The sequence below is a fragment of the Sphingobium sp. VMM genome (genome assembly GCF_056790315.1).
The window spans coordinates 1-83,742 of record NZ_JBXGSI010000024.1; the positions used below are offsets into that span (position 1 = coordinate 1).

At 61.9% G+C, this 83,742-nt stretch carries 82 protein-coding genes, 8 pseudogenes and 1 other annotated feature; of the genes and pseudogenes, 42 read left to right on the plus strand and 48 right to left on the minus strand.

Annotation, left to right across the window (positions count from 1 at the left end; genetic code table 11):
• The 3 genes and pseudogenes from ACUCV3_RS23415 to ACUCV3_RS23425 all read left to right on the plus strand — a co-directional run.
• A pseudogene (locus ACUCV3_RS23415) lies at positions 1 to 249 on the plus strand (transposase); the annotation flags it as partial.
• A 96-nt stretch (positions 250 to 345) separates the two neighbouring features.
• Complete coding sequence (locus tag ACUCV3_RS23420; protein ID WP_037508579.1) at positions 346 to 1,353, plus strand: IS110 family RNA-guided transposase; 1,008 nt, start codon at positions 346 to 348, stop codon at positions 1,351 to 1,353.
• An 82-nt stretch (positions 1,354 to 1,435) separates the two neighbouring features.
• Positions 1,436 to 2,664, plus strand: a protein-coding gene (locus ACUCV3_RS23425; RefSeq protein WP_482241199.1) for an IS3 family transposase whose coding sequence is annotated in 2 segments (ribosomal slippage) — positions 1,436 to 1,724 and positions 1,724 to 2,664 — 1,230 coding nt in all. Because the reading frame shifts where the segments join, the coding sequence is not laid out codon by codon here.
• Positions 1,717 to 1,833 (plus strand) — a sequence feature (AL1L pseudoknot). (Overlaps the previous gene by 117 nt.)
• A 140-nt stretch (positions 2,665 to 2,804) precedes the next feature.
• On the opposite strand, the pseudogene ACUCV3_RS23430 reads toward ACUCV3_RS23425, so the two are convergent.
• The 3 genes and pseudogenes from ACUCV3_RS23430 to ACUCV3_RS23440 form a co-directional block, all read right to left on the minus strand.
• Positions 2,805 to 3,914, minus strand: a pseudogene (locus ACUCV3_RS23430) (IS110 family RNA-guided transposase).
• A 218-nt stretch (positions 3,915 to 4,132) separates the two neighbouring features.
• Positions 4,133 to 6,064: an AMP-binding protein gene (locus ACUCV3_RS23435; protein ID WP_482241200.1), complete on the minus strand. Its 1,932-nt coding sequence runs from the start codon at positions 6,062 to 6,064 to the stop codon at positions 4,133 to 4,135.
• Positions 6,061 to 6,954, minus strand: coding sequence for a DMT family transporter (locus tag ACUCV3_RS23440; RefSeq protein WP_230588528.1), 894 nt, complete (start codon positions 6,952 to 6,954; stop codon positions 6,061 to 6,063). Before ACUCV3_RS23440 ends, ACUCV3_RS23435 begins: the two co-directional genes overlap by 4 nt.
• 195 nt (positions 6,955 to 7,149) lie before the next feature.
• Here ACUCV3_RS23440 and ACUCV3_RS23445 point away from each other — a divergent pair, with 195 nt between their 5' ends.
• From ACUCV3_RS23445 to ACUCV3_RS23490, 10 genes are all read left to right on the plus strand, one after another.
• Positions 7,150 to 8,514 (plus strand): aromatic ring-hydroxylating oxygenase subunit alpha, encoded by a 1,365-nt coding sequence (locus ACUCV3_RS23445; protein WP_037508582.1) that lies wholly within the window; start codon positions 7,150 to 7,152, stop codon positions 8,512 to 8,514.
• 44 nt (positions 8,515 to 8,558) lie between these two features.
• Positions 8,559 to 9,083, plus strand: coding sequence for an aromatic-ring-hydroxylating dioxygenase subunit beta (locus tag ACUCV3_RS23450; RefSeq protein ID WP_482241201.1), 525 nt, complete (start codon positions 8,559 to 8,561; stop codon positions 9,081 to 9,083).
• A gap of 35 nt (positions 9,084 to 9,118) precedes the next feature.
• Positions 9,119 to 10,216 (plus strand): NAD(P)-dependent alcohol dehydrogenase, encoded by a 1,098-nt coding sequence (locus ACUCV3_RS23455; RefSeq protein WP_037508586.1) that lies wholly within the window; start codon positions 9,119 to 9,121, stop codon positions 10,214 to 10,216.
• Positions 10,217 to 10,322: 106 nt separating this feature from the next.
• Complete coding sequence (ppdK, locus tag ACUCV3_RS23460; RefSeq protein ID WP_482241202.1) at positions 10,323 to 12,998, plus strand: pyruvate, phosphate dikinase; 2,676 nt, start codon at positions 10,323 to 10,325, stop codon at positions 12,996 to 12,998.
• A 51-nt stretch (positions 12,999 to 13,049) separates the two neighbouring features.
• A complete protein-coding gene (locus ACUCV3_RS23465; protein WP_037508588.1) occupies positions 13,050 to 14,012 on the plus strand; it encodes a dihydrodipicolinate synthase family protein in 963 nt (320 codons plus the stop codon).
• Between the two features lie 20 nt (positions 14,013 to 14,032).
• Positions 14,033 to 15,040, plus strand: coding sequence for a ketopantoate reductase family protein (locus ACUCV3_RS23470; RefSeq protein ID WP_037508591.1), 1,008 nt, complete (start codon positions 14,033 to 14,035; stop codon positions 15,038 to 15,040).
• A gap of 22 nt (positions 15,041 to 15,062) precedes the next feature.
• A complete protein-coding gene (locus ACUCV3_RS23475; protein WP_037508594.1) occupies positions 15,063 to 16,130 on the plus strand; it encodes a tartrate dehydrogenase in 1,068 nt (355 codons plus the stop codon).
• A gap of 38 nt (positions 16,131 to 16,168) precedes the next feature.
• Positions 16,169 to 17,491, plus strand: coding sequence for an LLM class flavin-dependent oxidoreductase (locus tag ACUCV3_RS23480; RefSeq protein WP_170978351.1), 1,323 nt, complete (start codon positions 16,169 to 16,171; stop codon positions 17,489 to 17,491).
• Between the two features lie 54 nt (positions 17,492 to 17,545).
• Positions 17,546 to 17,833 carry a DUF1330 domain-containing protein gene (locus tag ACUCV3_RS23485; RefSeq protein ID WP_013834075.1) on the plus strand — a complete coding sequence of 96 codons (288 nt, stop codon included), beginning with the start codon at positions 17,546 to 17,548 and terminating at the stop codon, positions 17,831 to 17,833.
• Positions 17,834 to 17,859: 26 nt separating this feature from the next.
• Complete coding sequence (locus tag ACUCV3_RS23490; protein ID WP_025551201.1) at positions 17,860 to 18,291, plus strand: BphX family protein; 432 nt, start codon at positions 17,860 to 17,862, stop codon at positions 18,289 to 18,291.
• Positions 18,292 to 18,329: 38 nt separating this feature from the next.
• On the opposite strand, the gene ACUCV3_RS23495 is transcribed toward ACUCV3_RS23490, so the two are convergent.
• The 3 genes and pseudogenes from ACUCV3_RS23495 to ACUCV3_RS23505 all read right to left on the minus strand — a co-directional run.
• Positions 18,330 to 19,040 carry a recombinase family protein gene (locus ACUCV3_RS23495; protein ID WP_240700498.1) on the minus strand — a complete coding sequence of 237 codons (711 nt, stop codon included), beginning with the start codon at positions 19,038 to 19,040 and terminating at the stop codon, positions 18,330 to 18,332.
• Entirely contained in the window at positions 19,037 to 19,831 is a 795-nt protein-coding gene (locus ACUCV3_RS23500; protein WP_080727004.1) for a hypothetical protein, read from the minus strand. Before ACUCV3_RS23500 ends, ACUCV3_RS23495 begins: the two co-directional genes overlap by 4 nt.
• Positions 19,832 to 19,973: 142 nt before the next feature.
• Positions 19,974 to 21,395, minus strand: a pseudogene (locus ACUCV3_RS23505) (transposase); the annotation flags it as partial.
• Between the two features lie 68 nt (positions 21,396 to 21,463).
• Here ACUCV3_RS23505 and ACUCV3_RS23510 point away from each other — a divergent pair.
• A pseudogene (locus ACUCV3_RS23510) lies at positions 21,464 to 22,685 on the plus strand (IS256 family transposase).
• A gap of 42 nt (positions 22,686 to 22,727) precedes the next feature.
• Here ACUCV3_RS23510 and ACUCV3_RS23515 read toward each other — a convergent pair.
• A pseudogene (locus ACUCV3_RS23515) lies at positions 22,728 to 22,961 on the minus strand (ISAs1 family transposase); the annotation flags it as partial.
• Between the two features lie 369 nt (positions 22,962 to 23,330).
• On the opposite strand from ACUCV3_RS23515, the gene ACUCV3_RS23520 reads away from it, so the two are divergent.
• From ACUCV3_RS23520 to ACUCV3_RS23545, 6 genes are all read left to right on the plus strand, one after another.
• A complete protein-coding gene (locus ACUCV3_RS23520; protein WP_037508600.1) occupies positions 23,331 to 23,717 on the plus strand; it encodes a DUF3768 domain-containing protein in 387 nt (128 codons plus the stop codon).
• A 126-nt stretch (positions 23,718 to 23,843) separates the two neighbouring features.
• Positions 23,844 to 24,101, plus strand: a complete 258-nt coding sequence (locus ACUCV3_RS23525) for a hypothetical protein (RefSeq protein ID WP_037508602.1) — start codon at positions 23,844 to 23,846, stop codon at positions 24,099 to 24,101.
• 2 nt (positions 24,102 to 24,103) lie between these two features.
• Positions 24,104 to 25,381, plus strand: a complete 1,278-nt coding sequence (locus ACUCV3_RS23530) for a Fic/DOC family protein (protein ID WP_037508604.1) — start codon at positions 24,104 to 24,106, stop codon at positions 25,379 to 25,381.
• Between the two features lie 182 nt (positions 25,382 to 25,563).
• On the plus strand, positions 25,564 to 26,388 hold the full coding sequence (locus ACUCV3_RS23535; protein WP_080726996.1) for an IS5 family transposase: 825 nt from the start codon (positions 25,564 to 25,566) through the stop codon (positions 26,386 to 26,388).
• 115 nt (positions 26,389 to 26,503) lie between these two features.
• Positions 26,504 to 27,541 carry an IS110 family RNA-guided transposase gene (locus ACUCV3_RS23540; RefSeq protein ID WP_037508608.1) on the plus strand — a complete coding sequence of 346 codons (1,038 nt, stop codon included), beginning with the start codon at positions 26,504 to 26,506 and terminating at the stop codon, positions 27,539 to 27,541.
• A gap of 343 nt (positions 27,542 to 27,884) precedes the next feature.
• Entirely contained in the window at positions 27,885 to 28,460 is a 576-nt protein-coding gene (locus ACUCV3_RS23545; RefSeq protein ID WP_230588529.1) for a DUF4142 domain-containing protein, read from the plus strand.
• Between the two features lie 100 nt (positions 28,461 to 28,560).
• On the opposite strand, the gene ACUCV3_RS23550 is transcribed toward ACUCV3_RS23545, so the two are convergent.
• From ACUCV3_RS23550 to ACUCV3_RS23560, 3 genes are all read right to left on the minus strand, one after another.
• Positions 28,561 to 30,141, minus strand: a complete 1,581-nt coding sequence (locus ACUCV3_RS23550) for an ABC1 kinase family protein (RefSeq protein ID WP_080726997.1) — start codon at positions 30,139 to 30,141, stop codon at positions 28,561 to 28,563.
• Complete coding sequence (locus tag ACUCV3_RS23555; RefSeq protein ID WP_230588530.1) at positions 30,138 to 30,890, minus strand: TetR/AcrR family transcriptional regulator; 753 nt, start codon at positions 30,888 to 30,890, stop codon at positions 30,138 to 30,140. Before ACUCV3_RS23555 ends, ACUCV3_RS23550 begins: the two co-directional genes overlap by 4 nt.
• 110 nt (positions 30,891 to 31,000) lie before the next feature.
• Positions 31,001 to 31,960 (minus strand): MlaD family protein, encoded by a 960-nt coding sequence (locus ACUCV3_RS23560; protein WP_052076593.1) that lies wholly within the window; start codon positions 31,958 to 31,960, stop codon positions 31,001 to 31,003.
• 90 nt (positions 31,961 to 32,050) lie between these two features.
• Here ACUCV3_RS23560 and ACUCV3_RS23565 point away from each other — a divergent pair, with 90 nt between their 5' ends.
• Complete coding sequence (locus ACUCV3_RS23565) at positions 32,051 to 32,500, plus strand: PaaI family thioesterase (RefSeq protein ID WP_133496535.1); 450 nt, start codon at positions 32,051 to 32,053, stop codon at positions 32,498 to 32,500.
• Entirely contained in the window at positions 32,497 to 32,907 is a 411-nt protein-coding gene (locus ACUCV3_RS23570) for a PaaI family thioesterase (RefSeq protein WP_052076595.1), read from the plus strand. Before ACUCV3_RS23565 ends, ACUCV3_RS23570 begins: the two co-directional genes overlap by 4 nt.
• A gap of 32 nt (positions 32,908 to 32,939) precedes the next feature.
• Here ACUCV3_RS23570 and ACUCV3_RS23575 read toward each other — a convergent pair whose 3' ends face one another.
• Together ACUCV3_RS23575 and ACUCV3_RS23580 are read right to left on the minus strand one after the other, a co-directional pair.
• Positions 32,940 to 33,452, minus strand: a complete 513-nt coding sequence (locus tag ACUCV3_RS23575; protein WP_482241206.1) for a MipA/OmpV family protein — start codon at positions 33,450 to 33,452, stop codon at positions 32,940 to 32,942.
• Complete coding sequence (locus tag ACUCV3_RS23580; protein WP_482241203.1) at positions 33,389 to 33,808, minus strand: hypothetical protein; 420 nt, start codon at positions 33,806 to 33,808, stop codon at positions 33,389 to 33,391. The genes ACUCV3_RS23575 and ACUCV3_RS23580 overlap by 64 nt, the downstream gene beginning before the upstream one ends.
• A gap of 90 nt (positions 33,809 to 33,898) precedes the next feature.
• Here ACUCV3_RS23580 and ACUCV3_RS23585 point away from each other — a divergent pair, with 90 nt between their 5' ends.
• The 7 genes and pseudogenes from ACUCV3_RS23585 to ACUCV3_RS23615 all read left to right on the plus strand — a co-directional run.
• Positions 33,899 to 35,122 (plus strand): HlyD family secretion protein, encoded by a 1,224-nt coding sequence (locus tag ACUCV3_RS23585; protein ID WP_037508611.1) that lies wholly within the window; start codon positions 33,899 to 33,901, stop codon positions 35,120 to 35,122.
• Complete coding sequence (locus ACUCV3_RS23590) at positions 35,122 to 36,648, plus strand: DHA2 family efflux MFS transporter permease subunit (protein WP_037508613.1); 1,527 nt, start codon at positions 35,122 to 35,124, stop codon at positions 36,646 to 36,648. The genes ACUCV3_RS23585 and ACUCV3_RS23590 overlap by 1 nt, the downstream gene beginning before the upstream one ends.
• Complete coding sequence (locus ACUCV3_RS23595) at positions 36,648 to 38,081, plus strand: efflux transporter outer membrane subunit (protein ID WP_037508616.1); 1,434 nt, start codon at positions 36,648 to 36,650, stop codon at positions 38,079 to 38,081. The genes ACUCV3_RS23590 and ACUCV3_RS23595 overlap by 1 nt, the downstream gene beginning before the upstream one ends.
• Positions 38,082 to 38,197: 116 nt before the next feature.
• Positions 38,198 to 38,623 (plus strand): organic hydroperoxide resistance protein, encoded by a 426-nt coding sequence (locus tag ACUCV3_RS23600; protein WP_037508618.1) that lies wholly within the window; start codon positions 38,198 to 38,200, stop codon positions 38,621 to 38,623.
• Positions 38,620 to 39,105: a MarR family winged helix-turn-helix transcriptional regulator gene (locus ACUCV3_RS23605; RefSeq protein ID WP_080727000.1), complete on the plus strand. Its 486-nt coding sequence runs from the start codon at positions 38,620 to 38,622 to the stop codon at positions 39,103 to 39,105. The genes ACUCV3_RS23600 and ACUCV3_RS23605 overlap by 4 nt, the downstream gene beginning before the upstream one ends.
• 31 nt (positions 39,106 to 39,136) lie before the next feature.
• Entirely contained in the window at positions 39,137 to 39,601 is a 465-nt protein-coding gene (locus tag ACUCV3_RS23610) for a DUF4126 family protein (RefSeq protein ID WP_037508620.1), read from the plus strand.
• Between the two features lie 235 nt (positions 39,602 to 39,836).
• Positions 39,837 to 40,480 (plus strand): annotated as a pseudogene (locus tag ACUCV3_RS23615) (Tn3 family transposase); the annotation flags it as partial.
• An 81-nt stretch (positions 40,481 to 40,561) separates the two neighbouring features.
• On the opposite strand, the gene ACUCV3_RS23620 reads toward ACUCV3_RS23615, so the two are convergent.
• The 7 genes from ACUCV3_RS23620 to ACUCV3_RS23650 all read right to left on the minus strand — a co-directional run bounded on the left by ACUCV3_RS23620 (position 40,562) and on the right by ACUCV3_RS23650 (position 46,293).
• Positions 40,562 to 41,185: a hypothetical protein gene (locus ACUCV3_RS23620; RefSeq protein ID WP_379511687.1), complete on the minus strand. Its 624-nt coding sequence runs from the start codon at positions 41,183 to 41,185 to the stop codon at positions 40,562 to 40,564.
• A gap of 68 nt (positions 41,186 to 41,253) precedes the next feature.
• Positions 41,254 to 41,892 (minus strand): ABC-type transport auxiliary lipoprotein family protein, encoded by a 639-nt coding sequence (locus tag ACUCV3_RS23625; RefSeq protein WP_037508623.1) that lies wholly within the window; start codon positions 41,890 to 41,892, stop codon positions 41,254 to 41,256.
• Entirely contained in the window at positions 41,889 to 42,824 is a 936-nt protein-coding gene (locus tag ACUCV3_RS23630; RefSeq protein WP_037508624.1) for an MlaD family protein, read from the minus strand. Before ACUCV3_RS23630 ends, ACUCV3_RS23625 begins: the two co-directional genes overlap by 4 nt.
• Positions 42,824 to 43,612 (minus strand): ABC transporter ATP-binding protein, encoded by a 789-nt coding sequence (locus tag ACUCV3_RS23635; RefSeq protein WP_037508633.1) that lies wholly within the window; start codon positions 43,610 to 43,612, stop codon positions 42,824 to 42,826. Before ACUCV3_RS23635 ends, ACUCV3_RS23630 begins: the two co-directional genes overlap by 1 nt.
• Positions 43,609 to 44,760, minus strand: a complete 1,152-nt coding sequence (locus ACUCV3_RS23640; protein ID WP_080727003.1) for an MlaE family ABC transporter permease — start codon at positions 44,758 to 44,760, stop codon at positions 43,609 to 43,611. Before ACUCV3_RS23640 ends, ACUCV3_RS23635 begins: the two co-directional genes overlap by 4 nt.
• 142 nt (positions 44,761 to 44,902) lie before the next feature.
• Entirely contained in the window at positions 44,903 to 45,535 is a 633-nt protein-coding gene (locus ACUCV3_RS23645) for a sigma-70 family RNA polymerase sigma factor (RefSeq protein WP_037508634.1), read from the minus strand.
• A gap of 167 nt (positions 45,536 to 45,702) precedes the next feature.
• Positions 45,703 to 46,293, minus strand: coding sequence for a recombinase family protein (locus tag ACUCV3_RS23650; RefSeq protein ID WP_037508635.1), 591 nt, complete (start codon positions 46,291 to 46,293; stop codon positions 45,703 to 45,705).
• A gap of 317 nt (positions 46,294 to 46,610) precedes the next feature.
• Here ACUCV3_RS23650 and ACUCV3_RS23655 point away from each other — a divergent pair.
• Positions 46,611 to 46,988: pseudogene (locus tag ACUCV3_RS23655) on the plus strand (replication initiator protein A); the annotation flags it as partial.
• A gap of 77 nt (positions 46,989 to 47,065) precedes the next feature.
• On the opposite strand, the gene ACUCV3_RS23660 reads toward ACUCV3_RS23655, so the two are convergent.
• From ACUCV3_RS23660 to ACUCV3_RS23695, 8 genes and pseudogenes are all read right to left on the minus strand, one after another.
• Complete coding sequence (locus ACUCV3_RS23660) at positions 47,066 to 47,248, minus strand: transposase (RefSeq protein ID WP_325414928.1); 183 nt, start codon at positions 47,246 to 47,248, stop codon at positions 47,066 to 47,068.
• A 244-nt stretch (positions 47,249 to 47,492) separates the two neighbouring features.
• Positions 47,493 to 47,894: a fatty acid desaturase gene (locus ACUCV3_RS23665; RefSeq protein WP_325414929.1), complete on the minus strand. Its 402-nt coding sequence runs from the start codon at positions 47,892 to 47,894 to the stop codon at positions 47,493 to 47,495.
• Positions 47,895 to 48,103: 209 nt separating this feature from the next.
• Entirely contained in the window at positions 48,104 to 49,483 is a 1,380-nt protein-coding gene (locus tag ACUCV3_RS23670) for an OmpP1/FadL family transporter (protein WP_086494298.1), read from the minus strand.
• Positions 49,484 to 49,528: 45 nt separating this feature from the next.
• Positions 49,529 to 49,894, minus strand: coding sequence for an aldehyde dehydrogenase family protein (locus tag ACUCV3_RS23675; protein WP_037508640.1), 366 nt, complete (start codon positions 49,892 to 49,894; stop codon positions 49,529 to 49,531).
• Positions 49,895 to 49,913: 19 nt separating this feature from the next.
• A pseudogene (locus tag ACUCV3_RS23680) lies at positions 49,914 to 50,327 on the minus strand (aldehyde dehydrogenase family protein); the annotation flags it as partial.
• A gap of 50 nt (positions 50,328 to 50,377) precedes the next feature.
• Entirely contained in the window at positions 50,378 to 50,875 is a 498-nt protein-coding gene (locus ACUCV3_RS23685) for an aromatic-ring-hydroxylating dioxygenase subunit beta (protein ID WP_037508646.1), read from the minus strand.
• Positions 50,872 to 52,047, minus strand: coding sequence for an aromatic ring-hydroxylating oxygenase subunit alpha (locus ACUCV3_RS23690; RefSeq protein ID WP_037508651.1), 1,176 nt, complete (start codon positions 52,045 to 52,047; stop codon positions 50,872 to 50,874). The genes ACUCV3_RS23685 and ACUCV3_RS23690 overlap by 4 nt, the downstream gene beginning before the upstream one ends.
• A 10-nt stretch (positions 52,048 to 52,057) precedes the next feature.
• The gene (locus ACUCV3_RS23695; protein ID WP_025548219.1) at positions 52,058 to 53,059 is read right to left on the minus strand and encodes a dihydrodipicolinate synthase family protein; all 1,002 of its coding nucleotides are present in this window, start codon (positions 53,057 to 53,059) and stop codon (positions 52,058 to 52,060) included.
• Positions 53,060 to 53,234: 175 nt separating this feature from the next.
• Between ACUCV3_RS23695 and ACUCV3_RS23700 the strand changes: the two genes are divergently transcribed.
• A complete protein-coding gene (locus ACUCV3_RS23700) occupies positions 53,235 to 54,020 on the plus strand; it encodes a 1,6-dihydroxycyclohexa-2,4-diene-1-carboxylate dehydrogenase (protein WP_170978350.1) in 786 nt (261 codons plus the stop codon).
• Positions 54,021 to 54,036: 16 nt separating this feature from the next.
• On the opposite strand, the gene ACUCV3_RS23705 is transcribed toward ACUCV3_RS23700, so the two are convergent.
• Together ACUCV3_RS23705 and ACUCV3_RS23710 are read right to left on the minus strand one after the other, a co-directional pair.
• Positions 54,037 to 55,263 (minus strand): NAD(P)/FAD-dependent oxidoreductase, encoded by a 1,227-nt coding sequence (locus ACUCV3_RS23705; RefSeq protein WP_037508656.1) that lies wholly within the window; start codon positions 55,261 to 55,263, stop codon positions 54,037 to 54,039.
• A gap of 117 nt (positions 55,264 to 55,380) precedes the next feature.
• A complete protein-coding gene (locus ACUCV3_RS23710) occupies positions 55,381 to 57,015 on the minus strand; it encodes a sigma 54-interacting transcriptional regulator (protein ID WP_482241204.1) in 1,635 nt (544 codons plus the stop codon).
• A 217-nt stretch (positions 57,016 to 57,232) separates the two neighbouring features.
• Between ACUCV3_RS23710 and ACUCV3_RS23715 the strand changes: the two genes are divergently transcribed.
• The 6 genes from ACUCV3_RS23715 to ACUCV3_RS23740 all read left to right on the plus strand — a co-directional run bounded on the left by ACUCV3_RS23715 (position 57,233) and on the right by ACUCV3_RS23740 (position 63,458).
• Positions 57,233 to 58,579, plus strand: a complete 1,347-nt coding sequence (locus tag ACUCV3_RS23715; RefSeq protein ID WP_037508659.1) for an aromatic ring-hydroxylating dioxygenase subunit alpha — start codon at positions 57,233 to 57,235, stop codon at positions 58,577 to 58,579.
• Complete coding sequence (locus ACUCV3_RS23720; RefSeq protein ID WP_025548211.1) at positions 58,572 to 59,099, plus strand: aromatic-ring-hydroxylating dioxygenase subunit beta; 528 nt, start codon at positions 58,572 to 58,574, stop codon at positions 59,097 to 59,099. Before ACUCV3_RS23715 ends, ACUCV3_RS23720 begins: the two co-directional genes overlap by 8 nt.
• A 70-nt stretch (positions 59,100 to 59,169) precedes the next feature.
• Positions 59,170 to 60,492 (plus strand): aromatic ring-hydroxylating oxygenase subunit alpha, encoded by a 1,323-nt coding sequence (locus tag ACUCV3_RS23725; protein WP_234906619.1) that lies wholly within the window; start codon positions 59,170 to 59,172, stop codon positions 60,490 to 60,492.
• A 14-nt stretch (positions 60,493 to 60,506) separates the two neighbouring features.
• Positions 60,507 to 61,058: a 3-phenylpropionate/cinnamic acid dioxygenase subunit beta gene (locus ACUCV3_RS23730; protein ID WP_037508662.1), complete on the plus strand. Its 552-nt coding sequence runs from the start codon at positions 60,507 to 60,509 to the stop codon at positions 61,056 to 61,058.
• Positions 61,059 to 61,166: 108 nt separating this feature from the next.
• Complete coding sequence (locus ACUCV3_RS23735) at positions 61,167 to 62,294, plus strand: alkane 1-monooxygenase (protein ID WP_276609684.1); 1,128 nt, start codon at positions 61,167 to 61,169, stop codon at positions 62,292 to 62,294.
• Positions 62,295 to 62,417: 123 nt separating this feature from the next.
• On the plus strand, positions 62,418 to 63,458 hold the full coding sequence (locus ACUCV3_RS23740) for a 2Fe-2S iron-sulfur cluster-binding protein (protein WP_037508665.1): 1,041 nt from the start codon (positions 62,418 to 62,420) through the stop codon (positions 63,456 to 63,458).
• A 100-nt stretch (positions 63,459 to 63,558) separates the two neighbouring features.
• On the opposite strand, the gene ACUCV3_RS23745 is transcribed toward ACUCV3_RS23740, so the two are convergent.
• The 19 genes from ACUCV3_RS23745 to ACUCV3_RS23835 all read right to left on the minus strand — a co-directional run bounded on the left by ACUCV3_RS23745 (position 63,559) and on the right by ACUCV3_RS23835 (position 79,713).
• On the minus strand, positions 63,559 to 63,939 hold the full coding sequence (locus ACUCV3_RS23745) for a hypothetical protein (RefSeq protein ID WP_025548202.1): 381 nt from the start codon (positions 63,937 to 63,939) through the stop codon (positions 63,559 to 63,561).
• A 72-nt stretch (positions 63,940 to 64,011) separates the two neighbouring features.
• Positions 64,012 to 64,818 (minus strand): 3-(cis-5,6-dihydroxycyclohexa-1,3-dien-1-yl)propanoate dehydrogenase, encoded by an 807-nt coding sequence (hcaB, locus tag ACUCV3_RS23750; protein WP_482241205.1) that lies wholly within the window; start codon positions 64,816 to 64,818, stop codon positions 64,012 to 64,014.
• A gap of 37 nt (positions 64,819 to 64,855) precedes the next feature.
• On the minus strand, positions 64,856 to 66,355 hold the full coding sequence (locus tag ACUCV3_RS23755) for an aldehyde dehydrogenase family protein (protein WP_025548198.1): 1,500 nt from the start codon (positions 66,353 to 66,355) through the stop codon (positions 64,856 to 64,858).
• 19 nt (positions 66,356 to 66,374) lie between these two features.
• Complete coding sequence (locus ACUCV3_RS23760; protein ID WP_025548196.1) at positions 66,375 to 66,653, minus strand: 2Fe-2S iron-sulfur cluster-binding protein; 279 nt, start codon at positions 66,651 to 66,653, stop codon at positions 66,375 to 66,377.
• Between the two features lie 4 nt (positions 66,654 to 66,657).
• A complete protein-coding gene (thmT, locus tag ACUCV3_RS23765) occupies positions 66,658 to 66,870 on the minus strand; it encodes a 2-hydroxymuconate tautomerase (RefSeq protein WP_037508667.1) in 213 nt (70 codons plus the stop codon).
• Positions 66,871 to 67,641: a 2-keto-4-pentenoate hydratase gene (locus ACUCV3_RS23770; protein ID WP_037508671.1), complete on the minus strand. Its 771-nt coding sequence runs from the start codon at positions 67,639 to 67,641 to the stop codon at positions 66,871 to 66,873.
• Between the two features lie 10 nt (positions 67,642 to 67,651).
• Entirely contained in the window at positions 67,652 to 68,683 is a 1,032-nt protein-coding gene (dmpG, locus tag ACUCV3_RS23775; protein WP_037508674.1) for a 4-hydroxy-2-oxovalerate aldolase, read from the minus strand.
• The gene (locus ACUCV3_RS23780; RefSeq protein WP_037508677.1) at positions 68,680 to 69,618 is read right to left on the minus strand and encodes an acetaldehyde dehydrogenase (acetylating); all 939 of its coding nucleotides are present in this window, start codon (positions 69,616 to 69,618) and stop codon (positions 68,680 to 68,682) included. Before ACUCV3_RS23780 ends, dmpG begins: the two co-directional genes overlap by 4 nt.
• Positions 69,619 to 69,643: 25 nt before the next feature.
• Positions 69,644 to 70,456: a 2-keto-4-pentenoate hydratase gene (locus ACUCV3_RS23785; RefSeq protein ID WP_037508679.1), complete on the minus strand. Its 813-nt coding sequence runs from the start codon at positions 70,454 to 70,456 to the stop codon at positions 69,644 to 69,646.
• Positions 70,457 to 70,460: 4 nt separating this feature from the next.
• The gene (locus tag ACUCV3_RS23790; protein ID WP_037508681.1) at positions 70,461 to 71,945 is read right to left on the minus strand and encodes a 2-hydroxymuconic semialdehyde dehydrogenase; all 1,485 of its coding nucleotides are present in this window, start codon (positions 71,943 to 71,945) and stop codon (positions 70,461 to 70,463) included.
• 53 nt (positions 71,946 to 71,998) lie between these two features.
• Positions 71,999 to 72,403 carry a heme-binding protein gene (locus ACUCV3_RS23795; RefSeq protein ID WP_240511587.1) on the minus strand — a complete coding sequence of 135 codons (405 nt, stop codon included), beginning with the start codon at positions 72,401 to 72,403 and terminating at the stop codon, positions 71,999 to 72,001.
• Positions 72,404 to 72,432: 29 nt separating this feature from the next.
• A complete protein-coding gene (locus tag ACUCV3_RS23800; protein WP_037508695.1) occupies positions 72,433 to 73,356 on the minus strand; it encodes a catechol 2,3-dioxygenase in 924 nt (307 codons plus the stop codon).
• Positions 73,357 to 73,375: 19 nt separating this feature from the next.
• Positions 73,376 to 74,227 (minus strand): alpha/beta fold hydrolase, encoded by an 852-nt coding sequence (locus ACUCV3_RS23805; RefSeq protein WP_188083140.1) that lies wholly within the window; start codon positions 74,225 to 74,227, stop codon positions 73,376 to 73,378.
• Between the two features lie 181 nt (positions 74,228 to 74,408).
• Positions 74,409 to 75,014 carry a glutathione transferase GstA gene (gene gstA / locus ACUCV3_RS23810; protein ID WP_188083141.1) on the minus strand — a complete coding sequence of 202 codons (606 nt, stop codon included), beginning with the start codon at positions 75,012 to 75,014 and terminating at the stop codon, positions 74,409 to 74,411.
• 48 nt (positions 75,015 to 75,062) lie between these two features.
• Entirely contained in the window at positions 75,063 to 75,542 is a 480-nt protein-coding gene (locus tag ACUCV3_RS23815) for an aromatic-ring-hydroxylating dioxygenase subunit beta (RefSeq protein ID WP_130030101.1), read from the minus strand.
• The gene (locus tag ACUCV3_RS23820; RefSeq protein WP_188083142.1) at positions 75,539 to 76,813 is read right to left on the minus strand and encodes an aromatic ring-hydroxylating dioxygenase subunit alpha; all 1,275 of its coding nucleotides are present in this window, start codon (positions 76,811 to 76,813) and stop codon (positions 75,539 to 75,541) included. Before ACUCV3_RS23820 ends, ACUCV3_RS23815 begins: the two co-directional genes overlap by 4 nt.
• The gene (locus tag ACUCV3_RS23825; protein WP_230588532.1) at positions 76,810 to 77,766 is read right to left on the minus strand and encodes a PdxA family dehydrogenase; all 957 of its coding nucleotides are present in this window, start codon (positions 77,764 to 77,766) and stop codon (positions 76,810 to 76,812) included. The genes ACUCV3_RS23820 and ACUCV3_RS23825 overlap by 4 nt, the downstream gene beginning before the upstream one ends.
• 43 nt (positions 77,767 to 77,809) lie before the next feature.
• Positions 77,810 to 78,304: an aromatic-ring-hydroxylating dioxygenase subunit beta gene (locus ACUCV3_RS23830; protein ID WP_025548174.1), complete on the minus strand. Its 495-nt coding sequence runs from the start codon at positions 78,302 to 78,304 to the stop codon at positions 77,810 to 77,812.
• Positions 78,301 to 79,713 carry an SRPBCC family protein gene (locus ACUCV3_RS23835; protein WP_188083143.1) on the minus strand — a complete coding sequence of 471 codons (1,413 nt, stop codon included), beginning with the start codon at positions 79,711 to 79,713 and terminating at the stop codon, positions 78,301 to 78,303. Before ACUCV3_RS23835 ends, ACUCV3_RS23830 begins: the two co-directional genes overlap by 4 nt.
• Positions 79,714 to 80,002: 289 nt before the next feature.
• Between ACUCV3_RS23835 and bphC the strand changes: the two genes are divergently transcribed.
• The 5 genes from bphC to ACUCV3_RS23860 are packed head-to-tail and all read left to right on the plus strand — an operon-like array spanning position 80,003 to position 83,642.
• Entirely contained in the window at positions 80,003 to 80,902 is a 900-nt protein-coding gene (gene bphC / locus ACUCV3_RS23840; RefSeq protein ID WP_037508711.1) for a biphenyl-2,3-diol 1,2-dioxygenase, read from the plus strand.
• A 50-nt stretch (positions 80,903 to 80,952) separates the two neighbouring features.
• The gene (locus tag ACUCV3_RS23845) at positions 80,953 to 81,279 is read left to right on the plus strand and encodes a non-heme iron oxygenase ferredoxin subunit (protein ID WP_025548169.1); all 327 of its coding nucleotides are present in this window, start codon (positions 80,953 to 80,955) and stop codon (positions 81,277 to 81,279) included.
• Positions 81,280 to 81,768: an aromatic-ring-hydroxylating dioxygenase subunit beta gene (locus ACUCV3_RS23850; RefSeq protein ID WP_025548168.1), complete on the plus strand. Its 489-nt coding sequence runs from the start codon at positions 81,280 to 81,282 to the stop codon at positions 81,766 to 81,768.
• Between the two features lie 21 nt (positions 81,769 to 81,789).
• Complete coding sequence (locus tag ACUCV3_RS23855; RefSeq protein WP_052076599.1) at positions 81,790 to 83,052, plus strand: aromatic ring-hydroxylating dioxygenase subunit alpha; 1,263 nt, start codon at positions 81,790 to 81,792, stop codon at positions 83,050 to 83,052.
• A complete protein-coding gene (locus ACUCV3_RS23860) occupies positions 83,049 to 83,642 on the plus strand; it encodes a 2-hydroxychromene-2-carboxylate isomerase (RefSeq protein ID WP_037508713.1) in 594 nt (197 codons plus the stop codon). Before ACUCV3_RS23855 ends, ACUCV3_RS23860 begins: the two co-directional genes overlap by 4 nt.
• Positions 83,643 to 83,742: the final 100 nt, after the last annotated feature.

Here is an 83,742-nt window from a genome sequence, read left to right on the forward strand (position 1 = left end):
GCTGATAAAGCCTACGATGCCGACCGCATTCGCGCACTGATCGAAGAGCAAGGAGCTACGCCTAATATTCCGGCCAAATCCAATCGAAAATGGAAACCCTGCTTCAGCAAGCGCCTCTACCGCGAGCGCAACCTGATCGAACGGTTCTTCTCGAAGCTGAAGCACTTCCGTCGCGTCGCAACCCGCTATGATAAACTCGCCGACAACTTCCTCGCCATGGTGCAACTCGCTTCAATGCGCCTCTGGCTCCGTGCTTATGAGTCATCGTGTAATTGCGGCTGCTTCCTCGGACCCCGGTGGAGGCGCACACTTCTGGTTGTCGAATCCTGAAGGAAGGAAGCAGCCATGAAGCACTATGCCGGATTGGACCTGTCGATGGAAACCACGCAGGTCTGCATCGTTGATGAAAATGGTCGGAAGCTCGTGTCGGAGAAGGTCGAGAGTTCGCCAGAGGCCCTGGCTGAGATGCTCGAACGCAATGGCCCGATCGAACGCGCGGTGATCGAGACCGGCCGCATGTCGCCGGCGATCTGCCTTGGACTGCGCGAACTCGGCGTCCTGGTGGTGTGCATCGACGCCCGGCAGGCGCACCAGAGCCTGAAGGCAATGAAGGCGAACAAGACCGACCCGCACGATGCCGCCGGGCTCGCGCAACTGGCTCGAACGGGGTTCTACAAGGAGGTGCACGTCAAATCTCCTGCAGCGCATGGCGTCCGCAGTGTGATTTCCGCGCGTGGCCACCTGGTCGAGGCCCGTGTCCGTCTCGATAACATGATCCGCGGTCTTTGCGCCACGTTCGGCTATCGCCCCGGCGCTGGCCAGGGAAAGGCATTCCTCCAACGGATCAAGCAGGCCGCGCATATCCCCGGCCTTGGCGATGCCATCGCCTCTTTGCTGTCGGTGCGCGCCGAACTGGTCGAGCAGATCAAGGAAATGGACCGTCGCCTGCGTGTTATCGCCAGCCAGTCACAGGCCTGCGAGATCCTCATGACTATCCCCGGCGTCGGCGTGCAGACATCCGCCGCATTCGCGGCCGCGGTGGATGAAGCGGGTCGCTTCCGACAATCGCGCAATGCCGGCGCCTACTTCGGCCTGGTGCCCAGACGCCACCAATCGGGAGAACTCGACTGGACAGGCCGGATCACCAAGCAAGGCGACGGGACCGTCCGCAAGCTGCTCTACGAGGCGGCCAACTCGATCCTCACCCGCAGCCGCGAGACCTTTGCCTTGAAAACATGGGCTCTGAATATCGCCAAGCGCCGCGGCCTGAAGAAGGCCCGTGTCGCGCTTGCTCGCCGGCTCGCGGTAATCATGCATGCCATGCTGCGTGATGGCACTTTGTTCCAAGCATGAGGTAGAGTAGAACCTGTTTGCCAGCGGTGTGAAGCGCCCTGGGTTTTCAGGAGGCTCCAACTTGTGAGAAGGAGCATCCGTGATGAGCAAGACGACGAACAAATTTTCTCCTGAAGTCCGCGAGCGCGCGGTCCGTATGGTCGCAGAGCAGCGGGCTGAATATGGCTCGGAATGGGAAGTGATGAAGTCGATCGCGGCGAAGATCGGCTGCTCGCTGGAGACGCTGCGCCGCTGGTGCCGCGAGGAGGCGAGCCGACGAGCGGGACCAGCGGCGCTGGCTGCCGATGACCGTGAGCGGCTGAGGTTGCTTGAGCGCGAGGTGAAGGAGTTGCGTCGGGCTAACGAGATTTTGCGCAAGGCATCAGCGTATTTTGCGATGGCGGAGCTCGACCGCCCCGGCAGATGATGATGGCGTTCATCGACGCCCATCGCGAGGATTTGGGGATCGAGCCGATCTGCCGCGAACTGGCGATCGCCCCTTCCTCCTACCATGAACATGCTGCACGCCGTGCCGATCCCGGGAGGCGTCCGGCACGTGCCCGGCGCGATGAGGAGATCAGGGAGCAGATCAAGCGAGTCCATGAAGCCAGCTTCGGCCTCTATGGCGCACGCAAGGTCTGGCACCAGATGCGGCGTGACGGCATCATGGTGGCGAAATGCACGGTGGAACGATTGATGCGCGCCATGGGACTGGCGGGCGTCCGGCGTGGAAAGAAGACAGTCACCACTGTCAGCAACCCGAAGGCGCCGTGTCCGCTGGATAAGGTCAATCGGGAGTTTCGCGTCAGCCGGCCCAACGCTCTGTGGGTCGTCGATTTCACCTACGTGCACACTTGGGCCGGCTTCGTCTACGTCGCCTTCGTGATTGACGCTTTTGCTCGGCGGATCGTGGGGTGGAAGGTCAGCACGTCAGCCACTGCAGGCTTCGTTCTGGATGCCCTGGAGCAGGCGATCCATGCCCGCAGGCCTGGCCCCGATGACGGGCTGATCCACCATAGCGACCGGGGCGTTCAATACCTTGCCATGAACTACACCCAGCGCTTGGCCGAGGCCAAGCTCGTACCATCGGTCGGCAGCGTCGGCGACAGCTACGACAACGCCTTGGCGGAGACGATCAACGGCCTTTACAAGGCCGAGGTCATCTGGCGGCAGCGGTCATGGACAAGCGTTTCGGCCGTGGAAATGGCAACGCTGCGCTGGGTCGATTGGTACAACAATCACCGCCTCTTCGGCCCTATCGGGCACATCCCGCCCGCTGAAGCCGAAGACAATTACTATGCAGCCCTCGAGAACCTCGATATGGCTGCATAGCCCAATGAAAACTGCCTCCTGAAAACCCGGGGCGCTTCAAAGCGCCACGCGTGATCCGCGATGGCGCTACTTACCATGTCCCAATGATGTGTCGCAACCAGACAGCTAGTGCAGATGCTCCTTTTGCTGCTGCGGGTTAATTAGACTGGTTGTTTGAGGCTAGTCGCTATGGCCCATACGAAGGCGGCCAGTTCGCGGGCGATGGCGACGTTGACGACGTTTGCCGATTTGCCGGCGCGGGTCATACGGCGATGACGAGCACAGAGCCTGACCTGCGCCTTCCAGGCGATATCGCGGATCGACTGGTCGAGCCCCTGATTGCGTTTGAGTATGGTCTCTCCGATCCGCGCCGGGAGTCTGTAAGTCCAGGCACTCTCGACCAGCATGCGTCGCGCACGAGTATTCCCGGCCTTGGTGATGTTTCCACGCGCGGTTTTGGCGCCGGAAGAATGCTCGCAAGGCACCAGGCCGAGGTAGGCCATCAACTGGCGGGGGTTGGCGAAACGGTGGAAATCGCCAATCTCGGCCACGATGGTGATCGCCGCGATCAGGGCAATCCCACGCAAGGCCTGGATAACAGTCACGACCGGCGCCAATGACCACGACGGCACCAATGCCTCCATCTGCCGGGCAAGCCGATCCCGGCGGGCCTCGGCTTCATCAACGACCTGGACCATCTCCTCGAAAGCAATCTGGCGGGCAGGATGTTCGAAGCCTTGGGCTGCCAGCCATCGGCGATGCTTTCCGGTCCAGTGATTGCCGGCGCTGTATATCCGGCTTTGGCGCAGCAAAAAGCCCAGCACCTGCTGGCGGGTCCGGCGCAATCCCTGCATCGCCATCTGGCGGGCCCGGCACAAGTCCCGCATGGCCTCATGAGCTTCGTCCAGCACCTACACTGCGGTCAGTTCGGCGGAACGAAACAGCGCGGCAATAGCGGTGGCGTCGCGACGATCGGTCTTTACCCGATCGCCGGGACGTGTCGGAATGAGTGAAGGAGCAACGACAACGCACTCGTGGCCGAGCTGCGTGATCTGGCGATGAAGGCCGTAGCCGCACGGCCCCGCCTCGTAGCAGAATGACAAACGGGCATGACGTGCCGCCAGCTTGGCAACCATCTTCGCCACTGCTGTAGGATCACTGGATATCTCACCGATGTAGCGGACCTCCCCGCGCCGACCTGCCTCCGCGACCGATACCGCTATCGTCTTTTTGTGCGTGTCCATCGCTACATATGTCGTAGAATATTCCATGGCTCGTCTCCCATGCATGAGGATAGGACCTGATCTTTGGTCAACCCTCGATACTGCATGCCGGGGACGAGCTACCAACCGCGAACATAGCGTCTCAAATACTTATGGGTAATCGCAAGCCTCACCGGATGGCTACGATCATAACAAAACCCGATCGTACACCATTACGAGAGCGTTCTGACGCTGCCTCTAATCGGTCAAAACGCTCATGATGCGGATCAATCACTTACCCGCTTCAGCGAATGAGGGTCGTTAAGTCCCGCTTCTTCCGCAAAAACCGCCGCAAGCTTGGCTGGCGTTTCCGGCTCGTCAATTGTCGCGGGGATATCGAAGGGTTCGCGGTTCACGATCTCACGGAGCAGGCTACGCAAGATCTTGCCAGAACGGGTCTTGGGCAATTGCTCAACGACCAGAACTGCCTTCAGCGCCGCGATAGCCCCCAGTTCGCTGCGCACGGAAAGGACTGAGCGCTCGACAAGGCTCTTGTCCGTCGCATAGCCGGCTTGCGGGGTGACGAAAGCAATCGGTACCATACCTTTGAGGTTATCGTCCGCACCGACGACGGCGCATTCAGCGACACCTGGTTGCCGCGACACGATCTCTTCCATCTGTCCGGTCGACAGCCGATGACCGGCGATGTTGATGATGTCGTCGGTTCGTCCCATGATGTGCATGAAGCCCTCACTGTCGCGAAAGCCTGCATCACCGGTTTCGTAGTACCCAGGGAACGTCTCGAAATTTCGGACAAACGTGGCGTTGTTGTTCCACAGCGAACGGAAGGTGCCGGGCGGCAGCGGGGTTTCGATAACGACATTGCCGCTTGCCCCGTCGGGCAGAGCAAGTCCATCGTCATCGAGGATGGCGAACTGGTAACCGGGCACCGGAAAGCCAGCGCTGCCAGGCTTGCGGCGCAGGTCCCCCATCGCGAAGCATGAAGCGATGGCCGGCCAGCCAAGCTCGGTCTGCCACCAGTGATCGATCACCGGCAAACCGCTTAACCGCTCCAGCCACGCGATCGTTTCCGGGTCCGCGCGTTCTCCGGCCAGAAACACCGCGCGGCACGCTCCGGTGCCAATCTCCTTCAGGAACCGGGCATCGGGATCTTCCTTGCGGATCGCCCGGATGGCGGTCGGCGCAGTGAAGAAACTCTTGACATTATGGCGCGCTATGGTCCGCCAGAACGTGCCGGGATCGGGTGTGCCGACAGGCTTGCCTTCGAACAGGACGGTCGTGGCCCCAACCAGCAGCGGGGCATAGACGATGTAGCTATGCCCCACCACCCAACCGACGTCCGAGGCAGCCCAGAACGTGTCCCCTGCCCCGATGCCATAGATGTTGGCCATCGACCACGACAGGGCCACGGCATGTCCGCCATTGTCGCGCACCACACCCTTGGGAGTTCCTGTGGTGCCCGAAGTGTAGAGGATGTAGAGCGGATCGCCGGAGGCGAGAGGAACGCATGGAGGCACCGGCATATCGGCGGTCCTCCGCCGCAGATCGTGCCAGTCAATGTCTCGGACGGGCATCAAGTCCGCGGTTAGCTGTTCGCGCTGGACCAGGACGACATGCTCGACCGAGTGGGCGGCAAGGACCAGCGCTTCGTCGACCAACGGCTTGTAGGCAATGGTGCGGCTGCCCTCGATTCCGCACGAAGCGGTGAGCACCAGTTTGGGGGTGGCATCGTCGATCCGCTTGGCCAGTTCGGGTGGGGCGAACCCGCCGAACACAACGGAATGGATCACACCGAGCCGCGCGCAAGCCAGCATCGCGAAAACCGTCTCGGGGATCATCGGCATGTAGAGGATTACCCGATCCCCTTTTTTCGCGCCGAGGCTCGCCAGCATCGCCGCCGTACGTTCGGTTTCATGCAGCAGTTCGCGGTAGGTGTAATGGCGGATGGTTCCGGTTACCGGGCTGTCATAGGCAAGCGCCAGCGCATCGCCGCGTCCGGCCTGGACATGCCGGTCGAGGCAATTGTGGCATGTGTTCAGGATGCCTTCGGGAAACCAGCCCATGCTTTGGTCGTGGGCGCGCGGCGGATTTTCGACCCAGTCGATCGCCTTTGCGGCCTCGAGCCAGAATTGGTCAGGGCGGTTTGCAGCCCACCGCACTGCGCCATCGTAGGCCATCGCCCCGGTCTCATCACTCATGGTTTCCGCTCTCCCCTGTTTTCCGTCTGGCCTGCTGCTGCTCGGCGCGATACGAATATCGCGGCCAAGACAATGGCCGCTCCGACCATGTGATAGGTTTCAAGTCTCTCTCCCAACAGCAGCACCGCCAAGAAAACACCGAACACCGTGGGGAGATTCATGTAGACGCCGACTCTTACTGAACCGATCAGGATTACCGCACGGTTGAAGAAGGCATAGGCAATCAGCGAAGGAAAGATGCCTACATAGAGCACCGCGCCAATCACTTCAATTTGTGGCTTGGCGACCCCGCCATCGGCCAGGCTCACCAGGTAAGGTACAGCCAGCGTTCCCATGCCGACCGCGAACAGCACAGCGAGCAGAGTGATGTGGTGTATGGCGGGCACCTTGCGCAAGAACGTCGCGTAGGCCGAGTACAGGAAGACCCCGGTCAGGGCGAGCAAGTCGCCATGGTTGAGTCCGCCAAGATGCAACGCGAAAGGCTGCCCTCTGGTCACGATCCAGACGACTCCGGTAAGAGACAGCGCCGCACTGGAAACCAGCAGCGGTCTGATCCGCTCCCCGAACAGAATGCTCGGCATGACCAAGGTCATGATCGGCATGGTCGATTGCAGCAGCAGGCTGTTGGTGGCTGTGGTGAGTTGCAGGCTCCAGTAAACGATGAAGGCGAACACCCCCACGCCGAACACGCCCAGCACCGCCAGCAGGCGCCAGGAATCGCGCAGGACCCGACGATCGGCCACGACGTGCCGCCAGGCAAAGGGCAGAACGAATAGCAACGCGACCACCCAACGCCAAAAGGCCAGCGCCAGAGGAGAAAGCAAGTCGCGCGCCGCCCGGCCCACGATGGGGTTCAGCGCCCAGAATAGCGAAGCGAGAGAAAGCAACAAGACTGGTGAGCTCCATACGTAACGAAGGGCCTGCCGCCATCCAGAAGAACCATTGCCAGTACCCATCAGAACGAACGGTCCGTCACTCTCAATCCCACTTGCGTGGCATCGGCTTTTTGCATATCGTACATCGCATTGCCCTTAGTGTACGAATCTGCAGACGACAACCGCAGTTCGTGAAAACCGGAGAGAGCCATGAGCAGCGACGCCACACTCGTAGACACCGTGAATGCCAGCCAATCCCGTCAGGTGTTTTGGGATGAAGATGTTTACGCTCTTGAAATAGAGAGGATTTTTTCACGCGCTTGGCTGATGCTCGGTCACGAATCGCTTGTGCCCAAGCCGGGCGATTTCATCACCACCTATATGGCCGAAGACAAGGTCATCCTCTCGCACCAAAGCGACGGGACATTCCGCGCCTTCATCAACTCCTGCAGCCATCGCGGCAACCAGATCTGCCACGCCGACAGCGGAAATGCCAAGGCGTTCGTCTGCAATTACCATGGCTGGGTGTTCGGCCAGGATGGATCGCTGGTCGATGTCCCGCTCGAGTCGCGCTGCTATCATAACAGCCTCGACAAGCAGAAATTGGCGGCTAAGTCCGTTCGGGTTGAAACCTACAAGGGTTTCATTTTCGGTTGCCACGATCCCGAAGCGCCCAGCCTGGAGGACTATCTGGGTGAGTTCCGCTATTACCTCGATACCATCTGGGAGGGTGCCGGCGGCGGAATGGAATTGCTTGGCCCCCCGATGAAGAGCCTGCTCCAGTGCAACTGGAAGGTACCGGCCGAGAATTTCATCGGCGATGGTTATCACGTCGGCTGGACCCATGCCGCCGCGCTCAGCCAGATCGGCGGCGAGTTGGCTGGCCTGGCGGGCAATCGCGCCGACATTCCCTTCGACGATCTCGGCCTGCAGTTCACGACCCGGCACGGTCACGGCTTCGGGGTGATCGACAATGCCGCGGCCGGACTCCACATCAAGCGGGAGGGCTGGACCAAATTTCTCGAGGACACGAGGGGTGAGGTGCGCCGCAAGTTCGGCCCGGAGCGCGAACGGCTCTATCTGGGGCACTGGAACTGCTCGATCTTCCCAAACTGCTCGTTCCTCTACGGGACCAACACCTTCAAGATCTGGCATCCACGCGGACCGCATGAAATCGAGGTGTGGACCTATACCATAGTTCCGCGCGATGCCGATCCAGCTACCAAGAGCATGATCCAGCGCGAAGCGATCCGCACCTTCGGCACCGCCGGGACGCTGGAAAGCGACGATGGCGAAAACATGTCTTCGGCAACCTACATCAACCGAGGCGTGATCACGCGCAATGGCAGAATGAACTCCACGATGGGGGTCGGCTACGAAGGGCCGCATCCAGTCTATCCAGGCATCGTCGGGATCAGCTTCATCGGCGAAACCTCTTACCGGGGCTTTTACCGGTTCTGGAAGGAAATGATCGATGCACCCGATTGGGCTAGCGTGAAAGCAAATGACGACACTTGGGATTCGGTTTTCCCGAACCGCAATTTCTGGAACGAGAAGCTTAACGCGGCCGAATGAGCGCCCCAAGCGGTGGTTCGAAAATCATAGAATAAGGAGAGAATATGTCGACTGAACAAGTTCCGGTGACGCCGGACGTTCACTATGATATCGAAGCGCACTATCGCGCTGAGGTCAGAATGTTTCAAACCGGGCAGTACCGGGAATGGCTCCAGGGAATGGTCGCCGAAGACATCCATTACTGGATGCCAATCTATGAACAACGGCTCACCAGGGACCGGCGCCCCGACCCGACGCCTGACGATGCGGCAATCTACAACGACGATTTCGGAGAGCTCAAGCAGCGCGTCGAGCGGCTTTATTCAGGCCAGGTATGGATGGAGGATCCGCCGTCTAAGATACGGTACTTCGTTTCGAATGTTGAAGCATTCGAGGCCGGTAACGGCGAATTGGACGTTCTGTCGAACATCCTTGTGTACCGCAACCGCCGCCAGACGGAAGTGACGGTGCATACGTTGGGGCGCGAGGACAAGCTGCGTCGGGATGGTAACGGCTTCAAGGTCTTCCGGCGTAAGCTCATCCTCGATGCGAGAGTCACGCAAGACAAGAACCTGTATTTCTTTTGCTAATAACGCGCGATTGCCAAAAACCCGGGAGAATATGCATGGAAGCCTACGCCGCGATCATTGAACGCCAAGGCGGAGAATTCGTCCTCGATAACGTATCGATCGAAGACCCCCGCGATGGTGAGGTGCTCGTCAAGGTTGCGGCGGCGGGCATATGCCACACCGACCTGACCGTCCGCGACCAGTATTACCCGACCCCGCTGCCGGCCGTGCTCGGCCATGAAGGTTCCGGCGTCGTCGAAAAGGTCGGCCGTGGGGTTTCCACTGTCAAGCCGGGCGATAAGGTGGTTCTGTCGTTCAGCTATTGCGGCACCTGTCCGGCTTGCCTCAAGGGGCATCAGGCCTATTGCCCCAGCCTTTTCCCGCTCAATTTCATGGGCCGCCGGCTCGACGGATCGACCCCGATCACCCGCAACGGCGAGGACGTGAACGCCTGCTTCTTCGGTCAGTCCTCATTCGCGACCTATTCGATTGCGAGCGAGAACAATTGCGTCAAGGTTGCTGACGATGCCGAGATCGAATTGCTCGGCCCGCTGGGCTGCGGTATCCAGACAGGCGCGGGCGCAATCCTCAATTCGCTGCGGCCGGCTCCAGGTGCCTCGATTGCGATCTTCGGCGTCGGCTCGGTCGGTCTCAGCGCAGTGATGGCCGCCAAGTCATCGGGCTGTCTCAAGATCATTGCGGTCGATCGCAACCCGGCTCGGCTCGAAGTCGCGCGCGAACTTGGTGCAACCGATGTGATCGACGCGTCGACCACCAATGCCCAGGAAGCGATTGTCGCGATGACCGGCGGCGGTACCGATTTTGCGATGGACACGACCGCGATCCCGCAGGTGCTGCGTTCAGCGGTCGAAAGCACCCACAACATGGGGGAAACCGCAGTCGTGGGCGGCGCCAAGCTGGGCACCGAATTTTCGCTTGATATGAACAACATCCTGTTCGGTCGCAAGCTGCGCGGGGTAGTGGAAGGCTCCAGCACGCCGCAGGTGTTCATCCCGCAGCTGATCGCGATGCAGAAGGCCGGCCTGTTCCCATTCGAGAAGCTCTGCTCGTTCTACGATTTCGATCAGATCAACCAGGCTGTCGAAGACACCGAAAAAACTGGCAGCGCGATCAAGGCCATCCTCCGGATGTAAGGACCGTGTTCGCCAGCCGCCTTGCCGCCCGTGTGGCGGCAAGGCGCGGCATGCCCGGGGACATGTTTGGCAAGAGCGGCACATTCCCCGGGGAAACTAGCAGCAAATGAAAACCGTCTACACGTTCGGCCCCGGCATTGCCCATGATGACTCGCGCGCCCGCGACAAGGCGGTAGTGGGCGGCAAAGGCGCCAATCTCGGCGAGATGGCGCGGATCGGGTTGCCTGTCCCACCCGGCTTCACCATCACAACCGAAGAATGCCTTCATTTCCTGCGCGATCGCCACAGCCAGTCCGCGCGCCTCGATGGCGAAGTCAGGTCGGCGCTGACCCATATCGAGCGCACGGTGGGCAAGAGGTTCGGCGATCGGCACGATCCCTTGCTGGTATCGGTTCGTTCCGGCGCCCGGGTCTCGATGCCGGGCATGATGGACACGATCCTCAACCTGGGCCTCAACGACCAAACGGTGCGTGGCTTGGCTGCTTCGTCTGGCGACGAGCGGTTTGCCTGGGACAGCTATCGCCGCTTCGTCCAGATGTACGCAAGCGTTGTGCTCGGGATCGATCACGCGCGGTTCGAGGACGCGCTGGAAAAGGCCAAGGAAGATCGCGGCGTCTCGCAGGACGTGGACCTGAGCGCCACCGATCTTCGTGACTTGATCGGCGAGTTCTTCGGCATCGTCGAGGCCGAACGCGGCGCTCCCTTTCCGCAGGACGTCGACGAGCAGCTTGCTTCCGCAATCGCTGCTGTATTCGAATCCTGGGAATCCGATCGCGCCAAGGTCTATCGCCGCCTCAACGGCATCCCTGGCGAATGGGGAACGGCGGTCAACGTCCAGGCGATGGTATTCGGCAATCTCGGCGAAACCAGCGCGACGGGCGTCGCCTTCACCCGCAATCCGGCAACCGGGGACAAGGCCTATTACGGAGAATGGCTGGTCAACGCCCAGGGCGAGGATGTGGTCGCCGGGATCCGGACGCCGCAATATCTGACGCTCGCAGCCCGCACGGCCGCCGGCGCCAAGCTGCCGTCGATGGAAGAGGCGCTGCCCGCGGTCTTCACGGAGCTCGCCCGCCTGTTCGAGCTGCTCGAGCTGCACTATCAGGACATGCAGGACATGCAGGACATCGAATTCACGGTCGAGCGCGGCAAGCTCTATATCCTGCAGACCCGCTCCGGAAAGCGCACGGCCAAAGCCGCGCTGAAGATCGCCGTCGATATGGTCGAGGAAGGCCTGATCGCCGAGGAAGCGGCGATCAGGCGGATCGATCCGGCCTCGCTCGATCAGCTTCTGCATCCCACGCTCGATCCCGACGCGCCACGGACCCTGCTGGGATCGGGGCTTCCGGCTTCGCCGGGGGCTGCATCGGGCGCGGTCGTGTTCGACGCCGATACGGCTGCGGTGCGCGCCGAACTGGGGGAAAACGTCATCCTGGTCCGGCAGGAAACTTCGCCGGACGACATCCATGGCATGCATGTCGCTCGCGGAATTCTGACTGCCAAGGGCGGCATGACCAGCCATGCGGCGGTCGTCGCGCGGGGCATGGGGCGCCCTTGCGTCTCGGGGGCGTCCAGCCTGTCGATCGATTACCAGGCGCGATCAGCGGAGATTGGTGGCGTGCACATCGCCGAAGGTGACCTGATCACTATCGATGGCAGCACCGGCGAGATTTTCCAGGGCGCCCTGCCAACCGTGATGCCTGAGCTTGACCGCGAATTTGCGACGGTGATGGCCTGGGCCGATCGGCATCGCCGCATGAATGTGCGCACCAATGCCGAAACCCCGGCCGATTGCGAAGTCGCCCGCCAGTTCGGAGCGGAAGGCATCGGTCTGTGCCGCACCGAACACATGTTTTTCGACGGCGAACGCATCAACTTCATGCGCCAGATGATCCTGGCCGCGAATGTGGCTGAGCGGCTCGTCGCGCTCGATCGGTTGTTGCCCGAACAGCGTAGCGATTTCGCCCGGATTTTCGAGATCATGCAGGGGCTTCCCGTCACGGTGCGGCTGCTCGATCCCCCACTCCATGAGTTTCTTCCCCATTCCGAATCGGAATTCACCGAGCTGTCCGCCGCCGTCGGCATCGGCGTGGATCAGCTCAGACGCCGGGCCGAGGAATTAGCCGAGTCCAATCCGATGCTCGGCCACCGCGGCTGCCGCCTGGGCGTGGTCTATCCGGAAATCTACGAGATGCAGGCCCGCGCAATCTTCGAAGCGGCCTGCGCGGTGAGCCGGGAGACCGGCCAACCGGTCGTGCCGGAAATCATGATCCCCCTCGTCGGCACGGCCCGCGAACTCGACATGCTCAAGCGGATTGTGATCGGGGTGTCGGAAGCGGTCTTCGCGGAGCAGGGATTGACGGTTGAATTCACCGTCGGGACCATGATCGAATTGCCCCGCGCCGCGCTGGTGGCGGACGAGATCGCCAAGGTTGGCGAGTTCTTCTCGTTCGGCACCAACGATCTTACCCAGACCACGCTGGGCATCAGCCGGGACGATGCCGGACGGTTTCTTGGCAGCTACATAGACAAGGGCATCTTTGCCACCGACCCATTCGTCAGCATCGATGTAGAAGGGGTCGGCAAGCTGATTGCGATGGCCGCCCGTCTGGGCCGCGAGGCCCGCCCCGACATCAAGCTGGGGATCTGCGGCGAACACGGCGGCGATCCGGCCTCGATCGCGTTCTGCGACAGGGTCGGCCTCGATTATGTCAGCGCTTCCCCGTTCCGAGTTCCCATAGCGCGCCTCGCCGCTGCCCAATCGGCACTGGCCGCTACCTAGCGCGGAACCCGGCCAAGAGCTTAACAAGTCAAAGGGTGGAGGAGAAGAACCATGGACTATGATCGCAAGGACGCCAAGAAATGGGCCACCGAGACAGTCCGGGGGTTTTACCAGTGTCCGATCACCCCGATGACCGCGGACCACAAGTTCGACATCGACGGGATCCGCTACAACATCGACAAATATGTCGAAATGGGCCTTGATGGCCTGGTTGTCGGCGGCTTCATTGCCGAATGCTGGAACGTCACTCCGTCCGAATGGATGCGCTATCACGAGATCGTCGCCGAGGCCAACGCCGGGCGGCTCGATCTTTGGACGATCATCCTCGACCCGTCGGTCCACCTCGCGCTCGAAAAGATGCAGTTCGTCGAGGAGCTGGGTTTCAACGGCGCCGAGGTCATCAATCCCGTCGTCCAGCTTCGCACCGACGACGAGATTTTCGCCTGGTTCAAGTATCTGACCGATCGCAGCAACATGGCGGTCTGCCTCTACCGCACGCCGGTTTCGGGCACGGTGCTGAGCTGGAACCTGATGCGCCGCCTGGCCGATCTCGAGACCGTGATCGGGGTCAAGCAGGGTGCGCTCAATCGCGCCGAGACGATCAAGATCCGCAGCCTGATGCCCGAAGGCTTCAACACCATGGAGCCGTTTGAGTATTTCTTCCTCGAAGACCTCCGGCTGGGCGGGACGGTGTGCTGGGGCGAACTGTCGTTCATGCTCTATGGCAAGAAGCGCCACCTCGCGCGCGACTACATCAACCTCGCCCACCAGGGCAAATGGGAAGAGGCCCGCACCAAGTGGGAAGGCCTGCACGACGTCCGCGAATATTACCATGACCAGTTTGTCTGGGATATCGCGCGCACCGCGACCTATGCTTCGGCGCTGGCGAACATCAAGGCGTGGTATGAGGCGATCGGCCTCAAGGCCGGCCCGATCCTGCCGCCGGTCGCGGACGTGACCCCGCAGAAGAAGGAAGAGATCAGGGCCAAGCTCATCGAGCTCGGCATCGCCTGATCGGACGCGGGACATCGGCAATGACCAGGCAACTGCACTTCTGCATCCACGGCGCAGGCGGACTTGGTTCCGTTATCGGCGGCTTCCTGGCCCGCGGCGGACACAAGGTAACGCTGATTGCGCGCAAACCCCATGTCGAGGCCATCCGCCAGGGTGGTCTGCAAATCGAAGGGGTGCGGGCGCAGTTCGTGCAGCGCGCCAACCTGTTCGCGGTCGAGACCCCGGCCGAGGTCGAGGGCGCGATCGACTATTACATCCTGCTGACCAAGGCGAAGGGCACCGATCAGGCGCTGGCCGATGCGGCGGTGCTGGTTGACCGGACAGCCTGCGCCCTCACCTTGCAGAACGGGGTTGGCAAGGAAGGCCGGCTGCAGGCCGCGTTCGGCAAGGACGAGGTGATTGGCGGGTCGATCATGGACGGCGCAACCCTGCTCGAACCCGGCCGGGCGCTCAACCACATGGCCGTCCCGGTAACCGCCTATTTCGGCGAACTAGGAGGCGGAGAAAGCGATCGCACCCGGACCATGGCCGAGGCGCTGGACTCAGCCGGGATGGGGTCCCGCTCGACTGCCGACATCACCCATGTCCATTGGGAAAAACTGGTCCAGGTCGGAAGTGCTTCATCGTGGAGCGCCAGCACCCTGGGCGGCATCAAAGAGCTCGATTTCATCGACGGTGTGGCGGTACGCGAAGGCGCGGCCCAGTATATCCTGATCGTCAAGGACCTGCTGGCGATCTACAAGGCGCTGGGGTACGAACCGCAAAATTTCTTCGCGCCCGTCTCACGGCTCGTCGAGATCAACGGAGAAAGCTTCGCGCTCGCCGGGGTGATGGCCATGGTCGGCCGGTTCAAGCCGGAGAATCGCCCGGTCCGGACCTCGATGCACGATGACCTGGTGGCAGGACGGCGCATGGAGGTTGACGAAATACTGGGACCGCTCGCCGAGGCCGCCGAACGCCTCGGCGTCGATGCACCGACATTCCTGGGGGCTTACCGGATCCTCAAGACCCTGAACACCTACCTTTGACCTTTCGGCACGGGAAACCCTTTTGAACCGCTATACCATAGCCAATATTCCCGGCGACGGCACCGGCCGCGAGGTTCTGCCCGCCGGGGTGCAGGTCTTGTCGGCGGTAGCGCAGCGATGTGGCTTTGCGCTCGAGTTTCGCGACTTCGACTGGAGCTGCGAAACCTATCTCGCCACCGGGAAAATGATGCCCGATGACGGGCTCACCCGGCTTGCCGATCATGACGCAATCTTCCTTGGCGCGGTCGGTTACCCGGGGGTGCCCGATCACGTCTCGCTGTGGGGCCTGCTGCTGCCGATCCGGCGCGAATTCGATCAATATGTCAATCTCCGGCCGGTGCGGTTGCTGCCCGGCATTCGCTCGCCGCTGCGCGAAAAGAGCACCGGCGATATCGACTTCTGGGTGGTGCGGGAAAATTCGGAAGGCGAATATTCCCAGATCGGCGGCCGCACCGGCACCGGCGAGGATGAAATCGTCATCCAGCAGGCAGTATTCACCCGCCGCGGCACCGACCGGATCCTGCGTTACGCCTTCGATTTCGCGCGCAAGCTTGGCCGGCCGCATGTCACCTCGGCCACCAAGTCGAACGGGCTCTACCATTCGATGCCGTTCTGGGACGAGCGTTTCGCGGCGATCGGCGCGGAATATCCCGGGATCGCCACCGACCAGTACCATATCGACATTCTGGCCGCCCGCTTCGTGATGTCACCCGAACGGTTCGACGTGGTGGTCGGATCCAATCTGTTCGGCGACATCCTGTCCGATCTCGGTCCCGGCGTAACCGGGACGATAGCGGTCGCGCCGTCGGCCAATCTCAATCCGTCGCGGCGCTATCCGTCGATGTTCGAACCGGTGCACGGATCGGCTCCGGACATTGCCGGCCAGGGCATTGCCAATCCGATCGGACAGATCTGGTCGGGGGCGATGATGCTCGACCATCTGGGAGAAGCGGAAGCCGCAGCGATGGTGCTGGCCGCGATCGAAGCGGTCCTGCGCGATCCGCAAGCAGTCCTGACCCCCGATCTGGGCGGCAACGGCAGTACAGCGGTCCTGACCCGCCAAATATTGGAAAAGCTGCAGGGAAGGTGATCCCCGGCAGTCTTCGCGAGCCTGAAGGAACGAAACGCATGAGCCTGCAACGTCAGCTTCACCTCGGCGCGTTCATGCGGCCGGTCAGCATCCATACCGGCGCCTGGCGCTACCCCGGGGCAATCCCGGATGCGAATTTCAACTTCGCCGCGATCCGGCAATTCGCGCGCAAGCTGGAAGCAGGCAAGTTCGACGCCTTTTTCATGGCTGATCATCTCGGGGTCCTGAACATGCCGGTCGAGGCGCTGCGGCGCAGCCACACCGTCACCTCGTTCGAACCCTTCACCCTGCTGTCGGCGCTGGCTGGCGCCACCGAACGGATCGGGCTGGTCGCCACTGCCTCCACCACCTTCGACGAACCCTTTCACGTCGCGCGCCGCTTTGCCTCGCTCGATCACCTCAGCGGCGGGCGGGCCGGCTGGAACGTCGTCACCACGTCCAACCCCGAGAGCGCCAAGAATTTCGGGTTCGAGGTGCAGCCCGATCATTCCGGCCGCTACGGGCGCGCCCGCGAATTCTACGACGTCGTGACTGGCCTGTGGGACAGCTTCGCGGAAGACGCCTTCGTCTGCGATGCGGAAAGCGGCATCTATTTCAATCCCGCGCGGATGCACGTCCTCGATCACAGAGGGCTGCATTTCTCGGTCCTCGGGCCGCTCAACATCGCCCGCCCCCCGCAGGGCTGGCCGGTCATCTTCCAGGCGGGGGCCTCGGACCCTGGACGCCAGCTTGCCGCCGAAACCGCCGAAGTCGTCTTTGCCGCTGGATCGAATCTTGCCGCCGCCAAGAGCTTTTATTCTGATGTGAAAGGGCGGATGATCCCGATCGGACGCAATCCCGATCATCTCAAGATCCTGCCCGCCGCGCTCGTCGTTGTCGGTGACACGGTCGAGCAGGCCAAGGCCAAGCGCGCTCACCTGGACAGCCTGGTTCACTATGAAAGCGGGATTCACTCGCTGTGCGGCATGCTCGATCATGATGTTTCGGGGTTCGACCCCGATGGCCCCCTCCCCGAAATACCCGATACCAACGCCAGCAAGACCTCTCGTGAAATGCTGGTCACGCAAGCCCGACAGTACAACCTCACCATCCGCCAGCTCGCCGCGAAAGCCGGCAGCTATGCCGGGCTCGCCTTCGTCGGCACTCCGGCTTCGATCGCCGACGAGATGGAGCAATGGCTGGAGGAGCGCGGTTCGGACGGGTTCGTCGTGATGTTCCCCTATCTGCCGGAGGGGCTCGACGATTTCGTCGATCGGGTCGTGCCCGAATTGCAGCGCCGGGGCATTTTCCGCAAGGACTACCAAGGCACGACCCTGCGCGATCATTTCGGGTTGCCGCGCCCCGGCAATCGATTCTTTTGACGCGGCGAACCGAAAGCCGCAGACCAGACCGCTAACGACACGGAGGGAACAACCATGGCCGCCTATTTCATCGCTTCCGTCACCTCGCACGACGATGGCTGGGTTGCGGACTACCAAGCCAATGTTCCGCCGATGGTTGCGCGGTTCGGCGGCGAACTGATCTGCCGCTCCAACCAGTTCGAACGCTTCGAAGGCGAAGGCGCGGCGCCGCACTATACGGTGATCATCCGCTTCCCTGCGATGGCGGATGTCCAAGCGTTCATGGCCTGCCCCGACTATGCGCCGTTCAAGGTTGCACGGATCGCCGGCGCAACGTCCGACATTTTCGCGGTCGCCGACTGACCGGCGCAGCCTTTGGAGATCGAACCATGCAAAGCCTGCGCATCTTCTTCATCGCCAGCGGAATCTGGTACCTGTGCAATCTGGTCCTGCTCTGGCCGCCGGTCTATGCAGGGGCCCTGTCCCTGATCTATCCGGGAATCGATCTGGGCCAGGGCCAGCCGGTGTTCGATCTGCTGCTCGATGCCTGGCTGATCGTCGGGATACAGCTGGCCGCGATCGGTATCGTCGCCCTGTGGGGCGCGCGGCAGCCGTGGAAATACATCGCGCTGGTCCCGGTGATCGTGCTAACCGAAGCGGTCGGCGCGGCATGGGACATCTACAGCCTGTTGTGCAGCGGCGAGGCGGAATGGGTCGTCTTCACAACGCTGGCGGCTCATGCTGTGATCGTACTCGGAGCCTGGTACACCTGGACTGCGGCGCACCGGGAAAAGGCGCAACAAGGCGCAGTGACCTCATAGATTGAAAAACGGCCAAGGCGAAGAACGGACGCGGAACGTTATGGAGTTCGCGCGGCGTCTTTGACGGCGAAGTTGTTGACGATGCGACTGATGGTGGCGCGATGGACGCGGAAGAGGCGGGCGATATCGGCTGTCGATCTGCCAGCGGTGAGCATGGTGATGACCTCGGTCTGTTGGTGGGGCGAGAGCTTGGGTTGTCGGCCGCCACTGCGCCCCTGGGCACGCGCCGAGCGCAGGCCAGCCTGCGTTCGTTCGCGCACCATGGCGCGCTCGAACTCGGCGAACGAGCCCAGCATTTGCATCATCATGCGACCGGATGCCGTTGTGCTGTCGATATTTTCGGTCAGCGAGCGGAATCCGGCGCCGGCCTTTTCGACGCGGTCGAGGATAAGCAGCAGATCTTTCAGCGACCGCGACAGCCGGTCAAGTTTCCAGGCTGCGAGAACATCACCGGGCTCGAGACGGTCGAGCAGTCGGTGGAGTTCCGGTCGATCCCAGCGGCCGCCCGAGGCATGTTCTTCGTAGAACCGGGTGCAGCCCGCGGCTTCGAGTGCTTCGATCTGCGGGGCGGTATCCTGGTCTTCGGCCTTGGACACGCGAGCATAGCCGAGCAGCTTGGGTGATGCTGCATTTATCTGTTGCTTTTGCATGTCGTTTGGCAACAGCTTTGTGCGACGAATAGCGCGTTGTTTTTGCTGGACCGGTCTGGATGCTGCGCAAACGACCGTTTGCGCGCGTTCGTTCCTCATGACTGGCATCCGCGATGTCGCGGCTTCAGCCCCGTGCTTCTTTCGGCCAGCCAGTCGATGGCGCCCGGGATGGCACGCCAGGCGGCGCCGTTTTCCTCGACATAAGCGGTCGCCTCATCCTCTCCGCCCATACTGATGTAGCCGTCGCGAGAAGGAACGAGGCGTTTGAGGCCGGCCAACATGGCAGGCACATGCGAGTTGCTCTCCCAGGCTTCCCGGACAATCGCCGGACCGCGCGGGTCCTGTTCGCGATAGGCTATCAGCGCCAGCGTGTAGGCCCAGGCGGCACTTCCATCTCCTTCATACTGGCGCAGTAGCACCTTCAGCCCAGCGAGATCGTCGCGCTGGAGCAAGGCGCTTGCCAGCAGGTAGCGGATGCCCTGATTGTCATTGGGATTGAGGATCAGCATCGCGCGATAATGGTCGATCGCCGCCTGCTGCTCGCCCGTGCGCCATAATGTCATCGCCAGTCCTGCTCGCGCCCGCATATAGGGTCTGGTCTGCAGGAACCCCCAGAAGTGGCCAGACAGTTCTTCGAATTCATTGCCGAGCGCGCGCTCGCCTGCCTCCACGCCTTGACGGTAAAGGGCTAGTGCGTCCGGTTGGGATCGCGCGTCTTCCTCCGCAAGCAGGACATAGGCGTCCGCGCATAGCGGAGAGATGTCGAGTGCGGCCCTGGCGAGAGCGACACGCGCGGCACCGCTCGCTTCCCACGCATCGTACATCATTTCCTGCGCATCATCGACGGCGCCGTTCGTATCGGCCTCCACGCGGCCGAACAGCCCGGCCATGAAACCTTCCATGGCACGGCGGTCGGGGAACACTTCGGAAGCTCGCTTGGCCGGGGTCGATATGGGCCTGTTCCGTGTCTTCCTGGTCTTTGGACGCCGGGGAGGTGGAGATGCTTTTTTTCATCGCAGAGGCCTTTGCGAATTATGCTGTCAGCGGCAGATCGAAGTCGATGCGCCGATCCAAATTGGCCTCGAAACGGCCATAAGGATTGATATGGGCGTGGATGGCCGGCGTCAGACCGCGATGGTCTTCGGCGGTCATCCGCTTCATCCAGGCGGGCTCGGTCAGAACCCGCTGCAGCATCCGCGTGTTCACGTAGACCAGGCAGTTCTGTAACAGATGGAGCGCCAGCACCGCCAGTTCCTGATCCTCCAGGCGATTGGCGGCAATCTCACCGCCCTTGCCGAAGAAGATGAAGCTGTGCGCGCCGTTCCAGTTTTCGACGACGTTGAGCCCGGCATGGATGTCGCGGCGCAGATCCTCCGAACCGATATAGCCGCACAGGAAGATCGTCTTGATGACCTTGCCGAGTTCGGCAAGCGCCGCATAGGTCGGGTGCTGGACAGCCGCGCTGGCAAAGCGGCGCAGAATCGCCTCGGGGTCGGCGGTGCGGTGTTTGAGCGCCGCGGTATATTTGATCATCTCGTCATACTGCCGCTCGATCAGTGGCCAGTTGATCTCACGCGCCAGGATCGGCGTGAGATTGCCGAGCGTTTCGCGCATCGCGGTTTCCGGCACATAAAGCTTCTGGCGGGCGATCGCCTTCAGGCGCGGCGCCAGCTCGAACCCGAGCAGGTGGCAAAAGGCGAACCCCACCTCGCTCTGGCCATGACTGTCGACATAATGACGCTGGATCTCCTGGTCGGTGCAATGGCGCAGCACGCCTTCGATCATCGCGCTGACCTCGGAGGAAGAACAGCGTTTGAGCTGCGAGTAGATGCAGGTCGCCTGGCGCTCCATGTGCCAGTAGATCATGACGCCACGGCCGCGGTAGCGGACATGCCATTCCGCCATCAGATTCTGATCCCACGCACCGACCTTCGTGGAATCCGACGCGCATGCGGTCCCCGCCTCACCCCAGATGCGCTGGTCGCGCGTCGCGAGGATCGCGTTGGTTACCAACGCGGTTGCGCTGCGCAGCGCCTCCTTGTGGATGAAGCGACGCCGGACGTGCAATAGTTCGGCATAGCTCGCGGCCTCCGTTCCTGTGCTGACCCGCTTCAGGCCGGCATTGGTGCCGAGACCGTAGAGGCACAGGACAAGACGCCGGCGGAGTGTATCGGCATCGATAACGACCCGGTCGCCCGACGCCGTGAACTCATCGAGGAATCCGGTTTGCCGGGCGGTCTCCATCAGCACGTCGATCAGGTCCGTCATCGGCCAGCGCCGTTCGAGTTCTGTCTTGATAGCCTCCAGATTGAGCGCTGCCGGCAGCGGCTCGAACGGTGTGATCGAAATCCGGTTCTTGCCCTGCTGTCGAAGTCGCACCTTGGCATTGCGCGGCATCTTCCGGTTCAGCGCGCCGAGCGCTTCGGTCATCTGTGCACGAAGTCCGGCGACAAACGCCCCTGCGTGGGACTGTCAGGAATTTCGTGTGCGGCGAGGCATAATGGGCAACAAGGAGACCCAATATGTCACGACGGAAAGAACCCTCGATACCCAACGACATTCTCGATCAACTGCTGGCCGGCACTGACGCAGCAGCAGCGCTCAGCCAGGGCGGCCTGCTCGATACATTGAAGAAGGCATTTGCCGAACGGGCGCTCAATGCGGAGATGGATCACCATCTTGGCCAGGAGGAGCAAGGGACCTACAGCCGGAACGGCTATGGCCGCAAGACGGTGACGACCGACGGGGGACGGATCGAGATCGAGGTGCCGCGTGATCGGGCGGGCAGTTTCGATCCGCAGCTGATCGCAAAATATCAGCGCCGTTTCCCCGGTTTTGATGACAAGATCATCTCGATGTACGCGCGCGGCATGAGTACCCGTGAGATCACCGGGCATCTGCGCGAACTGTACGGCATCGAGGCCTCACCCGACCTGATCAGCACGATCACGGACGCTGTGCTGGAGGAGGTCACGGCCTGGCAACAACGCCCGCTGGACTCAGCCTATCCGCTGGTTTTCTTCGATGCAATCCGGGTCAAGATCCGCGACGAAGGCATGGTCCGCAACAAGGCGATCCATATTGCCCTGGGCGTCATGGCCGACGGCACCAAGGTGGTCCTTGGTTTGTGGCTGGAACAGAATGAAGGGGCCAAATTCTGGCTGCGCGTCATGAACGAACTGCGCAACCGCGGCGTCGAGGATATCACTGGCCGTCGTCGATGGCCTGAAGGGCTTCCCAGACGCCATCACCGCCGTCTTCCCCGAAGCGATGGTCCAAACCTGTATTGTCCATCTGCTGCGCAACTCGATGGATTTCGTGGCGTGGAAAGATCGCAAGGCGCTCGGAACGGCCTTGAAGGCCATCTATCGGGCCGTTGATGCTGCGACCGCCGAAGAAGCCCTGACAGCGTTCGAAGCCAGCTTCTGGGGACAGCGTTATCCCGCCATCGGCCAGAGCTGGCGCCGGGCATGGCCCGAGGTCATCCCATTTTTCGCCTTTCCCGACGAGGTCAGACGGATCGTCTATACGACAAATTCGATAGAGGCCCTCAATTCCAAGCTCCGCCGCGCTGTTCGTGCCCGGGGGCATTTCCCCAATGATGAGGCCGCCACCAAGCTCCTCTATCTGATCTTGAACCGATCGGAAAAAGAGTGGAAAATGCCGCCGCGTGAGTGGAACATGGCGAAGGCGCAATTTGCCGTGCTCTTCGGCGAACGTTTCATCAGGGCCATGACGGCCTGATGGTCAACCGCCTCGCCGCACACGAAATTCCTGACAGTCCCGTGCAAGGGCCTGCTGCGCACCGAGCACCTCGTTGCGGCCGGGCGCCAGGCGCTGACCAATCACCAATCGGGCTTCGGCCGCCCATATGTTGACCAGATGGAGGGGCACAGCCTTGCGACCGCGCTCATAAACGCCGCGCAAAGCCTTGCCGTCAATCGCCACCACGCCCTTCAACACTCCGGCAAAAGCCGCAGAAAACCGGGTAAAGGCCGCCTCGAACGGCTCCGGTGCCAGCAGACCATCAGCCGCGCATCGTCGAGCTGGTGATCGCCGCTCGCGACGCACGCAACGCGCCCTCCTGACGGGACGCGCTTGCGCGCGACAATGCCGTGCGGAGATCCGCACCGCGTATCGTTCACCGCTCGCGCTGCGCGCGATCGGCGCCAGGGGAACACCAAGGGCGCCGCCCTTTCGTTCCCGAACGACAATCGACCGCCCGTGTAATCCGCCAAGCGCGGCGCCCGTCGCGTCGCGCCGGCCGCGCTAGAGCGGATCGCCCGCGCCAGCGGTAGATTCTCGCTCCCCCTCCCCATCCCGTCCTCGCCGGACAGGCAGGGCCGTGAGGCCGAGCGGCCTTGCGGCCTGCCAGAAGGAGGATCAGCGATGTATAGCCCCGAACAACTCGACACCATCCGCCGCCTGAATGACGCAGCGCGTCAGAGCCCCGGCGTCACGTCGTGCGCCAACGTCACGCAGGGCTTTCTTGCCCTCCCCGATGCGGATTGCTTCAAGGCCGTATCGGCGATCGTCGGTTTTACCAAGTTTGACGGCGACAACGACCCCTATGGTGAGCATGATTTCGGCGCGGTCTATCGCCTAGCGAGCGGTGAATGGTCGCAAGAGCGGCCGAGCGATGGCACGGCCATTTCCGAGACGGTTTTCTGGAAGGTGGATTACTACGACAACACGCTGACCTATGGTAGCGAAGCACCGTGGGATGCGCAGCAGACCACGCGCGTTCTGACGGTCATGCTGGCGAGCGAGTATTAACGGCCCCGATCCGGCGATCCGCGCTCAACCAAGCGCGGATCACGGCGCGCATCCGCCTCGCTCACACATGATTTGTTGAGGAGTCGCCTTGGAAGGCGTAGGGTTAAGAGCAGAAAGGATGACGCGATGGCCCAGATCGATCTTGAGACGTTGCGCGAGCGCATCCGCCAGATGGATTTCCAGCGCGGCACCCCCGAGCAGATCGCCCTTTGGCGGGAGGACGTAGCGGAAGCGCGTGCCAATCTCGCCATGGAGGACATGACGCCGACCATCGACGAAGACGCGATGTTCGCGATGATGCTCGACGAGGGCGTTCCGCCTGCCGTCATGCCGTCGATTATCCTCAGTCTCTATCAGCCCGGAACACGCCAGATCGCCGCCTGACCTTGGCGAGCGATCCCTACACGTATCCCGGCACCGAGACGCTTCGGAATCGGCTCGGAATCACCGACGACAAGACGCTTACAGAGGCCGAACGGAGACTGACCCAGGCACGGGGCGCGGAGGCCGCGCGCCTGACCTTTCCAGCCACCGCCGATGGCTATCGGGCGCTCCATAAGCACCTGTTCCAAGACCTCTACGATTGGGCGGGCCAGGACCGCACCGTCAGCATCGCCAAAGGCGGATCGAGCTTTGCCGCCGTCCCCTATCTCGCGCGCGAACTGGACAAGCGGTTCGCGGAGGTAGGAGCGCAGGGCGGCTTCCGGGGGATTCCTCGCGACGAGTTTTTCGATCGGCTCGGCAACCATATCAACGAGATCAACGCTATTCATCCCTTCCGCGAAGGGAACGGGCGCACCATGCGCCACCATGCCGCCCAGCTCGCCCGCGAAGCCGGCCACCCGATCCGCATCGCCGCGATCGACAAGGACCGTTGGATGGAAGCGTCCCGCCACGGCTTTCTGACCGGCGATCATCGCGGCATGGCCGCGGTTCTCTCCGCAGCGGCGATCAAGCGCGACCTCGCGCCCGAGGCGCGCATCGGCCCCGCAGGGATCGCCATGCTCCCCAAGCGTGCCCCGCCCGAGGGGCAACGCTACCGGGTGACGCTGACCAAGGCGCGCGAGGAGCTGGAACGCTATCTGCCGGCCGCCCGCCAACAGGCTGCCGACCGGCTACGCGGGCTGATCAAGGAGGGTGCCCCCTCCCCCGCCATCGCTAACGCGCGCACCGAACTCGCCTATGTCCGTCACGCCAAGGGGCCGATCTACCAATCGCACCTTCTCACCTATCTCGGCGTCCGTCAGGTCGATGCAGTCATTTCGCCCCAGCAGACACCGTTGGAGCGGGTGCGCGAGATCGGTGCGGCGCTCGGCGTCCAGATCAACAACCAGCAGCCGGCGCAGATCCAGCGCGCCGTCCGGTCGCTGGAGCAGCCGATCCTTCCTCCCGGCCACTCGCCAGGGCAGGAGCGCCTTGCCGAGCTGTTCCTGAAGAACACGGCGGAGAAGAACCAAGCCGATCCTCGCCTCGCGCCCGCCCAGGCGATCGTCGACGCGGCGAGGAAAACCGCGCGCGATCGGGGCGAGAGCGCGCGCATGGTCGGAGCGATTGGGGGGGCGACGCGCCAGCTCGTCGCGGATCGGATCAAAGCGGGCGGATCGCTAGACGGCGAAATCGGGCCCGCGACCCCGGCGCCGCGCGATAAGGACCGGAGCCGCTGACGGCGTTGTAAGGACGGGTGAGTGGTTGACGCATGATTGCCTGCTGCGGCCGATAACGGAAGCCATCCGATGGCCCGAAGGTTCTGCCTGTATGGCCTAAACCGCGTCATATCGCTAAGAGGCTGTTTGGAAAATCGTTGACGGGGGTTGTCGTGAGGCTCTGCGTCTGATTCAGGCTCTGGATGTGGACCCATCAGAGCCGAGGGCGCATGGCCCAGATTGCCAAGAAGACGAAGCGCTATCCCAGTGATCTGACCGATGAGGAATGGGATCGCCTGGCGCCGCTGATGCCCAGACCGGGGCGGCGGGGCCGTCCACGCGAGGTGGATTTTCGCGAGGTAATCAACGCCGTGCGCTACCTTGTTCGATCGGGCTGTGGCTGGCGGATGCTGCCGATCCATTTCGGGGCATGGCAGACGGTTTATGGCTGGTTCCGGGAACTGGCTCGCAGGTTCCTGTTCCAGACAATCCACGACATCGAACTGATGCTAGATCGCGAGCGCCAAGGGCGGGAGGCCAGTCCGAGCGCAGCAGTGATCGACAGCCAGTCGATCAAGGCGCCATCGGCAGAAAAGCGTGGGTTCGACGCAGGCAAGAGGGTTGTCGGGCGCAAGCGACATATCGCCGTCGATACCGATGGACGGCTGCTGATGGTCAACCTGACCACTGCGGACATTTCGGACAGCGCGGGCGCCCAGACCATCCTCGATGGCATCCGCAAACGCTGGCCCTGGATCAAACATCTCTTCGCCGATGGCGCCTATGACCGCCTCAAACTCATGGACAAAGCAAGCTATCTGGATTTCGTCGTCGAGGTCATTCGACGCAGCGATCAGCAGCAGGGCTTCAAGGTTCTGCCCCGGCGTTGGGTCGTTGAGCGGACCTTTGGCTGGATGATCCGATGGCGCCGATTGGTCCGCGATTACGAGAAGCGCATTGACGTCTCGAAGGCCATGATCCTCGTCGCCATGGGCGGCAATCTCCTACGCCGAAACGCTCACCCCTGATTTTCCAAACAGATGGGGTGATTGGGGCTCCACGACGAGTCGGTGGAGTGGCTGCTCCTCGCAAATGGTAGAACGTGGTCCGTGTGATCGGCCACAACCATGAGGAGAAGCAACCATGAGCTATTATGCCGGGCTGGATGTGTCTTTGGAAGAGACAGCGATCTGTATTGTCGATGGTACGGGCACGATCGTCCGCGAACTACGCGCGGCCAGCGATCCGGAAAGCCTGATTTCGGCGTTCAACCTGGTAGATTTGCCGATGGAGCGGATAGGCCTCGAGGCCTGTTCGCAGTCGGCCTGGCTGCACCAGGGACTGACGCGGGCTGGTTTTCCGGCATTGTGCATCGAAACCCGCCAGGCGAAAGCCGCGATGGGAGCGATGCCGAACAAAACCGACCGCAATGATGCCCGGGGCCTGGCACAAATCATCCGTACCGGGTGGTATCGCCAGGTTCACGTCAAGAGCGTTCCATCGAGAATGGCGCGTTCATTGCTGGTGGCTCGCCGGACGGTGCTCTGCAAGTTGCGCGATATGGAGAACGCAGTGCGGGCAGTCTTGCGGGAAAGCGGGCTCAAGTTGGGATCACCGGGGCGCAAGCTGTTCTCGGCCAGGGTACGCGAGTTGGCTGATGCGGATCCGACGTTGACCGATATAACCGAGCCACTGCTGGCGATCATCGCGACCATGTACCGCGAACTCGAGCGGCTGACACGGCGCGCGTTGGAATCGGTTCGCGTCGAACCAATCTGCCGACAACTGATGACGGTACCCGGCGTTGGGCCGCTGACGGCACTGGCGTTCCGTGCAACCGTGGATCAACCCGAGCGCTTCCGGCGGTCACGCGACGTTGGCGCCCATCTCGGCCTAACTCCGAGGCGCTATCAGTCAGGCGAAACCGATGTGCAAGGACGCATCAGCCGATGCGGCGACGAGCTGGCCCGAACCCTGCTCTACGAGGCGGCACACACGCTGTTGACCCGCTGCAAGAAATGGTCGGCCCTCAAGGCGTGGGGCATGAACGTCGCAAAGCGGCGCGGTATGGCGAAAGCCCGCGTCGCGGTCGCCCGCAAGCTTGCCGTCATCATGCACCGTATGTGGACCGACCACAGCGAGTTCCGCTGGCGCAAACCGCTCACCGGACTGGCAGCATGAGGAGGCCTGAACCGAATCCCGCCTGACAAGGCGGGCCGTGTCGTTCCCATGGGGACGAAGGGCAAGACGATCTCGCTTAGAGTCCGGAACCTCAGCTTAGCTGAAGGTCGCGAAACAGATTGAGACGTCTCGCTCTCCATGACCCCATTATGCGGCGGCCTTGCGCCGACCGCGGAGAGAAGCGAGTGATCCATGGGAATGATCATAAAGTCGAGAAAGCAGCTTGACCCACTAGGCCCCAATCAGAGAAGACTCTGAGCCGATCCACAAAAGGAACCAACCGGTTTCCTTTTCGTTTGCGGACTTGAATTCAAATTATCAAGATAAGCCACCAGAAAGGAAAATGATGAAGATCGTGATCTCCGCCGCGCTGCTTTCTTTGGTGTCGGTTCCGGCTTTCGCCCAAGCAGTTGCCCCATCCACGTCAGGAACGATGACCAGCGCGGATGTCGGGGTAGAGCCGATTGCCAGCCAAAGCGGCCCAAACTACGTTCTCGCCGCGTCGGACGCGAACGTCTATCAGATAAAGGCTGCCCAGCTTGCCGCAACGCGCGCGCAGCGGGACGACGTCAAATCCTACGCCAAGCGCGTCCTAGCCGAGGCACAAAGCAGCCAGAAAGCACTGATGGCAGCGCTCAAAAACGATCAGCGCACGATCAAGGCACCATCGTCAGCGTTGTCGGCCGACCGCGCTGCTCTTGTCAAGTTGCTGCAAAAGGCACCGAAGAGCGCTTTCGATAACCTTTATCTCACCCAGTCGGCGAAGGTGCAACAAGCGGCGTGGGCAATCCACAAGGGATACGCCCAAGACGGCACCGACCCAGCGCTGCAGCAGATCGCCGGCACGGCTGTTCCCGTGCTGGAAAACGAACTCACCACCGGCAAGTCACTCACACCCTCCGGGCTTGCGGGAAGGTGAACCTAGCTGGGCCGGGCCGCATAGCTCCCGGCGGCCTGGCCCAGCGTTTTGAACACCTTTTTATGATGGCATAATTCGATGAGGATACAACCAGTAAAATCTATCGTTTTCTAGTAAGTGCCAATATGACCACAGCAATTCCCCATGAAGCTAGCGATATGTATATTTGTTGACTAAAGAGAACCGCTCCGCCTACGATCAGACCGGCAGCGAGTATATCTCTTTGGGGCGACGGCCTCTCCTTGTTCGGTGATGGTAATGACACGTGAACCGGGATTGTACCTGACTTTGCTACTTTCTCCACCAGTCCAATCAGGTCGGGAGAGGCTGCGGCCAAGCGGCCGATCCCTGTTGCCAGGCGGCGCCCACCTTTTCTCAGTTCGGCAGGACTAATTCGCTCGCGCGCAAGCTCGCGGGCGATCGGCATCGCCCTAGCCGCGATATCGAACTCTGGGTCTAGAGTCCGTACCAATCCCTCGGCGGTCAGTAATGTGCGCAGGAGCAAAGCAAGGTCGGGCGGCAATGCCAGACGGTATTGGCGCAGTAACGTGAACACGCGCGAGAATATCTCGGACAGATCAACCTGTTTCAAGACAGCGCCACGAAATTGACCGATCAAAGACTCAAGATCCCTTTGCAACCCATCCACCTCAACGGTCCGGTCGCCTGACCAGTTTATCAGCACATCCGCGACCGCGCGCGGATTTTCTCCCGCGATGGCTAGGACCAGGGTGACCAGCTCCGAGCGACGGTTTGGAGTCAGCGTTCCGGTGGCGCCGAAGTCGATGAAGGCGATCTTTCGGCTTGGAAGAACGAATACGTTCCCGGGATGAGGATCTGCGTGAAATCGGCCGTGAAAGATGATCATGCGCAATATGGCGTCCGCGTAGGTGCCTGCAATTGCGGCCGCGTCTGTTACCTCGTTTACTGCAATAAGGACGCCGCGCACCGAGACTCCTTCAAGCCGCTCCTGGACGTTGACGCGGCGGCCGACATAATCCCAAAAGAACTTCGGTGTCCTCACGCCTAGCGTGTCAAGAAATGACCCAATCCCCTCACATGCTGCCGCTTCGGCGCTCAGATCCATTTCTTGAGACAGGCTCTCGGCGAAGAAGCGCAGCAGTTCGTCAATCTTAAGCCGCCGCAGTTCCGGCGAGCGCCGTTCGGCCAGACGCGCAAGTCGTCGTAGCAATCTCAGGTCGGCGTCGACGCGGGTCGCTATTCCCGGGCGGCGCACCTTGACGACAACTTCGGTCCCATCGAAAAGGGCTGCACCGTGCACCTGGGCAATCGACGCCGCGGCGATTGGTTTCGGATCGAAACGCGCGAAAACATCAGCAACGGGCGCCCCGAGAGACGAGACGAGTTCGGGTTCGATCTCGTGGAATGGTACCGCAGGAACTTGATCCTGTAATGTCGATAGCGCACTCACCCAGTCCGGCCCCAGAAGATCGCCACGTGTGGCGAGAAGCTGGCCCAGCTTTATTGCGACCGGACCTAGATCGCGAAGAAGTGCGACTACTCTTGTGGGTGCGTCGGGCTCGACCGGCCATGTCGGCGGACCGCTCGCCAAGCCGACGCGTGAGGCGAGGCCACCGAGTCCGTGACGTGCGAAGATTCGCGCGAGCTCTCCAAATCTTTCCCGCTCACTCAACGGAATGTCATCTGCGACCTCGGTCATTGCATACTCTCGGTTCCGAGTGCGGGAGGTAGACAGCCAATAATAAAAAGCTCGATGCCCCGTCTCACTCGGGCGCGGGCATTTTCGTCATAGGCTGGAGGGGCGAGGCCGAGCGCCGCGCGGCGCATCGGTGCGACGACCACGAGGGTCACGAACTGTTCAGCGGCGAAAACGGGATCCGGTAGATCGAGTTCACCCTTGGCGGCAGCAGCCCCGAGAATGCTCGCCACCCACTGAGCGGCGCGCTGAAAGCCGAACTCGTGAATGTTGGCGGCAAGCGCAGGAAAGCGCACGGCCTGCGCGATCACGACACGCTCCATTGAAGCGATGCGTGGCGTAAGCAGCCACTCGAGAAGCACATCGGCGATCGACTGCAGCCTGTCCACGACAGCAAGATCCGCATCGACGGCCGGCTCCAGTGCCCGAAGTTGCGTGTCAATCTCGTCGAGGATCACAGCTTCGAACATACGCGCTTTGCTGCCGAACCTGGCGTAAAGGGTCCGCTTCGAGATCTTTGCACGCTCGGCGATCATGTCAGCGCTCGCGCCGTCAAAGCCATGTTCGAAGAACATTTCACGAGCGCTTTGCAGGATATGGGAGGTCAGTCGGATCGCTGCCTCTGTCGTTGGCCTGCCAGTCCTACCGCCCCGCTTGCCGCTTCCTCGCCCCTTCATTTCAATCTCGCCTCCGCGATGCCTGATAGTCGCTGAAGCTGAAATCTGCGACCGGTTGCCAAGATGCACCACCATGTCCTGCTCATGCGCTCACGGCCACCGCCTTGTTCAATTTTGGGAGGGACCTGAATACAATCGGGGGCGGTCCCGAGGATGAGCGTCCCTCGTACCACGAAACGCTGGCGCTAGCGCGATGGTGGTGGCGACTGTTGTGCTGAATTATAATCGGGCAACTTTGGCGCCCCGAACAGCTGGAGTCCTTCGCGATCAACGCGTTCGACCTGGTCGCCGAGGCGCTGTGTAGTGGATCGCGCCGAGCGAACGGACTCTGTAACCACACGACTTCGGCCTTCGAGGGCGCGAACGGCCGGGCGCAGAGACTCCACGTCGCCACGAAACTCTTCCGCCGCGCGCCGAGCGCTGCGCAGCTTGTCATCGATTCCAAGGCTGGCATCGCGACGCGCTTCCAGCTTGGCGCGGATGCGGGCGGCGCGCTCGCCGACACCCGCGATCGAGTTGCCTACCCCGAGCATTCCGTCTCCCGCGCCGGCTATCCCGTCAGCCAGTCGAGCCGCCTTGGTAGGCCAAACCGCCGTCTTGGCGCTCAGTTCGGCCAGTCGCTCGCGGGTCCGCTGCTGCCCCTTCTCATCAAGATCGGCCGAAATGTTATCGACCGAGCGGCTGATCTTTTCGATCAGCGCGACCGGGTCACCGCCTGAACCAAGAAGCCCGCCCTTCTTTTCAGGAATGACCGGAAGGGGCTCACTATTGGTTGCCGCGATTGGCGACGCCCCCCTCTGTCCGCCGTCCAGGATGATGGTTGCGTCCCCGCCAATGAAGGACCTTGAAATCTGCGCCTTGACGCCTTCTACGATCGGTATCTCAGGGTTGAGACGGACGGTAACAAGCACGGTCGAAGGGTCTTGGCCGTCGAATCGTACGGCTGTTACCAGGCCCGCGGAAACGCCAGCATAGGTGACGGGCGACCCGTTTTTGACGCCTGTCACGCTGTTCTTGAAGCGGATCAGATACTCTCGACCATCAGGATTCCTGGCCGCGAGAAGCCAGAACGCAAACGCGAACAGAGCGACGGCAATGGCACCGATCACCGAGAACACCAGCAGGCGGTTCGAGCGAGTCTCCATAGCCTTGACCAACCACTAAGTGCGGCACATGGATATGTAAACCTAACGGTTCCGTTTTCTTTTTTACGCTCTTGACTGGACGGGGACTGGTTGGAACGCTCATTTGTGAATGCTGGAGGTGAGATCACCGTGCCGGAGGACGCCAATGCCACGGGCATCATCATTCCGTGGAGCGCAGAGCTGGGTTTCCGTCTCCTTTCGGTGGGCGATGGCCTGTGTTCTCTGCGACTGCCTTGGCGTCCCGATCTGAGCGGGTCCAACGGCGGGATTGCGAGCGGAGCGATCGCCAGCCTTATAGATCACGCATGCGGCGCCGCCGTGATGTCCCGGCTGGAGCGGGTGTCGATATCCACTCTCAACCTCAAGATCGATCATATTCGTCTACCAACGGCCCGCTCGCCAGTGACGGCGTGGGCACACTGTTATCGAGTGTCCGAGATCATGACATTCGTGCGTGCGGAGGTTTGGGACACCGATCCGGCCGAGGTGTTCGCCGCGGCTCAGGGCGTTTTCTCGATCAATCGAGGGGTTGCGGCGTGAGCGCCGATATGCGGACAGCCGTGATTGTGGCCACGTCGGGCTTCAGCTCGAAACTCGGCAAAATGATCGACGTAACCGAAGAGGGCACGCTCTGGACGCTGTCGCCTACGTCCGACCTCATCGGCAACCCGGTGGTGCGGGCACTTCACGGCGGCGCAGTCACAGCGTTTCTTGAGCTCGCCTGCGGCGTCGTTCTGGCGCGCCAGTTGGACCATGACAGTATTCCGCGCCTCATCAGCATGAATGTGCAGTTCCTGGCGTCGATGCGGCTGGCACCGGTGATCGCGCGTCCACAGGTGCGGCGGATCGGCAGGCGAGTGGCGGTGGCGCAGATCGAGGCATGGCAGGATAGCCCTGACACGGTCGTATGTGCGGCACAGTGCGAGTTTCTCTGTGAATTCGCCTGAAGCGGGCTCGTCTCGATGCCCGCGTGTACGGTCTAGAAGGTGTACGTCAGCCCGGCTGCGGCCGAGAACTGATCGGCGTCGCCGACGTCCATGACGATCGGGCTGCGCTTATACCTACCGAGCATCCGGCCGTAGAGTATGCCGGCTCCTATGCCGAGCCCACGACGGAGATCCCCGCTCAGGCTCTGAACCGCGAACGCCGTCAGATTGTAGCGCTTCCACCCTGAGTCGTTGATCGAATACGCCCGCAGCCCGCTCGCGAGCGCGCCCGCGGGCGTCACGCCGAAATAGGTGCGCCCATAGCCTTTTCCGACATAGTCAGCCGACGCTCCGATCGAGACGAGCGTTCGGGGCGAGAGCGGCGTCGTATAGTTGACCTGGGGGGTGATGACGTAGCTGTCGTGGACGTCGGAGACGTCGTGAACGTAAGCGACCCGCACCGTCAGCGTATCGTAATCGCTCGTAACGACTCCGGTACGGCTCACACCGATGTAGCCACCGGCTTCCCATGCAGTGTCGATCTTCCCGAGCGCACGGACCTGCAGGTTATCGACTTTGTTGGTGCGGTCGAGCCGCGCCGCGCCGCGCCGATCAGACCGAGCTCGAAATTCGTCCGCGGTCCATCCCCGCTAGGCACGAGGTTGACGTAGAGCTGGGTCCCGCGTGTGAATACGTCGTGCCCGGCGATCTTGCCGACGATCACGGCTCCGGGAGTTACGCTGTTCTGGTCGGAACCCTCGTAGTCCGGCAAGGTTGCGGCACCGACACCGATCGTGATGCGGGAGCGATCGTCTTCGACACGCTCGTCGGCCTGTGCATGGGCATTCGATGCCGAGAGAGCGCACCCGCCTAGCGCGGCCAGGCCGATCAGCCGAATTACCGTGCCTTTTTCGCCAACCACTCGCCTACTTTCCAAACCAAGTTCGTGGCTGGAATTCAGCCCGACTACATCCTATGATACGGAACGGTTTACATATCGCAAGGGCGAAGAGTGGCAGATCGCAGGGATTTGGAAGCAGACGCACCTGAGCATGACGATGAAGGAGCCGGGCGCGGCGATCGGCCAAAGAGCGATGACGGAGATCCGGCGAGCAAACCCGGTCTTCTCAAGCGATATCCGGTCATCCGTTACGTCCTGATCGTAGCGCTCGTGGCCGGCATTGTCGCAGGCGCCGCTTGGTATCTGAATTATCGTGAACGCGGGCAGTATCATCAATCGACGAACAATGCCTATGTGCGGGCCGATTTCGTGACGGTTTCTCCCAAGCTGGGCGGGTATGTCGAGCGGGTTTTCGTGCGTGACAATCAGCCCGTGAGACGCGGGCAACTCCTGGCCGTACTGGATCCGCGGGACTATCGTGCAAGTGTTGCACAGGCGCAGGCGCAGGTCGCTTCGGCCGTCGCCGGCATTCGGACGGCACGCAGCACGCTCGACGAGCAGCGCGCGGCCATCGCGCAGTCGGCGGCGCAAGTTTCCGCCGCCGAAGTCGCCGCCGAGGCCGCAGCCGCGGAGGTCCGGCGCTACGAGCCGCTCGCTCGGTCCGGGGCGGAATCGGGCGAGCGGCTGGCGGCCCTGGTGCTCGAGCGCGATCGCGCGGTCGCCAACCTGCGCGCCCAACGGGCCACCTATCTGGCGGCAAGGCGCGGGCTGGACACGCAGAATGCCCGCATCGGTCAGGCTCTGGCTCAAAGGGAAACCGCGCAAGCGCAACTCGACCGCGCTTCAACCGACCTTGGCGCTGTCGAGCTTCGCAGCAGCATTGACGGCGTGGTTGCCGACAAGGCGGTGCGGGTGGGTCAGTTTGTCCAGCCCGCGACCCGGCTCATGTCGATTGTGCCGGCGGACCAGCTCTATATCGAGGCGAACTTCAAGGAGACCCAGGTCGCCCTCATGCGCGTCGGCCAGCCGGCGACCATCAAGGTCGATGCGCTGGACGGAGCCGAGCTGCGCGGCCGGATCGAGAGCTTCGCGCCCGGCACCGGCGCGCAATTCTCGGTGCTGCCTCCCGAGAACGCGACCGGCAACTTCACGAAAATCGTCCAGCGTGTGCCGGTGAGAATCAGCATCGAGGCAGGACCCGAGGCGCGCAAGGTGCTGCGGCCTGGTCTCTCGGTAGAGGTCGCGATCGACACCATCGGTGCGAAGGGCAGCCGCAAGCGGATTGAGGAGGAGAGCGAGCGGCTGCGGCGCGGCGAGGCGCAGGCCCAGCGGTGATGACCCGTCAACGCGCGAGCGCACGGGACTGGCTTGCGGTCGCCGCGGGCACGATCGGGTCCTTCATGGCGCTGCTCGACATCTCGATCGTCAACGCGGCGCTCCCGACGATCCAGGGTGAGATCGGCGCCAGCGGGACGGAGGGGACCTGGGTGGCGACGTCATACCTGGTCGCCGAGATCGTCATGATTCCGCTCAGCCCCTTTCTGGTGCGCCTGTTGGGGCTCCGAAATTTCCTGCTCGCCGCCGCCGTTTCGTTCACCGGCTTCTCGGTGATCTGCGGCCTCTCGACGACCCTGCCCATGATGATCGCCGGTCGCGTCGGTCAGGGTTTCACCGGCGGCGCGCTCATACCTACGGCCATGACGATCATCGCCACGCGGCTGCCGCCCTCACAGCAGCCGATCGGGACCGCGGCCTTCGGCGGGACAGCCATCCTCGGACCCGTGCTCGGCCCGATCATCGGCGGCTGGCTGACCGACAATTACAGCTGGCACTATGCGTTCTTCCTGAACGTTCCCGTGTGCGCCGGCCTGGCTGTGCTGCTGCTCGTCGGCCTCGATCATGAGCGCCTGCGCCTCGATCAACTGCGGAACGCCGATTGGCTGGGCATTGCGGGGCTTGCGATCGGGCTCGGCTCGCTCACCGTCATGCTGGAGGAGGGGCAGCGGGAGATGTGGTTCGAATCGGCGATGATCATCAAGCTCGCCATCGCCACGGTTTTCGGGTTCACCCTCATTGTCATCGGCCAAGTGAGAGCGTCGCAGCCGGTCCTGAAGCTGTCGCTGATCTTCAGTCGTGCCTTTGGCAGCGTGTTCGTGCTGAGCCTTGTAATCGGCGTCGTTCTCTACGGAGTGACCTTCCTTATCCCGCAGTTCCTGGCGGTGATGGCCGACTACAGCGCTCTGCAGTCCGGGCAGGTCGTGTTCGTGTCCGGTGTCCCCGCGCTGCTGATGATGCCGTTTCTCCCGCTCGCCTTCAAATATCTCGATGTCCGCGTGGCCGTCATCATCGGCATGGTCGCCATCGGAATCAGTTGCGCGATGGATTGGAGCATGACGGCGGACACCGCCGGCGGCGACCTCGTCGGATCGCAGCTGGTCAGGGGGTTCGGCCAGATCTTCGCGATGATGTTCCTCAACCAAGCGGCGATCAGCGCCGTCGCGCCCGAGGACGCGGGCGATGCGTCCGCCCTCTTCAATGCGGGCCGCAACCTGGGCGGGTCCATCGGTCTCGCGATGATGGCAACCCTTCAGGATCGCCAAACCTTCCTGCATTTCAATCGGCTCGCCGAATCAGCGTCCGCGAACGCGGCGGCGACGCAGGAATGGTTCGGTCGCGCGATGGCGGGGGCGGCCGGCGAAGCCGGGGCGTATCGTCAGCTGGCGGGCCAGATGCTCCAGCAGGCGACCGTGATGGCCTATAACGACCTCTATGTCGTCCTCGCGATTGCGATCGCCATCACGACGCCGCTGGCGCTGTTCCTCCGCCCCATCCCCTCCGGCACCCAGATGGCCATGCATTGATGATCCGCTTCCTGATCCCTGTCCCGTTCCTGCTTGCCGGCTGCACGGTCGGACCCGACTATGCGGGACCACGTCCCGTCGCGAGTGCCGAAAGAGCGGGTGCGGCGTTCCGCCGCGCCGACCCTGCCCAGACTGTTGCCGAGCCCCCGCTGGCGCGGTGGTGGGAGGCGATGGCTGACCCGCGCCTCAATGCGCTCGTCGAGCGTGGGCTCGCCGCCAGTCCCGATGTTGCGATCGCAGAGGCGAGAGTGCGCAAGGCCCGCGCCGCCGCGCGTGAGCAACGGGCCAACCGGTTGCCCACGGTATCCGCCACTGGGACCGCCATCATTGCGGATCTCCCCGCCGGATCTCTCGCCCTCTCCTCACAGGGAGAGCAGGACGACCGGATCAAGGCCGAGTTCTATAACGCGGGCCTCGACGCCTCCTGGGAGATCGACCTGTTCGGCGGGCGCCGCCGCGCCGCGGAAGCCGCCTCCGCGCAGGCCGACGCGGCGCGTGCCAACATGGCGGACGCGCAGGTCCGCCTCTCCGCCGAGATCGCCGACAATTACGTGACGTTGCGGGAACTCCAGCAGCGGCTGGTGCTGGCGCGCCGATCCTCCGCGCTGCTGGCGCAGTCGCTTGCTCTTCTTGAGCAGCGCGAGCGGCGCGGTGCGTCGTCGAGCGACGACGTCGTCCGCCTGCGCACCGAACTCAACCGGACGCAAGGCGGCCTGTTACCGCTGGAAGGCCAGATCGCGGTGACGCTCGACCAGCTTGCGCTGCTCACGGGCGACGAGCCCGGTGCACATGATGCCACCCTCTCCTCCCCCGGGGCCATCCCCTCCGTCCCCGCGAGCGTCGCGATCGGCGATCCTGAGGCGATGCTGCGGCGCCGGCCCGACGTCCGGGCCGCCGAACGGCGACTGGCCGCTGGCACCGCGCAGATCGGCGTCGACGTGGCGCGCCAGTTCCCCTCGGTCAGCATCATGGGAATCATCGGACTTGGCGGCCCGAATATCGGCGACGTCCTGGATACCGACAATGTGTCGAGCCTGTTGTTGCCGCGGATCAACTGGAGCTTTCTCGACTTCGGCCGCAATCGCGCCCGGGTGGAGCAGTCCCGCGCCGGACGGGACGAGGCGGAGGCCCAGTATCGCAAGTCCGTTCTTGCCGCCCTGTCCGATGCCGAGACGAGCCTGTCGCGCTTCGGCACTCTGCGCGCGACCCTCCTGTCGAGCTACCGGAGCGCCGAGGGCGCCCGGCAGTCTTCTCGCTTCGCAGCCCAGCGGTTCGAGCGCGGAGCCGCACCGCTGACGTCGTCCATAGACGCAGAACGCGCGGCGCTGACGGCGGACATCTCCGCGGTGGAAGCGCAGGGACAGTTCGTTCGGGCGTTTGTGGGCCTTCATAAGGCGCTCGGGCTCGGCTGGGAGGGGCCCGAAGACCGCTAGCCCATGCCAGCCGTCAGTGTCCGCAGAAGGAGACGACTAGCGTCGCTGCCAACGATAATGCCTTGCGCGCGATTAAATCGCCAGCAATAGGAATCGCAAATCTGGCAGGAGAACCTATGGGCCATCTCTACACTACCAAGGTCACGGCTATCGGAGGACGCAGCGGGACCGTTCGCAGCGAAGACGGTATCCTCGATCTGCAACTGGCGATGCCAAAGGAACTTGGCGGCAAAGGCGGTGCCACCAACCCCGAACAGCTCTTCGCGGCCGGCTATGCCGCGTGCTTCGAGAATGCGGTCATTCATGTGACCCGTGTGCAGGCCGACAGGGTTCGCGACGAGGACGTCGAGGTGACCGGCGAAGTGGGGCTGCTCCCCGACGACCGGGGTGGCTTCAGGCTCGCCGTAACGCTTGGCATTGCGATCACGGGCGTCGATCAGGCGGCAGCCGAGAAGATCGTTCAGGCTGCTCATGCCGTCTGTCCCTATTCGAACGCGGTGAAAGGCAATATCGACGTTCAACTCGACGTGACCACGCGGTGAGCGACGCGCGGCTGACCTTGGGGTTGGAGGAAGATCCGCTCCTGCTCGACCGCCAAATCTGCTTCCCGCTCTATGCAGCGACCAATCTGTTGGGCCGCCTCTATGGCCCGGTGTTGAGGAAGTTGAATCTCACCTATCCACAATATCTCGTCATGCTGGTGTTGTGGGAACAGCAGCCGCAGACGATAGGGGCTCTGGGTGCACGACTCTATCTCGACAGCGGCACGCTGACCCCGCTGCTTAAGCGGATGGAGGGTGCGGGTTTGCTTTCCCGCGCCCGCGACCCGAACGATGAGCGGCGCGTTTTGGTCACGCTGACGGAACGGGGCGAGACGCTTCGGAGCCAAGCCTTGCACGTTCCTGAGACTATGGCGAACGGCTACAACGCTGAGGGCGTCGATGCGCTGCGCGAGAGCGTGCGCGATCTGGTTTCCATCCTGGCGCAGCATAGCACGCGTTCCCGAGGGTCAAAGGCCGCTTGAAAAACTCCTCGTTCCTTGTTGGAGAAGTCAGATGCTACGTTCCTTCCTTATCGGTCTGGTGGCGGGTCAGCGCGGCATGACCCCGCTGGCCGTGATTGCCACGGCCACCCGCCGGCAGGAGATCGCGCCCCACCTTCCGCTCCAGGAATTGATGCTGAACCCGATCATCGCCGCCGGCACTGCTGTCATGGCGGCAGCCGAGATGGCGGGCGACAAGATGAAGACAGCGCCCGATCGTACGGTGCCCATCGGTCTGGCCGTTCGCAGTGTCACCGCAGCCTACGCGGGTGCTGCGCTGGCGCCGCGCGACAAGCGCGTGTTGGGTGCTGTTATTGCAGTTGGCGCAGCGCTGGCGTCCTCCCACGCCGGCCTTGCGGCGCGCAGGTGGTCCATGCGGCGTTTTGGCCAGACCGGCACCGGCTTTGTCGAGGATGCGATCGTCTTCGGCAGCGGCTTAGCCGTTAGCAATCCTTCCCTGGTCTCGCATCAGGCTTGATCGTTCCTACTGGGCTTAGCGTCAGATCGAGAAGACCAAGGGCCTCGCCCAATACTTCATTGCTGGGATTCATCCCCTTCTCCCTCCGCGCCGATCCCATTCTGCGCCGACGCCGGAATATGTCGGTAGAGTGTAGGTATCGACACGCCGATCGCCGGCGCGACTTCACGCGCCGCATCACCGTCTTTAGCCCAAGACTTGCTGCCGATCGAGCGCAAGAACCGGGTCTGAGGCCGGCCTCACCAGCCACGGCACCGAACTGAAAATCGCCGAGCATTACACCGACACCAGCGGGGCGACCGATCATGTCTTCGCCCTGTGCGCCATGCTGGGATTTCGTTTCTGCCCGCGCTTGCGCGACTTTCCCGACAGACGGCTCGCGCCGATCGCGCCGGTCACGGCCTATCCGTCCATCACCCCGCTGTTGGGCAAGCGTATCCGCACCGACATCATCGGCGAGCAATGGGATGACGTGCTGCGCCTCGTAGGATCGATCAAGGCCGGCCACGTCGCCCCATCGATCATGCTCCCGAAGCTCGCCGCCTATGAGCGGCAGAACCAGCTCGACGTCGCGCTACAGGAAATCGGCAAGATCGAGCGGACGCTGTTCATGCTCGACTGGCTCGAAAACCCCGATCTGCGTCGGCGATGCCATCCCGGCCTCAACAACAGCGAACAACGCCATGCCCTGACGCAGGCGATCTACACCTTCCGCCAGGGCCGTATCATCGACCGCAGCCATGAGGCGCAACAATATCGGGCATCCGGCCTCAACCTGGTCATCGCCGCGATCGTCATTGGAACACGATCTACATGGACGCCGCCGCTTCCGCTGGCCGCAAGGTCCTCAATCTGCCGCCCGATAGCCGCGTCGCCTGAACGTTCGCTGATTGTTCGCCCTAAGCGTTGTTTAGCGTACCATCCACGCTATGCCCTCTAAAATGGAGGTATCCAACTTTATCATCCCTTTATCGGCCGAGCGGTAGTCAGTTTGCAACCGCGTGCAACGGCCAGTCCGCGAAGAAAGCCGCGCCTGACAAGTCCCGCGTCCAGCGCGGCATTGTAGCGGCGTTCTGCCGGTGCCGCCCCGCTCACCTCCCGAACTAGCCCGCGAAACGGGATGAGCGCGTTCACGACCGTCTTACCGCCGGCTTCGGCGAGCTTGCCAGCGCGATTTTCCTTCGTGCCATGTCCCGGCACATAGTCTGGGCCAAGGACCTCGCCGAGTTCGGCCATGGAAGCGCTGATCTGGGAGCATGTACGCGCCCCAGTAGTCGCATATGGGTCTTGAGCAGCGCGTTCTAAAACGGGAGGTATTTCGCGTTTTTTGGCGCCCACGTCGCGCACTGGCTGGGTCGCGATGTCGCCCGCCTTGTTCAAGGTGTTAGCAACGGGCCTCTTGTCCTCCTCCGTGGATGGGGTCGTTGGACGCACTTCTTGAGCCTGAGCGGTTGCTGGAAGAACTAAAATGGCCATAAGCGCCAGTTTGGGAATACGTGATAGCATGCGCACGTAACGCAATAGGCGTTTGAACGTTGCAATCAAATTACCATGGCAGTTTGAAATCTCCGTACCAATAATCATAGCTTGGCACTTCCATTCAAGTTTTCGGGGCAAAACGCCCGAGAAAAACTCGGGCACAATTTACGTCACTACGGACTGCTTGATTGAGTACGGACCCTCGTCCATTCGACGAGCTGGACGAGATATTGATCCGTGGCCACGCTGAACGCCGAGACGATCGCACTCACCCGGTTGTCCTGCGCCGGAGCATCGGCCTCGAAGCGGCGGGTCGCCACCACCGTCCGGTCGCTCATGCGGAACAGGCGCGCCTCGCCCTCCACGCGCACGACCGGCGGGTCCTTTTTACCCGCTGCGGGTGCGTAAACGGCCTCGAACCGATCGACCGATAGCTGAAGAGCATAATCGACGCCGGCTGCCTGGCGCGGTGTCGTCAGCAGAATTTCGGATGCCTGCGCGGCGAACACGGTTCTTGCCAGTCCAGCCAGCATGTCCGGCGCCGGAGTGACCCACCGGGCATCCTTGAGGTACAAGGTTTCAGCCCCGCGGCTGACAAGAATCCGATCGCTTCGTGCCTCGGCTGCGAAGTCGATCGGCAGGAAAATGACACCCCTGCGGGTAGCGGGGGCGGATGCTTGCTGTACAGGCGGATCAAGAGCGGTTTCCAGCCGAAAAAGATTGTCGGGCTTCCCGCCGCCGAGCAGTGAGCCCACACAACCGCCGAGCAGCAAGGCGAGGCCCAAGGGAGCGATTTTCCCGATCCGGTTCACCGTGGTAACTCCAGTTCCTTGCCAGAGCCCTTTGTCAGCGTGGCGCGCGGATCGCGCCGCACGTCGCGTATCAGGCCATCCAGTGATTTCGCTGTTTCCTGGAGCTCTAGCATTGTTGCGTTGATGTTAGGCAAGGTTGTCGTCCCGATAGCGCTGCTCTGCGTGTCCAGCTTTGCGATGACTCCGCGCGCGTCGCGGATCCCGAGCTTTAGTTCAGCGGCAGCATCGGAAATGTCGGAGAAGGCCTGGCGCCCGTCGCCGTTGGCGATGGTGCGCACGGATCGCGCCGCGTCCTGGATGTCCGTCGCGGCAAGGTCTAGCTTGGCCAGTGCCGAACTTGCACGATCAAACATTGCGCGGTTCTCGACGAGCGCGTCTGAGGTTTCCCGGACGTTCTGAAATGTTTTCTCGGCATTGGCGATTGTTCGGTCGGACAGTACACGGTTGACGCGGTCAAGCGCATCCGCAGCCTTCTGGATCAGTTGTCCGCCCCCCTGCAGGAGTGACGAGAGCGCATTGCCCTTGCTACGGATGACGGGGCGCTCCTCCTTCGAGACCTTATTCAACAAAGGACGACTGGGTGTGCCGGCGCTGATCTGGACTATGCTTACGCCGGAAATGCCCTCGCTTTCGAGAGTGGCGACCGAATCATCGCGCACCGGCGTTCCAGCCTTGATCTGAATATCGGTGATGACCCGATTGGGGTCGCGTGGGTCCAGATCGATCCGTTCGATCTGGCCTACCTTGATTCCGTTGAACTGGACTTCCCCGCCCTCGCTCAGGCCTCGGACGGGTCCGCGAAAGAGGATCCGATAATCATCGACCTTCCGGTTGATTTGCAGACTGCCGAGCCAGATCACGAAGGCGGCAGCCGCAATGAAGACGATTGTCGAAATTACACCAACCAAGGCGTAGTGGGCGTGACGCTCCATCAGTTATAAGTCCTTTGCGCGGCGCGCCCGCGCGGCCCCTGGAAAAAGTCTCTTACCCATGGATGTTCCGACCGTTCGAGATCTTCCACAGGCGCGACGGCAATGACCTTCCTTTCGGCGAGGACGGCGACCCGGTCGCAGATTGCATGGAGCGTATCGAGATCATGGGTGATCAGGAAAACGGTGAGGCCAAGTGCGTCACGCAGGGTCCGGATCAACTCGTCGAACTCATTTGCGGCAATCGGATCGAGACCGGAAGTCGGCTCATCCAGAAAGAGCAGCGCTGGATCGAGCGCGATCGCTCGCGCGATTCCGGCCCGTTTTCTCATTCCGCCCGACAGCTCCGCCGGCTTCTTCGCACCGGCGTCTTCGGGTAGTCCTGCCAATTTGATCTTGAGCGCAGCCAGCTTTCCAACAAGTTCCATCGGCAGGTCTGAGTGCTCGAGGAACGGCGCCTCGACATTCTCCTGCACGGTCAGAGCCGAGAACAGCGCTCCGTTCTGGAAAAGGACCCCGATCCGCCGCTCGACTTCGTCGCGCTCGCCCCCCTCCTGAATGTCATGGCCGAACAGTTCGACTTTACCAGCATCGGGCGTCTTTAGTCCGAGTATCGTATTTAGCAGAACCGACTTGCCTGATCCCGATCCGCCGACGAGCCCGAGGATTTCCCCCGCCTTCACGTCGAGATTCAAATCGTCGTGAATAAGCGTGTCGCCGAACTCCGTTCGCAGACCGGTGACGCGGATCGGCGGCGCTGCGCTTCCACGATCGGGCGCATCGCCGGTCACAGATCAAGCTCCATGAAGATCACGGCGAAGATCGCGTCAAACATGATGATCAGGAAAATCGACTGGACGACGGCGGAGGTGACACCCCTGCCGAGACTTTCCGTATCGCCGCTGACCGCAAGTCCCTTGCCGCATCCCGCGGCGGCGATCACCAAGGCGAAAAAGGGCGCCTTGACGAGCCCGATCCAGAAATGCGTCAAGCTCACGGTGTCGACTGTGCGTTCGAGAAAGAAGACCGGGCTGATGTCCATCGTAGCCCAGCTGACCAGCAGTCCGCCCAGGATGCCGCCGATGTCGCCACAGAAGGTCAGGATCGGAACCATCAGAAGCGCGGCAAGGACCCTCGGCACAACGAGGGCGTCGAATTCGTCAACGCCCATAACCTTCATCGCATCGACTTCCTGGTTCATGCGCATTGCGCCGATCTCCGCCGCGAAAGCAGAAGCGGACCGGCCGGCAAACAGGATTGCGGCGATGACCGCCCCGAACTCTCGCAAGATGGCTACGCCGACCAGCTCCACGGTGAAGGCGGAAACGCCAAACGTCGAAAGCAGGTTGGCGCCGACAAGCGCCACGATCGCACCGATGAAGAAGCACATCATCATCACGATCGGAATTGCATTGATGCCCGCCTGCTCCATCACGCTGAAAAGCGGTGTCAGGCGCAAGCGCTTCGGGTTCCTGAGGTGCCGGCCTAGCGCGACAACCAGGCGCCCTTGGAAATCCATCACCGCCCAGATTTGGCCTATGAATCTTTCAACCTGCCTGCCGATACGAGCAAAGAACGTGTTAATGGCGGAGGCTGCGGGCTCGGTAACCTGGCGGGCTTCGGACGGTGCGCCCACCAGATCCGCGAGCCGGCGAAGATCCTGACGATCACTGGCCTCCAGCGGCGCTGTTGAGCCGAGCGCTTCGACGAGTGCCAAGGCACCCGCACTGTCCACGTGACCGAGGCTCTGAACGTCCAGCGCTTTGGGCCGGGAACCTTCGGTGAGCGACCGCATGATTTCCGTTGGCAGGTTGCCCAGTCCGAATGCGGTCCAGTCGCCGCCAATCGCAAGGCAGAGCCCTTCGCCAGACTGGCGCAGCTCGTAACGTGCGGACTCGACGCCGACTTCAAAGGGGGGGTTGTGGCCCGGCACGCTCATCAAAAACCGATATCTCCCCTAAACGCTAATCATCGAGGAACAAGCCCAGAATGAGCAACTTATGGAACTAATCATGTCGTCATGTCCTTGTCGCCTAAAATCTTTAAAGATCCCCCGCCCTCCCCCATGTCAACAAACAGAGTTATCCGATCTTTACGCCCCGCCAGTCCCGTTTCTTCTTTCTCGGTCTGGCAGACCGATCGGCCGCTGGTGCGGCCTCGTCCCGGCCGTCTCTGTCCGCCAACAGCGGCGTCGATCGCTCCTCGATGAGCGCGCGCAGCCGAGTGCGGCCCCGCGCTATGCGACTTTTGACCGTTCCTGTGGTAACGCCGAGCCGCATCGCGGCCTCTTCGATCGACGCGCCCTGGCTCGCCAGCAGCACCGCCTCGCGCTGATGGGGCGGCAGTTCGCCGAGCGCCCAATCCGCATCCCGCAGCCAGATGGCGAGGCTCTGGGTCTCGTCCACCTTCAGCATCCGGTCGCGCGCCTCCTCGGGAAGGTCCGCCTGAAAGCGGGCGCGACGACGACCGGTGAGGAAGTTGTTCTTCATCACGGTTCGAGCCCAGGCAATCAGGCTCGTCCCGGCCGCGAAGCTGGCCCGCGCGCTCCAGCAGCGTAGCAGGGTATCCTGCAAGAGGTCGTCGGCGTCCGCACCGCCCGCGGTCAGCCGCCGGGCATAAGCGCTGAGCGCGGCCGTCTGCTCGATCAGTGCCGCTCCGAAATGATCGTCGGGCATGGCGACTGGGGAAGCATGGACGGGCACCTCGGGCGGCATCTTGTTCTCCGGACAGGCTTTTCCTGCCCTCAGGTGATATAGGGTACGCAAGGCGGGAATGTTGCCGGCTAGAATGCTTCGAGCCCGGTTCGTCCCGTCCCGGGCGATCGGAGCTGTGCCCGCTATAGAGTAAGATTGATACGGCCGAAGATCGGCAAAGATCTCTTTTAGGCATCGTCGCCTTTCTTCTCCGCGCCGATTGCATCCTGCGCAGACGCCGGAAAATGCCGGTAGAGCGTAGGGACCGATACGCCGATTGCCGGCGCGACTTCGCGCACCGTCATCCCCGACGCGAACAGCCTTCGAGCTGCTTCAATACGCTTGGAGGTCATCACTGTCTTTCTCCCACCGACCCTCCCCTCGCGCCTTGCGGCTATCAGTGCGGCTGTAGTGCGCTCGCGAATGAGATCACGCTCCATTTCAGCTAATGCAGCGAGAATGCGGAACACGAACTTGCCAGCCGTTCCTGACGTGTCGATACCGTCGGTTATCGAGCGCAGACCAATGTCGCGCATCTCCAGCTCGATTGAGAGATCGATTAATCCCTTGGATGTTCGACCTAGCCGATCCAGTTTCCAGATTACCAGTATGTCGCCGGAGCGCGCATGCGAGAGGGCTTCAGCTAGGCCGGCACGATTGGCATTGGACCCACTAGCCTTGTCGGTGAATGTACGCTCGCAACCCACCGCGCGGAGCGCGTCGAGCTGAGGTGTTAGATCCTGTTCGGGCGTCGAGACGCGGGCGTAGCCAATCAGCATGGGTTATTCTCAAAACTTACCGTCCGCACCTATCACGAGCCAGCTCAATCGAGAAAGTGTTTTGATACGTGCTGCACGCCTGCTATGCTTTCTCACATGGTCCCGCTTCATAATCGATCGTTTGTGAGAAGGCCGCGGGGGCTGTCCCGTCCGTCGGTTTCCGAAAGCACGAATGGCGATGCCAACGCCGTCGTCCGGTTATCGAAAGCACGAACTTTGACCGTAAAATCGGCCATCACAGGGGAGCGCCACCGGGCAGCAGCCCTAATCTTCGTGCTTTCGACAACCGGCCGGAACCCGATGGGGCTGCGGACCACATGAGCTTGCCTATCCAACAGGGCGACCTGTTTTCGCTCGATAGCCCGCTGTTGAAGGAGGTTCGCGGCGAACGGTCGCTGATGGCGTTCCCGTTCTTTGCGTTGGGCAAGGGTAAGTGGACCAAGCCGCTCGCCTACAAGACCGACGCGGTTTCGATCGAGATCGTCGCCACCGCGAAGGGCGTTGCGACGATCTACGACAAAGAGGTGTTGCTTTACATCGCGAGCCTCATGGTGGCGAAGCTGGAGGCCGGCGTGGACGTCTCCCAGGACTTCTATTTTACCGCTCACGACCTATTCCACGTCACCGGCGTCAACGGCTCGGCCCGCTCCTATACGCGCCTGTCGGACGCGCTGGAACGGCTACAGGGCACGAAGACCGGCGCTTCCGAACGAGGTGTTGCCGGAAGACGACCGTCAGCCTCGAACTGCTTCCGCAAATCCCGTCGCCAGGCCTAGACTTGCGACGGATCCAACCCGTGACGGCGCGCGACGGCGCTGACACCTTCACCTACGTAACACTCGGCGACAATCGAGGCCTTTACCTCAGGCGGCCAGTCCCGTCGCTTGCCCGCGCCCGTGAATACCTCAAACCGCTGCGCGCCCTTGCTCACAGGATCATCACTCGTGATCATCATAGTAGCAGCGCACCCCAGTCCGTCAGGGCGCGGAGACTCGGCGCTGCTTCCTACGACCGCAAGGTGGGGTCAGGGCTCCGCTTACGGACAAGCCAAACTCGAGCGGGCCACAATTGCCACGGTGACGAGCTGGGTGCGCCACCGAGATTTACCAGCATGATCGGAAGCTTGTTGACTATGAACACCATGCGGCCGGCAAAGTTGATATAGCGCCGCCTTAAAACTACGCTGTCTAGAGTCGTTCCTACTCGGCAGGAACCGCTATCGCATCCTTCATCCGCCGGAATGCCCGGTGCGATTCGATATTTTCCGGTGCCAGCCCAAATGCAGTCTGCCGCGGAATGTCCTGCGCGTTGATCTCATCGTAGCGCAGGTAATAGGCCTTGTGCATCCGGTAGAAGGGTATCTCCGGATAAAGGTGATGGATCAGGTGATAGTTCTGATAGACCAGCAGGGGGGTCAGCAGCCATTCGAGCCCGAACCGCATGGTCGTCGCCATATAGGGCCTGCATCGCAAGTGGGCCGATGCCACCGAGTTCCGCTTCGGCAAGGAGCCTGCCGCGTTGGCGGCATAACCCTGAAAGAAGGATCTGAGGCATACGCAGAACAAATTTTTGCCCGAGAGGGCGAAATCCGGATCGTCCACGGGGACGATGGGCGAGGTGATCTCGTTGAGAGCCCCCAACCTGCAGCGCCAATCCCCGCAAGGTCGTGAAACAGATTGAGACGCCTTGCTCTCCTGACCCCATCATGCGGCGGCCACAGCGCCGACCGCGAAGAGAAGCGCGTGACCCGTGCGATGAACCGGAAAAGCCGACAGGAGTTGACTTCAACAGCCCCAATCAGAGAGGACTCTCAGAAGTGCTTCCGGAAGGCGATCGAGGCCGCGATCTGGCTATGCGTCGCTTCGATCGGCGCGGCCGTGTTGGGAGGCCCGTCATTGGACACGCTCTTGGGAAAGGCATAGGTCAAAGCGAAATCGAGGGCACTGTTCTTGCCGAGCGCCCAGGAACCGCCGCCCGTGATGTTGGTGGTCGGTGTGGACGGGATGATCGCCAACACCCCGTGGCCCGGGGTGGGCTCGTCCGCATAGTGAAAGCCGCCCCGCACCGCGAAGCGCGGGGTCAGTCGATATTGCACACCCACGCCGACCACATTGGTGTCCCGGTAGTTGGTCGGAAAGGACAGATTGATGTCGGCGCCCGAAGCGTCGTCCTTGAAACCCACCGAGACATTCTTCATCGCGCTTCCCCAGAACACGCGCTGATAGTCGACCGCCACGGAGAGCCTGTCCGAGAACTCATGGAACACGCCCGCCGTGAATTGCGCGGGGCCCTGGAAATCGCGCACCCGCACCTTCCCGCTGAGCGGGATGTTGCCGGCCACCGCACTCACCGCGGTAAGCGTCGAGTGGCCGGTGAGATCGCTGACCGAGGTCTTAAAACTATAGACGATGCCCAACCGCGTTCTGCGCGATACCTGATAGGTCGCGCCGAGCTTGCCGCCGATGCCCCAACCCTCGGCCGCTCCGCCGACGATGCTGTGGTTGGTGAAGTTCAAATAGCCACCCGAGAGCTGGGGAATGCCGAGCAGGGTCGGCACCAGCGACCCGGACAGGCGCTGTTGGGCGGCGAGCGTCCCGATCTGTGATGTGTCGAGGAGCAGCCCCACGTTCATCGAGGTCCAGACCACGTCCAGCGAGCCGCCGACCGCAAGCCTGTCCGTCACCTGGTAGGCGGCTGAAACCGGAATCCGCAGCGTCAGCATGCGAGAGAAGTTTCGCAGGCCCGTGTCGGTGGTATTGGTGACGGTGCGCGACAGAAAGCTGTCCGCGGCATATTGGGTTCCAACGCCGGCTGCCGCGAAGGAGCCGATGCCCAGCGTGTATCGCCCCTTCCGGCAGACGAAGGCGACCTCCGGCGCATAATAGGGCCCGTTATTGGTGCCCTCGCTGTTGGAATGCGCGACCTCGCCCGTTGCGGTATTCCGGATCTTGAGATTGCTGGTGATGATGTCGCCACCGATCTGGCCGTCGCATCCGTCCGGCATCAGCGCGAGCGTTGCGGGATTGATCATCATGCCGGCCGGGCCGATGTCGTAGGCCGCGCCGGTTCCGCCCATCGCGATCGACGTCGGGCCATAGCCGATGAAATTGAAGCCATCTGTGGCATGAGCGCTGCCGGACCAGAACAGCGCCATGCAGAAACCCGATGCCAATACTAACTTGCTTTTCATTCCCCGTCTCCCTTCTTGCGCGTCGCCTATGCTGACGATCGCGGCCTATTGATCCCTGCTGTCTGTGAACTTGTCGTAGTGAATGTCGTCGACCGAAATGCCATGGTGGGTCAGCCCGGTAATGGCCGCATCGACCACCTTGTCGTAGACGCTGTCCTGGACGAACAGCCGGATGGCCGCGAAGCAGATTTGGCCCGAATTGAAGAACATCGCCAGTACGGCGCCCAGCCCCACTTGATCGAGATCGGCATCGTCAAACACGATTCTCGGCGACTTGCCGCCAAGCTCGAGCGTGACCCGCTTCATGTCGCCCAGCGAATATTCGACGATCTTCTTGCCGACAGCGGTCGATCCGGTGAAGGTGATCTTGTCGACACCCCGGGTGGCTGGCGAGCGCCTCGCCCGCTTCATGGCCATAGCCGTTGACGATGTTAAGGTCGCCCGCGGGCAGGCCCGCCTCGAGGCACAGCTCGGCCAGGCGCATCGTGCTGAGCGGGGTCAGCTCGGAAGGCTTGACGACCACGGTGCATCCGGGGCCAGCGCCGAAGCAATCTTCCAGGAACCGAGCGCCAGTGGATAGTTCCCAAGGCGTAATGGCCCACCACGCTGACCGGCCCACACCTCGTGTAGGCATTCCACCGGACAACTGCAGGTCTGGCCCCCACTGCATCCATAATCTTGACGTTCTGGTCCGCGCTCTCATCCAGCAGACGATCGGAAAACTGCGCACGATAGCTACTGCCATATTGCCCCTGAAACCACGAGGTTGCTCCCTGTACGCGTCGAGTGCTGCAGGCGCGACAAGGCGCGCATGGGCGCCGATCATCGGCACTTTGCTATCCATTGAGAATTCCAACCATGGCTGGCGCTTTCAGCAATGTTCAGCAGCCGATATCAAATCGGATATACCAGATACCGGGGCAGAACGGACGTATCGAGCTCGGCCCGTCTGGACAGCAGCTTCAACGCACCGGCTTTTTCCAAACGGATGGTATCAAGATATTGACCCGCAGCCAGGACTTGGGTGATGCCGCTATCGGTGGGCGTCATGAAGAGCGAGAAATTCGATCGCATCGAGATAGTAGAGGCATCGGCGCGTTGATACGCGACGCGCTGGACGAAGTGACGGGTGCGATAGTCCTGGAACGTACCGACCCAGATATCGTTCACGAAAGTGACGCGATCCTCGAGCCGGGATCGGCAATCGTCGTACATGAACCCCAGGGCGAGACCATTTTCCGAATTTTCGGCGGCACGGCAGATATAGGAGGCCTCGTCTTCCTCGGAATAGTTAGCGAGCCAGCCCATCATGTCCTTGCTATCGAGCGCGCTTGCATCGGCCATCAAAAGGGCGTCGAGCGCGGATTCGAGCGTGGTGTCGGTTTGCATCATGCCTCGGCCCTCTCAAAACCCATCACCGATCGGTAATATTCCCAACGGGGAAGATTGCCGCTCTCGTCGTTCTGGAGGAACTCCGACTCCAGCTTCGACTGGTCGTGCACGCCCTTCTGGAAAATCGCATTGCCGGGCGTATGGTTGCCAATATGGATGCGATGGAAGATCGATGCGTCCTCCATGCTGATCAGGCCGCAGGGTCCCAGCAGGTTGGAGCTTTGCCGCAGACGATGGAGGACCATGTCCTCATCGTCGTCCTGGTGCGCGAAATAGGCGTAGTGGACCTCGACCGTCTCTTCATCGACCGGGGTTGCGAAGCGCAAATTGATGACATCGAGATGCTTAGTCGAAACGAAGGTCGGGAAGAGCGAAACGATGCGCGAGCCGACCGCAGGGTCCTGCCCCTTGAAGGCGATCAGCGAAGCATCCTTGAGCACTGTGGGGCCGCTGACCACCGACAGCGCCGATTCGAAACAGATGTGGCCATGTTTCGTCGCGGTGAACTGACGTCCCTTGCCGCCTTGCCAATTGAGCATCTTGAATGCCTGGTGGAGCAATGGCGCATGGTAGCCGTCGTTGTCGGTATATGACTTCCAGTTGCTGTCGTAGCGCACCTTCTGATAGCCCAGCAGCTTGAGCCTGCCGTCCCCGCCGAGAAGTTCGCGCAAGGTGTTCTGCGACGCGCCGAGGAACTCCGTCAACGTTTCGGTTTCAGCCGAAAGGGTCACGAAAATCAGGCCATAGAAACTGTCGAACCGGGGCTGCGCCAGGGGATAGTCGGACTTGTCGAAGCCGGGCAGAAAATCGCGATGGTTGGGGCAACCGACCAGATCGCCCTTCGCATCGAACAGCCAGCGGTGATAGGGGCATTCGAATTCGGTCTTGTTCCCCATCACCGCGGTTTCGAGCTGGTTGCCGCGATGCGAACAGGCGTTGTAAAACACCCGCACGACGCCTTCCCTGTCGCGGGCGATCAGCAGCGGAACGCCGGCCAAGCGGAAGGTCTTGAAATCGCCTGGATTGGGCAACTCGCTTTCATGCGCGACCGGGTGCCATTCCTGCCCGAAAAAGATGCGCTTCATCTCTTCGGCGTAAATATCCTTGCGGGTGAACGCCGCCTTCGGAACCTCGTTGAAGTTCTTGGGCCAGGTCAAGCCAATTTCGCTCATCGCAATCCTCCTAGGCAGCAGCCCCCAATGCTTCGGCTTCGAGCGCTTTGCCCAGTTCGGCCCACATCTGACCGGACTTGCGCGCTCCCGCCAGATAGGGCTCCGGACAGAGATGGTAGGGCGGACGTACAGGCCCGGCCTTCATCCAGCCACCGGCGTCCATCCGCGCCTTTTCAAGCGCAATATTGTAGGTCGAGAATTCCTTGAAGCTGCCGTTCGGGAACAAGGGGGCTGCGGTCGGGCCGAGGCGGCCCATGAACGCCTTGGCCGCACTCCAGTCGCCGCTTGCGCGGGCCTGGGCGACCAGGTCGCGCAGGGTGGTCGTCACCAGCGGGTGGCAGACCGCTCCGCTCGACCAGAAAGCGTCGACCGAATCATCCATCCGCGCCGCGCCATAATAGTCGAAGTCGATCGGCAGCAGCTTGATCCGGCCCCGGATCGCGGCCAGATCGGGCAAGAGGTTGGCGACGCCGATATATTTGGCGGTCACGACCTGCGGAATTTCAGCCACTTGAGCCCAGAACGGACGCGGGAAATCGAATTTGAAGGCTTCCGGGTTCGCGTAGATCGCGATGTTCATTTCCGGCACGGCTTCGGCAACGTCCTTGTAAAACTGGACAGCGACGTCGAGGCTAGGCGCGCACCACATCGGCACGCCAAGCATCGTGCCGTCGGCACCGAGCGCGAGCGCTTCCCGCGTCAGCGCCACCGTATCGCGGGTGTTGATGCAGGTCGTGCCGACGAAAACCGGAACCCGACCGGCCGCCGCGTCGATCAGCGCACGCATGAAATCCAGCTTTTCGTCATGGGTCATGGTCGCGGCTTCGCCCAGCGTTCCCATGCTCAGGATGCCGTCGATCCCGGCATCGATCAGCCCGTTGACCACGCGAGCAGTTTCATCGAGATCGACGGTCTTGGTCGCACGCCAGTCCGACGCGTTATCCTTGGACGGGGTCGGAATGATTGCCCAAGCGCCCTTGACATCGGCGGCGCTCAACAACGGTTTGGCCATGACTCATACTCTCCCAATGGAAATTGCCCGCCTCGAGCGGGACGTTCGCTATTGTGTAATGCTTTTCCTTATGTCACTTCAAGTCCTAATATCGGGCTCTTGCCGCTAATGGCAGGAATTGCCGAAGATCGAATAGGTCTCGTTCGCTGGGGCGGACGACGGGGAGAATGTGGACGTGACTTTGCTGAATCGATTCCATGACAAGGTGGCCGTGGTCACGGGTGGAGCGCAAGGTATTGGCTTGGCGACCGCAAGGCGCCTGGCCGTGGAAGGCGCCAGCGTGGTCATCGCCGACCGCGCAGCGGAGGCGGCCGAGGCTTCGGCCGCACAGCTCCAGGCGGAAGGCAGCAATGCCCTGGCAGTCGCGGTGGACCTGGAACACTGCGAAGGCGCTGTTGAACTGTATCAGACGGTCATTGACCGATTCGGGCGAATCGACGTCGCCGTTCACAACGTCGGCGGCACGATCTGGGCCAAGCCCTACTGGGACTACACCCCGCAGGAAATCACCGCGGAAATCAACCGGTCTCTGTGGCCGACACTGTGGTGCTGCCACGCGGTTCTGCCCCACATGCGGACTGCAGGGCGGGGTGCGATCGTCAACATCGGCTCGGTTGCGACACGCGGCGTCAACCGGGTCCCCTATGCCGCCGCAAAGGGCGGGGTCGCCGCGCTGACCGCAGCCCTCTCACTTGAGCTCGAAGCCAGCGGCATCCGCGTCAACTGCGTCGCGCCGGGCGGAGTCAACGTGACCAGGGTCACCCCCCGCAATCCGGCTGCGCCCACCGAAGCGGATCGCCTGGGCTTCAGCCAGGTGTTCGAACAGACGCTGCGCGATACGCCGATGGCCCGCTTTGGCGAGCCCGATGAACTGGCCGCGGCGATCTGCTTTTTCGCCTCCGACGATGCGTCCTACGTCACAGGCCAGACACTTTTCGTCGCCGGGGGCGGCATCGGCTGACCGCGCCGCGGGCTAATCAGCCCGCCTGCTTGAGCAGATCCCGCAAGGACATACCGGCGTCGGCCAGGCTCGCAGCGCTGGCGCGGGCCCGGCGTTCAACGAGCCGTTTTCCCACCCCCATATCGGGCGCGCGGTTGACTGTCAGCACACCTTCGATCGCCTCGCCGGCCAGGAAGAAGGCGACGAAGGCGTTGCTGTCCATCTCGCCGCGGATCGCCACCTCGGCTTCCACCGGAATCTGCCCGCAGAACTGGATGTTGAGATCGAACTGGTCGCTCCAGTACCACATCGGCTTGCAGTAGGAGACCTCCTGCCCCAGCATCGCCAGAGCAGCCGCCTGCGCCTGGTCCGCCGCGTTTTGGTAGGTTTCCTGCCGGAACCGACCGCCGAAAAACCCGTCCTGCTCGGCCACGTCGCCCGCCGCGAAAACCGCCAGGTTGCTGGTCTGGCAGCGACGGTCGACGATGATCCCGTTGTTGACCTCGATCCCGGCATCGCGGGCCAGCGAGGTGGCCGGCACGATTCCCACCCCCACGATCACGGCATCGCACGGGATCACGGTGCCATCGTCTGCCTCGACCGCGCTGACACGGTTGTCGGAAAACCTGAAGCCGGTCACGCCGCAGTTGAAATGGGTCGCGACTCCCCGCTTGCGATGTTCCTCGCCCAGCCATTGCCCAAAGCGCCGGCCGAGCGCTCGCTCCATCGGCACCGGCATCGGCTCGACGACGGTGACCTTGCAGCCGAGTTTCACCGCACTGGCGGCGACTTCGGCGCCGATCACGCCCATGCCGACAATCACGATGCTGGCCCCTTCGCGCAGGTCGAGGGCCATGCGGGTCGCATCGTCGCGCGTACGCAGATAATGGACGTTGGCGCAATTGGACCCGGCAAGGTTGAGCTTGCGGGCATGGCCGCCAGTGGCGAGCAGAATCCGGTCCGCCTGAACCAATTCGCCGCCCGACAGGCGAACCCCGCCGCCCGCAAGGTCGATCGCTTCGGCGCGGGTGCCCAGCCGCATGTCGATACGGTTGTCATCGTACCAGGCCTCGTCCTGGAGGAAGAAATTGTCCGGGACGTTGGCCGGGTCCCACAGCACTTCCTTGGACAGCGGCGGACGTTCATAGGGACGCCAGGGTTCTTCGCCGATCAAGGTGATTCGCCCGTCGAACCCCGCCTGCCGCAGGGCTTCGACTGCGCGCCCACCGGCCAGATTCGCACCAACAATCGCAATCGAGCGCACTTGGTTCTCTCCCCACTTTCTGTTTGCCACGTCCGGGCTGCTCGCCGCATCCCCAAATCAGCGGTTTTCATTGCACATTATACAACTCGTTGCAAGTGATGGACGCCAAGGCTCTCGCTACCGTCCGATCTTTTCCAGGCGCGATGCAAGCTGCCGCCGGGTCAGGCCTAGGTCTCGAGCTGCCTGCGCGACATTGCCCCGCGCAGCTTCCAGCGCGGCTTCGACGATCCTGCTCTCAACGGCTTTCAGCCCTTCCCCTTTCTGCCGCAACAGTCCGACCAAGTGACTGATTGACTGATCCTGTTCTTTACCGACCTCGGCGCCTGACACCCGTCCATCGTTGGTCAAGGCCAGGCCGGCCCTGATGCGCATGCGATCCGAGCCGAGGAAGAGGTGCCGAAGGTCGATCGCCTCGCGATCGTTCACCAGCAAAACCGCGCGTTCGACCATTCGTTCGAGTTCCCTGACATTGCCTGGATATTCGTGCATCAGCAGGGCATTGATCGATCTGGCAGTGAAGCCGGCGACCTCACGCCGATGGCGCCGTGCGTACTTCGCGCGGAAATGTTCCATCAAGCCGGGAATGTCCTCGCGGCGGTGACGCAAGGGAGGAACCTGGATCGGCAAGGTAGCGAGCCGGAAGAATAGATCGGCGCGGAAATGGCCTGCTTCCATTGCCGTTTCCAGGTCGATGTTGGACGCCGCGAGCAACCTCACATCGACCCTCGTGGTCCTGGTATCGCCGACTCTCTCGAATTCGCCCTCCTGAATGACCCGCAGAACCTTGCTCTGGGCCAGCGGGGACAGCATCGAGATTTCATCAAGGAACAGTGTGCCGCCATGCGCCAGCTCGAACCGTCCCGGGCGGCTTGCCACCGCGCCCGTGTAGGCACCCTTTGCCACGCCAAACAGTTCCGCCTCGATCAGCCCTTCGGGTATGGCGGCACAGTTGAGCGCCACGAACGGCGCGTCCTTTCGGAGACTGGCGCGATGCGCCATCTTGGCGAACACTTCCTTGCCGACGCCGGTCTCGCCCAGGAACAGTAGGCTGGCATCGGTCCCGGCGGCGCGTTCAATCATGTTCCGGACGGCGTGATACCCGGCTGAAACGCCGGGGACGAATTCGTGCCGATCGGCCTGCGAGTTCGCCAACATCTGCGGCGGCACCGATTTCTCGACGTCGTCGAGTTCAGGCCATTCCGCTTCCGGCTTGGCGTGCAGCAGACAGGCGCCGTCTCCCATCCCCTGGCATTCGATCTCCCGCATGACGATCGGCTGGCCCGCGAAGGAACTGGCAAAGCCGCTCGCAAAGCCGGTTTGCAACCAGCAGACCGAATCGGCGCTGACGCCATCCGTTGCCAGATGGACCGCGGCCTCGATCGAATCGTGGACGACAAAGCTGCCGTGGAAATGGCCGCTCGCCGAATCGCTGTCCAAGGTCTCAATCTCGGTCCAGCCAAACCCGGTCAGCGCATGGGCCTGGGGCCCAACCGCAAAGGCTTCGAGAAACCCGCGATCGGGGCGCAGTTCCTTCGCCTCGACCGCGCACCTCGCGCCTTCCGCAAAGCCCATGTCCCAGAACAGGCGTCGCGCCCGCGCCAGTCCGAGTTGCACCACCAGCTGGCTGCGCAGCGTGGTCAGCGCCGATTGGCTCAAAAGCACGCATCGTTCGCTGTCGCGCCAGATGCGGCCCTGCTCGGGCGAAAAGCGCAAGCGTTTGGTAAGGTCGGCGTAGCCGGGAAGCTGTTTCATCGCCATCCTTTTTACCAAAATGTCAATCCTGCACCACGATTTTCTGAACAATTGACGCAAATGACAATCCCTGAAAGCAATCGAGCGTGAGCCGATCCCCCTTATCGAGCATGTTTGCGCCATTTTTCACCTTGGCATGATCTTTGCTTTATCCATGGCTACGTGGAACCGCCCGCTCCAAGCCGGGAGGTCCAACGGAGGAGAGGAGAAGGCCAATATGGATGTTGCAGATCTGGTCGATACGAGCACAGGCCGCCAATCACGCTCGATCTATTCCAGCGAGCCCATCTACCGCCAGGAGCTTGAGCGCGTCTTTGGCCGATGCTGGCTGTTCCTTGCCCACACCAGCCAGATTCCGCAGCCCAACGACTTCTTCCGCACCTACATGGGCGAAGACGACGTCATCGTCATCCGGCAGAAGGACGGCTCGGTAAAGGCCTTCCTCAACACCTGCACTCACCGCGGCAACCGCATCTGCCGCGCCGATCGCGGCAATGCCCGGTCCTTCACCTGCAACTACCACGGCTGGTCGTTCGCCCCAGATGGCGCGCTGGCAGGCGTGCCGCTCGAAAACGAGGCCTATTTCGGCGAACTCGACCGCAGCAAGTTCGGGCTCGTGCCGGTGGCGCAGGTCGCCGAATACAAGGGATTGATCTTCGGCAATTTCGATCCCGCCGCGCCGTCGCTCGAAGACTATCTCGGCGACGCCAAATTCTATCTCGACGTCTGGCTCGATGCTCTGCCCGGCGGCACCTCGCTGGTTGGCGAAACCCAGAAGATGGTCTTGAACACCAACTGGAAGCTGCCGGTCGAAAATGTCTGCGGCGATGGCTATCACCTGGGCTGGGCCCATGCCGGGGCGATGATGGCGGTGCAGTCGATGGACCTGTCCGGCCTCAGCGTCGGCAATTCCAGCGCCAACCTCGAAGGCGGGCTGTCGGTAGCCGGGCTCAACGGCCACATGGCGCTGACGTTTCTCGACGGCGTGTCCGGCTATGCTTTCTACCCCGATCCGAAGCCGATGCTCGACTATCTGGAGGCCAACCGGCCGACCGCGATCGAGCGGCTCGGCAAGACCCGCGGCGAACAGCTGTGGGGCTCTCAGATCAACATCACGATCTTTCCCAACCTCCAGTTCCTGCCCGGCCTCAACTGGTTCAGGGTCTACCATCCCAAGGGACCGGGCCAGATCGAGCAATGGACCTGGGCCATGGTCGAAAACGACATGCCCGAAGAGATCAAGGCGACAATCCTCGACAACCAGTGCCTGACCTTCGGGCTGGCCGGCCTGTTCGACAACGACGATGGCGACAACCTTGCCGCCTGCACCGAACAGTCGCGCGGCTGGCGCACTTCGCAGATGGATGTCTACACCAACATGGCGCTGGGCCGCTCCGGCGCGCGCGAAGGCTTTCCGGGCGACATTGCCGCCGGCCTGGTCAGCGAACACAATCAGCGCTACTTCTACCGCCGCTGGCAAGAACACATGCAGGCCTCGAGCTGGAGCGACGTTCCCGCCTACAATCTCAATTCGCTGGCATCGCGGGAGGCCGTCGATGCTTGACGTACGCCCCCAACCCGCCCTGCATGACACGGTAACCGCCCTTACCCAGCGCCTCTTCCATGAGGCGCGGCTGCTCGACGACGAGCGCTTCGAGGAGTGGCTGGAGTTGCTGTGCGAGGACGTGTCCTACCATATGGCGCTCAAGAGCCGTCGCTTCCGGGCCGATCGTTCCGCCCCGATCGCGGTCGGCGCGGGGAATGTCTTCAACGACAATCTCGCCCGGCTGAAGCTGCGGATCGATCGCCTGCGCTCCGGCTTTGTCTGGGCTGAGGATCCGCCGAACTTCGTGCGCCGGGTGGTCTCGAACGTCGAGGTTTTGGACGCGGACGAGCCGAACGAAGCGGTGGTTCATTCGGTGGTGGTGATCCACCGGAACCGGATCGACGGGCAGACCCGGTTGCTCACCGCCGGACGCACGGATCGCTGGCGCAAGGGGGGCGAAAGCTGGCTTCTCGCTGCGCGCGAAATCGCGCTCGACCATTCGGTGCTGCCCGACAGCAACGTCAACGTATTTTTCTAGATCAATACAACGGGAGACGATGACCATGCGTTTGGAACGGATCGGCCGTGAGCCGGAATTTTCGCGTTACATGGACCTCAAGGAAGGCTGGCTCGACCGCCGCATCTTCAGCGACGCGGAAATCTACGAGGAGGAACTGTACCGCATCTTCGCGCGATCCTGGCTGTTTGTCGCCCATGAAAGCCAGCTGCCCAAGGCCGGCGATTTCCTGACCACGCACATGGGCGAGGACGCGGTGATCGTCACCCGTCAGCCCGATGGCTCGATCAAGGTCTACCTCAATTCCTGCCCGCATCGCGGCAACAAGGTCTGCTTCGCGGATGCCGGCAACACCCGCCGGTTCGTCTGCAATTATCACGGCTGGGCCTTCAACACCGCCGGAGAACTGCAGGGCATGCACGAGGAATACTGCTACGACGAAGGCGACATCGACCGCAAGAAGAACGGACTGCGGCAGGTCGCCCGGGTCGGCAGCTACAAGGGGCTGGTGTTCGCCACCTTTGCCGAGGACGGCCCCAGCCTCGACGCCTGGCTCGGCGATTTCCGCTGGTACCTCGACATGCTGCTCGACAACGAGGAAGGCGGCACCGAACTGATTGGCGGCTGCATCAAGTCGGTGATCAGCGCAAACTGGAAGTTCGGGGTCGAGAACTTCATCGGCGATGCCTACCACGCGGGCTGGACCCACGATTCGGGCTGCCGGTCGATGAACAACGGCCAGCCCTTCCCGCCGATCGACATGGATAATTCCTACCATGCCAGCGTCAATGGCCACGGCTGGGAATTCGGCACCGAGGGCGTGGGCGACCTGTTCCTGCTCGGCCGCCCCAAGGTGATGGAATATTACGAGAAGATCCGCCCGAAGATGGCCGATCGGCTGGGCACGATGCGCTCGCAGATCTTCGGCTCGGTGGCCTCCGCCTCGATTTTCCCGAACGTCTCGTTCCTGCCGGGCATTTCAACCTTCCGGCAATGGCAGCCCAAGGGTCCGATGCAGTTCGAGCTCAAAACCTGGGTGATCGTCAACAAGGCGATGCCCGACGACATCAAGGACGAAGTGACCAAGGGCGTGATGCAGACTTTCGGCCCCGGCGGTACATTCGAGATGGACGATGGCGAAAACTGGGAGAACTGCACCACGGTCAACCGCGGCGTCGTCACCCGGCACGAGAAGCTGCACTACCGCTGCGGCATTGGGCGCCAGATCGATCACGATACCCTGCCCGGAATCGTCTATCGCGGCCAGTACAACGACGCCAACCAGCGCGGCTTCTACCAGCGGTGGCTGGACATGATGGAGGCCACCGATCTCGGCGCGATGCCGCCGCGGCCCGAACCCCGCCTGACCGGGGTGGCCGAAACGCGCGACCTTCCCGGCCTGTTCGCGCTTTGAGAGGATATTTGACAATGAACCAGACCACCACTCTCGAACGCCCCCGCACTGGCGCAACCGCTTCGCTGGAATTGACCCATGCGCTGACCCAGACGCTTTATCGCGAAGCGCGCTGCCTGGACGATGAAGACTATGTCGGCTGGGTAGCAATGCTCGCTGACGACCTGCATTATCACATGCCGGGGATCGAGACCCGCTATCGCCGCGATACGACCGATCAGGTCACCGACCTGACACGGATGGCCTATTACAACGACAGCCTCGACGAGATCAAAAAACGCCTCACGCGCCTGGAAACGGGCACGGCATGGTCGGAAGATCCGGCCACGCGCTACGCCCACATCGTCACCAATGTCGAAGTGGAACACACCGACAAGGCGGATGAGTTCAGGGTGTTCTCGAACTTCTACGCCTATCGCAACCGCAACGAACGTGACGAGGATTCGCTGATCGGCAGCCGGATCGACATCTGGCGCGAGACTGGCGGTGCCTATCAGCTGGTCAAGCGCCGGATCATCCTCAAGCACAACGTGATGCTCAGCAAGAACCTGAACATCTACCTCTAGTAATTCCCGGCGCGACATCGGGTGAACCCGTCTGTCGCGCCGTTCAATCAAAAGACAATCGGACGCTCCCCGCATCCGCGGGCAGGTGCCCAAAATCGGAGAGAAGCCATGGATGCTCTGCGCTATTTTCTGGTCCCCGCCATGACCCTCACCGGCGTTGCGGGTTTCATCCTCGGCGGCCCGTTCGTCTGGCTTGGGCGGCCCGTTCGTCTGGCTTGGCATCGCCACCTTCGCGGTGCTGATGCTACTGGATATCGTCCTGCCGAGCGATCACAAGGCGCGCTCGCGCGGGATTGCACTGGTTGCCGATATCGCACGATTTACTTGCAATTCCCTTTGATGGTTGCACTCTATCTGGCGTTCGCGAATTCGGTGGCGACCGGAACCAACCCGATCTGGGGAACCGATGGTTCGGCATGGCAATTGATCGGTTCGATCGCCAGCCTGGCCTGGCTGTCGGCTGTCCCGACCCTGCCAGTGGCGCACGAGCTGATGCATCGCCGCCATTGGTTCCCACGGGCCGTGGCCAAGGGCCTGAGCGCCTTTTACGGCGATCCCAACCGTGATGTTGCTCATATTGTCACCCACCACGTCCATCTTGACACCGCGAAGGACAGCGACACCCCGCTACGCGGACAAACGATATACAGCTTCGTGTTCCAGGCGACCTGGGGTTCGTACAAGGACACTTGGGAAAAGCAGGGCGAAATCCTGTCGCGTCTCGGACATTCGCCGTGGAGCTGGCGCAATGTCATGTGGCTCCAGCTGGTGCTGGTCGGCGCGATCATCCTGGGGGTTGCCGCGGCGGCAGGGCCGATCGCCGGATTCGCTACTGTTGGCGCAATGTTCTTTGCCAAGATGTTCGTCGAAGGCTTCAATTATTTCCAGCACTATGGCCTGCTGCGCGTGGAAGGCGATCCCATCGCGAAACACCACGCCTGGAACCATCTTGGCATGATCGTGCGTCCGATAGGCGTGGAAATTACCAACCACATCAACCACCATCTCGACGGCCACATTCCCTTCTACGAACTTCAGCCCGAGCCGAAGGCGCCGCAGATGCCTTCGCTGTTCCTTTGCTTCCTGTGCGGCCTTGTCCCGCCCGTCTGGCACCGGTTCATCGCGCAGCCGAGGTTGAAGGACTGGGATCTACATTTCGCTTCGCCAAGCGAGCGCAAACTAGCGATGGCGGCGAACACACAGACTGGTTGGCCCGCTTGGGCCACCACCGACTGACGGTTCCACCCGCATGGGGGTTTTCCTCTCCGATTGCCCCCATGTAACCTTGGCGGGTCCCTTTAACGGGGATCCCGCTTCTTTTTCACAATTTCTTCATGTCCATGCAAGGCGACCCATGCAATGTTCTCAATTCTCAAGAAGCAGCGATCAAGCAAGGTCAGTATTGCCGGAGAACCGGCAATCCTGGAGATCCCACGAGGCAAAACGCTGCTTGAAGCGATGCTGGCAGAGGGGCTGGCCATGCCGCACGACTGCAAGGTCGGTTCATGCGGCACTTGCCGGTTCAAACTGATGGACGGCAAGATCGGGGAACTGAGTCCTTCGGCCCTGGTTCTCGAACGCGATGCGCTTTCACAAGGGTACCGCCTGGCATGCCAGGCGATGCCGCGCTCGGACCTGGTCATCGCACTTGATGCCCCTTTATCCCGCCAGCAGGCTGTGGAAAGTTTCACTGCGACCATCGTTGCCACGTCCCGGCTTTGCCCGGACATCATCAATCTTGTCGTCAAAATCGATCGCCCGATGCAGTTCTCGCCGGGCCAATATGCCGACCTCACGGGACCGGGCATGGCCGAACCGCGCAGCTATTCCTTCGCATTCGCCCCCGAACGAGGAGAGGCACAGCGGCTCGAATTCCATGTCCGGCACGTCCCCGGCGGCCTCTTCACCGATTGGCTGTTCGGTGAAGATCGCATTGGCCAGACGCTTGATCTCTCAGGTCCCTTTGGTCAATTTCGCCTCAATGACAGCTCAGCGCCGATGCTGTGCCTGGCAGGCGGCAGCGGCCTTGCCCCGATCATGGCGATCTTGCAGCAAGCCCAGTCCATGGGTGCGAACCGTCCGGTAACCCTGCTCTACGGGGCCCGGACCCGCCAACACCTCTATTGTCTGGACGAGATCGAAGCGCTTAGCGCGGCCTGGGATGCGCCCTTCGAATTTGTTCCGGTACTTTCGGAAGAGGATGCGGGCAGCGACTGGACCGGGGGCCGAGGGTTGGTCACCGAGCCGATCGCACGGCTTCCCGGCCTGACCCGCACCGAGGCTTATTTGTGCGGACCTCCAGCCATGATCGACGCCGCCGAAGCCCAGCTTATACAACACGGCGTGTTGCCGGAAATGATCGCCGCGGATCGCTTTCTCGACAAGAGCACGATGCGCTGAACCCCGGACTTCGGATGCGGTTCGAAGATTGAACGGATCCGTTCCTGGCCTCGGTCCGATACGCCGGAACCGGACCGAGGCCGGCCCGGGCGCGCAGTGCTCAGTTGTCGACCAGAACCATCTTTCGCACCATGTCCTGAACATCCACTTTTGCCTTGTTGTCCAGCAGCACAGCAACCCGGTTGAGGGTCGCGATCACCGAGGTGTACTGGCCATGCGCGTAATAGGCATCGATCGGGTAGACGACTGTCTTGTCGACCGGCGCCCGCTGGTAGCTGAGCTGGCCGATGCCATAGATCGCAAGCCCGCCTGCTTCGGCATGCCCCATCATGCGTTCGGCCCGATCCCGAGTGATATCGCCGCCGAATTCGACCAGTTCCGGCGGAGCAATCGTTGGTCCCACATGGGTTGGCTTCCACCGCGCGGCGCCGATCACACCCGCCACGTTCAGCAGTTCCTTGAACTCGAATTTTTCGGCCATGGTTCTCGATCCTCCACATTCGGATACAGGGTGTCGTTCCTGCGGTGTTTGCCGTCTGGCCGAACCAGCGGATCAGGCGTCGGGGCGCTTGCCGATGCCGACGCCGCCGTCGCTGAGCAGAACCGTTCCGGTCATGTATGCGGAATCGCGACGCGAAGCCAAAAGCGCGTAGAGACCTGCATGATCGTCCGGCTCGGCGATCCGCGCCAGTGGCGTCATGCCCGCGATCATTCCGTCCAGGCCAAGCATCTCCTCCATCTTGGTTTCGGAAAACCCGCCAGTCTTGGTGCCGCTGAGCGGAGTTCGGGTGCCGCCCGGCGCGACGCCATTGACCCTGATATCGGGTGTCAGTTCCCAGGCCAGCTGCCGGATCAGGCCAAGCACCGCGTGCTTCGATGCGACATACAGTGTCCCGCCGCCGCCAGTGTAGTAGCTCGACGTCGAGGCGGTAAAGACGATGCTGCCTTTGGTTTTCCTCAGTTCGGGAATCGCGGCGCGCGCACCGAAGAAATACCCCTTCAGGTTGACGTCAAAGATTTCGTCGAATGTCTTTTCCAGAAGCTCGGGATCCTGCTGCTCAAGGGGCACCATGAAATCCCAGATCCCGACATTGCCGACAAAGACATCCAGCTTGCCGAATGCCCCGACTGTCTCGGCGACGGCCCGGGCATTGTCTGCAAAGGAACGGACGTCGCCCGCGACCACGGCGACCTTGTCACCGTGGCGCGAACGCACCAGCTGGGCCTGCTCGTCGTCTCGGACGAGCACACCAACCCTGGCCCCTTCTTCAATATAGCGGGCGACCACCGCCGCACCAATTCCGGTTGCGCCGCCAGTCAGCAGCGCAACCTGTCCTTCAAGCCTTGCAGACAATGCCACTCTCCTCTTCAAGCCGGTTGTGCGGGGTTGCTCGGCCTTACTGGTCGAACATCCCCACGCGACCTTCCTGCAGATTGATGACCACCGACTTCGTCTGCGTATAGTGGTGCAGCACCTCATGGCTGAATTCACGGCCGAAACCGCTCTGCTTGTATCCGCCCAGCGGCATGTTGGGCTTGAGATTGTAGTAACGGTTGACCCACACGGTTCCGGTTTCGAGCTTGCGGGCAATCCGGTGCGCGCGGGAGATGTCCCTGGTCCAGACGCCACCGGCCAGGCCATAGGTCGTATCATTCGCCAGCGCCATCATATCGTCTTCGTCGTTCCAGGTCAGCACGCTGGTGACCGGGCCGAAGATTTCCTCGCGGGCGATACGCATCGAGTTGCTGACGTTGGTGAAGACCGTTGGCTTGATGAAATGCCCGTCGGCGAGGCTTTCGTTGCGACTGCCTCCGGTGAGGACCGTGGCACCTTCCTCGGTAGCCAGCTGAAGATAGCTCTGGACCTTGTCCATCTGCATCTGCGAAGCCTGCGCACCAAGCTGGGTGGCAAAGTCCAGAGGATCGCCCTGGCGGATGCCTTCGAGGGCCACCTTGAACTTGGCGAGGAACTCGTCCTGGATCGATTGGTGCAGGAACAGCCGCGAACCGGCCAGGCAGACCTCACCCTTGTTCAGCACCGTCGACATCGTGGCGCTCTCCACTGCCGCATCGATATCGGCATCCGCGCAAACGATGTGCGCCGACTTGCCGCCCAATTCCAGAGTCTGGGGAATGATGTTCGAGGAAGCATACTGGATGATCCGGCGAGCCGTCGCCACCGAACCGGTGAACGCGACCTTGCGGACATCCTCGTGGGTCACCAGCGCTTCACCGACGTCGGCGCCGTAACCGGTCACGACGTTGATTACGCCCGGGGGCAGAAGGTCGGCCATTTCGACGAAGAATTCGATAACCGAAAGGCAGACGGTTTCCGCGGGCTTGAGCACCACCGTGTTGCCTGAAGCCAGGGCTGGCGCGATCTTGCAGGCCATCATCAGGATCGGGACGTTCCATGGAATGATCTGCGCGCAAACGCCCAGCGGCTCGCGGTGGACGATGCCGATCGCATCGGGATAGTCCAGCGTCTGGCCGTGTAGGCCATAGGCTGCGCCGGCGAACACTTCGAATTGGCTTATAGCCTGCGGCATGTCAAAGTACATCGATTCGCGGATCGGCTTGCCGTTGTTCAGAGTTTCGAGCGTTGCGTAATGTTGGTGGCGCGCCTTGAGCCGACGGGCGACCTCGATCAGGATTTCCTGGCGCTCGGCGGGCGAGCTTTCCGACCACTTCGGGAAGGCGGCCTTGGCCGCCGCGACCGCGCGCTGAATGTCCTTGGCGTTGCCCGCCTGGATCTTGGTGAGCACCGCCCCGGTCGCCGGATTGATCAGGTCGATCGTCTTGCCGCTGTCACCCGAAACCCATTCACCGCCAATGAAGTGGCCGTATTCCGGCTTGATGCCGTATTCGTTTTCCGCGCTTTTCAGTTGAGTAGCCATCTTAAAACTCCTTCCAACCTTATTCCACTGCAATGACCAGATCTTCGGCCGGGAACAGACGGCAAGCCAAGGCATAACCTGCCTGGCGATCGCTATCCGACACCTTCGCCGCACTCATCTTGCCGGTCCGGTAATCGCCTTCGACTACCCTCACCCGGCAAATTCCGCATCCGCCGCCCCGGCAACCAACCCCGATATCGCCGGCACCACAACGTTCCATTGCGAGGAGGACCCGCTCGTCCCCGCCGCAGGTGAACTCGCCGCCGCCAACCACGCGGATTTGATAGAGGCCGGTCACGGTCCTAGCCTTGTCCAGCCGCCTTCGCGGCCGCTTTGGCAGCGAAGGTCTCTCCACCCACCGCGAAATGGCCCGGCGGCATCTCGCGCAGGATGATGCGAACCGATTCGCGCGGCGCACCGATCGCTTCGATGGCGGCAGCGGTCAAAGCCTGGATCAACCGCTCCTTGTCGTCGGGAGTCCTCCCTTCGAGCAAGTTGACCTCGATGATCGGCATTCAGGCCTCCACCTGGAACATGACCGAACCCAGCCCTTGGACGGTCGTGCGCACCGTTTGACCAGGTGCCAGATTGGGCGCGGCGGTGATCCCGCCCGCCATCACGATGTCCCCGACCGAAATCTCCTCACCAGCTTCGGCAACAAGCCTGGCTGCCGCGACCAGCGAGCGTAGTGGGTGGCCGAGAATCGCGGCGGTCGAGCCGATTTGCTTCACTTCCCCGTCGATTTCGAGGTACACGCCGAGGTTCGAGAAATCCATTGCTGGATCGTTCCAGGAGCCGATCACCAGCCCGGACGACGAGGTGTTGTCGGCGATGACATCGGACAACGCGAACTTGAAGTTCTCATAGCGGCTGTCGATGATTTCCATGGCCGGGGCAATCGCCTCGACCGCCGCCAGCGCGGCCGCCGCCGTCACCTTACCGGCCAGCGGCGCCTTCATCAAAAAGGCGACTTCCGGCTCGACCCGCGGATGGACAAAACGCGCCCGCGACATGGCCGTGCCCTCCTCGATCAGCATAGCATCGGTCAAGCGCCCCCAGGCGACCTCGTCGACCCCGACCTGCAGCATCTTGGCGCGGCTCGTCAGCCCCATCTTGACCCCGATGCGGCGTTCGCCCCGCGCCAGCCGCCGATCGACCGACAGCTGCTGGACCCGGTAGGCATCCGCGACGCTCAGGTCGGGATCGGTATGGGTGAGCTGCGGTGTGGCACGCGCGTGCAAAGCGGCGCTGTCGAGGATTTCGGCGTATCGCTCAAGTTTGTCCATTGCCTTGGGCCTATGCTGCACGTGCGGAAACAAGATCGAGCGCGACATCGACGATCATGTCTTCCTGCCCCCCGACCATCCGGCGCTTGCCCAGTTCGATCAGGATTTCGCGCGTATCCAGCCCATACTGTTCGGCGGCCTTTTCCGCGTGACGCAGGAAGCTCGAATAGACCCCGGCATAGCCCAGGCTCAGCGTTTCGCGATCCACGCGCACCGGGCGGTCCTGCAACGGACGGATGATGTCCTCTGCCGCGTCCATCAGGGCCATCACGTCGCAGCCATGGTTCCACCCCTTGCGGTCGGCAGCGGCGACGAACACCTCGAGCGGGGCGTTGCCAGCCCCTGCCCCCATTCCGGCTAGGCTCGCGTCGATCCGCACCGCGCCTTCCTGGGCAGCGACGATGGAATTGGCGACACCGAGCGAAAGGTTGTGGTGGGCGTGGATCCCGCGTTGGGTTTCCGGCTTGAGGACGCGGTCATAGGCCCGCAGGCGATCGCGCACCCCGTCCATGTCGAGCGCGCCGCCGCTGTCGGTCACATAGACGCAATGCGCCCCATAGCTTTCCATCAGCAGGGCCTGCTGCGCCAGCGCCTCGGCATCGATCATGTGGCTCATCATCAGGAAACCCGAGACATCCATGCCGAGGTCGCGGGCAATGCCGATGTGCTGCTTGGCGACGTCGGCCTCGGTGCAATGGGTCGCCACCCGCACCGAGCGCACGCCGAGCGCATAGGCGCGGCGGAGTTCCTCGACCGTGCCGATACCCGGCACCAGCAATGTGGTCAGCACGGCGTTCTTGATCACATCGGCGGCGGCCTCGATCCACTCCCAGTCGGTATGCGCACCGAACCCGTAGTTGAACGACGTGCCGTTGAGGCCATCGCCGTGCGACACCTCGATCGCATCGACGCCGGCATCGTCCAGCGCCTTGGCAATGGTGCGGACACTTTCGGTGCCGTACATGTGAAGAATGGCATGCATGCCGTCACGCAGGGTGACGTCCTGGATGTAGAGCTTTCCGGTTTCGGGATTGAAGGTCATGCTGCCACCTTTTCAAGGCGTTGTTGGGCCAGACGCTCACCCGCTGCCTTGGCGGCGGCGGTCATGATGTCGAGGTTGCCGGAATATTTCGGAAGATAGTCGCCAGCGCCCTCGACCTCGAGGAACACGCTGGTCTTCAGGCCGACGAATTCGCCGTATCCGGGGATCTTCAGCGGCCGGTTCGAGCCGAACCGTTCGAACTGCACTTCCTGCTTGAGGCGATAGCCGGGCACATAGGCTTGCACGGTTTCGACCATTTCCTTGACCGAGGCGCGGATGGCGTCCTCGTCCACCTGATCGGTCAGCGTGAAGATCGTGTCACGCATGATCATCGGCGGTTCGGCGGGATTGAGGATGATGATCGCCCGGCCGCGGCCGGCACCGCCCACTATCTCGATCGCCTGCGCGGTGGTCCGGGTGAATTCGTCGATGTTCGCGCGGGTGCCGGGCCCGGCAGAACGCGAGGACACCGACGCGACGATTTCGGCGTAGTGGACCGGGGTCACCCGCGAAACCGCGGCGACAATGGGAATGGTCGCCTGGCCGCCGCAGGTGACCATGTTGACATTGCGGATTTCGCTGTCGAGCACTCCGCCGACCGGCGGAACAAAAAACGGCCCGATCGCGGCAGGGGTCAGGTCTACAACCAGCTTGCCGTCGGCTTGCAGGGCCGCATCGTGTTCCTTGTGGGCGTAGGCCGAAGTCGCATCGAACGCGATGCCAATCTCGGGGTAGGCCGGCAGCTTGCGCAGCCCTTCAATACCCTCATGGGTTGTCGCCACGCCGCGTTCGCGGGCCATGGCGAGGCCTTCCGAGGCCGGGTCGATCCCGACCACCGCCGCCAGTTCAAGGGTATCGGACCCCTTGAGCAGCTTGATCATCAAATCGGTACCAATATTTCCGGAGCCGATGATGGCGCATTTCATCTTGGTCATTCTTCGATCTCTCCGTTCATCTGCGTCAGCCGGCCTCGGCAGCGAAAGCCGCCCGCACCGTTCCGACGCCATTGATTCTCGCTTCCACGACATCGCCGCGCGCGATCCCGGCCATGGGCCCGAGCGCGCCGGACAGGATCACGTCGCCTTCAAGCAGCGGGCGTCCGACCCGGGCCATGACCCGCGCCAGCCACAGCGATGCGGTGATCGGGCTGCCGAGGCAGGCAATCCCCGCCCCTACGGAGATCGGCTCGCCCTTTGCCTCCATCACCATGCCGCATTCGCGCAGGTCGAGCGCTTCGAGCTTGCGCGGCACCGCCCCCAGCACGAACAACCCGCTCGAGGCGTTGTCGGCGACGGTGTCCCAGATGCGGATGTCCCAGTTGGCAACACGGCTATCGACGATCTCGATCGCGGGTACGACATATTCGACCGCGCGGATCATCTCGGCCGTGGTGAGATCGGGATAGAGCAGGTCCCGGCCGACCACGATCGCGATTTCGGCCTCGACCTTGGGCTGGATGACCTGATCGAGCGAGATCGGAATTCCCTCGGGCACGTCCATATCGGAAAACAGCATGCCGTAATCGGGCTGATCGACGCCAAGCTGGCGCTGCACCGCCAGCGAGGTCAGGCCGATCTTGCGGCCGACCAGGCGCCGTCCGCTGTCAAGGGCGTGCCGGGTGTTGATTTCCTGCACGGCGTAGGCGGCATCCACCCCGCCGGCCGAAATGACATCGCGAATCGGCGCCACCGGCTTGCCGCTGGCAGCCGCGCCCCTCAATTGCTCGGCCGCCTGCTGGATGGCCGTGGGATCGATAGTGGTTTCAGTCGTCATGGTCTCAGAGCTTCACGCAGATGTTTTCGGTTTCGGTGTAGAATTCGAGACTGTGCACGCCGCCTTCGCGGCCGATCCCGGAATGTCCCGAACCGCCGAATGCGGTGCGCAAATCCCGCAGGAACCAGCAATTGACCCAGCAGACGCCAACCTGCATCGAGGCGGCCACGCGGTGCGCCCGCGAGAGGTTTTCGGTCCAGATCGTCGCGCACAGCCCATAGTCGGTATCGTTGGCTAGGCCGATCACCTCGTCTTCGCTATCGAAGGGAATGACCCCGCAGCACGGCCCGAAGATTTCTTCGCGCATCACCGAACTGTCGTGCGCCAGGCCTGTCCACAACGTCGGCTCGACATAGAAGCCGCCCGTTTCGTCCCCCGAAAGCGCGGGAACCCCGCCCCCGGTGACGACAGTGGCGCCTTCGGCCACCGCGCGCGCATAGTATCCCAGCACCTTTTCCTGATGCTCCGCACTGATCAGCGGGCCAAGGTAGGCGGGATCGCCGGTTGCACCTGGTTTGAACGCCTTGGCCGCCACCGTCATCCGCTTCACGAATTCGTCGAAAACCGGCCGTTCGACATAGACCCGCTCGGTCCCGAGGCAGACCTGCCCGGTGTTGAGAAATACCGAACGCGACAATCCTTCGACCACCTTGTCGAGATCGGCGTCGGCAAACACCACGGCTGGATTCTTGCCGCCCAGCTCGAACGAAATGTCGCGCACCCCGACCGCGGCCTTCTGCATGATCGCCTGGCCGGTGCCGGTTTCGCCGGTAAAGGTGATTGCATCGATGTCGGGGTTCGAGGTCAGAAATTCACCGGCCGAACCCGCCCCGAAACCGTGCACCACGTTGTAGACCCCTTCGGGCATCCCGACCGCGTTCATGACCTCACCCAGCAGCGCCGCGGTCCGCGGCGTCTCTTCGGATGGCTTGACCACAACCGTGTTGCCGCAAGCCAGGGCAGGTCCAACCTTCCAGGTCATCAGCAGCAGGGGAAAGTTCCACGGGCAGATCACCGCGATCACACCCTTGGGCTTGCGCACCACGTAGTTGAGCGCCTGCCCGCCATCGGGCGTTGCCGTTGCAAAGGATTCGGTCGGGGTAGTGGAGATGACGTCGGCAAACATCCGGAAGTTCGCGGCACCGCGCGGAATGTCGATATGCGAGGCGACATGGCGCGGCTTGCCGGTATCCGCCACTTCGGCTGCGAGGAAATCGTCCGCGCGGCGCTCGATCTCGGTGGCGACCGCGGAGATGAGCTTGACCCGTTCCGCCGTGGTCATCTTGCCCCAGGGGCCGTTGAGCGCCGCCTTGGCCGCGGCAACCGCATCGGCCACATCGGCCTCGCTCGCCTCGTGGACAGTACCGATCCGAAGGCCGGTCGCAGGAGCGAAATTGTCGAAGGTCTTGCCGGTGCTTCCACGGCGATAATCGCCCCCGATGAAATTCAGGATGGTGTCGGTAACAGCCGGGATATTCTCATGTGCCATGGGCTCTTCAATTCTCCGTAGCGTCTTGTTTCAGTGCCGCGATGGCCGGACACTCAATATTGCGTCGCCCCGATCGAGATGAGGGCTGCGTTTGCGCACTGCGTATCCTGTTCTTCGGTTCCGCCCGACACTCCGATCGCGCCGACGATTTCGCCGGCGATCGCGATCGGCAGTCCGCCGCCGAACATAGCGATTCCGGGCTTCGCGGCGATACCTCCGCTTAGCGCGGGATTGCCTGCGACCATCTTGTAGACGTCCGGCGACGGAACCTTGAAGCTGGCAGCGGTATAGGCCTTGTCCTGCGCGATCTGAGAGGAGGGAAACGGGGCCCCGGTGGCGCGCAACAGGGCGACCAGTTCCCCGGTGGCGCCAACCACTGCGGCGACGAGGGGACAGCCCGCCTCGCCGCCTTTCGCCACCGCGACCTGCACCGCCTTGGCGGCAAGATCGTGTCCCACCGACCGGATTGTCGCCACTCCGTTCATGCTCAGGTGTTCACCGTCATGAAGCGGTCGTTGAGCGCCTTCTCGTAATAGAAGATCGCCTTGCCGGCATTCTCGGCCTGCCACATCCGGCGCGGATTGTCGGGATAGTAGGTGTAGCCGCCGCTGAACGTCTCGTTCCGGTTGCCCGAGGGGTCGAAGAAGTAGATCGTCTGCCCGCGTGTGATCCCATGGCGGGTCGGGCCGATATCCAGCGAAATGTCGTAGCGGCTGATGATATCCGCTGCATGGCCAACATCGTGCCAGGAATCGAGAAAAAACGAGGTGTGGTGAATCCGACCGTCCTCTGGATAGCCGAGGAACGCCACGTCATGGGCCTTGTTGCTGCATGACAGGAAAATGCCCATGCGTACACCCGAAGTCTCGTCCACCAATTCCTCGGCCACCGAAAAATCGAGAGCCTCGACAAAAATCTTTGCGCTCGCCGAAATATCGACACCATTGAGGGCGCAGTGATCGAACCTGGTCGCGCGCATACCGCGCGGTTCGGCGATCCAGACGTCCGGATTGCGCACGGCCGGACCGCTCTCGGACAGCTCCATCTCGGCATAGAGATCGAACACGTGGGAGGTTGGCGTATTGAAGCGGATCTTGCGGCCAACACCAGGATCCTCTCCGGCCGCAATCACGTCGACATGAACCCCGATGTCGAGCAGCCGTTCGGCAAAGTGGTCGAGATCGGCATCCCTGGCGACCTTGAAGGCCATCCGGTCGAGCCCGGCAGAATCGGCTTCGCGCAAAATGATGCTGTGGCGATCGAACTCGTCGAAGGCCTGGAAGAAAGCCCTGCCTCCCTCGACGCTCACCAGGTTGAGGCCGATACGGTCACGATAGTGCTGGATCGCTTCATCCAGATCGAGGACGCGCAACTGGACATAGCCAGGGCGAAGTACACCGGTCAGTGCCATTTCAGTTCTCCTTGTCCCTTCAGGCCTTGAGGCCGTTCTCTAGAAATTCAGTGACCATGCGGTTGAAGCTCGCCATCCGTTCGATCTGAACCCAGTGGCCGCATTCCGCGAACACGTGCAGGTCGGCGCGCGGCAACAGGCTGGCCAGGCGAACGGTGGACTCCAGCGGAATCACCTGGTCGAACAGGCCATGCAGGATGAGCGTTTCGTGTTTAAGTGCCGCCACGTCTTCCTCGCGGCTAGCCAGCATCGCGATGTTGCGCTGCCGGTCAGCCCCGCCGAACGTCGCGTGATACGGCTCGTGCGCTTCCGGACGCGCACTCGCTTCGTAGCGCGACTGGACCAGGTCTTCGGTTAGCCGGCTGTGATCCCAGGCAAGGTACTTGAGCGAGGCGCGCATTTCCTCCAGCGAAGGCTGGTAGCCCCAGACCAGGTCGAGCGCAGGCGTGATCGGGAAATCGAGCCCTGCCGGCCCCATCAGCACCGCCCTTTCGACCCGATCGGGATGCGCGATCATGAACGCCAGGGTTATGCCGCCGCCGAAGGAATTGCCGACCATCGAGACCTTGTCGATCCCGAGGCTATCGAGTAGCGATGCGACCTGATCGACCCAAACCCGCTTATCTTCGATCCGGCCCTTCGAAGCCGAATAGCCAAACCCGAACATGTCGGGCGCGATGACGCGGAAGCGCTTCGCGAGCTCGGGCATGTTGAGCCGCCAATTGGCCCAGGCAGTCACCCCGGGTCCCGATCCGTGGATCAGCAGGACCGGTGCGCCATCGCCCAAATCGTGATAATTCGTGACGCTGCCATCAACCGTGATGGACTTGCCAATCTCCGGGCGTGCGATGTCGTTGGCTACGGCAGTCATGGCTCTCCCAATCGATATTCAACTGTTTTTTGACGCTAGCATTGCCTGTGTTCGCGCGAGGTCATGCACACAGCTTTCGCGTCCATCCGATTTCTCGTTACTATTGCACTAAATAGAACGCATTTGCAAATGGAGAATGGTTGAACTCCATCACATAATGCGGGAAGTCGGACTGTCCGGCTCACGCCAAGCCTTCGGCCTTGAGCGCGGCACCCACGGCGGGACGCTGCGCGATCTTGCCGGCATAGGCGCTGAGCGAGGGGTAGGCGGCCATGTCGATACCGACGTAGGCTGGCCAACCCAGCATCACGAACAGGTAGATGTCGGCAACACTGAAAGCATTGCCAGCATAGTGGTCCCGCCCGGCCAATTCCTTATCGAGCGCGGCGAGGTGGTTCTTGACCGATTCCGCGGCCGCCGCCTTCGCTTCGTCGGAAGTGCCGGGGGCGAACAACGGCACGAATGCCTTGTGGAATTCGGAACCGAGGAAGCTGAGACGGCTCAGCAGTCGGTAACGATCGAGGCTGCCTTCGGCCGGCGCCAGGCCAGACGCGGGGTTCTGGTCGGCTATGTACAGCAGGATGGCGGGGTTCTCAGTCAGGGTCTCGCCGCTGTCCAGGGTGAGGGCCGGGACCTTGCCGGACGGGTTGACGGTGAGGAAATCCTCGCCCGCCTCGGTCTTGCGCACGGCCAGATCGACCTTGACGGCTTCGAAATCGGCACCGGTTTCGCGCAGGGCAATGTGCGGGGCGAGGGAACATGCGCCGGGGCTGATGAACAGTTTCATGGTATTTCTCCTCTAGATTTCTTTTCGACGCCAGACGATGTTCGGCAGTCAGATTGGGGTCGCCAGCAGCGTCGCGATTCTGTGGGTGTCATAGACGCACATTCGGCTCACCAGCTTGGCTACGCCGTCCTTGATTAGCAGACGGTCGACATATTTCCCGGCGTTGTAGATGCGGGTCTCACCGTCGTTGCGCGTCTGCAGCAAGGCATAGCTTGCTTCGGCCGACACGGTATCCCCGTCGATCCCGGTCAAGACCGCTCGCGAAATCAGGTGACGACTGAAATGCTCCGGGAAAACGTTGGCGCGGCGCAGCGCCACCACCCGATCGACGAGCATGCCCTTGCTGTCGCAATACATCACCGCGGCCGGCAGCCCGTTGTCGACATTTTCGCGGGCGATCACCTGGTAGAGGCAATCGTCGACGAAAAACTCGGGCCACTCCTCAAGCCGGTCGTCATCCAGACACAGTCCGTAAGCGGCGTTCAGGGAATCGACGAGACCCTGCAAAACAGGCTCGACCAAGCTCATGCCGATGCCTCGGCGCTGACGGCAAGAGCATCGCCCATCAGGCTCAGATAGCCTTTCCAGAAGCCGCGCACAGCGTTCTCGTCCATGCCCATCGGCGCGTAATAGCCCCGCACGTCGTCGCCGCCCATTTCGATGAAACTGTGCTTGCCTTCGGCCCCAATCGTCCCTTGCTGGCAAAGCTCGACCGCTTCGCCGTCTTCCATCGAGATCAGGCCGGAGGGGCCGACAAGGTTCAGGTTGCGCAGGCGGTGACGCGTGGTTTCCTCATCGTCGTCGGCATAGCCGAAATAGGTCCAGACCAATTCGGTCTTGTCGACGCCGTGAGTCACGATCTGGCGTGTCGCCAGGGTGTTCTGGATCTGCTGCAGCACGACCGAGGGAAACAGCGACTGGATGTGCAAGCCGACATCGTCCTCGATCTCGGGCCGGAACTGCAACAGGCTTTCGTCCTGCAATTTGGCAGCGCCTTGCATTTCGCGATTGGCTTCATCGCCGAACGAGCCGTAATCGATGTCGCCCTTGGGCTTGGAGACGGTAAAGACGTTGTGAAAACCCTGCTCGGCCAATTCTCCGGCGCTGTCCTGGCTTTGCCGGTAAATGCCGAAGGTCGGATAGAACAGGTGGAGCAAGGCGCCGTGGTAGCTGTCACGGCTGTTTTCGGAGTAGAGCTTCCAGTTGCCCGCCATATATTGCCGGGAATAACCGAGCACCCTGATCGGGCGGTGAAAAACGCGGTCGATGTACTTGCGCATCACCGGGCCGAGAAAATCTTCAAGCGGCTCGATCTCGGCTGAAAAGGTGCCGAACACCATGCCTTTGTAACTCTCCACCCGGAGCTTTTCGAGCGAGTGATTGGCTGGATCGAAATCCTTGTCGTACCCCCCTACTCCCTTGAGGCCGCGCCGGAACGGCACGCCAACCAGTGTGCCTTCCGAATCGTAGGCCCATTGATGGTAGACGCAGACAAACGCGCCGTCGGCCTGGTTGCCGCGCAGCGAGCGACACACCGTTGCGCCCTTGTGCGCGCACCGGTTGACCCAGGCATGGATCTTGCCTTCCTGCCCGCGCACGAGGACCACCGGCGTTTCACCGACATGGGTCGCGCGAAAATCTCCGGCGTTGGGAATCTCGGCCTCAAGCCCAAGGTAGCACCAGGTGCGACCCTTGAAGACACTGCGCTGCTCGGAGGCGAAAATCTGCGTATCGTGGTAAACCTTGTAGTCCACCGCCGTTGGGAGCGAGGGCGCCCCCACTGGTGCCATGGCATTCATTGTGCGTCTCCCGAAAAACCCTGGCCCGATGCAAGCTGGCCGCAGGTGCGCATCGCGCTGAGCATCATCGCCGCGTCCGCCTGTCCGGTGCCGACGATGTCATAGGCGGTGCCGTGCGCAACCGACATGTGCAGATAGGGCGGCCCCATCATGATCACACAGTTGCCCGAAAAGCCCCAGGTCTTGACCGCAATGTGCCCCTGATCGTGGAACATCGCGAGGACCATGTCGTAACGCCCCTCGATGCACTGCCGGAACACCGAATCGGGCGCAATCGGGCCTTCCACGGCAATGCCCGCTGCCCGCGCCCGCTCGACCCCGGGAGCAATCGCAAGCCGGTCTTCGTCGCCCGTGGCGTGCGGGTTGAGCCCCGCCACGGCGATCCGCGGACGGGCGATACCCCACGACCGCATGGCATCGTTGACCTGCCCGATCGCCTTGGCCACGAGATCGGCGGTTATCACGTCGATCACCTGGCGCAGCGACATGTGATCGGTGAGATGCGCGACCCGCAAGGGTCCGGTCAGCAAAACCAGATAGCTTTCGCCAGGGGTCGGACTGATGACCTTGTCAAGTTTTCCGGCCATCTTGAGCGAACCGGTGCTGATCGGTCCCATGATCGTCGCGGCAAAGGACCCGTCCCGGGCCAGCGCATCGAGTTCGTCCAGCCATTGCGCCGAGGCATGACCGGCCACTTCGGTATCCTCGCCCAGCGGCAAAACGCCGTCCGGCAAGGCGCCGGTGTCGATCACGTCGATCACCCGGACATCGTCGCTCGGCCGTTCGAACGAACGCATCCGGCGCACCCGGGCCTTGACCCCGGTCATGTCGAGCGCACGCTCCACCGCCGCTGCCGAGCCAAGCAGCACCGGAATCGACACCTCGTGTACCGAACCGTCCGCGAGGGCCTTGACCGTCACTTCGGGTCCGATTCCCGCAGGATCGCCGATCATGGTCCCGACAACGGGACGCCCTGCTGTTGCTGCCATGGGTGGGTCAGATGCTGTAGACATCGAGCATGGTCTGCGCGAGGTCGTTGATGATCACGGTCTTCTTGCGCTTGATCACATAACTCCTGCCGGCAGGCTCGAGATCATAGAAGGCCGATCCGCTGTAGACGGTTACCGCCCCATCGAGCACGGATGTCACCGTCCACGATGTGCGCGCCCGCACCAGGCCATCGCCTTCTTCCGTCGATAGCAGCGTGAACACGTGCGAAGTGCGCGGCCCGGGCGTGCTTGCCGAGGACCGCCCGGTGCGAATGCGGAAAACCCGATCCTCCAGGCCGCCGCGATTGTGATAATAGATCAGCGAGATTTCGCGCTGCGGATCGGCGGTCAGGCGCTCGCGGTCATCCCACGCCGGCGCCCAGTATTCCGCGTCTTCGGCATAGAGCGACAGCCATGTGTCCCAGTCCTTGTCGTCGAGCGCTACTGCCTCGCGGCCAAGAAAACGGTGAACGGCAAGCCATTGCGTATCGGCAGCCGTCATCGCGCCAACTCCAGGTCGCCCTTGGCAATAAGTTCTGCAGTCTCCTGGTCGATTGCGGTGTTCATCCGGCTGATCCATTCGTCGTGGATTGCGACATAAAGTCCCTCGTCGGCCACCGCCGGGCTGCTCATCACCGCATCCACGGCGAGACCCGCGCCGAATTGACCGGCGTCTTTCTCCCACCGGGTCGCACCGCGCGACATGTCGTTCATCCGGCCTTCGCCGGCACCAAACCCGGCCTGACAGTTGTTGAATTCGGTCAGATCGTCCGGCGTCGCCATGCCGCTGGCATTGAAGAAGTCCTCGTATTGCCGGATCCTCAGGGCCCGTGCCGAGGCGCTTTCACCCACCGGAGCGATGCAATAGGTCGTGACTTCGGTCTCGTCGACGGAGATCGGCTGGATGATCCTGATCTGGGTGCTGGTCTGATCCATCAGGAAGACGTTGGGGAACAGCTGAAGATTCCGGATGCGTTTGTTCATCCACAGCGCCTTTTCCTCGCCATGGGTTTCCTCGATCCAGTCGAGGGCCTCGAAATTCGGCCGATCCCGGAAATTGGCGTAGTCGGCCCAGAGCACTGAATGCCCGTTATGGAAGGAAAACGAGCCGCCGTCCTGCCGGTTGAAATTTGAAAAGTCGATCGCCTTGGTGTCGTTCTTGGAGGCCCCCTCGACCCGACGCATCACCGTCATGAAGTAATTGGCATGGACCGTTCCGACGTGATACCCGTCCAGACCGTTTTCCACTTGCATCTTCCAGTTGCCGCGATAGCGGTACCGGGTAGCGCCCGGCAGCACCTCCATTTCGCCTTGCTGAGACTGGTCGACCAACAGGTCGATGAACGCCTTCGAACCGGCCAGATATTCCTCGAGCGGCAAGACATCGGGAGACAGGCTTCCGAAGATAAAGCCGCGGTAAATTTCGAGACGGGCGATCCGGGGAAGTCCGAAATCGGCGCGGTTGAAACCAGGCGCATAACCCCCTGCACCTTCTTCCGTGACGTCAAGAAGGTCGCCTGCAGACGAGTAGGTCCAGCCGTGGAAGGGGCACATGAAATTCTTCTTGTTGCCGGCCTTTTCGCGGCAGACCTTGGCGCCGCGGTGGGCGCAGGCGTTGACCAATCCGCAGACAGTGCCCGTCCTGTCCCGAGTGATGATGACGGGCGTCCGTCCGATCTTGGTCGTCAGGAAATCGTGGGGCTTGGCGACCTGACTTTCATGCGCGAGAAAAATCCAGTTGCGCTCGAAAATATACTTCATCTCGATATCGAACAGCTCGGCATCGGTGAAGGCGGCGCGGTCGATCTGGAAGATTCCCCTAGCCTGGTCTTTCACGAGCCACGACTTCAGTCGCCGTTTGATCGCTTGCAAATCGGCAATCCGACCGACGCGCTTTTCTGCGGCTTCCATAACGCTCCACTCCCAAGATGCGAAAGCCGGATCGGTCGGCTGTCGCTGGATGACCGGGCACCTTGGCGGTGCTCCCAAACGCTGCCCCGCGCCGCCGCCCATCACGGGCGAGTCGCTGGTTTGACGTTCTGCTGCGCATTCCTACACCAACAAATTTCCCGGTGCAACGTATTGCACCATGGAGAATTATCGACTAAATAGGTCGAGTCGGTCGGGTAAACCCGACTACAACACAATTCGGTGATGACGGTCCCGCGCGACGCGGGCCGCGTCTTGGGAGAGAAGGCAAATGGTAGCAGTCACGGAACTCGGTTACCTCGGGTTGACCGTAACAAATCTCGATGCATGGCGCAGTTATGCTGCCGAAGTGGCCGGCATGGAGATTGTCGACGAGGGCGAAGGCGACCGCCTCTACCTGCGCATGGACCAGTGGCATCATCGCATCGTGTTGCATGCCTCCGACTCCGACGATCTTGCCTATCTGGGCTGGCGCGTTGCCGATCCGGTGGAATTCGACGCCATGGTGGCAAAGCTGACCGCCGCCGGAATCTCCTTGACGGTGGCAAGCGAGGCCGAAGCTCGGGAGCGGCGCGTGCTCGGTCTTGCCAAGCTGGCTGATCCGGGTGGGAACCCCACCGAAATTTTTTACGGGCCGCAAGTCGACACCCACAAGCCTTTCCATCCTGGGCGCCCCATGTACGGAAAGTTCGTGACCGGATCGGAAGGAATCGGGCATTGCATCCTGCGTCAGGACGATGTTCCCGCGGCGGCGGCGTTCTACGGACTGCTGGGGCTGCGCGGGTCGGTCGAGTATCACCTGCAGCTGCCCAACGGGATGGTGGCGCAGCCGTACTTCATGCACTGCAACGAGCGGCAGCATTCGGTCGCTTTCGGGCTTGGCCCGATGGAAAAGCGCATCAACCACCTGATGTTCGAATATACCGACCTCGACGATCTCGGCCTCGCGCACGACATTGTGCGGGCGCGCAAGATCGACGTCGCGCTCCAGCTCGGCAAGCATGCAAACGACCAGGCGCTGACCTTCTACTGCGCCAACCCGTCGGGCTGGCTGTGGGAGTTCGGCTGGGGTGCCCGCAAGGCCCCAAGCCAGCAGGAATACTACACCCGCGATATATTCGGTCACGGCAACGAAGCCGCGGGCTACGGAATGGATATTCCCCTCGGCTGATCATCCATTTGATCGCCGGTCCATAACCTAGATTGGAATTGCCAGACGCCATGTCGAACAAATTGCGCCTTTGCCAAGTAGCCTCCGTCAAGGACGGTGAACCGGTCGCGGTCTACCAGGAAAAAATGCCTGCGCTTGCAGTCTACAACGTCGATGGCGAAGTGTTCGTCACCGACAATCTTTGCACCCATGGCAATGCCATGCTGACCGATGGCTACCAGGACGGCACAATTATCGAGTGCCCGTTTCACGGTGGTTCGTTCGACATCGCCACCGGAGCTGCCAAGGCCTTTCCCTGCCAGATCCCCATCAAGACATACCCCGTCACGATCGAAGACGGCTGGGTGTGCATCGATCAACCGAAAGAGAGCGCCTGAATGCTCCTCGACACCCCTTCCCGCTATGAGCTGCAGCAGCTCACTTCCGAGCTCAACGCGCTCTACGCCGAACTCATTGACGATGATCGCTTGGAAGAGTGGCCCGAACTCTTTGTTTCGGACTGCGTTTATACCGTGATCTCGCGCGAGAACTTCGAGCGAAACATGGATTCAGCGGCGATCTATTGCGACAGCCGCGGAATGCTTGTGGATCGCATTGTTTCACTGCGCAAAGCCAATATCTTCCCGGTGCATGCCTACCGTCATATTCTCGGTCCGACCCGGATGGTTTCCACAACGGGAGCACTTGCAAAGACGCAAACCAATTATGCGGTCCTTATGACCCGTACTGACGGACACACAACAATCTACAATTCGGGCAAGTATATAGACGAGATCGACTTGTCGGGCGAGCGCCCCTTGTTTCGTTCGAAGATCGCCGTTTTCGATACCAACCTCATCGACACGATGATGGTTCGCCCGATTTAGTTCGCGACCAGGATTTTGATCATGACCGACACAGCTCTGCCAGACGAAAATACCTCGAGAACCGCAAACGGAACTGGTCGCCGGGTTCCCTACCGGGTTTTCACCGATCCGGAGTATCACGCGCGCGAGCAGGAAAAGATCTTCCAGGGCGAGGCCTGGTCCTTCGTCGCGCTCGAGGCAGAAGTGCCCGAGGCTGGCGATTTCAAATCAACCTTCATCGGAGAAACCCCGGTCATCGTCACCAGGGCCGCTGATGGCGCCGTTCATGTCGTGGTCAATCGCTGCGCTCATCGCGGGGCACTGGTATGCCGCGAACTGCGCGGCAATCGCCCCAATCTCGAATGTGTTTACCACCAATGGGCCTATGACCTCGCCGGCAATCTGATCGGGGTGCCGTTCCGCCGCGGTCTCAAGGGCCAGGGCGGAATGCCCGGCGATTTCGACATGAAACAGCATGGCCTCAAGCAGTTGCGCGTCGGGATCGTCGGCGGGCTTGTCTTCGCCAGCTTTTCTCAAAGCGTGGTGCCACTGAACGATTTCCTCGGCCCGCTGGTTGTCGAGCATATCAAACGGATCATGCACAAGCCGATCAAGGTTCTGGGCGATCAGCGGCAATATGTTCACGGCAACTGGAAGCTCTATGCCGAGAATACCCGCGATCCCTATCACGCCAGCCTTCTGCACCTGTTCCACAATACGTTCGGGCTCTACCGATCGACCCAGACCGGCAAGTCACTGATGGACAGCGAGAAGCGGCATTCGCTCCTTTATTCCATCGCCGCCAGCAACGACGATGCCGCCGACAAACAGGCCTATGGCGATTCCAGGACTTTCGATACCGAGTTCAAGCTTCAGGACATGTCGCTGCTCAAGGGCCGCCAGGAATTCGATGACGGCATTACCCTGGTTATCCTCGCGGTTTTCCCGAACCTGGTCCTCCAGCAGATTCAGAACACGCTCGCCGTGCGGCAAATCGTGCCAAAGGGACAGGAAGCGTTCGAGCTGGTCTGGACCCACTTCGGTTACGCCGACGACGATGCAGAAATGCAGGCAATCCGGCGCAAGCAGACCAACCTGATCGGTCCGGCCGGCCTGATCTCGATGGAAGACGGCGAAGCGGTGGAAATCGTCCAGAACGCCATTGTCGGCGAACAGCAGGCCACCTCGTTCATCGCGATGGGCGGTGGCCGCGCCGAGGATGCCGACCACCTTGTCACCGAAGGCGCCATTGTCGGCTTCTGGGACAGTTACGAGAAGCTCGTCGGCTTCGGGACCGCACGATGAGCCGCAAGATCGACTTCTATTTCGACTTCATCAGTCCCTTCAGTTACCTCGCGCAGCTGAAGCTCCCGGAAATAGCCCGCAAGGCCGGTTGCGAACTCCAATATTGGCCGATCGATATCCCCGAGGCGAAGATTGCGGCGGGGAACTACGGCCCGTCCAATCGCGAGGTGGTTCCGAAAATCAAGGTGATGATGGCGGACCTCAACCGGTGGGCCCACAAATATGACGCTCCCTTGCGTTTTCCGGCCAGCTTTGCCTGCAAGGACTGGAACTGCGCCACGCTCTACGCGCGCGAGCAGGGCAAAGCGGAAGCATACGTCGCTGCCGCTTACAATCTGATCTGGGGGCAGGGAATCGACCCAAGCGACCGCGAAGAACTGCGCGCCTGTGCAACAGAAGCTGGACTCGATCCAGAGGCGTTGACAGCCTTCGTGGACTCTTCACTTGGCCAGAATGAATATCGCAAGGCTCGCAGCCTAGCCTATCAGCGGGGAGTCTTCGGCGCGCCGTTAATGTTTGTCGACGATCAAATATTCTGGGGCAATGATCGTCTCGACTTTCTGCAGGAGTATCTATCTCAACAGAAGTAATTCTTAGAATAAAAAAATGCGGCGAGGGGAGAGGGAATGAAAGAACTTCAGATTAACTTGTTCGTAACTGCGGCTGCCGTCCTTGTGCAATCGCTTGTTC

Coding starts and splice junctions, on each gene's coding strand:
- ACUCV3_RS23420 (WP_037508579.1), top strand. CDS start 346: ATGAAGCACTATGCCGGATTGGACCTGTCGATGGAAACCACGCAGGTC.
- ACUCV3_RS23435 (WP_482241200.1), bottom strand. CDS start 6,064: ATGAGTGATGAGACCGGGGCGATGGCCTACGATGGCGCAGTGCGGTGG.
- ACUCV3_RS23445 (WP_037508582.1), top strand. CDS start 7,150: ATGAGCAGCGACGCCACACTCGTAGACACCGTGAATGCCAGCCAATCC.
- ACUCV3_RS23450 (WP_482241201.1), top strand. CDS start 8,559: ATGTCGACTGAACAAGTTCCGGTGACGCCGGACGTTCACTATGATATC.
- ACUCV3_RS23455 (WP_037508586.1), top strand. CDS start 9,119: ATGGAAGCCTACGCCGCGATCATTGAACGCCAAGGCGGAGAATTCGTC.
- ppdK (WP_482241202.1), top strand. CDS start 10,323: ATGAAAACCGTCTACACGTTCGGCCCCGGCATTGCCCATGATGACTCG.
- ACUCV3_RS23465 (WP_037508588.1), top strand. CDS start 13,050: ATGGACTATGATCGCAAGGACGCCAAGAAATGGGCCACCGAGACAGTC.
- ACUCV3_RS23470 (WP_037508591.1), top strand. CDS start 14,033: ATGACCAGGCAACTGCACTTCTGCATCCACGGCGCAGGCGGACTTGGT.
- ACUCV3_RS23480 (WP_170978351.1), top strand. CDS start 16,169: ATGAGCCTGCAACGTCAGCTTCACCTCGGCGCGTTCATGCGGCCGGTC.
- ACUCV3_RS23485 (WP_013834075.1), top strand. CDS start 17,546: ATGGCCGCCTATTTCATCGCTTCCGTCACCTCGCACGACGATGGCTGG.
- ACUCV3_RS23490 (WP_025551201.1), top strand. CDS start 17,860: ATGCAAAGCCTGCGCATCTTCTTCATCGCCAGCGGAATCTGGTACCTG.
- ACUCV3_RS23495 (WP_240700498.1), bottom strand. CDS start 19,040: ATGAGGAACGAACGCGCGCAAACGGTCGTTTGCGCAGCATCCAGACCG.
- ACUCV3_RS23500 (WP_080727004.1), bottom strand. CDS start 19,831: ATGGCCGGGCTGTTCGGCCGCGTGGAGGCCGATACGAACGGCGCCGTC.
- ACUCV3_RS23520 (WP_037508600.1), top strand. CDS start 23,331: ATGTATAGCCCCGAACAACTCGACACCATCCGCCGCCTGAATGACGCA.
- ACUCV3_RS23525 (WP_037508602.1), top strand. CDS start 23,844: ATGGCCCAGATCGATCTTGAGACGTTGCGCGAGCGCATCCGCCAGATG.
- ACUCV3_RS23535 (WP_080726996.1), top strand. CDS start 25,564: ATGTGGACCCATCAGAGCCGAGGGCGCATGGCCCAGATTGCCAAGAAG.
- ACUCV3_RS23540 (WP_037508608.1), top strand. CDS start 26,504: ATGAGCTATTATGCCGGGCTGGATGTGTCTTTGGAAGAGACAGCGATC.
- ACUCV3_RS23545 (WP_230588529.1), top strand. CDS start 27,885: ATGATGAAGATCGTGATCTCCGCCGCGCTGCTTTCTTTGGTGTCGGTT.
- ACUCV3_RS23550 (WP_080726997.1), bottom strand. CDS start 30,141: ATGACCGAGGTCGCAGATGACATTCCGTTGAGTGAGCGGGAAAGATTT.
- ACUCV3_RS23555 (WP_230588530.1), bottom strand. CDS start 30,890: ATGGTGGTGCATCTTGGCAACCGGTCGCAGATTTCAGCTTCAGCGACT.
- ACUCV3_RS23560 (WP_052076593.1), bottom strand. CDS start 31,960: ATGGAGACTCGCTCGAACCGCCTGCTGGTGTTCTCGGTGATCGGTGCC.
- ACUCV3_RS23590 (WP_037508613.1), top strand. CDS start 35,122: ATGACCCGTCAACGCGCGAGCGCACGGGACTGGCTTGCGGTCGCCGCG.
- ACUCV3_RS23595 (WP_037508616.1), top strand. CDS start 36,648: ATGATCCGCTTCCTGATCCCTGTCCCGTTCCTGCTTGCCGGCTGCACG.
- ACUCV3_RS23600 (WP_037508618.1), top strand. CDS start 38,198: ATGGGCCATCTCTACACTACCAAGGTCACGGCTATCGGAGGACGCAGC.
- ACUCV3_RS23610 (WP_037508620.1), top strand. CDS start 39,137: ATGCTACGTTCCTTCCTTATCGGTCTGGTGGCGGGTCAGCGCGGCATG.
- ACUCV3_RS23620 (WP_379511687.1), bottom strand. CDS start 41,185: ATGATTATTGGTACGGAGATTTCAAACTGCCATGGTAATTTGATTGCA.
- ACUCV3_RS23630 (WP_037508624.1), bottom strand. CDS start 42,824: ATGGAGCGTCACGCCCACTACGCCTTGGTTGGTGTAATTTCGACAATC.
- ACUCV3_RS23640 (WP_080727003.1), bottom strand. CDS start 44,760: ATGAGCGTGCCGGGCCACAACCCCCCCTTTGAAGTCGGCGTCGAGTCC.
- ACUCV3_RS23645 (WP_037508634.1), bottom strand. CDS start 45,535: ATGCCGCCCGAGGTGCCCGTCCATGCTTCCCCAGTCGCCATGCCCGAC.
- ACUCV3_RS23650 (WP_037508635.1), bottom strand. CDS start 46,293: ATGCTGATTGGCTACGCCCGCGTCTCGACGCCCGAACAGGATCTAACA.
- ACUCV3_RS23660 (WP_325414928.1), bottom strand. CDS start 47,248: ATGATGATCACGAGTGATGATCCTGTGAGCAAGGGCGCGCAGCGGTTT.
- ACUCV3_RS23670 (WP_086494298.1), bottom strand. CDS start 49,483: ATGAAAAGCAAGTTAGTATTGGCATCGGGTTTCTGCATGGCGCTGTTC.
- ACUCV3_RS23675 (WP_037508640.1), bottom strand. CDS start 49,894: ATGAAGCGGGCGAGGCGCTCGCCAGCCACCCGGGGTGTCGACAAGATC.
- ACUCV3_RS23685 (WP_037508646.1), bottom strand. CDS start 50,875: ATGATGCAAACCGACACCACGCTCGAATCCGCGCTCGACGCCCTTTTG.
- ACUCV3_RS23690 (WP_037508651.1), bottom strand. CDS start 52,047: ATGAGCGAAATTGGCTTGACCTGGCCCAAGAACTTCAACGAGGTTCCG.
- ACUCV3_RS23695 (WP_025548219.1), bottom strand. CDS start 53,059: ATGGCCAAACCGTTGTTGAGCGCCGCCGATGTCAAGGGCGCTTGGGCA.
- ACUCV3_RS23710 (WP_482241204.1), bottom strand. CDS start 57,015: ATGAAACAGCTTCCCGGCTACGCCGACCTTACCAAACGCTTGCGCTTT.
- ACUCV3_RS23715 (WP_037508659.1), top strand. CDS start 57,233: ATGGATGTTGCAGATCTGGTCGATACGAGCACAGGCCGCCAATCACGC.
- ACUCV3_RS23720 (WP_025548211.1), top strand. CDS start 58,572: ATGCTTGACGTACGCCCCCAACCCGCCCTGCATGACACGGTAACCGCC.
- ACUCV3_RS23725 (WP_234906619.1), top strand. CDS start 59,170: ATGGACCTCAAGGAAGGCTGGCTCGACCGCCGCATCTTCAGCGACGCG.
- ACUCV3_RS23730 (WP_037508662.1), top strand. CDS start 60,507: ATGAACCAGACCACCACTCTCGAACGCCCCCGCACTGGCGCAACCGCT.
- ACUCV3_RS23735 (WP_276609684.1), top strand. CDS start 61,167: ATGGATGCTCTGCGCTATTTTCTGGTCCCCGCCATGACCCTCACCGGC.
- ACUCV3_RS23740 (WP_037508665.1), top strand. CDS start 62,418: ATGTTCTCAATTCTCAAGAAGCAGCGATCAAGCAAGGTCAGTATTGCC.
- ACUCV3_RS23745 (WP_025548202.1), bottom strand. CDS start 63,939: ATGGCCGAAAAATTCGAGTTCAAGGAACTGCTGAACGTGGCGGGTGTG.
- ACUCV3_RS23755 (WP_025548198.1), bottom strand. CDS start 66,355: ATGGCTACTCAACTGAAAAGCGCGGAAAACGAATACGGCATCAAGCCG.
- thmT (WP_037508667.1), bottom strand. CDS start 66,870: ATGCCGATCATCGAGGTCAACTTGCTCGAAGGGAGGACTCCCGACGAC.
- ACUCV3_RS23770 (WP_037508671.1), bottom strand. CDS start 67,641: ATGGACAAACTTGAGCGATACGCCGAAATCCTCGACAGCGCCGCTTTG.
- dmpG (WP_037508674.1), bottom strand. CDS start 68,683: ATGACCTTCAATCCCGAAACCGGAAAGCTCTACATCCAGGACGTCACC.
- ACUCV3_RS23780 (WP_037508677.1), bottom strand. CDS start 69,618: ATGACCAAGATGAAATGCGCCATCATCGGCTCCGGAAATATTGGTACC.
- ACUCV3_RS23785 (WP_037508679.1), bottom strand. CDS start 70,456: ATGACGACTGAAACCACTATCGATCCCACGGCCATCCAGCAGGCGGCC.
- ACUCV3_RS23790 (WP_037508681.1), bottom strand. CDS start 71,945: ATGGCACATGAGAATATCCCGGCTGTTACCGACACCATCCTGAATTTC.
- ACUCV3_RS23800 (WP_037508695.1), bottom strand. CDS start 73,356: ATGGCACTGACCGGTGTACTTCGCCCTGGCTATGTCCAGTTGCGCGTC.
- ACUCV3_RS23805 (WP_188083140.1), bottom strand. CDS start 74,227: ATGACTGCCGTAGCCAACGACATCGCACGCCCGGAGATTGGCAAGTCC.
- gstA (WP_188083141.1), bottom strand. CDS start 75,014: ATGAAACTGTTCATCAGCCCCGGCGCATGTTCCCTCGCCCCGCACATT.
- ACUCV3_RS23815 (WP_130030101.1), bottom strand. CDS start 75,542: ATGAGCTTGGTCGAGCCTGTTTTGCAGGGTCTCGTCGATTCCCTGAAC.
- ACUCV3_RS23820 (WP_188083142.1), bottom strand. CDS start 76,813: ATGAATGCCATGGCACCAGTGGGGGCGCCCTCGCTCCCAACGGCGGTG.
- ACUCV3_RS23825 (WP_230588532.1), bottom strand. CDS start 77,766: ATGATCGGCGATCCTGCGGGAATCGGACCCGAAGTGACGGTCAAGGCC.
- ACUCV3_RS23830 (WP_025548174.1), bottom strand. CDS start 78,304: ATGACGGCTGCCGATACGCAATGGCTTGCCGTTCACCGTTTTCTTGGC.
- ACUCV3_RS23835 (WP_188083143.1), bottom strand. CDS start 79,713: ATGGAAGCCGCAGAAAAGCGCGTCGGTCGGATTGCCGATTTGCAAGCG.
- bphC (WP_037508711.1), top strand. CDS start 80,003: ATGGTAGCAGTCACGGAACTCGGTTACCTCGGGTTGACCGTAACAAAT.
- ACUCV3_RS23845 (WP_025548169.1), top strand. CDS start 80,953: ATGTCGAACAAATTGCGCCTTTGCCAAGTAGCCTCCGTCAAGGACGGT.
- ACUCV3_RS23850 (WP_025548168.1), top strand. CDS start 81,280: ATGCTCCTCGACACCCCTTCCCGCTATGAGCTGCAGCAGCTCACTTCC.
- ACUCV3_RS23855 (WP_052076599.1), top strand. CDS start 81,790: ATGACCGACACAGCTCTGCCAGACGAAAATACCTCGAGAACCGCAAAC.
- ACUCV3_RS23860 (WP_037508713.1), top strand. CDS start 83,049: ATGAGCCGCAAGATCGACTTCTATTTCGACTTCATCAGTCCCTTCAGT.